This window comes from Martinezella lusitana (genome assembly GCF_010668395.1).
GTDB lineage: Bacteria > Pseudomonadota > Alphaproteobacteria > Rhizobiales > Rhizobiaceae > Rhizobium > Rhizobium lusitanum_A.
On record NZ_WUEY01000007.1, the window covers coordinates 113664 to 225343 of the forward strand.

113 protein-coding genes (2 of these 113 cut by a window edge) are annotated in these 111680 nt (G+C 60.9%); 68 read left to right on the forward strand and 45 right to left on the reverse strand.

What is annotated here, in order from left to right:
- On the forward strand, window position 1 holds a 1-nt sliver of the coding sequence (locus tag GR212_RS17560; protein ID WP_163987863.1) for a glycosyltransferase. Its footprint begins 1079 nt before the window's first position; a 1-nt sliver of its 1080-nt coding sequence is all that appears in the window; its start codon lies off the left edge, out of view; its stop codon straddles the left edge of the window (only 1 of its three bases is visible, at window position 1).
- An 8-nt stretch (window positions 2–9) separates the two neighbouring features.
- Here GR212_RS17560 and GR212_RS17565 read toward each other — a convergent pair whose 3' ends face one another.
- The 3 genes from GR212_RS17565 to GR212_RS17575 form a co-directional block, all read right to left on the reverse strand.
- Window positions 10–924: a glycosyltransferase family 92 protein gene (locus GR212_RS17565; RefSeq protein WP_163987864.1), complete on the reverse strand. Its 915-nt coding sequence runs from the start codon at window positions 922–924 to the stop codon at window positions 10–12.
- Between the two features lie 66 nt (window positions 925–990).
- The gene (locus tag GR212_RS17570; protein ID WP_163987865.1) at window positions 991–1893 is read right to left on the reverse strand and encodes a glycosyl transferase; all 903 of its coding nucleotides are present in this window, start codon (window positions 1891–1893) and stop codon (window positions 991–993) included.
- A gap of 4 nt (window positions 1894–1897) precedes the next feature.
- On the reverse strand, window positions 1898–2365 hold the full coding sequence (locus tag GR212_RS17575) for an Lrp/AsnC family transcriptional regulator (protein WP_015340578.1): 468 nt from the start codon (window positions 2363–2365) through the stop codon (window positions 1898–1900).
- 239 nt (window positions 2366–2604) lie between these two features.
- Here GR212_RS17575 and trxB point away from each other — a divergent pair, with 239 nt between their 5' ends.
- From trxB to GR212_RS17600, 5 genes are all read left to right on the forward strand, one after another.
- On the forward strand, window positions 2605–3579 hold the full coding sequence (trxB, locus tag GR212_RS17580) for a thioredoxin-disulfide reductase (RefSeq protein WP_163987866.1): 975 nt from the start codon (window positions 2605–2607) through the stop codon (window positions 3577–3579).
- A gap of 23 nt (window positions 3580–3602) precedes the next feature.
- Window positions 3603–4499 (forward strand): LysR family transcriptional regulator VtlR, encoded by an 897-nt coding sequence (locus GR212_RS17585; RefSeq protein ID WP_163987867.1) that lies wholly within the window; start codon window positions 3603–3605, stop codon window positions 4497–4499.
- Window positions 4500–5062: 563 nt separating this feature from the next.
- On the forward strand, window positions 5063–5356 hold the full coding sequence (locus GR212_RS17590) for an ArsR/SmtB family transcription factor (protein WP_163988098.1): 294 nt from the start codon (window positions 5063–5065) through the stop codon (window positions 5354–5356).
- Between the two features lie 2 nt (window positions 5357–5358).
- Window positions 5359–6525: an MFS transporter gene (locus tag GR212_RS17595; protein WP_163987868.1), complete on the forward strand. Its 1167-nt coding sequence runs from the start codon at window positions 5359–5361 to the stop codon at window positions 6523–6525.
- A gap of 42 nt (window positions 6526–6567) precedes the next feature.
- The gene (locus tag GR212_RS17600; protein WP_163987869.1) at window positions 6568–7680 is read left to right on the forward strand and encodes an alkene reductase; all 1113 of its coding nucleotides are present in this window, start codon (window positions 6568–6570) and stop codon (window positions 7678–7680) included.
- A gap of 108 nt (window positions 7681–7788) precedes the next feature.
- On the opposite strand, the gene GR212_RS17605 is transcribed toward GR212_RS17600, so the two are convergent.
- Window positions 7789–8766, reverse strand: coding sequence for an SDR family oxidoreductase (locus GR212_RS17605; protein ID WP_204326635.1), 978 nt, complete (start codon window positions 8764–8766; stop codon window positions 7789–7791).
- Between the two features lie 92 nt (window positions 8767–8858).
- Here GR212_RS17605 and GR212_RS17610 point away from each other — a divergent pair, with 92 nt between their 5' ends.
- Together GR212_RS17610 and GR212_RS17615 are read left to right on the forward strand one after the other, a co-directional pair.
- A complete protein-coding gene (locus tag GR212_RS17610; protein WP_163987871.1) occupies window positions 8859–9773 on the forward strand; it encodes a LysR family transcriptional regulator in 915 nt (304 codons plus the stop codon).
- On the forward strand, window positions 9770–10291 hold the full coding sequence (locus GR212_RS17615) for a GrpB family protein (protein WP_163987872.1): 522 nt from the start codon (window positions 9770–9772) through the stop codon (window positions 10289–10291). Before GR212_RS17610 ends, GR212_RS17615 begins: the two co-directional genes overlap by 4 nt.
- Here GR212_RS17615 and GR212_RS17620 read toward each other — a convergent pair.
- Window positions 10288–10569, reverse strand: coding sequence for a DUF2188 domain-containing protein (locus GR212_RS17620; RefSeq protein WP_163987873.1), 282 nt, complete (start codon window positions 10567–10569; stop codon window positions 10288–10290). The genes GR212_RS17615 and GR212_RS17620 overlap by 4 nt on opposite strands.
- A 274-nt stretch (window positions 10570–10843) precedes the next feature.
- On the opposite strand from GR212_RS17620, the gene GR212_RS17625 reads away from it, so the two are divergent.
- Window positions 10844–11899 carry a calcium:proton antiporter gene (locus GR212_RS17625; protein WP_432444377.1) on the forward strand — a complete coding sequence of 352 codons (1056 nt, stop codon included), beginning with the start codon at window positions 10844–10846 and terminating at the stop codon, window positions 11897–11899.
- A 141-nt stretch (window positions 11900–12040) separates the two neighbouring features.
- Here GR212_RS17625 and GR212_RS17630 read toward each other — a convergent pair whose 3' ends face one another.
- A complete protein-coding gene (locus tag GR212_RS17630; RefSeq protein WP_163987875.1) occupies window positions 12041–13243 on the reverse strand; it encodes a pyridoxal phosphate-dependent aminotransferase in 1203 nt (400 codons plus the stop codon).
- 554 nt (window positions 13244–13797) lie between these two features.
- Between GR212_RS17630 and GR212_RS17635 the strand changes: the two genes are divergently transcribed.
- From GR212_RS17635 to GR212_RS17650, 4 genes are all read left to right on the forward strand, one after another.
- The gene (locus tag GR212_RS17635; protein WP_432444378.1) at window positions 13798–14907 is read left to right on the forward strand and encodes a PQQ-dependent sugar dehydrogenase; all 1110 of its coding nucleotides are present in this window, start codon (window positions 13798–13800) and stop codon (window positions 14905–14907) included.
- 101 nt (window positions 14908–15008) lie between these two features.
- A complete protein-coding gene (locus GR212_RS17640) occupies window positions 15009–15899 on the forward strand; it encodes a DMT family transporter (RefSeq protein WP_163987877.1) in 891 nt (296 codons plus the stop codon).
- 499 nt (window positions 15900–16398) lie between these two features.
- The gene (locus GR212_RS17645; RefSeq protein ID WP_004116423.1) at window positions 16399–16614 is read left to right on the forward strand and encodes a cold-shock protein; all 216 of its coding nucleotides are present in this window, start codon (window positions 16399–16401) and stop codon (window positions 16612–16614) included.
- A 148-nt stretch (window positions 16615–16762) separates the two neighbouring features.
- On the forward strand, window positions 16763–17200 hold the full coding sequence (locus tag GR212_RS17650) for a BA14K family protein (protein WP_163987878.1): 438 nt from the start codon (window positions 16763–16765) through the stop codon (window positions 17198–17200).
- A 65-nt stretch (window positions 17201–17265) separates the two neighbouring features.
- On the opposite strand, the gene GR212_RS17655 is transcribed toward GR212_RS17650, so the two are convergent.
- Window positions 17266–17910, reverse strand: a complete 645-nt coding sequence (locus GR212_RS17655; RefSeq protein WP_163987879.1) for an MBL fold metallo-hydrolase — start codon at window positions 17908–17910, stop codon at window positions 17266–17268.
- Window positions 17911–18159: 249 nt separating this feature from the next.
- Here GR212_RS17655 and GR212_RS17660 point away from each other — a divergent pair, with 249 nt between their 5' ends.
- From GR212_RS17660 to GR212_RS17685, 6 genes are all read left to right on the forward strand, one after another.
- Window positions 18160–18798, forward strand: a complete 639-nt coding sequence (locus GR212_RS17660) for a DUF1236 domain-containing protein (protein ID WP_163987880.1) — start codon at window positions 18160–18162, stop codon at window positions 18796–18798.
- A 245-nt stretch (window positions 18799–19043) separates the two neighbouring features.
- Window positions 19044–19307, forward strand: a complete 264-nt coding sequence (locus GR212_RS17665) for a hypothetical protein (RefSeq protein ID WP_163987881.1) — start codon at window positions 19044–19046, stop codon at window positions 19305–19307.
- A 473-nt stretch (window positions 19308–19780) separates the two neighbouring features.
- Window positions 19781–20263 carry a MarR family transcriptional regulator gene (locus GR212_RS17670; RefSeq protein WP_163987882.1) on the forward strand — a complete coding sequence of 161 codons (483 nt, stop codon included), beginning with the start codon at window positions 19781–19783 and terminating at the stop codon, window positions 20261–20263.
- Between the two features lie 75 nt (window positions 20264–20338).
- The gene (locus tag GR212_RS17675; protein ID WP_112803826.1) at window positions 20339–21040 is read left to right on the forward strand and encodes a response regulator; all 702 of its coding nucleotides are present in this window, start codon (window positions 20339–20341) and stop codon (window positions 21038–21040) included.
- A 23-nt stretch (window positions 21041–21063) separates the two neighbouring features.
- The gene (locus tag GR212_RS17680; protein WP_163987883.1) at window positions 21064–22446 is read left to right on the forward strand and encodes an ATP-binding protein; all 1383 of its coding nucleotides are present in this window, start codon (window positions 21064–21066) and stop codon (window positions 22444–22446) included.
- Between the two features lie 11 nt (window positions 22447–22457).
- Window positions 22458–23039 carry a DUF1349 domain-containing protein gene (locus tag GR212_RS17685; protein WP_163987884.1) on the forward strand — a complete coding sequence of 194 codons (582 nt, stop codon included), beginning with the start codon at window positions 22458–22460 and terminating at the stop codon, window positions 23037–23039.
- A gap of 36 nt (window positions 23040–23075) precedes the next feature.
- Here GR212_RS17685 and GR212_RS17690 read toward each other — a convergent pair whose 3' ends face one another.
- The 4 genes from GR212_RS17690 to GR212_RS17705 all read right to left on the reverse strand — a co-directional run bounded on the left by GR212_RS17690 (window position 23076) and on the right by GR212_RS17705 (window position 25430).
- The gene (locus tag GR212_RS17690; RefSeq protein WP_163987885.1) at window positions 23076–23417 is read right to left on the reverse strand and encodes a tRNA-binding protein; all 342 of its coding nucleotides are present in this window, start codon (window positions 23415–23417) and stop codon (window positions 23076–23078) included.
- A gap of 21 nt (window positions 23418–23438) precedes the next feature.
- A complete protein-coding gene (gene proC, locus GR212_RS17695) occupies window positions 23439–24278 on the reverse strand; it encodes a pyrroline-5-carboxylate reductase (protein ID WP_163987886.1) in 840 nt (279 codons plus the stop codon).
- Window positions 24279–24280: 2 nt separating this feature from the next.
- Window positions 24281–24781 carry a YbjN domain-containing protein gene (locus GR212_RS17700; protein WP_163987887.1) on the reverse strand — a complete coding sequence of 167 codons (501 nt, stop codon included), beginning with the start codon at window positions 24779–24781 and terminating at the stop codon, window positions 24281–24283.
- A gap of 388 nt (window positions 24782–25169) precedes the next feature.
- Window positions 25170–25430, reverse strand: a complete 261-nt coding sequence (locus GR212_RS17705) for an accessory factor UbiK family protein (protein WP_163987888.1) — start codon at window positions 25428–25430, stop codon at window positions 25170–25172.
- Window positions 25431–25698: 268 nt separating this feature from the next.
- On the opposite strand from GR212_RS17705, the gene lgt reads away from it, so the two are divergent.
- The 6 genes from lgt to GR212_RS17735 all read left to right on the forward strand — a co-directional run bounded on the left by lgt (window position 25699) and on the right by GR212_RS17735 (window position 31800).
- Window positions 25699–26586 carry a prolipoprotein diacylglyceryl transferase gene (gene lgt, locus GR212_RS17710; protein ID WP_163987889.1) on the forward strand — a complete coding sequence of 296 codons (888 nt, stop codon included), beginning with the start codon at window positions 25699–25701 and terminating at the stop codon, window positions 26584–26586.
- Between the two features lie 77 nt (window positions 26587–26663).
- Window positions 26664–27761 carry a class I SAM-dependent methyltransferase gene (locus GR212_RS17715; RefSeq protein WP_163987890.1) on the forward strand — a complete coding sequence of 366 codons (1098 nt, stop codon included), beginning with the start codon at window positions 26664–26666 and terminating at the stop codon, window positions 27759–27761.
- 134 nt (window positions 27762–27895) lie between these two features.
- Window positions 27896–28678 (forward strand): peptidoglycan editing factor PgeF, encoded by a 783-nt coding sequence (gene pgeF / locus GR212_RS17720; RefSeq protein ID WP_163987891.1) that lies wholly within the window; start codon window positions 27896–27898, stop codon window positions 28676–28678.
- Between the two features lies 1 nt (window position 28679).
- Window positions 28680–29831, forward strand: coding sequence for a M24 family metallopeptidase (locus GR212_RS17725; protein ID WP_163987892.1), 1152 nt, complete (start codon window positions 28680–28682; stop codon window positions 29829–29831).
- Between the two features lie 55 nt (window positions 29832–29886).
- Window positions 29887–30762 (forward strand): hypothetical protein, encoded by an 876-nt coding sequence (locus GR212_RS17730; protein WP_163987893.1) that lies wholly within the window; start codon window positions 29887–29889, stop codon window positions 30760–30762.
- A gap of 105 nt (window positions 30763–30867) precedes the next feature.
- Complete coding sequence (locus GR212_RS17735; protein ID WP_163987894.1) at window positions 30868–31800, forward strand: ribose-phosphate pyrophosphokinase; 933 nt, start codon at window positions 30868–30870, stop codon at window positions 31798–31800.
- A gap of 72 nt (window positions 31801–31872) precedes the next feature.
- On the opposite strand, the gene GR212_RS17740 is transcribed toward GR212_RS17735, so the two are convergent.
- The 3 genes from GR212_RS17740 to GR212_RS17750 form a co-directional block, all read right to left on the reverse strand.
- Window positions 31873–33108, reverse strand: a complete 1236-nt coding sequence (locus GR212_RS17740; RefSeq protein ID WP_163987895.1) for an MFS transporter — start codon at window positions 33106–33108, stop codon at window positions 31873–31875.
- Between the two features lie 25 nt (window positions 33109–33133).
- Window positions 33134–34594, reverse strand: coding sequence for a hypothetical protein (locus GR212_RS17745; RefSeq protein WP_163987896.1), 1461 nt, complete (start codon window positions 34592–34594; stop codon window positions 33134–33136).
- Between the two features lie 110 nt (window positions 34595–34704).
- Window positions 34705–36147, reverse strand: a complete 1443-nt coding sequence (locus GR212_RS17750) for a hypothetical protein (RefSeq protein ID WP_163987897.1) — start codon at window positions 36145–36147, stop codon at window positions 34705–34707.
- Window positions 36148–36448: 301 nt separating this feature from the next.
- Here GR212_RS17750 and GR212_RS17755 point away from each other — a divergent pair, with 301 nt between their 5' ends.
- From GR212_RS17755 to GR212_RS17775, 5 genes are all read left to right on the forward strand, one after another.
- On the forward strand, window positions 36449–37063 hold the full coding sequence (locus GR212_RS17755; RefSeq protein WP_163987898.1) for a 50S ribosomal protein L25/general stress protein Ctc: 615 nt from the start codon (window positions 36449–36451) through the stop codon (window positions 37061–37063).
- A gap of 245 nt (window positions 37064–37308) precedes the next feature.
- On the forward strand, window positions 37309–39675 hold the full coding sequence (locus GR212_RS17760) for an EAL domain-containing protein (RefSeq protein ID WP_163987899.1): 2367 nt from the start codon (window positions 37309–37311) through the stop codon (window positions 39673–39675).
- Window positions 39676–39689: 14 nt separating this feature from the next.
- Window positions 39690–40421: a substrate-binding periplasmic protein gene (locus tag GR212_RS17765; protein ID WP_163987900.1), complete on the forward strand. Its 732-nt coding sequence runs from the start codon at window positions 39690–39692 to the stop codon at window positions 40419–40421.
- 73 nt (window positions 40422–40494) lie between these two features.
- Window positions 40495–41211: an aminoacyl-tRNA hydrolase gene (pth, locus tag GR212_RS17770; protein ID WP_163987901.1), complete on the forward strand. Its 717-nt coding sequence runs from the start codon at window positions 40495–40497 to the stop codon at window positions 41209–41211.
- 1 nt (window position 41212) lies between these two features.
- On the forward strand, window positions 41213–41692 hold the full coding sequence (locus GR212_RS17775; RefSeq protein ID WP_163987902.1) for a GNAT family N-acetyltransferase: 480 nt from the start codon (window positions 41213–41215) through the stop codon (window positions 41690–41692).
- Window positions 41693–41708: 16 nt separating this feature from the next.
- On the opposite strand, the gene clpS is transcribed toward GR212_RS17775, so the two are convergent.
- Complete coding sequence (gene clpS / locus GR212_RS17780; RefSeq protein ID WP_163987903.1) at window positions 41709–42020, reverse strand: ATP-dependent Clp protease adapter ClpS; 312 nt, start codon at window positions 42018–42020, stop codon at window positions 41709–41711.
- 228 nt (window positions 42021–42248) lie between these two features.
- Here clpS and ychF point away from each other — a divergent pair, with 228 nt between their 5' ends.
- Entirely contained in the window at window positions 42249–43352 is a 1104-nt protein-coding gene (gene ychF, locus GR212_RS17785) for a redox-regulated ATPase YchF (protein WP_163987904.1), read from the forward strand.
- Window positions 43353–43373: 21 nt separating this feature from the next.
- On the opposite strand, the gene GR212_RS17790 is transcribed toward ychF, so the two are convergent.
- A complete protein-coding gene (locus tag GR212_RS17790; RefSeq protein ID WP_163987905.1) occupies window positions 43374–44498 on the reverse strand; it encodes a hypothetical protein in 1125 nt (374 codons plus the stop codon).
- Window positions 44499–44681: 183 nt separating this feature from the next.
- Here GR212_RS17790 and GR212_RS17795 point away from each other — a divergent pair, with 183 nt between their 5' ends.
- Window positions 44682–45146 carry a MaoC family dehydratase gene (locus GR212_RS17795; protein ID WP_163987906.1) on the forward strand — a complete coding sequence of 155 codons (465 nt, stop codon included), beginning with the start codon at window positions 44682–44684 and terminating at the stop codon, window positions 45144–45146.
- Window positions 45143–45610 carry a MaoC family dehydratase gene (locus GR212_RS17800; protein WP_163987907.1) on the forward strand — a complete coding sequence of 156 codons (468 nt, stop codon included), beginning with the start codon at window positions 45143–45145 and terminating at the stop codon, window positions 45608–45610. Before GR212_RS17795 ends, GR212_RS17800 begins: the two co-directional genes overlap by 4 nt.
- Window positions 45611–45658: 48 nt before the next feature.
- Here GR212_RS17800 and GR212_RS17805 read toward each other — a convergent pair whose 3' ends face one another.
- The 4 genes from GR212_RS17805 to petA all read right to left on the reverse strand — a co-directional run bounded on the left by GR212_RS17805 (window position 45659) and on the right by petA (window position 49074).
- Window positions 45659–46201, reverse strand: a complete 543-nt coding sequence (locus GR212_RS17805; protein WP_163987908.1) for an adenine phosphoribosyltransferase — start codon at window positions 46199–46201, stop codon at window positions 45659–45661.
- A gap of 116 nt (window positions 46202–46317) precedes the next feature.
- Window positions 46318–47184 (reverse strand): cytochrome c1, encoded by an 867-nt coding sequence (locus GR212_RS17810; protein WP_163987909.1) that lies wholly within the window; start codon window positions 47182–47184, stop codon window positions 46318–46320.
- Window positions 47185–47206: 22 nt separating this feature from the next.
- Window positions 47207–48481 (reverse strand): cytochrome b, encoded by a 1275-nt coding sequence (locus GR212_RS17815; protein ID WP_163987910.1) that lies wholly within the window; start codon window positions 48479–48481, stop codon window positions 47207–47209.
- 14 nt (window positions 48482–48495) lie between these two features.
- Window positions 48496–49074, reverse strand: a complete 579-nt coding sequence (gene petA / locus GR212_RS17820) for a ubiquinol-cytochrome c reductase iron-sulfur subunit (RefSeq protein ID WP_163987911.1) — start codon at window positions 49072–49074, stop codon at window positions 48496–48498.
- Window positions 49075–49543: 469 nt separating this feature from the next.
- On the opposite strand from petA, the gene GR212_RS17825 reads away from it, so the two are divergent.
- Window positions 49544–50491, forward strand: coding sequence for an endonuclease/exonuclease/phosphatase family protein (locus GR212_RS17825; RefSeq protein ID WP_163987912.1), 948 nt, complete (start codon window positions 49544–49546; stop codon window positions 50489–50491).
- Between the two features lie 33 nt (window positions 50492–50524).
- Here GR212_RS17825 and GR212_RS17830 read toward each other — a convergent pair whose 3' ends face one another.
- Together GR212_RS17830 and GR212_RS17835 are read right to left on the reverse strand one after the other, a co-directional pair.
- Window positions 50525–52387 (reverse strand): ABC transporter ATP-binding protein, encoded by a 1863-nt coding sequence (locus tag GR212_RS17830; RefSeq protein WP_163988099.1) that lies wholly within the window; start codon window positions 52385–52387, stop codon window positions 50525–50527.
- Between the two features lie 143 nt (window positions 52388–52530).
- Window positions 52531–54384 (reverse strand): ABC transporter ATP-binding protein, encoded by a 1854-nt coding sequence (locus GR212_RS17835; protein ID WP_163987913.1) that lies wholly within the window; start codon window positions 54382–54384, stop codon window positions 52531–52533.
- Window positions 54385–54778: 394 nt separating this feature from the next.
- Between GR212_RS17835 and GR212_RS17840 the strand changes: the two genes are divergently transcribed.
- Window positions 54779–55276, forward strand: coding sequence for a tRNA (cytidine(34)-2'-O)-methyltransferase (locus tag GR212_RS17840; RefSeq protein ID WP_163987914.1), 498 nt, complete (start codon window positions 54779–54781; stop codon window positions 55274–55276).
- A 77-nt stretch (window positions 55277–55353) separates the two neighbouring features.
- Entirely contained in the window at window positions 55354–56508 is a 1155-nt protein-coding gene (locus tag GR212_RS17845; protein ID WP_163987915.1) for a hypothetical protein, read from the forward strand.
- Window positions 56509–56596: 88 nt separating this feature from the next.
- Here the strand turns inward: GR212_RS17845 and GR212_RS17850 are convergent, their stop codons facing one another.
- A complete protein-coding gene (locus tag GR212_RS17850; protein ID WP_348643484.1) occupies window positions 56597–56857 on the reverse strand; it encodes a hypothetical protein in 261 nt (86 codons plus the stop codon).
- 169 nt (window positions 56858–57026) lie between these two features.
- Between GR212_RS17850 and hemF the strand changes: the two genes are divergently transcribed.
- From hemF to GR212_RS17865, 3 genes are all read left to right on the forward strand, one after another.
- Window positions 57027–57938: an oxygen-dependent coproporphyrinogen oxidase gene (hemF, locus tag GR212_RS17855; RefSeq protein WP_163987916.1), complete on the forward strand. Its 912-nt coding sequence runs from the start codon at window positions 57027–57029 to the stop codon at window positions 57936–57938.
- Between the two features lie 195 nt (window positions 57939–58133).
- Complete coding sequence (locus GR212_RS17860; protein ID WP_163987917.1) at window positions 58134–58412, forward strand: hypothetical protein; 279 nt, start codon at window positions 58134–58136, stop codon at window positions 58410–58412.
- A gap of 131 nt (window positions 58413–58543) precedes the next feature.
- Window positions 58544–58729 carry a DUF1059 domain-containing protein gene (locus tag GR212_RS17865; protein ID WP_163987918.1) on the forward strand — a complete coding sequence of 62 codons (186 nt, stop codon included), beginning with the start codon at window positions 58544–58546 and terminating at the stop codon, window positions 58727–58729.
- Between the two features lie 31 nt (window positions 58730–58760).
- Here GR212_RS17865 and GR212_RS17870 read toward each other — a convergent pair whose 3' ends face one another.
- Genes GR212_RS17870 through GR212_RS17880 form a run of 3 tightly spaced genes read right to left on the reverse strand, consistent with a single transcriptional unit; the run spans window position 58761 to window position 61269 of the window.
- Entirely contained in the window at window positions 58761–60017 is a 1257-nt protein-coding gene (locus tag GR212_RS17870; protein WP_163987919.1) for a CCA tRNA nucleotidyltransferase, read from the reverse strand.
- The gene (locus GR212_RS17875; protein ID WP_163987920.1) at window positions 60014–60649 is read right to left on the reverse strand and encodes a CoA pyrophosphatase; all 636 of its coding nucleotides are present in this window, start codon (window positions 60647–60649) and stop codon (window positions 60014–60016) included. Before GR212_RS17875 ends, GR212_RS17870 begins: the two co-directional genes overlap by 4 nt.
- Complete coding sequence (locus GR212_RS17880) at window positions 60646–61269, reverse strand: DUF1285 domain-containing protein (protein WP_163987921.1); 624 nt, start codon at window positions 61267–61269, stop codon at window positions 60646–60648. Before GR212_RS17880 ends, GR212_RS17875 begins: the two co-directional genes overlap by 4 nt.
- 168 nt (window positions 61270–61437) lie before the next feature.
- Here GR212_RS17880 and GR212_RS17885 point away from each other — a divergent pair, with 168 nt between their 5' ends.
- The 5 genes from GR212_RS17885 to GR212_RS17905 are packed head-to-tail and all read left to right on the forward strand — an operon-like array spanning window position 61438 to window position 68722.
- The gene (locus GR212_RS17885) at window positions 61438–62451 is read left to right on the forward strand and encodes an AAA family ATPase (protein WP_163987922.1); all 1014 of its coding nucleotides are present in this window, start codon (window positions 61438–61440) and stop codon (window positions 62449–62451) included.
- 26 nt (window positions 62452–62477) lie between these two features.
- A complete protein-coding gene (locus GR212_RS17890) occupies window positions 62478–63398 on the forward strand; it encodes a DUF58 domain-containing protein (protein WP_163987923.1) in 921 nt (306 codons plus the stop codon).
- On the forward strand, window positions 63395–66220 hold the full coding sequence (locus tag GR212_RS17895) for a DUF4159 domain-containing protein (protein ID WP_163987924.1): 2826 nt from the start codon (window positions 63395–63397) through the stop codon (window positions 66218–66220). The genes GR212_RS17890 and GR212_RS17895 overlap by 4 nt, the downstream gene beginning before the upstream one ends.
- Window position 66221: 1 nt before the next feature.
- Entirely contained in the window at window positions 66222–68294 is a 2073-nt protein-coding gene (locus GR212_RS17900) for a hypothetical protein (protein WP_163987925.1), read from the forward strand.
- Window positions 68295–68296: 2 nt separating this feature from the next.
- Window positions 68297–68722, forward strand: a complete 426-nt coding sequence (locus tag GR212_RS17905) for a GNAT family N-acetyltransferase (RefSeq protein WP_163987926.1) — start codon at window positions 68297–68299, stop codon at window positions 68720–68722.
- A 37-nt stretch (window positions 68723–68759) separates the two neighbouring features.
- Here GR212_RS17905 and GR212_RS17910 read toward each other — a convergent pair whose 3' ends face one another.
- Complete coding sequence (locus GR212_RS17910) at window positions 68760–69326, reverse strand: GNAT family N-acetyltransferase (RefSeq protein ID WP_163988101.1); 567 nt, start codon at window positions 69324–69326, stop codon at window positions 68760–68762.
- Window positions 69327–69677: 351 nt separating this feature from the next.
- Here GR212_RS17910 and GR212_RS17915 point away from each other — a divergent pair, with 351 nt between their 5' ends.
- Complete coding sequence (locus GR212_RS17915) at window positions 69678–70667, forward strand: glutathione S-transferase family protein (protein ID WP_163987927.1); 990 nt, start codon at window positions 69678–69680, stop codon at window positions 70665–70667.
- Between the two features lie 15 nt (window positions 70668–70682).
- On the opposite strand, the gene GR212_RS17920 is transcribed toward GR212_RS17915, so the two are convergent.
- Window positions 70683–71174 (reverse strand): NUDIX domain-containing protein, encoded by a 492-nt coding sequence (locus GR212_RS17920; RefSeq protein WP_163987928.1) that lies wholly within the window; start codon window positions 71172–71174, stop codon window positions 70683–70685.
- A gap of 50 nt (window positions 71175–71224) precedes the next feature.
- Between GR212_RS17920 and GR212_RS17925 the strand changes: the two genes are divergently transcribed.
- The 5 genes from GR212_RS17925 to GR212_RS17945 all read left to right on the forward strand — a co-directional run bounded on the left by GR212_RS17925 (window position 71225) and on the right by GR212_RS17945 (window position 74829).
- Window positions 71225–72163, forward strand: coding sequence for a metallophosphoesterase family protein (locus tag GR212_RS17925; protein WP_163987929.1), 939 nt, complete (start codon window positions 71225–71227; stop codon window positions 72161–72163).
- A gap of 470 nt (window positions 72164–72633) precedes the next feature.
- On the forward strand, window positions 72634–73146 hold the full coding sequence (locus GR212_RS17930; protein WP_163987930.1) for an RNA polymerase sigma factor: 513 nt from the start codon (window positions 72634–72636) through the stop codon (window positions 73144–73146).
- A gap of 21 nt (window positions 73147–73167) precedes the next feature.
- Window positions 73168–73992, forward strand: coding sequence for an anti-sigma factor (locus tag GR212_RS17935; RefSeq protein ID WP_163988102.1), 825 nt, complete (start codon window positions 73168–73170; stop codon window positions 73990–73992).
- A gap of 100 nt (window positions 73993–74092) precedes the next feature.
- The gene (locus GR212_RS17940) at window positions 74093–74293 is read left to right on the forward strand and encodes a hypothetical protein (protein WP_163987931.1); all 201 of its coding nucleotides are present in this window, start codon (window positions 74093–74095) and stop codon (window positions 74291–74293) included.
- Between the two features lie 74 nt (window positions 74294–74367).
- The gene (locus tag GR212_RS17945) at window positions 74368–74829 is read left to right on the forward strand and encodes a GNAT family N-acetyltransferase (protein WP_163987932.1); all 462 of its coding nucleotides are present in this window, start codon (window positions 74368–74370) and stop codon (window positions 74827–74829) included.
- A 102-nt stretch (window positions 74830–74931) separates the two neighbouring features.
- Here the strand turns inward: GR212_RS17945 and leuA are convergent, their stop codons facing one another.
- Entirely contained in the window at window positions 74932–76638 is a 1707-nt protein-coding gene (gene leuA, locus GR212_RS17950; RefSeq protein ID WP_163987933.1) for a 2-isopropylmalate synthase, read from the reverse strand.
- A 328-nt stretch (window positions 76639–76966) separates the two neighbouring features.
- Complete coding sequence (locus tag GR212_RS17955; protein WP_163988103.1) at window positions 76967–78151, reverse strand: benzoate/H(+) symporter BenE family transporter; 1185 nt, start codon at window positions 78149–78151, stop codon at window positions 76967–76969.
- Window positions 78152–78342: 191 nt separating this feature from the next.
- Here GR212_RS17955 and GR212_RS17960 point away from each other — a divergent pair, with 191 nt between their 5' ends.
- From GR212_RS17960 to GR212_RS17970, 3 genes are read left to right on the forward strand one after another with little or no spacing between them, the layout of a single operon-like run.
- On the forward strand, window positions 78343–79125 hold the full coding sequence (locus GR212_RS17960; RefSeq protein WP_163987934.1) for a DeoR/GlpR family DNA-binding transcription regulator: 783 nt from the start codon (window positions 78343–78345) through the stop codon (window positions 79123–79125).
- A gap of 22 nt (window positions 79126–79147) precedes the next feature.
- Window positions 79148–80332: an MFS transporter gene (locus tag GR212_RS17965; protein ID WP_163987935.1), complete on the forward strand. Its 1185-nt coding sequence runs from the start codon at window positions 79148–79150 to the stop codon at window positions 80330–80332.
- Window positions 80298–80681, forward strand: coding sequence for a VOC family protein (locus tag GR212_RS17970; protein ID WP_163987936.1), 384 nt, complete (start codon window positions 80298–80300; stop codon window positions 80679–80681). The genes GR212_RS17965 and GR212_RS17970 overlap by 35 nt, the downstream gene beginning before the upstream one ends.
- Window positions 80682–80964: 283 nt before the next feature.
- Here GR212_RS17970 and GR212_RS17975 read toward each other — a convergent pair whose 3' ends face one another.
- Entirely contained in the window at window positions 80965–81552 is a 588-nt protein-coding gene (locus GR212_RS17975; RefSeq protein ID WP_163987937.1) for an ATP-dependent Clp protease proteolytic subunit, read from the reverse strand.
- A 231-nt stretch (window positions 81553–81783) separates the two neighbouring features.
- On the opposite strand from GR212_RS17975, the gene GR212_RS17980 reads away from it, so the two are divergent.
- Window positions 81784–82590, forward strand: a complete 807-nt coding sequence (locus tag GR212_RS17980) for a DUF2076 domain-containing protein (RefSeq protein ID WP_163987938.1) — start codon at window positions 81784–81786, stop codon at window positions 82588–82590.
- A 59-nt stretch (window positions 82591–82649) separates the two neighbouring features.
- On the opposite strand, the gene queF is transcribed toward GR212_RS17980, so the two are convergent.
- Complete coding sequence (gene queF, locus GR212_RS17985) at window positions 82650–83114, reverse strand: preQ(1) synthase (RefSeq protein ID WP_113502278.1); 465 nt, start codon at window positions 83112–83114, stop codon at window positions 82650–82652.
- A 1-nt stretch (window position 83115) separates the two neighbouring features.
- Window positions 83116–84030, reverse strand: a complete 915-nt coding sequence (locus tag GR212_RS17990; RefSeq protein WP_163987939.1) for a cation diffusion facilitator family transporter — start codon at window positions 84028–84030, stop codon at window positions 83116–83118.
- A gap of 154 nt (window positions 84031–84184) precedes the next feature.
- Between GR212_RS17990 and GR212_RS17995 the strand changes: the two genes are divergently transcribed.
- Window positions 84185–84439 (forward strand): hypothetical protein, encoded by a 255-nt coding sequence (locus tag GR212_RS17995; protein WP_163987940.1) that lies wholly within the window; start codon window positions 84185–84187, stop codon window positions 84437–84439.
- Window positions 84426–85172, forward strand: coding sequence for a 5,6-dimethylbenzimidazole synthase (gene bluB, locus GR212_RS18000; protein WP_204326637.1), 747 nt, complete (start codon window positions 84426–84428; stop codon window positions 85170–85172). Before GR212_RS17995 ends, bluB begins: the two co-directional genes overlap by 14 nt.
- 40 nt (window positions 85173–85212) lie before the next feature.
- On the opposite strand, the gene GR212_RS18005 is transcribed toward bluB, so the two are convergent.
- The 4 genes from GR212_RS18005 to GR212_RS18020 form a co-directional block, all read right to left on the reverse strand.
- Complete coding sequence (locus tag GR212_RS18005) at window positions 85213–85848, reverse strand: glyoxalase superfamily protein (protein ID WP_163987941.1); 636 nt, start codon at window positions 85846–85848, stop codon at window positions 85213–85215.
- 119 nt (window positions 85849–85967) lie between these two features.
- Entirely contained in the window at window positions 85968–86678 is a 711-nt protein-coding gene (locus GR212_RS18010; protein WP_204326638.1) for a TIGR02117 family protein, read from the reverse strand.
- Window positions 86679–86806: 128 nt separating this feature from the next.
- Window positions 86807–88996, reverse strand: coding sequence for an anthranilate synthase (locus tag GR212_RS18015; protein ID WP_163987942.1), 2190 nt, complete (start codon window positions 88994–88996; stop codon window positions 86807–86809).
- 267 nt (window positions 88997–89263) lie between these two features.
- Window positions 89264–89629: an antibiotic biosynthesis monooxygenase gene (locus tag GR212_RS18020; protein ID WP_163987943.1), complete on the reverse strand. Its 366-nt coding sequence runs from the start codon at window positions 89627–89629 to the stop codon at window positions 89264–89266.
- 125 nt (window positions 89630–89754) lie between these two features.
- On the opposite strand from GR212_RS18020, the gene GR212_RS18025 reads away from it, so the two are divergent.
- Window positions 89755–90654, forward strand: coding sequence for a LysR family transcriptional regulator (locus GR212_RS18025; RefSeq protein ID WP_163987944.1), 900 nt, complete (start codon window positions 89755–89757; stop codon window positions 90652–90654).
- A gap of 51 nt (window positions 90655–90705) precedes the next feature.
- On the opposite strand, the gene GR212_RS18030 is transcribed toward GR212_RS18025, so the two are convergent.
- Together GR212_RS18030 and GR212_RS18035 are read right to left on the reverse strand one after the other, a co-directional pair.
- Complete coding sequence (locus GR212_RS18030; protein WP_163987945.1) at window positions 90706–92229, reverse strand: ABC-F family ATP-binding cassette domain-containing protein; 1524 nt, start codon at window positions 92227–92229, stop codon at window positions 90706–90708.
- Window positions 92230–92652: 423 nt separating this feature from the next.
- Window positions 92653–94878 carry a TonB-dependent hemoglobin/transferrin/lactoferrin family receptor gene (locus GR212_RS18035; protein ID WP_163987946.1) on the reverse strand — a complete coding sequence of 742 codons (2226 nt, stop codon included), beginning with the start codon at window positions 94876–94878 and terminating at the stop codon, window positions 92653–92655.
- Window positions 94879–95155: 277 nt separating this feature from the next.
- Between GR212_RS18035 and GR212_RS18040 the strand changes: the two genes are divergently transcribed.
- Both GR212_RS18040 and GR212_RS37535 read left to right on the forward strand, forming a co-directional pair.
- A complete protein-coding gene (locus GR212_RS18040; protein ID WP_163987947.1) occupies window positions 95156–95974 on the forward strand; it encodes an extensin-like domain-containing protein in 819 nt (272 codons plus the stop codon).
- 25 nt (window positions 95975–95999) lie between these two features.
- Window positions 96000–96122 carry a hypothetical protein gene (locus tag GR212_RS37535; RefSeq protein WP_281411055.1) on the forward strand — a complete coding sequence of 41 codons (123 nt, stop codon included), beginning with the start codon at window positions 96000–96002 and terminating at the stop codon, window positions 96120–96122.
- 14 nt (window positions 96123–96136) lie between these two features.
- On the opposite strand, the gene GR212_RS18045 is transcribed toward GR212_RS37535, so the two are convergent.
- Window positions 96137–97816, reverse strand: a complete 1680-nt coding sequence (locus GR212_RS18045) for a formate--tetrahydrofolate ligase (RefSeq protein WP_163987948.1) — start codon at window positions 97814–97816, stop codon at window positions 96137–96139.
- A gap of 167 nt (window positions 97817–97983) precedes the next feature.
- Here GR212_RS18045 and GR212_RS18050 point away from each other — a divergent pair, with 167 nt between their 5' ends.
- Window positions 97984–98493, forward strand: a complete 510-nt coding sequence (locus GR212_RS18050) for a TIGR00645 family protein (RefSeq protein ID WP_163987949.1) — start codon at window positions 97984–97986, stop codon at window positions 98491–98493.
- Window positions 98494–98509: 16 nt separating this feature from the next.
- Here GR212_RS18050 and GR212_RS18055 read toward each other — a convergent pair whose 3' ends face one another.
- A complete protein-coding gene (locus GR212_RS18055) occupies window positions 98510–99397 on the reverse strand; it encodes a hypothetical protein (protein ID WP_348643481.1) in 888 nt (295 codons plus the stop codon).
- Window positions 99398–100033: 636 nt separating this feature from the next.
- Here GR212_RS18055 and GR212_RS18060 point away from each other — a divergent pair.
- Entirely contained in the window at window positions 100034–100765 is a 732-nt protein-coding gene (locus tag GR212_RS18060) for a helix-turn-helix transcriptional regulator (RefSeq protein WP_163987951.1), read from the forward strand.
- Window positions 100766–100859: 94 nt separating this feature from the next.
- On the opposite strand, the gene GR212_RS18065 is transcribed toward GR212_RS18060, so the two are convergent.
- The 4 genes from GR212_RS18065 to GR212_RS18080 form a co-directional block, all read right to left on the reverse strand.
- Window positions 100860–101996 (reverse strand): DUF2333 family protein, encoded by a 1137-nt coding sequence (locus tag GR212_RS18065; RefSeq protein ID WP_163987952.1) that lies wholly within the window; start codon window positions 101994–101996, stop codon window positions 100860–100862.
- Window positions 101997–102194: 198 nt separating this feature from the next.
- Window positions 102195–103217 (reverse strand): hypothetical protein, encoded by a 1023-nt coding sequence (locus tag GR212_RS18070; RefSeq protein WP_163987953.1) that lies wholly within the window; start codon window positions 103215–103217, stop codon window positions 102195–102197.
- 72 nt (window positions 103218–103289) lie between these two features.
- Window positions 103290–103676 carry a c-type cytochrome gene (locus GR212_RS18075; protein ID WP_163987954.1) on the reverse strand — a complete coding sequence of 129 codons (387 nt, stop codon included), beginning with the start codon at window positions 103674–103676 and terminating at the stop codon, window positions 103290–103292.
- A gap of 89 nt (window positions 103677–103765) precedes the next feature.
- Window positions 103766–104347, reverse strand: a complete 582-nt coding sequence (locus GR212_RS18080) for a thymidine kinase (protein ID WP_163987955.1) — start codon at window positions 104345–104347, stop codon at window positions 103766–103768.
- Between the two features lie 235 nt (window positions 104348–104582).
- Between GR212_RS18080 and GR212_RS18085 the strand changes: the two genes are divergently transcribed.
- The 7 genes from GR212_RS18085 to ade form a co-directional block, all read left to right on the forward strand.
- A complete protein-coding gene (locus GR212_RS18085) occupies window positions 104583–105539 on the forward strand; it encodes a choline ABC transporter substrate-binding protein (protein ID WP_163987956.1) in 957 nt (318 codons plus the stop codon).
- 181 nt (window positions 105540–105720) lie between these two features.
- The gene (choW, locus tag GR212_RS18090; protein ID WP_348643482.1) at window positions 105721–106566 is read left to right on the forward strand and encodes a choline ABC transporter permease subunit; all 846 of its coding nucleotides are present in this window, start codon (window positions 105721–105723) and stop codon (window positions 106564–106566) included.
- On the forward strand, window positions 106563–107612 hold the full coding sequence (gene choV / locus GR212_RS18095; protein WP_163987958.1) for a choline ABC transporter ATP-binding protein: 1050 nt from the start codon (window positions 106563–106565) through the stop codon (window positions 107610–107612). The genes choW and choV overlap by 4 nt, the downstream gene beginning before the upstream one ends.
- A gap of 36 nt (window positions 107613–107648) precedes the next feature.
- Entirely contained in the window at window positions 107649–108140 is a 492-nt protein-coding gene (locus GR212_RS18100) for a pyridoxamine 5'-phosphate oxidase family protein (protein WP_163987959.1), read from the forward strand.
- Between the two features lie 367 nt (window positions 108141–108507).
- The gene (locus GR212_RS18105; protein WP_004116664.1) at window positions 108508–108825 is read left to right on the forward strand and encodes an ArsR/SmtB family transcription factor; all 318 of its coding nucleotides are present in this window, start codon (window positions 108508–108510) and stop codon (window positions 108823–108825) included.
- Window positions 108826–109190: 365 nt separating this feature from the next.
- Window positions 109191–110519, forward strand: coding sequence for an aspartate aminotransferase family protein (locus GR212_RS18110; RefSeq protein ID WP_112803756.1), 1329 nt, complete (start codon window positions 109191–109193; stop codon window positions 110517–110519).
- A gap of 93 nt (window positions 110520–110612) precedes the next feature.
- Window positions 110613–111680 carry the 5' portion of an adenine deaminase gene (ade, locus tag GR212_RS18115; RefSeq protein ID WP_204326639.1) on the forward strand. 630 nt of this gene lie beyond the right edge of the window, so only the first 1068 of its 1698 coding nucleotides appear in the window; it begins with the start codon at window positions 110613–110615; its stop codon lies off the right edge, out of view.

A 111680-nucleotide genomic window follows, 5' to 3' on the forward strand; every position in this document is an offset into this window, starting at 1 on the left:
GGCGGCCGATCAGCGACCGAGGTCGATATGATTGCGTTCGATGAAATCGATCATCGAACGATCGTCGACCATGTCTTCCTCGATGCTCTTGACGACCGACAGGACCTTGTCCCGATATTTCGTCGCATTGCTATCGTAGGCCCATCCCCGCGCCAGCTTCTCCATCAACTCCTGCCGGGATTTCGTATAGTAGTGGTTGAGCTGCAGGAAACGGTTCGAATAGAATTCGGGGGACTTCCGCGCCCGCCGCGTAAACCGCTTACCGGCGTCATTGGCGGTGAGATCGCCGTAAGCACGCGTCTGGAATTGATGCACGCTGACCTCGGTCACTTCGCAAGGATCGACGATGCATTTGAAATTGCTGACACTTTCCTTTGTTGTCATCGGATCGGCGCCACGCATCGTATAGTTCAGGGTCAGGGGCCCATCAGGCGGCGTCTCATGGCCGCTGGTCGCGAACATATGCCAGGGCAGCGACACATTCGGAAAATCTCCGACCGCGTCCAGCGCCTGCTCGACGGTCGCCGCTTCCTTCGGCAGCAGGAATTCGTCGACATCGATGAACGCCATCCACCGATAGTCACCGCCGAAGTTCAGTATGGCATGTGCGAAAGTGATGACCTGGCCGTTCAGCATTGCCGATGTCGCCGCGTCGCGCATGCGCCCGGCCCAGGGAATGATCGTCAGCGCGTCTTCATTCAGCAGGCTGCGAAGAATTATGCGCGTCTCGTCCACGGAGCCGTTGTCATAGATATAGAAGTGACGAATGCCGACTGCCTGGTGGAAGCGGACCCATTCCTCGATGTAGCGAGCCTCGTTCTTCACGCAGGCGGCAATGGCGATGCCGTGGCGCCCTGCCCGTGGCTCGGGCGGATCGATGGCCAGTTTCTTGGCATCGGACGCTTTCGGTTTCAGCCAGCGCATGAGCTTCATTCCTGCAACCTCACTTCAAACCTGCCGGCGCGGATCCCCGCCGTCCTCCGGCAAGCGTCACGCCTTCGCGGCGAACCTGTCGTCATAGCCGAAATCATATTTCAAGAGTGCCGAGACCGGAGAATAGTTGACGAAGGAGATGCCACGCTCGGCGGCAATCTCACGGGCAAGCACAAGATGCTCGATGATGCGGCCCTCGGCCCGCGCGATGCCGGAAAAGGCGGTATCGCCGCCGGTCTCATAGAAGCGAGGCTCGCCGGCATTGGAAATATCGATTCCCAGAAAGCCGATCTCACGCCGCGCGCAATAAAGGGCAAATTGGAGGGCCGACACGGCGACGGATCCACCCAGGAAAACGCCACGATCCGGCGAGAGCGAAAAACCAGCCGACCCTTCGGCATCCAGACGCACATATTGCAGCTTTTTGAGATCGTCGAGCGAACGGCGGCGAGCGCCGTACGGCTTGCGAATGTCGTCGATCAGAATGATCGTCTTGTCCGCCAGCCAGCTCTTGTCGATCTCGCAAAGCGCGCGCAGCACCGAGATGGAGAACAGGCAGAGCGAACCGGGCCCGATCTTCTTGCGCATCATGTCGATATGCCGCCAGACGAAGCGCTCGTCCTCGATGGCGATGGCCAGCGGCTCGTCGATCTGATTGCCGATCGTTCCGATGGCACCGTTGAGAAGAATGGCGCTTCCGGGTTCCAGCCCCCTCAGGTCGCAATCGCGAATCGATGGCCCCGAACCGACGATATAGATCGTGTCGCCGGAGCGCTCCCGCAGCCGGTCCATGCCGGCAAGACTCGCGACTTTGACCCCGCGATAGTGCACCTCGCTGATATTCTGGCTGCGAACGATGCTGAGCCCCGGGAACCAGTCCTGTACATGAGCCAGCGAACCGCCCAGGAAAAGGCGCACGCCGGATTTGATCAGCGACCTGTGCCAGGGGCGATCCGCCATCCGCCTAGAGCTCCACCAGACCGAGCTTCTTGACCTGTCGAATGGTCAGCATGGTGCGCACGGTGTCGACATGCTCGTTCGCGGTCAGAACTTCGATGACGAAATCCTGGAAGCGGGTGAGATTTTCCGCAACGCAGTGCAGCAGGAAATCGCTGTCGCCCGAGACCATCCACGCCTGCCGCACCAACGGCCAGGCAGAAGTGGCACTGGCGAAAGCCTTGAGATTGGCCTCGGACTGATGCTTGAGGCCAACCATGCAGAACGCCACGAGATCGAAGCCCAGCTTCGGGCTGTTCAGCATGGCGTGATAACCTTCGATGACGCCGGCCTCCTCCAGCTTGCGCACCCGGCGCAGGCATGGCGGCGCGGAAATGCCCACCCGGTCCGCAAGCTCGACGTTGGTCATCCGTCCGTCTCGCTGGAGTTCCCGCAGAATCTTGATATCGATGGCATCGAGCTCAGCGCGAAGCACTTTTATTGCCTTTCTTTAATTCCCCCTCGCCAGCTTCTATATAAGGCACGGAAATACGCAAGAAAGTTTCTCCTGCGTAACCGATTCTTACACAAAGCAGATTTGCTCTGTTGGTAATGCAAGGCTGCCCTTGAATAAATGCATAAGGCAATCATAAATGAAGCGGCTGATCGCGAAATCGCCTGCTTTGCGCGTTTGAAGCCGCGGTTTCCCAATCGCCGAAATTGAAAGGACTGACTATGCCTGCCCGCCACACGAAGGTGCTCATCATCGGCTCCGGCCCAGCCGGCTATACCGCCGCGGTTTATGCCGCGCGAGCGATGCTACAGCCCGTTCTGATCGCTGGTCTGGAACAGGGCGGCCAGTTGATGATCACGACGGATGTCGAGAATTATCCGGGCTTTGCCGATCCGATCCAGGGCCCGTGGCTGATGGAGCAGATGCTGCTGCAGGCCCAGCATGTCGGCGCCGAAATCGTCAACGACCTCGTAACCGAGGTCGACACCAGCCAGCGTCCTTTCGTCGCCCGCACCGATAGCGGCCAGGTATGGACCGCCGACACCCTCATTATTGCCACGGGCGCCAAGGCCAAATGGCTGGGCATCGAGAGCGAACAGCACTTCCAGGGCTTCGGCGTATCGGCTTGCGCCACCTGCGATGGCTTCTTCTATCGCAACAAGGATGTGATCGTGGTCGGCGGCGGCAACAGCGCCGTCGAGGAGGCGCTCTATCTCTCCAACATCGCCAAGTCGGTGACGGTCGTTCATCGCCGTGATTCCTTCCGCGCCGAAAAAATCCTGCAGGAGCGCCTTTTCGCCAAGGCAAACGTCAAGATTCTCTGGAATACCGAAGTCGCCGAAATCACCGGCGCGTCGGCCAAGCCGCCGATGCCGCCGTCCGTGACAGGCGCGCGCCTGCGCGATGTGCGCACCGGCGCCGTCACCGAAACGACGATCGACGGCGTATTCGTCGCGATCGGTCATGCTCCGGCGACCGAACTCTTCAAGGGCAAGTTGAAACTCAAGGACAATGGCTATCTCTGGACCGCTCCCGATTCGACCGCGACCACCGTCGAAGGCATCTATGCCGCCGGTGACGTGACCGACGATACGTTCCGACAGGCGATCACGGCGGCGGGGATGGGCTGCATGGCGGCGCTTGAGGCGGAACGCTACTTGACAGGGCACATGCCCGTCGCCGTGGCTGCGGAGTGATGCAGCCGATGAGGGGAAACGGCATGCCATTGGATTGGGACAAGCTGCGTATTTTTCACGCGGCTGCCGAAGCGGGTTCGTTCACGCATGCGGCGGATAAACTGCATCTGTCCCAGTCCGCAATCAGCCGACAGGTCAGCGCGCTTGAGCAGGACGTCGGTATAAAACTCTTCCATCGCCACGCGCGCGGCCTCATCCTGACCGAACAGGGTGAGCTGCTCTACCGCACCGCACACGACGTTTTGCTGAAGCTCGAAACGGTCAAGATGCAACTGACCGAGACGACCGACAAGCCGAGCGGCAAGTTGCGCGTGACGACGACGGTTGGCCTCGGCCAGGGCTGGTTGACCGACAAGATCCAGGAGTTCCTGCAGCTCTATCCCGATATGCAGATCCAGCTCATCCTCGACAACGAGGAGCTGGATGTGAACATGCGCCATGCCGATTGCGCCATCCGTCTGCGCCAGCCGCAACAGTCGGACCTGATCCAGCGCAAGCTTTTCACCGTGCACATGCACGTCTATGCGGCCCCCTCCTACATCAACCGCTACGGCGAGCCGCAGTCGGTGGAGGATCTGGACAATCATCGCATCATCAGCTTTGGCGAACCGGCACCGAACTACCTGCTCGACGTCAACTGGCTGGAAATCGCCGGCCGGTCCTCCGATAACAAGCGCCTACCGCATCTGCAGATCAACAGCCAGACGTCGATCAAGCGCGCCTGCCTGCTCGGCATCGGCATCGCGGTGCTGCCGGACTATATCGTCGGCCGCGACCCGGGCCTCATTCAGCTCGCGATCAATGCCGACGTTCCGTCCTTCGACACCTATTTCTGCTATCCCGACGAAATGAAAAACGCAGCTAAGCTCAAGGTTTTTCGTGATTTTATCGTGACGAAGGCTCGTAACTGGAATTTCTAGCGAACGTAAGTCACTGATAACGAACATTTTTTACGACTAATATATCAGCCGCGCGTATTATGCATAGCTGATATGCACAAAATAGAGTTGAAGCCTGCACATTTAACTACCATATCGCACATAGCTGATGCACACGGTGGCTTTTCCTCCCAGTTCCACCGCATTGGCTGTTCCCCTCTGGAGGTTTTTGACCTTCATACCTATAGGGCCCTGGTTTACTCCGGTGGCCCTTTTTTTTGCCTTTTTGACGCCGGCGTCGCAAACGCATAACTGCCATGCACAAAAAAGCATTGCGCACTGCACAAATTAGCATCATAACGCACACAGCTGATGCACACGGTGGCTTTTCCTCCCAGTTCCACCGCATTGGCTGTTCCCCTCTGGAGGTTTTGACCTTCACACCTATAAGGGCCCTGGTTCATTCCGGTGGCCCTCTTTTTTTGCCCAATTTCTAAGCATTCGTATTGGCTGCCTTGCAAAAATAATCTTTCGCAGCACCCTTGATATATCGAGACGCGTCGATACATAAATCGAAATTATTCGATATTGACGCAGTGAACATCATGGACAAGAACGAGATACTGAAGGCGCTGGCTCATCCAGGCAGGCTCGAGATACTCAGCCACCTCAAAGATCCCCAGGCTCATTTTCCGACACAGGAGCATCCGCTCGAGCTCGGTGTCTGCGCTAGCCAGTTCGAACGCTGCGGCCTGTCGCAATCCACGGTCTCGGCACATCTGGGCACGCTGCACCGGGCCGGCCTGGTGACGACGCGGCGCCTTGGTCAATGGATCTTCTATAAGCGCAACGAGGAAACCATCGCGGAATTCCTCGACGCCCTGCAAAAGGAACTCTGAACATGCCTCTTGCGCTTCTCGTTCTCGCTCTCAGCTCCTTCGCGATCGGCACGACCGAATTCGTCATCATGGGGCTGCTGCCTGAAGTCGCCTCCGATCTCGGCGCCACCATTCCGCAAGCCGGCTGGCTCGTCACCGGCTATGCCCTGGCCGTTGCGGTCGGCGCACCGATCATGGCTGTCTCGACCGCCCATTTGCGCCGCCGCTCGGCGCTCATCATGCTGATGGGCTTCTTCATTCTCGGCAATCTTCTTTGCGCCATTGCCCCGAACTACTGGGTGTTGATGATCGCCCGTATCGTCACCGCACTTTGCCACGGCGCCTTCTTCGGCATCGGCTCGGTCGTCGCGGCGAGCCTAGTGCCGGAAGACCGCAAGGCACGCGCCGTCGCCCTGATGTTTACTGGCCTGACGCTCGCAAACGTGCTCGGCGTTCCCCTCGGTACGGCATTCGGCCAGGCCTTCGGTTGGCGGGCGCCGTTCTGGGTCGTCACGCTTCTCGGCGCCGCCTCGATCGCCGGCCTCGCCGCGGTGCTGCCAAAGAGCGAGGAGGCGCGCCAGAGCAGTCTCGGTCGCGAAATCGCGGCTCTGCGCGGCCTCAGTCTCTGGCTGGCACTGCTAACGACCGTGTTCTTCTCGGCCGCCATGTTCGCGCTCTTCACCTACATCGCTCCCATGCTGCGCGACGTGACGGGTGTCTCGCCTGAAGCCGTGACCTGGACGCTGCTGTCGATCGGCGTCGGCCTGACGATCGGCAACCTGATCGGCGGCAAGCTGGCAGACTGGCGGCTCGGCACCACGCTTGCCGGCGTCTTCCTGGCGATCGCGGTAACATCGGCGATCTTCAGCGTGACCATTCATTCCTTCATCGGCGCGGAAATCACGCTTTTCCTCTGGGCCGTCGCCGCTTTTGCCGCCGTACCCGCGCTGCAGATCAACGTCGTTGCCTTCGGCAAGGACGCACCCAACCTCGTCTCGACCATCAACATCGGCGCCTTCAACACCGGCAATGCGCTCGGTGCCTGGATCGGCGGCGTTGTCATCGACGAAGGCTTCTCCCTGGCGCAGGTGCCGCTCGCCGGCTCGGCCATGGCGATCCTGGGTTTCCTGACCGTTTTGCTGACCTTCTCCACCATGCGCCCAAAGGGCGAGGCTCTCGCCTCGTCCTGATCCTTCCCTCTTCCACCGTCTCCCCCATAGAAAGGACGATCCATGACCAAATTGTTCGAACCGACGAAGCTTGGCGATATCTCCCTTGCCAACCGCATCGTCATGGCGCCGCTGACGCGCAATCGCTCGCCGAATGCCGTGCCGAACGAGCTGAACGTCAAGTACTACGCCCAGCGCGCGACAGCCGGCCTCATCATCACCGAAGCAACCGCCATCACCCACCAGGGCCAGGGCTATGCCGACGTGCCCGGCCTTTACACCAAGGAAGCGCTCGACGGCTGGAGGAAAGTCACGGACGCCGTCCACGCCAATGGCGGCAAGATCGTCGTGCAGATGTGGCATGTCGGCCGCATCTCCCACACAAGCCTGCAGCCGAACGGCGGCAAGCCGGTATCCTCGACGTCCCGTCGCGCTGAAAATTCGAAGACCTATCTGGTCAATAGTGACGGCACCGGCGGTTTTGCCGACGTCTCCGAGCCCCGCGCACTCGAAACCTCGGAAATCCCGGGCATCATCGAAGATTATCGCAAGGCCGCCCGCGCCGCGATCGATGCCGGCTTCGATGGCGTCGAGATCCACGGCGCCAATGGCTATCTGATCGACCAGTTCCTGCGCGGCAATATCAACGATCGCACCGACCAATATGGCGGCTCGATCGAGAATCGCGCCCGCTTCCTGTTCGAAGTGGTCGATGCCGTCACCAAGGAAATCGGCGCCGGCCGCACGGCGATCCGCATTTCGCCGGTCACGCCGTCCGGCGACGCCAGCGACCCGGCTCCGCAGCCGCTCTTCACCCATGTCGTCGAAGGCCTGGCGAAGTACGGTCTCGCCTATGTCCACGTCGTCGAAGGCCAGACCGGCGGCAAGCGCGACTTCCTGCCCTTCGATTATGACGCCCTGCACGCAGCCTATAAGGCCGCAGGCGGCAAGGCCGGCTGGATGGTCAACAATGCCTACACCCGCGAGATGGCGATCGAAGCTGTCGAAAGCGGCAAGGCCGATGTCGTTGCCTTCGGCAAGCCCTTCATCTCCAATCCGGATCTGGTCCGCCGCCTGAAGGAAAACGCGCCGCTTGCTCCGTTCGATCAGGCAACGCTCTATGGCGGCGGCCCCAAGGGCTATGCCGACTATCCGACGCTTGACGAAGCAGCCTGAGCCGGTCTTCCCCATAAGGTCCTGATATCGACAGGCACCCTCGCAACCATGTTGCGAGGGTGTTGCATAGCGGCGTTAGACACGAAGCGGGCGGCACCGGATGCAGCATCAGGCGGCCTGCAGGCAGCCGATCGACGTCAGGCTTGCGCGGATGGCCACATCGATCGGCGTATGCGGCTCTTCGCCGAGCACGGCCAGCAGCTTGTCGTTTCGCATCTGCAGCGGCACGTCCCAGAGATAGCTCATTTCGCGCAGCTCCCGCATGAACGGAACGAAGGGAGCGGCCAGAGGCACGGTCCACCAGGGAAATGCCTTCACTTTTACCTTGTGCCCCAGCACGCGCTGCACGGCATCGACCATCTGCCTGCCGTCGCCATCCCAATGACCGCGCATATGATAGACGGCAAAGGTCGGCAGTTCGTCGCCCTTCTCGATCAGCCTGATCATCGTCTCGGCAACATCGGGCAGATAAGCCCATTGATGACCGAGGCCCCGCTTGCCCGGATAGGTCATCGAGCGGATCAGCTTGCCTGGCGTCACCATGGCCTGGGAAAACCAGCTGTTGGCACGGGCCCCGCCGAAGAAATCGCCGGCACGAACGATGATGACCGGGGTGTCGCCCTGCTCCGCGGCGGCTTTCAAACGCCGCTCCATCTGTACGCGGATGGCCCCCTTGCGGGTCTTCGGCTTTTGCGCGCTATCCTCGGTGACATTGGGGAATACGTCAGGGCCGAAATTATAGACCGTACCCGGCAGCACGATGCGCGCGCCGACCGCCTTGGCCGCAGCGATCGTATTGTCCAGCATCGGCAGCACGACCTGCGCCCAGTTGCGATAGCCGGGCGGGTTGACCGCGTGCACGATGACATCGGCTCCTTCGGCAGCCTTGAGGACATCTTCCGCCCGCATGGCATCGCCCTGAAGCCAGTCGAATTCCGGCTGGCGGCGAGCGGCTTCGGCTGCGTTGCGGTTCAGCGCCCGGATGCGCCAGCCGCGAAGGGCGAGCCCCTCGGCAACCGCGCCGCCAATGCCGCCGGTTGCGCCGAGTATCAGGGCGGTTTTCGTATGGTCTGTCTGGTTGCTCATGGTCATCTCCATCGGTTTCGATGGGCAGACTATGCTCCGCGCCGACAATAAACGAAATTGCGGAAAAATCTGCAGATGATATACATAAATGTATGACGGCACCGGAGCCAAGCTGGGATTTCTATCGTACCTTCCTTGCCGTGCTGGAGCACGGCTCGCTATCGGCCGCCGCCCGCGACCTTGGGCTGACGCAGCCGACGGTCGGCCGTCATGTCGACGCCTTGGAACAGTCGGTCGGTGCCGAGCTGTTTACGCGATCGCAACAGGGCCTGTTGCCGACGGACGCCGCACTCGTCCTGAAACCCTATGCGGAGACACTGGCCAGCACGACCGCCGCCCTGCTGCGCGCGGCGTCCGGCTCGCGAGACAAGGTCAGCGGCACGGTACGCATCAGTGCCAGCGAGGTCATCGGAACGGAAGTATTGCCGCAGATCCTCGCGACGCTGCAGGCGCAATATCCCGAACTCATCGTGGAGCTTTCCCCCTCCGACGCGGTGGAAGACCTGCTGCAGCGCGAGGCCGATATCGCCGTGCGCATGGTCGCGCCCGCCCAGGAAGCCCTGTTGGCCCGGCATATCGGCACCATCTCGCTCGGCCTCTACGCCCATCGCAGCTACATCGAGCGACATGGCAAACCCGAAACGATCGAGGAATTGCGCCGCAGGCACAAGATGATCGGCTTCGATCGCCAGACGGCCTATATACGCACGATGCTGAAGCGCTATCCGATGCTCGACGGCGTCTCCTTCAGCTTTCGCTCCGACCACAGCACGGCGCTGCATAACGCGTTGCGCGCAGGCATCGGTATCGGCTTCTATCAGACGCCGCTCGCAAGACGCGACGTGAGCCTCGTGCGCCTGCTGCCGGAGATCGAATTGTCGATAGAGACCTGGATCGTGATGCACGAAAACCTGAAGACATCGCCGCGCTGCCGCGTGACCTTCGACGCTCTCGTCGCCGGATTGCTGGACTATGTAAAGGAAAACGATGCCGGGGGACGGCCATGATTGCGGGAACGGCCGTCGAGCTCGTGCCGTACGACCCGGCTTGGCCAGAGGATTTCGAACGTATCCGTGACAAGCTCGAACGATTGCTGACGCCTTGCGTCACGACGATCGAGCATATCGGCAGCACATCGGTTCCCGGCCTTGCCGCAAAGCCGCTCATCGATATCGACATCGTCCTGCGCGGTTCCGCCGACATCCCCCCGGCGACGCGCATTCTCCTGGAGCAAGGCTACGAACCGCGCGGCAATCGCTACGATGACGAGGTCTGGGCGTTCATGCGACGCGACAGCAGCCCGCCGGAACGCGTCTATCTCTGCCCGCCGAACAACCGGACACATGAGCGACGAATGATATTTCGCGACCATCTTCGGGCAAACCCTGCAGATGCCGCGGCCTATGCCACGCTGAAACTGGAACTTGCCGAAATCCACCGGCACGACGGCGACCGCTATACCGCCGAGAAGCATCACTTCATCGACACCATCGTCGAAAAGGCGATCAGCCTGCGGAAGATCTAGGCGCCGGGCGCCGTGTCCACGGGCGGGAAATGCGACTGGCCGTCAATGACCTCCGTTTCCGGGCGGTCGCCGCCATCGGCATATTCCTCATGCCACTTGCCGCTCTCGTCCTGCCAGCTGATCTCAGCCGAGTCGCCCCCGACCTGCTGCTCGGCCGCCACGATCCTGGCAGCCTCGACAGCCTCGGAATGCGTCGGAAACGCTTCCGAATAAACGTCATGGAAACGATAAGCCCACCCACCGTCATGCGGTACGATTTCGTATACGACCTTGACCATTCATTTCCTCCTTCTCATCTGCCAAGACCTTCGGATCCGGACGTTACCGACGTGGCCGCGTGCATCTGAGACGGGTTTCGAGTATGCCGCGACATTTGTGGGTTGGGCAGACACTATTCATTCAGTATTCCATTAAACGGCACAGACTGCAAATCGCACCCTCCTGCTGCAAGCTTGATGTGCGAAATCATTGATTTAGAGTGCAACCGTGAATCGGCGCAGAGGTGGGGAAGTGTTTACAGCAAACTGGTTCAGGCAGGAAAAAGCGCTCTTCGTGGCGTTGGCAATCGCCGTCATCGCCTATGTTGGCGAGCATTCGGTGCTCGAAATGGGGCAGACGGCATCGATGCTGGCGGCAGCGGCATTGATCGCAACGATTGTGCTCGCGTCCATGCGCGTCGCACATCATGCCGAGACGCTCGCCGTCAAGGTCGGCGATCCCTACGGCACGATGATCCTGACGCTCTCGGCCGTGGCCGTCGAAGTCATCATCCTCGCCATCATGATGAGCGGGGAAAGTTCACCGACGCTGGTGCGCGACACGATCTATGCCGCCGTCATGCTCGACATCAACGGCATTCTCGGGCTTGCTGCCCTTCTGGGTGGCCTGAAGCACGGCGAGCAGCCCTACAATGACGATTCCAGCAAGACCTACGGCGTGATGATCCTGACGGCCATGGGCATTTCGATGATCGTGCCGGAATTCATTCCCGATGTGAAATGGCACTACTACTCAGCCTTCACCATCGTCGCGATGATCGCGCTCTATGCGCTCTTCCTGCGCATGCAGGTGGGCAAGCACAGCTACTTCTTCAGCTACAGCTATCCGCGCACGGAGAAGAAGCTGGCGGTGCCCGAAGAGCACCACGATGACGAATCCACCACAACCTCGATCGTCACCATCCTGATCGGCGTCGTCCTGATCGGCGCGCTGGCAGAATTCATGTCGGCCTTCATGGATACGGGCCTCAAGGGCACGGGCGCGCCACCCGCCATCGCGGCAATCGTCGTCGCCGCCATCTCGGCGGCACCGGAAATTCTGACGGCCCTGCGTGCGGCGCTACGCAATCGCATGCAGGCGACGGTCAACATCGCCATGGGCGCCTCGCTGTCGACCGTCATCCTGACGGTGCCGGTCATGGAGGGGATCGCGCTCTACACCGGCCAGCCCTTCATCATGGCCATGTCGCCGGTGCAGACCGTCATGGTGATGATTACCCTGATCGCCGCCGCCATCAACCTCAACGACGGCGAAACCAATGCCATCGAAGGCATGACCCACTTCATTCTCTTCGCCACCTTCATCATGCTGACCGCGCTCGGCCTTTGATTCCGATTTCAAGCACTTGCACCGGCAGGCGGAATCAAATTGCGAGGTGCTTGAATCGATTGATGAAGCGGAAATCAGCGGCCTGAATACGAAAAAGCCCGCCATTTCTGGCGGGCTTTTCATTGAAAGATCGTCGGCCGCTTACTTGCAGGCTGCGCAGAAGCGCTGGATGCGGCGGCAAGCTTCTTCGAGAAGCTCTTCCGAGGTCGCGTAGGAGATGCGGAAGTTCGGGCCAAGGCCGAAAGCCGAGCCGTGCACGACGGCAACGCCTTCCGATTCCAGCAACTCGGACACGAAATCCTCATCCGTCTCGATGACCTTCCCGGTCGGAGCCGTCTTGCCGATCAGGCCGGCGCAGGACGGATAGACGTAGAAGGCGCCTTCCGGAACCGGGCAGGAAAGACCCTTCGCCTGGTTCAGCATCGACACGACGAGGTCGCGGCGACCTTCGAAGATCTTCTTGTTCTGCGGAATGAAATCCTGCGGACCGTTCAGCGCTTCGACGGCAGCCCATTGCGCGATCGACGTCGCACCCGAGGTCTGCTGGCCCTGGATCATGTCCATGGCCTTGATGAGCTGCAGCGGGCCGGCGGCATAGCCGATACGCCAGCCTGTCATCGCATAGGCCTTCGAGACGCCGTTCATCGTCAGCGTGCGATCATAGAGGCTCGGCTCGACTTCGACCGGCGTGGCGAATTTGAACTCGCCATAGGTCAGGTGCTCATACATGTCGTCGGTCAGGATCCAGACATGCGGATGCTTGACCAGCACGTCCGTCAGCGCCTTCAGCTCGGCATGCGTATAGGCAGCGCCCGACGGGTTGGACGGCGAGTTGAACATGAACCACTTGGTCTTCGGCGTGATCGCCTTTTCGAGGTCGGCGGGCTGCAGCTTGAAGCTGTTGGCCTGCGTCGTCGCGACGAAAACCGGCGTGCCGCCGCACAGCGCCACCATTTCCGGGTAGGAAACCCAGTAAGGCGTCGGAATGATGACTTCGTCGCCGGGGTTCAGCGTCGCCATGAAGGCGTTGAACAGAATCTGCTTGCCGCCCGTGCCGACGATGGTCTGCTCGGGAGCATAGTCCAGATTGTTTTCGCGCTTGAACTTGGCGGCGATTGCCTTGCGAAGTTCCGGGATGCCGGAAACCGGCGTGTACTTCGTCTCGCCGCGGTTGATCGCGTCGATGGCGGCCTTCTTGATATTGTCTGGCGTATCGAAATCCGGCTCACCGGCGCCGAGGCCGATCACGTCGCGTCCTTTTGCTTTCAGCTCGCGCGCTTTCTGGGAAACGGCGATGGTGGCAGAAGGCTTTACACGGGAAAGAGCGTCGGCAAGAAAGGCCATGGTGATCGGTCCTATTCGGTTGAAATTGGCAGAAAGCCTGCGGACCAGTTTTCTGCGCTAAGCTCTATGTCGAATATGGGCCGACGTTTCAAGCATAAAGGCGTCACAGTGGCTTTATTTCATGGCTTTCCGGGCGCCCCATATGCGTCCCTTTTACCCGGTTGGAGCGCCGCAATACGGGTTGAACAGCCCCTAAGACCGGAAGGGATCGATCACAGCGCGATACGGACGGGCCGGCCCAAACTTGAATCGATACGCGAAGCAGTTGATTCAACTTCTGAAGAGCATCGAAATTTCCGATTTGGAACAAACACTTCCCAACTGCCCGATCTCCTCGCGCGTATCTCCAACCTTTATCGCAGGAGGGCACCTCAATCTCAGTCCGGATCGAGGGCGTCGAACAAGAGCCCAATAGCTCGCGGAGAAGAACACAAAGGCGTTATCTCCCCCACTGCCAGCCTTGAATGCCGGCATGACGGCCCCACCTTGCGGAAAGCGGCGGAATAAATAGGGAGGTCGCAAGGATGCGTGCTCGGGGATTGTCGATCGCCGTGATGGCCTGCGCCCTGCTGTCGGCAACAATTTCGCGCGCCGAACCGGCGCAAACTATCAAGACGCAGAAGGTGGCCGTCAAGGTCGAGACGATAGCCACGGGGCTCGAGCACCCCTGGGCGGCCGAGATGCTGCCGGACGGCGCCTATCTCGTTACCGAGCGCCCTGGCCGCATGCGGCTTGTCCGCGACGGCAAGGTCTCCGCTCCAATCGTCGGAGTGCCGGAGGTCTATGCGCGCGGACAAGGCGGGCTGCTGGACGTGGCGCTGGACCCGAAATTCTCGAGCAACCGCACCCTTTACTTCACCGCCTCGGTGGCAGGCGATGGCGGAAGCGGCACGGCCGTCTTCCGCGCCGGACTGTCCCGGGACGAAAAGCAGCTGACCGACGTGAAGCGCATCTTCCTCATGAACAAGCTGTCGCGCGGCAACATCCAATATGGCTCGCGCATCGCCATCGCCCGAGATGGCAGCCTCTTCGTCAGCCTCGGCGATCGCGGCCAGCAGGACCGCGCCCAGGATTTCCACGACGATGCCGGCTCCATCATCCACATTAAGGCCGATGGAAGCATCCCCGCCGACAATCCGTTCAAGGATGGCAAGCACGCGCTTGCCGAAATCTGGTCGAAGGGCCACCGCAATCCGCAGGGCATCACGTTCGACAGCGAAACGAACAGGCTCTATACCGCCGAGCACGGCGCTAAGGGCGGCGACGAGATCAATACGCCTGAAGCCGGCAAGAACTACGGCTGGCCCGTTATCTCCTACGGCGTCAACTACAACGGCACCAAGATCGGTATCGGCACGGCAAAGCCGGGCATGGAGCAACCTCGCTTCTATTGGGATCCTTCGATCGCCCCCGGCGCCATCGCCGTCTATCGCGGCGAGATGTTTCCCGAATGGAACGGCGACCTCCTGGTTACCGCGCTGAAGTTTCAGCTGCTCTCCCGGCTGAGCCAGGAAGGCAAAGGCAAGATCACCGAACAGGAGCGCATGTTTGACGGCGAATTCGGCCGCATGCGCGATATCACGGTTGCGCCCGACGGCGCGCTGCTGATCACGACCGATGAAGACGACGGCGCCCTTCTTCGGGTTTCAAGGGCCGCGAGCTAGTGGCCGTTGGGGCGCCGCTTGTGGCGCCTTTCGCCCTTGCCCGGCGCAAAAGCAACTGCTAACGGTCGCCTCACTCCTTTCTCCCCTCCCGCAGGATGCAGATGTCTCGCATACAGGCGAATTTGTTGTTGTTGGTTGCCGCCGCGATCTGGGGCGGTGGCTTCGTTGCGCAATCGACTGCAATGAAATCGATCGGCCCCTTCTGGTTCATCGGCCTGCGGTTTGCCGTGGCCACCATGGTCGTGCTGCCCTTCGTGTGGCTGGAAAAGAAAAAGGCCCGAAAGCCGCTGACATCACGCAACTGGCTCGTCTTCCTGCTGATCGGTCTTAGCCTTTTTGGGGGAGCCGCAACGCAGCAGCTGGGTCTTTTGACGACGACGGTAACGAATTCCAGTTTCATAACCGGCCTCTACGTGGTGTTCGTGCCGCTGATTGCCGTCATCTTCCTGCGCCGCTCGCCGCATTGGATCATCTGGCCCGCCGCGCTGATGGCGCTCTGCGGCATCTATCTGCTGTCGGGCGGCTCCTTCTCGCGCCTGACGACCGGCGATTTCCTGACCGTAATCTGCGCGCTGTTCTGGGCGGCGCAAATTACCCTTGCAGGCACCGCCGTCAACGAAACCGGCCGGCCGCTTGGCATTTCCGCCACGCAATTCGCCGTCTGTGCCGTGCTTGCCCTGGGCGTTGCTGCAACCATCGAGCCGATCAGCCTTGCCGATATCCGCGCGGCGCTCGGCGAGATCCTCTATGTCGGCGTCTTTTCGTCCGGGCTGGCTTTCGCGCTGCAGGTCATCGGCCAGCGCTACACGACCGCCCCGCAGGCGGCGATCTTCCTTTCCTCGGAAGCATTGTTTGGAGCGTCGCTTGGCGCCTTGTTGCTGGGCGAGACCATAGGCCCGCTCGGCTATGTCGGTTGCGCCCTGATGTTTGTCGCCATGCTTGCCGTCGAACTGGTGCCGGAATTGACCCGCCGCCGCGGTGCTGCAGCCTAAAAAAGCCCCGAAACGCGCACTTTTGGCGACCTGGCGCACGGTTCGCCGAAATTTTTCCGCGCGATCAAAAATGGACGCTCGCGCCGGCTGATTTGGCAAAATTACGCTCAAACTATATCGCGAACGATGCAAAAACCTTAGAAACCTGTTTCAAAGTGGGAAAATTTGCGAATCGCTTTAACACAGTAGCGTTACGGCATTGTGCTGGAGCCGACGCGTTAAAAAACTTTTGCTTGCCAATTTCCCATAAACACAGCACTCTCAGGGGTGTTCGGGCATTTTTAGAGCATGGGAAGTCCTAATAGAATTGCGCGCCGGGAACGCTAATATTCCGGTCAGCTTGATTGCGAAGCGGGGTGGCAAACATCGCATCGAGATCATGCCGAGGTATAGGGGACCTTTTCCTTCAAATTCCGAGAACTGCCTGTAAGCGCCCGCAAGGGCAACACAAGTAATGCTGCCCGTGTGGATGGTGGGCAGAGAGAAAAGGACCTGAGGCATGGCCGAGACTGGCACTGTAAAGTTTTTCAATACCGATAAGGGCTTTGGTTTCATTAAACCGGACAAGGGTGGAGCTGACATCTTTGTGCACATTTCTGCAGTTCAGGCTTCTGGTCTGGCAGGATTGTCGGAAAACCAGAAGGTAAGCTTCGACACGGAACCGGATCGCCGCGGCAAAGGGCCGAAGGCTGTCAATCTGCAGATTGCCGGCTGAAACGCCTTACGGCTATCAAATTCGAGTTGAAGCCCGGCAGCGATGCCGGGTTTTGTCATTCAGTCTGTATTCACTTTGCCGCCGGTAGTCTGCATCTCATCAAAGAGCGGGAGGAACAGTTGTCCCGCTCCCGTTAGAGGATAGGCTAATGACCATACTCGGCAAAACGCTCGTCATGTCCGCCGTGACCGCGGCATTGACGCTGACCTCCATGAGCGCCGCCTCCGCAGACGAATATTGGCGTCATCGCGACCGCGATGGCTGGGCGATCGGCGCTGCCGGGCTCGCCACCGGCCTGATCGTCGGCTCGGCGATTGCCAGCCAGCCGCGTTACGTCGAGCCGGCGCCGGTCTATGTCGATCCCGACTACGATGCGCCTCCCCCGCCCTACTACTATCGCCCGCCGCCGCGCCGCGTCTATGTCGAGCGGGATGCCAGCTACTATGCACCGCCGCCGGTATCGGGCCTGCGCCCCTGGTCGTCCGCCTGGATGCGCTATTGCTACGACCGCTACAGAAGCTTCGATGGCCGCTCCGGCACCTTTGTCGGTTATGACGGAATGCGCCATTTCTGTACGGCCGACTGATTTACGGGCAGTTGCTCACAGCATGACACGAGGAACCGAAGCGCCGCTTTCGAGCGGCGCTTTCTTTATAATCCGCGCAAGAAGGGGTTGGTTCGACGCTCGTCGCCGATCCGGCTGCCCGGTCCATGCCCGCAGATGAAGCCGACGTCGTCACCGAGCGGGAAGACCTTGTCGCGGATCGAGTTCAGCAGCTGCTGATGATTGCCGCCCGGCAGATCCGTTCTCCCGATCGAGCCGTTGAACAGCACGTCGCCGAGATGAGCGAAACCCTGCTTGCGGTTGAAATAGATGACATGACCCGGCGCATGTCCGGGGCAATGGAAAACCTCGAACTCGTGCTCGCCGAAGGAAACCTTGTCGCCCTCCGTCAGGAACCGGTCCGGCACGACATTGCGCACGCCGCTGATGTTGAACATCTTGCCCTTGGCCTCGATATCCTCGAGCAGGAAGCGATCGTCCTCATGCGGGCCGATCACCTCTATGCCGAGCGCCTCGCGAACCTCATCGGCACCGCCGGCATGATCGATATGGCCATGTGTCAGCCAGATGGCTTTCAGGGTAATGCCGTTTTCGCGCACCGTTTGAAGGATCACATCGACATCGCCGCCCGGATCGACCACGACACCCTCCTTCGTCTCCGGATCGAACAGGATGGTGCAATTCTGTTCGAAAGGGGTCACCGGAATGATGCCGGCCTGGAGCATGCCCATGAAGCGCCTCGTCTGTTTGATCTTCGTGCTGCCGGTATAGCCGCAAACTTCCGGCAAAACAGCCCCTGCCGGCTTCAAACTGGCGCGAGCGCCAGCAGCCGTTTCTTGATGCCCTATAAAATATGTAGTTATTTCATATGATTAGCTTCCATTGAGCAAACCGGCAATGCTGTCCGGCGATGCCAGTCGGAACACTGAAGCACCCGACGCGTTGAGGTTACGTCTTTAAAGGCCAGAAGGAGAAAACCAATGTCCTTGAAGAGAAATCTGCTGCTGGCTGGTGTCATCCTCGCCGGCAGCGCGGGCCTGGCTCAGGCCGACATGTCCGCAACCACCGCCACCGACATCGAGGTTCGCTCGGGCCCCGGCGCGGAATTTCCGACGGTCGGCGTCGCGACGCGTGGCTCGGAGGCAACCCTGGATGGCTGCATCGAAGGCAGCCGCTGGTGCCGTGTCGATGTCAACGGCATGCGCGGCTGGGTCTATGCGCAATATCTCAGCGTCGAGCAGAATGGCGCATCGGTCGTCGTTCAGGATCATCGCGACGATCTCGGCGTTCCCACCGTCACCTATGAACAGACCGACCCGCTCAAGACCGGCAGCGTTCAGGCCCCACAGCCCGGCCCGAACGACCAGTTGCTGGGATCGGTCGATCAGAACGGCAACGATGTCGTCGCAATCACGCCACCGGAAGAAATCCGAACCTATATCGACGACAATCCGGTCGATGCGGTCCAGCTGAACGGCGATGTGGCTGTCGGCGCCGAGGTTCCGCAAAGCGTGGAGGTACACCGCATTCCGGACTATCAGTACAGCTATGTCGAAGTGAACCATCAACCCGTGCTGGTCGATCCGGGAACGCGCCGCATCGTCTACGTCTATCGCTGATTCGCCCGAGAACCGAGAAAAGTGGCAAAATTCGCGTGCGGCCGCCCGGCCGCGTGCCCCCATGCTGGATTTCCCCCGGAATTTTCGCTGAATTCTCCCGTTGGAGTTGCCCTTCTATTTCCAGCGCTCCACGCATGATGTAATCCTAGTACCACTAAGGATTATCGCCGCTCCCAGGCCGCAATCCGGGGCGCGACGAGAGGGGATCCGGAAGCATCTTCCGGAGCAATGGGAGAAGGGTAGTCATGGAAAGTCTAGGGCCTATCATCACACAATTGATAGCCGGCGCGATCGGTGGCAACGCCACCAGCGCCGTTTTGAAGCAGGAGGGGATCAACCTCGTCGCCAGAACGATCGCCGGTGCGATTGGCGGCCTCGGCGGCGGCCTGATCCTCAATCTGATCGGCAGCGAGGCTCTGACCGGCCTCGTCGCGCAAGGCATATCCTCGCTGATCGCGGGTGGCGTGCTTTCGGCAATCGTCGGCGCGGTTCTCGGCCGCAAGTCGTAAATTTTCTAAGCCCTGCAAGCCGGGCGGAGCAACACGCCCTGCTTGCGCGGTTTCGATGCAAAATCTTGTTTGGCAATCGCGATCCTAAGATCTGTTTGCCAGGCCGTGTCATATCGGCCTCTCAACATGAGAGAGGATGACGGGAAAGACAGGCAAACGCAGCTGTGCCGGTTTCGCCGCCTTCAAGCCGACACCATCAGGGCACGATCTCCTTCCGGGCGGGCCTCCCGGGATCGCCTCCACCTCGCAGCACAGGATTGATGATTGTTCCCCCCGCGCTCCATCCATGAGGTGCAGCAGAGGGAAATGCAGGATATGTTGGAGTTTTGCAGGGTTGCGCTTAAATCCTGTAATGCCATTGGAGCGGTCGGCATTGTGCGAACTTGATTGGCAACGTAAAAATGCGTCAATAAAGCTGACATATTTTTGCGTAAGTTTCCCGAATGCTCCAAAATAGGAAAGGAAATGCCAGGGTGCCACGACAGACGAGCCAGAATGCGGCAAAGACGGAGCTGCTGGAAACGCCGCTGCAGAATGCGGGGATCATTGATTTCGAGGTCATCGAGCTGCTTTTCTTCGCCTACCGCGACTTCGTTTCGGATCCGGACCAGATTCTCGTCAAGAGCGGCTTCGGGCGCGCTCATCATCGCGTCGTTCACTTCGTTAACCGCGAACCCGGCATGACGGTTGCGGACCTTCTGGAAACATTGCAGATCACCAAACAGAGTTTGGCGCGGGTCCTCAAACAATTGATCGATTCGGGTTATATTCGGCAGGTCGCAGGCCCGGAAGACCGACGACAACGGAAGCTTTACCCGACGCGGGCCGGCCGCGATCTGGCGCTGGCGCTGGCCGAGCCGCAATCGCGCCGCATTGAACGGGCATTCGAAGGCGCGTCGGAAGCGACCCGCGAAAGTGTGAAACGTTTCCTGAGGGGAATGCAGACCGAGAAGTGATGGCAGTTCAGGCCGGAAACCGGCGTGCTATGCGTCATCTCAATCTATGGGTAGGACAGGATCGAGACGGATCGAATGACGACAAAAACAGCAATCTCGGATGACGCCGCACATCTTCTGGTCGTGGACGACGATACCCGCATTCGCGCCCTTCTCAATCGTTACCTGATGGAAAAGGGATTCCGGGTAACGGCCGCCGCGGACGGCGCCGAGGCCCGCCGCAAGCTGGAAGGGCTCGACTTCGACCTCATCATCATGGACGTGATGATGCCCGGCGAATCCGGCATTTCGCTGACAGCGAGCCTGCGTGCGATCAAGAATATTCCGGTCATCATGCTGACCGCGCTTGCAGAGGCCGATTCCCGCATAGCCGGCCTCGAAGCCGGCGCGGACGATTATCTGCCGAAGCCCTTCGACCCGCGCGAGCTGGTGCTGCGCATCAACAACATCCTCCGGCGCAACGCCCCCGCCGATTCCCCGAAGATCGAACTTGTGATGTTCGGGCCCTACACGTTCTCGCTCACCCGCAAGGAACTCAAGAAGGCGGCGGAGCTCATCCGTCTCACCGATCGCGAACAGGAAATCATGCTGCTGTTCGCGAAGCGTGCCGGCGAGACGATCCCGCGTCACGAACTCATCGGCAACGATGCCGAGGTCGGCGAGCGCACGATCGACGTGCAGATCAATCGTCTGCGTCGCAAGATTGAAGACGATCCGGCCAACCCTATCTGGCTGCAGACGGTGCGTGGCATCGGCTACCGCCTTAGCATAGACTGAGATCGGCTCCGCGGGACCAGGTTATGGTGACATTCGATTCGATCAGGCGCGACCAGGATCACACGCCGTCCAGTGGATTGCGGTGGCTTTCGCGCTGGATGCGTCGCTACATATTGCCGACCGGCCTTTATGCGCGCTCGCTGCTGATCTTCATCCTGCCGATGATCATCCTGCAGGCGGTCGTCACCGTCGTCTTCATGGAGCGCCATTGGCAGATGGTGACGCAGCGGCTGTCGATGGCGACCACGCGCGACATCGCCGCCATCATCACCATCATCGAGACCTATCCGCAGGACGCCGATTATTCCGCGATCACCCAGATCGCGAGACAGAAGCTCGACCTCGCCATTTCGATCGAACCGGGAGGCGAACTGCCGCCGCCGCGCGAAAAGCCGTTCTTTTCGATCCTCGACGGCATCTTGAGCGATGAGATCCGCGATCAGATCAATCTGCCCTTCTGGATCGACACGGTCGGAAACTCCAGCCTGGTCGAAATCCGCGTCAAGCTGCCCGACAAGGTTCTGCGCGTCTTCGCCAAGCGCAGCCAGACCTATGCCTCCAACACCCACATCTTCATTCTATGGATGGTCGGCACCTCGCTGGTGTTGATCGGCATCGCCGTTCTGTTCCTGCGCGGCCAGATCCGCCCGATCCTGGCATTGGCCCGGGCTGCGGAAAGCTTCGGCAAGGGCCAAAGGCTGGAAAACTACTCGCCGCGCGGGGCCGATGAAGTACGCCGCGCCGGCCTGGCCTTCATCCTCATGCGCGAGCGCATCGAACGCCAGATGGAGCAGCGCACGGCAATGCTGTCCGGCGTCAGCCACGACCTGCGCACCGTCCTCACCCGCTTCAAGCTGCAGCTCGCCCTTGTCGGAGACAATCCCGATCTCGTCGGCCTCAGCGAGGATGTCGAGGACATGCAGAGCATGCTCGAGGGATACATGGCCTTCGCGCGCGGCGAAGCCGAGGAAGACGTCGGCCAGTTCAAGCTCAGCGATATCCTCGATAAGATCCAGCAGGACTTCACCCTGCATGGCAAATCCATGAGCTTCTCGATCGATGGCGACAATGAAATCTCCGTGCGCCCGAATGCCTTTACCCGTCTGGTGACCAACCTCGCCACCAATGCTCGCCGCTATGCCAAAACGCTCCGCATCGAGGCCAGGCACAGCGCCAAATGGCTGACGATCGTCTTTGACGACGATGGCCCCGGCATTCCCGTCGAAGCGCGGGAGGATGTCTTCAAACCGTTCTTCCGGCTGGATGAGGCTCGAAACCTCGACAAATCAGGCACCGGTCTCGGTCTCGCCATTGCCCGCGACATCGCGCGCAGCCATGGCGGCAACGTCACGCTCGGCGACAGCCCGCAAGGCGGACTGCGTGCCACCATCCGCATTCCGGCCTGAGGAGACATCGAATGCCGATCGACATCGATGGCATGCATTGGCTGAACGCGCCGCCGATGTGGGAGGTAAACCAGGGTCGGCTGTTCGTCCGATCCGGCAGCAAGACCGATTTCTGGCAAGAAACCTATTATGGCTTCCATCGCGACGACGGGCACTTTCTCGGAATGCCGCGTCGTGGCGATTTCACCGCCGAAGTGAGCTTCATCGGGCACTATCGCGAGCTATATGACCAGGCCGGACTGATGGTCCGGCATGACGCCCGGCACTGGATGAAATGCGGGATCGAATATACCGACGGCGCCAGGCATTTCAGCGTCGTCGTCACCAACGGCAATTCCGACTGGTCGGCCTTCCGGCTGGATCACGAGTTCGACGCCATGTCGGCGCGGGTGACGCGCAACGGCGACGCCCTCTTCGTCCAGTACCGCACCGACAGGATGGACGGGTGGCGCATGGCAAGGCTTGCCTGGTTCGATCCCGCGCTGGAGGAAGTGTCGGTCGGCCCGGCTTTCTGCTCGCCGCAGCGGGAAGGCTTCGAGGCGGAATTCCTCGATTTCAGCCTGACCGACCCGGTATCGAGGGATATTCACTGAGCCACGTCCCTTGCCGTCACGCAAGGGACATCCCGCTCACATCAGCTTCTTGCCGTTCGGCACTGGCTGAGTCACCGCGGCAAGCACGATTGCACCCGTTTCGTCTTCGAAACCAAGGGTCAGCACCTCGGAGCGCACCGGTCCTATCTGCCGCGGCGGAAAATTGACCACCGCGAGGACCTGCCGACCGACAAGAGTTTCCGGCGTGTAGTGCACGGTGATCTGCGCGGAGGAACGCTTGATGCCGATCTCCGGCCCGAAATCGATCCGCAGCTTGTAGGCAGGCTTGCGCGCTTCCGGAAAAGTCTCCGCTTCGATGATCGTTCCGACGCGGATATCAACCCGCTCGAAATCGCCATAGGTGATCTCTTCCGTCATGTCCTGCCCTTTATGGAAAACTCAGCCGGCCAGTTCCTGCGCCCGCTTGCGCGCCGCCTCGATAGCCGCGTCGAACAGAGGCTGCATGCCATCCTCCGCCATCAGGACGCCTAGCGCCGCAGCGGTCGTTCCGCCGGGAGACGTCACGTTCTGACGCAGCCGCGAAGCGTCGTCGGGAGACTGGTGCAGCAACTCACCAGCCCCCGCGACGGTTTCCCGCGCGAGCCGCATGGCGAGGTCCGCCTGCAGGCCAAGCTTCCGGCCCGCCTCCGCCATGCATTCGACGAGATAGAAAACATAGGCAGGCCCGCTGCCCGAAACCGCAGTCACCGAGTCGATGTCGGCTTCGCCCGGCACCCATTCGACCGGGCCGGAGACTTTCAGCAGGTTCTGAACCAGTTGCCGCTGACGTTCGCTCACCCTCGCATTTGCGAAGGCGCCCGTGACGCCGCGCCCGACCATGGCGGGCGTGTTCGGCATGGCGCGCACCATCGCCGACTCTCCCAGATGCTGTTCCAGCGAGGACAGCGTCTTGCCGGCGGCGATGGAGACGGTGACCGTCCCCTCGCCCACGGCGGACTTGAGCGGCGGCAGAACCGCATCGATAAGCTGGGGCTTGACGGCGATGAAAAGCACGCCCGCCGTCAAGCCGGCAGGAACTTCGGTGACATGGCGCGCACCCGCATCCGCAATCATTTTCCGCATCGGCTCAGCGGGATTGGGATCGACGACGATGACCGACGAGCCAGGCACGCCGTTCTTCAGCCATCCTGTCAGCAATGCACCACCCATGTTGCCCGCGCCGATCAGCAGGATCGGCCCGGAGGATGCAAATGCATTGGCGGATTGTTCACCAGTCATGATTACGCTTCACCCACCGTTTCGAAAAGGACGGCTTCCATGGCGCGGTTCGCATCGAGCCCCGACCACACAACGAATTGGAAAGCCTGATAATAAGCCTCGCACGTATCGAGCGCGTTGGAAAGCAGCACCTCCACCTGCCGGTTGGTGGGCTCCGCCCCTCCGGACAGCAGCAGCGACTGCCGGAAGATGACGATATCCTCCTGGCGCCACAGATCGAAATGGCCCATCAGCACCTGCCCGTTGATGCAGGACAGGAGCTTGATCACCTCGTTGACGCGCGGATCCGGAACCTTGACATCGAACGCGCAGGCTATGTGCAGTGCCTCGAACTCTTCCATCCAGGAGAACGAGACATGATAGTCGGTCCATCGCCCTTCGACGGTCATGGCGAGCTCATCCTCGCCGGACCGTTCGAACGACCAGTCGTTGTTGGCAGCAACGAATTCGATCATGTCGACCGGATTCGATTGTCGTTCGGCTTCAATTTCCATAAGGCTCATGCAGCACCTTCTTGACCGGATCGGTTGCAGCTTTCCCGTGACTCAACACTGAAAGAACGCAAACAGCTTTACTCCGGAAACATCCTCGGGATGATGTTGAACGGCTGCCAGACTAACGCTTCCACCATGCCCGGGGCTTACCAAGTCCGTTTCGAATCATCATTTAAAATCAGTGTATAATGGCATGCCCGGCATGCCAGCCCCTGAGCGGCGATTTTGGAAAAGGCGCTGTGGAAAGCTCTTCTGACGCCTATTCAGAAGGGAGTCATAACCGACTCTGGCGATTGGCTTTTTTGCCTATGTCCACAGGTGCGGAAGCAGGCGGAAATTTTCAGAGGAAAAGGTGCGGCGAGCAGGCGCCGCACAGGTCCGCAGGCGGAAAATGCGTTTATTCGCCCTTGGCGGCGAGCTTGGCTTCGAGCGCTTCGATTCTCGCAAGCAACGCGTCGTTTTCGTCACGCGCCTTGATCGCCATTTCGCGAACGGCCTCGAATTCCTCGCGCTTGACGATATCCAGGCTGTTCAGCCAGCGCTCGGCATGGGCATTGAAAGCCGTCTCTATCTCGCGACGCACGCCCTGGGCAGCACCGGCGGCATCGGTCATCAGCTTGGCGAACTCATCCAGGATTCGGTTCGGTCCAGTGCTCATAGCAATCTCCTTGCGGCCGTCGGCCCTGAACGGTCAGGCATCGATATGGGCCAGATAGTGCTGAGGTAGGATTTCCAAGGGGCCGATGCAAGCAAATTGAGATCGAGATAGGCCGGGACAACGCGGCCCCGGACAACGGAGAGAGCAACAAACGACTTGACCGTTTCGATGACGAACGCCATGTTCCGCGCACATTTGGATATAGCATGCCTTTATCCCGAAAACGCGCGTCACGTTCGGGATCCATGCTGCAACGGGCCCGACCATCTTGCTGACATCCGCCAATCTCGCCGCCATTCTGCCGTTTCCGGATATCGATCCGATCGCCGTTTCCGTCGGCCCGCTCTCGATCCATTGGTATGGGCTTGCCTATGTGGCGGGCATTCTGCTCGGCTGGTTCTATGCCAGGCGGCTGGTCGACAATGGCAGGCTCTGGCTGAACGATACCGCTCCGATGACGCGCCAGCATCTGGACGACTTCATCCTGTGGGTCGCCTTCGGCATCGTTCTGGGCGGGCGCATCGGCTATATCCTCTTCTACGATCTCGATCCGGTACTCGCCAATCCGATCCGCGCCATCGAGGTCTGGAACGGCGGCATGTCCTTCCATGGCGGATTGATCGGCACGACCATCGCCATGATCCTGTTCGCAAGACGCAACAAGATCCCGGCATGGAGCCTGTTCGATATCGTTGCCGCCGTTGCGCCGATCGGGCTCTTCTTCGGCCGCATCGCCAATTTCATCAACGGCGAGCTCTGGGGCCGGGTAACGGATGTCCCCTGGGCGATGGTCTTCTGCAGTCCGCATGTGGTCGCCGCCCATAACGGCGTCTGCCCTGCCGGCCCCGATCCGCGCCACCCGAGCCAGCTCTACGAGGCCGGTATCGAAGGCATCGTTCTGTTCTTTGTTCTCTTTGCCCTCACCCGTTGGGCGTTCGCCTTGAAGAAACCGGGCACAGTCAGCGGTATTTTTGTCATCGGCTATGCCTTCTCGCGTATTTTTGTCGAATTCTTCCGTCAGCCTGACGAGCAGCTTGGCTATCTGCTTGGCACGGGCTGGCTGACGATGGGCATGGTGCTGTCGCTTCCGATGGTTGCCATCGGCCTTTGGGCGGTCATCCGTGCCCGGCAGGCGTCCGCCAGACAGACAGCTTGAGGTGGGGTTCAATATCGCGTGGTCTTTCCAAAAGACGCTCCCAGTTCGTCAGGATCACGCATTAGTGAAAGCAAAGAATGACAACGGCGCTCGGGGAAAAAATCAAAGCCATCATCCGTACAAACGGACCATTGAGCATAACGGACTATTTTTCGCTGTGTCTCGCCGATCCGGTGCATGGCTATTACAAGACGCGTGAGCCCTTCGGCCAGTCCGGAGATTTCGTCACCGCACCGGAAATCAGCCAGCTTTTCGGCGAGATGATCGGCGTTTTCTTGGTGCATGCCTGGCAGCGGCATGGAACGCCGGCCGATGTGCGCCTCGTCGAGATCGGCCCCGGCCGCGGCACGATGATGTCGGACATGCTGCGCGTCATCGGCAAGCTGGCGCCGCCGCTCTATGATGCCGTGACGGTGCATCTCGTCGAAACGAGCGAACGGCTGCAGGGCTTCCAGCGTCAGACCCTCGAAGCATATGGCGCAAAGGTCTCCTGGCATACGGATTTTGCCGAAGTGCCTGCCGGCTTTACCCTGCTTGCCGCCAACGAGCTCTTCGATGCCATTCCCATCCGCCAGTTCGTTCGCACCACCAATGGGTTCCGCGAGCGCGCGGTCGGCCTCGACGTCAATGACGAGCTGACCTTCACGACGGGCGTCGCCAGCCTCGACCCGGCGCTTCTCCCCGAGGGCGGGCTACCGCCGATCGGCACGATTTTCGAGATCGCCCCTGCCCGCCAGGCCGTCATGACGACGATCTGCGACAGGCTGGCAGCCCACGGCGGCACGGCGCTTGCCATCGACTACGGTCACATGGCGACAAGCTTCGGCGACACGCTGCAAGCCGTGCGCATGCACGAATACGACCCGCCGCTGGAGCATCCCGGCGAGGCCGACCTCACGAGCCACGTCGATTTCCAGCATCTGGCCCAAACCGCGCTTGCCTCCGGCATGCATATCAACGGCTGCTGTCACCAGGGCGATTTCCTTGTCGGGCTCGGCCTGCTGGAGCGCGCGGCGGCCCTCGGCCGGGATCAGGATGCGGCGGCTCAAGAAAGTATTCGCGTTGCCGTGGAAAGGCTTGCAGGCGCCGGTGAAGGCAAGATGGGAGAGCTCTTCAAGGTGTTGGCAATCTCGAGCCCGGCGATCGACCTCCTGCCCTTTCGCCCTGTCGGCTGAAGACTGACCGCCGATCCTGCGGATTGACAGTGCGCGTCGGGCTGGGCCAACATCCCGGCTCGATCGAACTGCTTCGCCGCTGCTGCGTTATTCATCGCACGACAGGCCAACCAAGATATCAAGGGATACTTTCGTTGCCGACACCACTTGCAAGCACGCTGCTGAGCGCCGCCGAGGCTGCCGGCATTCGCCACGGTTACTTCACCCGCGCCGGCGGCGTTTCGGAAGGTCTCTATCGCGGCTTGAACGTCGGCCTCGGCTCGAATGACGATCGCGAGCATGTGCAGGAAAACCGCCGCCGCGTTGCCGGCTGGTTCGGCTTGCCCGTGGAACAGCTTGCGACCGTGCACCAGATCCATTCGCCCGATGTCGTGACCATCGGCGCGCAGTATGACGGCAGCCGGCCACAGGCCGATGCAATGGTAACCGCGACGCCGGGCCTCGCCCTTGGCGTGCTCGCCGCCGATTGCGGCCCCATCCTCTTCGCCGATCCGGAGAATCGGGTCATCGGTGCCGCCCATGCCGGCTGGAAGGGCGCCCTGACCGGCGTGCTGGAAAACACGATCGATGCGATGGTGGCGCTTGGCGCAAGACGTGAGGCCATCATCGCCTGCCTCGGCCCCTCGATCAGCCAGGCAAGCTATGAGGTCGGCCCCGAATTCGTCGAGCGCTTTCTCGCCCACGATCCCGGCTACGCCGCGTATTTCGCCCCGTCCGAGCGGACCGGCCACGCCATGTTCGATCTGCCGGCCCTGACTGTCGACCGCCTCCGCAAGGCAGGCGTCGCGGCCGAGAGCCTGAACCTCTGCACCTATCCGGACCCGGAGCGTTTCTTCTCCTACCGCCGCACGACGCATGCGAAGGAGCCGGACTACGGACGGCAGATTTCCGCCATCGCCATCGGGGAGGCAGCTTGATATGGCCCTGCATTTCGAACGCAGCGAATTCGATGCGCGGCTGGCCCGGCTGCTGGCGAGAATGCAGGAGGAAAAGCTCGATGCCATGCTGCTCTTCGCGCAGGAGAGCATGTATTGGCTGACCGGCTACGATACGTTCGGCTATTGCTTTTTCCAGACGCTGGTCGTCAAGGCCGACGGGTCTCTGACGCTTCTGACGCGCTCGGCCGACCTTCGCCAGGCGCAGCTAACATCGGTCGTGACGGATATCCGTATCTGGGTCGATCGCGTCAACGCCGACCCGACTCTCGATCTCAAGGACCTTCTGTCCGATCTCGACCTTCTCGGCGCCCGCATCGGCGTCGAATACGACACCCATGGCATGACCGGCCGCATCGCCCGCCTGCTGGACCACCAACTTGCGAGTTTCGGCCAGATCGTCGATGCGTCCTACCTTGTCAGCCGCCTGCGCCTGACCAAGAGCCCCGCCGAAATCTCCCATGTCGAACGCGCCGCCGCCTTGGCCGACGACGCCCTGGACGCCGCGCTGTCCCTGGTCAAACCCGGCGCCGATGAGGCCGATATCCTCGCCGCCATGCAAGGCGCCGTCTTTTCCGGCGGCGGCGACTATCCCGCCAACGAATTCATCATCGGCTCGGGTGCGGAAGCGCTTCTCTGCCGCTACAAGTCCGGCCGCCGCCAGCTCGATGCCGACGATCAATTGACGCTCGAATGGGCAGGCGTCGACGCTCGCTATCATGCCGCCATGATGCGTACGGTCGTCGTCGGAAATCCGAGCCATCGTCATCGCGAGCTCTACAGCGCCTGCCTGGAAACCCTGCAGGCGATCGAAACGATCCTGATGCCGGGGCACACCTTTGGCGACATCTTCGACATGCATGCCAGGATCATGGACGAGCGCGGCCTTGCCCGGCACCGCCTGAACGCCTGCGGCTACTCGCTCGGCGCCCGCTTCTCGCCCTCCTGGATGGAGCACGAGATGTTTCATATGGGCAATCCGCAGGAGATTCAGGAGAACATGTCGCTCTTCGTGCACATGATCATCATGGATTCCGACAGCGGCACCGCCATGACCCTCGGCCAGACCTATCTGACGACATCACAGGCTCCGAAAGCCCTCTCCCGCCACCCTCTCGAATTTCTTAACCGTTAGGGGCGTAAGATGCCGATCCTGGACGGTGAGACCGTCGGGAGAAAGGATCGCGTCAATGGGAGTGGTCAGGATAACGTTGACTGTCGCCGGCTTTTGCCTCGCGCTCTCCGCCTGCAATACCACGGACGCCCTTACGCCACCGGAAGCCATCGGCGACGCCGGCTCCAGCCCCGTCACGCAAGGCGATGTAGAGCGCATGGCAGCCGCGCCCCAACGCCGCCAGGTGTATCAGGACACGCAGGACAGCTACGGCTATCAGCAGCAGACCTCCCAGCAGGCATACCAGCAGCAAGGCTACGGCGGGACCGGCACGCTCGATGAACAGGCATCCGCGCTGAGATCGAACGGCACCAATCCCTACGCCTCCCGCCCGCTCGACAATTCCCGCACCGCGTCCATCGCTCCGGCCAACGATCAGGTTTCCGAGGCCGACGAGCAGAGCGAGGCCGATCGCCGTCTGTCGGACGATCCGCAACCACAGCAGCAGCAACAGCAACAACAGGCGGATGACGACCAGCAGCCCGAACAGCAGCAGGCCTCGCTGCCGCCCGCGGCGTCAGCCGGCGGCAACAGCATCCGCTTCCTGCCGATCATCGGCGCTCCCGTCGAAGCCGTCACGCCGCTGTCGCGCCAGCTCGGCTCGGATGCCCGCTCGCTTGGCCTGACGATCAAAAGCTCGAGCGATTCCAGCGCCGCCTATATCCTCAAGGGCTATCTTTCCGCCTTCCAGGACGGCCCGCAGATTTCCGTGACCTATGTCTGGGACGTGCTTGACGGCAACGGCAACCGCGTCCATCGGATACAAGGCTCCGAAAGCTCGCCGCTGAAACGCGGCGACCCGTGGTCGGCCGTTCCTCCGGCCGTCATGCAGAAAATCGCCACCAAAACCATGTCGGAATTCAATTCCTGGCGCGAATCCAACGGTGGATAGCCACAAGCTTTTCAGAAATATGAAAGCGAACACGCCTCTACCCCTTGCATTCGAGAGCGAGGCGGTTAAAAGCGCGGCTATCAGGTTGGTAACAGGCGGGCCAAAATGAAGATTTTCGCAGGCAATTCGAACCGGCACCTCGCCGAAGCGATCTGCAACTATCTCAATCTTCCTTTGGGTAAGGCGAGTGTCCGACGTTTCGCGGACCAGGAAATCTTTGTTGAGATCCAGGAAAACGTGCGCGGCGAGGACGTATTTGTCGTTCAGCCGACGTCGTTTCCGGCCAATGACCATCTCATGGAACTGTTGATCATGGTCGATGCGATGCGGCGCTCCTCGGCGCGGCGCATCACGGCTGTCCTTCCCTATTTCGGCTATGCCCGTCAGGACCGCAAAGCCGGCCCGCGCACGCCGATCTCGGCGAAGCTCGTGGCAAACCTCATCACCGAGGCCGGAGCGGATCGCGTGCTGACGCTTGATCTGCACGCCGGCCAGATCCAGGGCTTCTTCGATATCCCTACCGACAATCTCTACGCCCTGCCGATCCTGACGCGCGACATCATGGCGAACTACGATATCCGCAACGTCATGGTGGTTTCGCCGGACGTCGGTGGCGTCGTGCGTGCCCGCGCGCTGGCCAAACGTCTCGACTGTCTACTGGCGATCGTGGACAAGCGCCGTGATCGCCCCGGTGAGTCCGAAGTGATGAACATCATCGGCGATGTCACCGGCAAGGACTGCATCCTCATTGACGATATCGTCGATTCCGGCGGCACGCTCTGCAATGCCGCCGAGGCGCTCCTGAAGAATGGCGCGACGAGCGTAACGGCCTATATCACCCACGGCGTTCTGTCCGGTGGTGCGGTGACCCGCATTGCGAATTCGAAGCTGAAGGAACTGGTCATCACCGATTCCATCCAGCCGACGACGGCCGTGCAATCGGCGCCGAATATCCGCGTCATCACGACGGCAAGCCTCATCGGCGAAGCCATCAACCGCACCAGCCAGGAAGAATCGGTTTCCAGCCTGTTCGACTAGAGCAATCCCAGGAAAACTTCGCGGCGGTTTTCTATCCGGAATAGCGTAAGAACAAAGAGATCGAACAGCGTTTCAGAACGCCTTCGCTCCAGAGGGATGCGTCTGCTTCCATGCCAGCAAGCCGATCCCGATCAGCCCGGAGATGAAGACGGCCGCGCCCGATCCCATGATCGAAGGCCCGATGCCGAACCATGCAAACAGGCTCGGCGACATCAGGTAGGCAAGAAGCAGGCCAGTAAAGATCGCGCACATCAGCAGACGATAGACCTGCGCCAGACGATGCGGCTCGCTACGCGTCTGCATCAGATGCAGCATGGCGAGATTCTCGAAAGGACCGTTGATGGCCGCAAAGCACGCCACGGTCATCAGCCATATCCGGTCATGCATCAGCGGCAGCAGGAAAACCCCCGATCCGAAAATGAGTTTTGCCGCGATGATCCAGACCACCGGCCGGCGCGGCTTGACGCTGCTGAGAATGAGATTGGTCGTCAGGTTGCCGACGCCGTAAGCAGTCATCATCAGGCTGTAGTCGGTCAGCGGATCGGCGCTGGTCTCGCGCAGATGCAGGATCATTCCGAGCAGAATTCCCATCGCCCAGGCGATATTTCCCATCAAATTGGTAAACATGCCATAGAGGATCGCCGCATGCCCCCGCGCCGCGCGCCACCCACCGAGGACGCCGTCCACGACAGCCGCCATTCCGGAAAAATCGCGACGTCTCGGCGCAGAGGGGAGCTTTGCCACCGCCAGCCAGACGGCAAGCGCCGACAGCAGAAAAGTCGCTGCCGTGACGGTGAAGAACTGCGATTTCGGCAAGAGCCCGTTCACGAGTGCGATCAGGCTCGGCCCCAGGATGCGCGCCATGCGGCGGGTGGCATCGAACAGGCCGTTGGTCGCGTGCCGGACCTCCGGATCGACGGCGATCGTCGGGAGCGTCGCCTGCAGCGAGGGATCGAACGTCGATGTCAGCAATGCGATGCATCCCGCAAGCACCATCAGCAACGGCAAGCTCATCAGATGCAGAAGCCCGGCAAGCGAGAGTGTCAGCAACAGAGCCGCGCGCAGCAGATCGGCCATGATCATCGTTACGCTGTGGCGCCAGCGATCCGTAACAATGCCGCCGAAGAGGCTACCGAACAGCAGCGCTCCGGATTGCAAGGCGGAGACATACCCCGCATCGTTGCCGATGAAATCGGCCGCGATCCAGACGACTGCGACCATGTAGAATTCGGAGCCCGTCGCGGCCAGCACCTGGCCGGCCCATAGGAGAGAGATCGAGCGCTGGCCCAGCGGCTTCAGGACAAACATGGTCGCATTCTGGTTTCGGAGTGACTTACTTCATGACCTGGCCGTTGACCGACACATGACCGTCGTCGGAAAGATCGATATCCCAGCGCGAGCGCCCATCGGCATCCGTCTTGGCGAATCCCTTGGCCATCATCAGGCCGAAAGAGAGTTGGGAGAGATCGGTCTTCGTCTTGGCAGCCTCCTGGATGGCCGCGATCGTCTTGTCGAGATCGCGGGCAAAAACCGTCATCTTCATGGAGACGCGATCCTTCTCGTTCAGCCAGCCGCGCATGCTGCCGGAAGCTTCGATATCGTAGAGATCCGAGGTGGCGCTGATTTTCGGGAAGTTGATGGTCACCGTACCGTCGGGGAACATGGCCTGCTGCAGCTTGGTGTCGATGGCGGTGTTGCTGTCCGGATTCTTGAAGTCGGTCTCCTTCAGGACATCCATCATGGCGGAGAAGTTCAGGTTCGGCACCTGCACCTGGACATCGGCCGCGTCGGGAATGAAGGCGATATAGTCGTCAGGCACCAGGCCAGTGGCCAGAGTGAGCTTTTCGGCATTCAAACCGAAATCGGCATTCATGGCATTGGCCGGACCCGCGACCTTGAAGAAGTAGCCCATCTTCTGCAGCCCGCCATTGCCGAACGGCGTCGTCACCGCCACGTCCTTTATGGCGACGGACTCGTCGAAAGAGCCGACGATCGGCATGGCATCCATCAGCAGCGCCTTGAGCGCCTGGCTGTCCGCATCCGAAAGGGTCTTCTCATCCTTGTGCTCGGAGACGAACTGCAGGAAGGAATTCACTGCCTTCAAGGGCAGCTTCGTCGCGCCCATATTGAAATCGATCGCACCGACCTTGATTTCGCCGAGCGTCGCGTCGTCGGACGAGATCTTGTCGTAAAGCGACTGCAGGCTGCCGTTCATCTTGATGTCGAGCCTGCCCGGCTCGCCGCTGTCGGCGGACGACAGCGTATAGGCGACGCTGTCGGCGGTAGCGTCGTTCTTCTGGACGCTGTTGTTTTCGTCGGTCGTCTTGGTGGCAAAGGTGATCCCCTGCCCCTTCATATCCATGGAACGCAGGTAGTGAAGCGCGGGATCGAAAACGCCCTTGACGGTCGAGGAGGCCAATGCATAGCGGAATTCGGTGGCGGGACCGTTGCCCGGCTTGGAATGCGCCGACACATCGAAGGCATTGTTGCCCTCGATATCCCAGAGGCCGCCATCCAGCGGCGTTGCCAGCATCGTCAATGGCTTGAGGCCGCTGATGTCGAAGCCGCTCGCGTTCAGCGTCTCGAGCAGCTTCTGCAGATCATAGGTCACCTCGTAGTGCCCGCTGACCGGCTTGACCGAGATTACGCCGCTCTTAGCGATATCGTCGGGCAGGAAATAGGTCAGATTGCCGTACAGATCCTTCGCACCCTGCTCGCTGACGTCAGCCGCCTGCGCACTGCCGATAACGCCGGCAGCGACGAAAGCCGCTGCAGCAACCGCTTTGAAACGCATAGTTCACCCCCAGATATGATGGAAAAGAAACGTGAAAATCCGAAAGAGCCAGATCGGCCTTTCGAGTGGAACCCTATGGTCGCCCTGATACATGGGCTTGCTCCCGAAACTCAAGGCTTCTTCATCACCTGTCCGTTGACCGTCACTGTCCGGTCTTCATCCATGGTGACGTCCCAGCGCAAGCGCCCGTCGGGATCGGTCTTGGCAAAACCCTTGGCAGCCAGCAGGCCAAAGGAAACATTGTTCAGGCCCGGGTTCGCCTTTGCCGCCTCCTGAATGGCAGCGACCGTCTTGTCGAAATCGCGCGCCAGAATGGTCGCCTGCAGCGAATAACCGGAATGCGGCTTGGTCGAGCCCTTCAGCTCGCCGGAAATTTCCACGTCGTAGGCTCCGGATGTCGCGCTGATCTTCGGAAACTCCAGCGTTCCGTAGCCGCTCGGAAACATCGTCCGCTTCAACGCTTCACCCGAAACCGGCGTTGCCCGCGCGGCGATAGCATCGAGCGCGGTATCGACAAGGCCCTCGAAATTGACGTTCGGCACACCGAGCTGCACATCGAGCGTCGTCGGCAGGAACGCCGTGTAGGCGGCCGGAATAAGGTCCGCATCGGGCGTGAACTGCTCGGCCCTCAGTTCCAGATTGACGTTGGATGCCTTGGTCAGCCCATCCATCTTGAAACTGTAATCGATGCGCTTGATGCCGACCTTGCCCTTGTCCGTCGCCAACGAGGCGTTGTTCAGGGTCACGGTCTTGCCGAGCGATCCGAAAATCGGCAAGGCGCGATGCACAAGCTGCTCGAACTTCTCGCTGCCGCTTTGCGAAAGCTGCTTGGCCTTGACGTGCTGAACAAAGAAGCGAATGAGCTCACGCAGATCCTTCACCGGCAGGCTGGTCGCGGTCACGTTCGTATCGACGCTGTCGGCGCGGAAGGTGATGGGCGAAGCATCGGGCCGCAGGGTGAACTGTTCGTTCAAACCCTGGAGGGTGCCCTGCAATTGCAGATCGACCTTGCCCGCCTCGCTGCTGTCGGTGATCGTATGCGCAAAGGAGGCGCTGTCGATCGTTGCGTCGACCTTCCGTCCGCTCTTCGGGCCGCTGCCGGCGCTGGAGAATTTCACGCCGCTGCTCTTGATGCCCATCGACCGCATCATTTCGATCGCAGGATCGAAAATGCCGTCGAATGAGCTGGAGGCGATCGAGTAGCCGATGTCCGAGGTCGGCGAATGCAGGGCGATATCGAGGCTGTTGTCGCCCGTCAGATGCCACTTTTCCTGCTCGACCGGCTGCGCGAAGAGAGTAAGCGGCTTGAAGCCGGTAACGGAAAACCCGCTGGAATTGATCTTGTCGAAGAATTTCGCGAGATCGTAGACGATCTCATACTGGTCGCCCGCCGGTTTGACGGTCACGAAATCGCTGCGGGCGAGATCCTGCGAAAGCGAGTGGGTCAGGATACCGCGAAGTTCCTTGGCGCCTTGCTCGTTGACGTCGGCTGCCTGCGAAGCGCCGGCGAGACCCATGGAAAAAACCGCGGCGGCGATTGCCCTGGAACGCATGCCCGACCCTTCCTTCTCATCCCGATCGATTGGATTCGACTGTTGATGGCGCCGGGGGTATATGTCAAGTCGTTGATACAAATGGCATCGCAGGCTTGTTCGCGGCAGTTGCAATGTCACCACAAAGCTTCTCGTTCCCTGAGTGCTTGCACCTTGGGCCGCTTTGTATTATACGCCACGCGTCCGCGTAGACACCCTTGGAGGCAACGCGGATGAGGCAGGGCGTGCCCTCCTCCAGTTCAGCCGAGGCGGCATATGGTCGACCGGATGAACTCTCCAAATAACCTCGAAAGGAATAGCCATGAGCCACGAAAGCTACGAGCTCAAGGCCGAGGCGCGCGAACGGGTTGGTAAGGGGTCCGCCCGTGAACTTCGCCGCAACGGTTTGATCCCCGCTGTCATCTATGGTGACAAGCAGGCCCCCATTTCCATCGCTATCAACACCAATGAGGTGACGAAGCGCATCCACGCCGGCGGCTTCCTCACGACGATCGCAACGATCGACGTCGGCGGCAAGAAGATCAAGGTTCTGCCGAAGGACTACCAGCTCGATCCGGTCCGTGACTTCACGGTTCACGTCGATTTCCTGCGCGTTTCCGGCAACACCGCGGTTACCGTCGAAATTCCGGTTCACTTCGAGAACCATGAAAAGTCCCCGGGCCTCAAGGCTGGCGGCGTGCTGAACATCGTTCGTCACGAAGTCGAAGTCCATTGCCCGGCCGATGCCATCCCGGAATTCTTCACCATCGACCTGACGGGCCTGAAGAGCGGCGACAGCATCCACATCTCGAGCGTGAAGCTGCCGAAGAACGTCACTCCGGTTATCGCCGACCGTGACTTCACGATCGCAACGATCGTTGCCCCGGCAGCCGGCCTTACGGAAGAAGCAGAAGGCGGCGAAGAAGCCAGCGCCTGATCGGCATCTTCAACCTGAAGCATTCGAACCCGCCTTCCCCAAGGGGATGGCGGGTTTTTTCATGCCCGCTCGACAATATTAGAAAAAGTAAAAGTAAAAATGACTTGGGCTCTATACTTCGATTGATATCCATTAACCCCAGAATTTCAGCAACATTTAACGGATTCATGAAAATCTACGCGAAAGAGTTGTAGGAAGCGGCACCCCCAGATTCGCGAGCCTATGACTGGGGAGCTGACGAGATAATGAGCCATTCGGTCGAAAACAGGTTTTTCGCGATCGTTTGCGGTGCGCTGCTGGTCTTCGTAGCGCCGCTCTTCGTCCTTTTCCTTTTTCTGTCCTCCGAACGCGCCGAAAAGGAAATCAAGGACCATATAACCGTCCTGCTCGTCGCCAATGCCCAGGCGCTCGCCAAACCCTTGTGGGATCTGGACGAGGATAGCGTCACCCAGATCAGCGCGACGACGGTCGCGGAAGGCGCGATCGTCCGTGTGAACGTCCGTGATCTCTCCGGCCAGCTCGATGTCACCCAATCGACCATTCCGAAATCCTACAAGGGCAACCTGGAGTCCATTTCCCGGCCGATCGTCTACAACGGCGTGGACGGAGCAAAGAAGCTTGGCGTCATCACGGTCTACTATCCGCAGCTTGGCCTCTTCGACGGCCTGAAGAACGAAGAAATCGTCTTCATTTCCATTTTCATTTTCGCCGTGCTGACCGTTTTCGGCGCGGCGCTGATCGGCAACCGCATTTTTGTCATTCAGCCCTTGATGCGGCTGACCCATGCCATCGAGGCAACGCGCCGGCTGGGTTCGCGCCACCATGTCGACTGGCAATCGAACGATGAGATGGGACGGCTCGCCAATAGCTTCAACGACATGCAGAGCAAACTGCAGCGCGAGGAAAACGAGCTCAAGCTTGCCCATCGGCGGGCCACCGACACCTACAATCTGACGCCTGCCATGCTCTTCTCCCTCGACAAGGACGATTGCATCGCCGCCGTCAGCGACTACTGGCTCGCAGCAACCGGCTACGACCGCGCCGAGGTGATCGGCCGCGAATTTGCAAGTCTGGTCCTGCCGGAATCGCGCGCGCAATATGTCGAGCGTAAGACCGGCAATCGAAGCAGCGCCGCGCGCCTTGCCGTGACGGTCAAATTCCTTTGCCGGAACGGCCGCGTCATGGACATTCTGATCCTGGAGACAACCGCGATCCAGGACGGCCAGTCGCTTTCCGTCATGACCGACGTCACCGAACTCAAGCAGTCCGAAGACCGGAATTTGCGTCAGGCGATCACCGACCACCTGACCGGCCTCCTCAATCGCCAGGGCTTCGAGACCGCACTGGACGCCAAGATCAATGAGGCCGATCTGCGCAAGCGCGAGCTCGCATGTCTGTTCATCGACCTCGACCGCTTCAAATGGATCAACGACAATATGGGCCATGCAGCCGGCGACGCCGCCCTGCGCGAGCTCGTATCCCGGCTGCAGAAATGCCTGAAATCGGGCGACATCGCGGCCCGCCTGGGCGGCGACGAATTCGCGATCCTGCTATTGGCGGAGGATGCCGAGGCGAGAGCCATCGACATGGCCGGCCAGATTGCCGAAATCTTCGAAACGCCCTTCGTCGGCGACGCCCGTCTCAGCGCCAGCATCGGCATCGCCATCTATCCGCGCCACGCCGCCAACGCGGCGGAACTGCTGTTGAAATCCGATATCGCGATGTATGCCAAGAAGCGCGACGGCAAGAACGGCGCGCAGATCTTCGACAACGGCATGCTGGACGACTCGCGACGCCGCGCCGAGCTGGAGAACCATATCGAAACGGGCCTCGGCGAGGACTGGTTCGAAGCCTATCTGCAGCCGGTCGTCAATATGGACGACCGCTCCATCGCCGGCTTCGAGGCGCTGATGCGCCTTCACCATCCGCAGAAAGGCATCCTGCCGCCGGCCCGCATCATCGAAGTCGCGGAAGAGACCGGCTCGATCATCCGCATCGGCAACCGCATCATGGAAAAGGCGATCGCCCATTTCGCGCGCCTTTCGCGCCTTGACGGCATGCAGGACACCTATCTCGCCATCAACTTCTCTCCGCTGCAGTTCGAGCCCGAGTTGCCAATGCTGATGGCCGCGGTGCTTTCGCGCCATGATATTTCTCCGCGGCGCATCGTCGTCGAAATCACCGAAGCGGTGCTCATGGACGACAATCCGGAGACGCGCATGGTCATCAACGAGATCTGCCGCTACGGCTGCCGCATCGCGCTCGACGATTTCGGCACGGGCTATTCATCGTTGAGCTATATCAATCGTTTCCCCGTCGACATCATTAAGATCGACCAGTCCTTCATCCGTGCAATCAACGACACCGTCTCCGATGTCAGCGCCAAAAGCCGCATGCTGGTCGAAAGCATCACCACGCTCTCGCACAAGATGAACTGCACGGTCATAGCCGAGGGCGTGGAGACGGAGGAGGAATGCGCGACCCTGCGCACCATGGGCATCGACTATGGCCAGGGCTACCTGTTCTATCGACCTCAGCATCCGGACAATCTGTCAAAGACATTGGCTGCCCTGCAGCAAGACCACCCTTCCCCTGTTGCACAAGCATCATAGCGATGAGGAACCGCATGCGAAAGCCGCTGCTCGTGATTGCAACCAGCCTGTTTTCGCTCACTCTTTTCTCTCCAGCCCGCGCCGACACCGTTCATTTCACCACCGAGGAATATCCGCCCTTCAACTATCGCGACGGCAAGACGGTCGTCGGAGCGACCACCGAGCAGGTGCAGAAGGTGATGGCCGATATCGGGGTCGATTATACGATCACCGTCATGCCCTGGGCCCGGGCCTACAATCAGGCGCTTGCGGACCCCATGACCTGCGTCTTCGCCACAGCGCACAATGAAGAACGCAACGCACTATTCAAATGGGTGCAACCGCTCCTCATCGACCGCAGCATCCTGATCAAGCACGGCGGCTCGGCGGTTACCGCCTCGACCATCGACGAAGCCCGGAAATATCTCGTCGGCACATGGCGGGAGGACTATACGGAAACGATTTTGCGCCGGAACAATTTCCCGCGCATCGACATCGGCAGCGACTTCAAGGCGAGCCTGAAGAAACTGATGAGCGACCGCATCGACCTGATGCCGATCTCGGAATTCTATTTCGACAAGCTGAAGGCGGATGGCAACGCCGTGGAAAAGGTGACTGTCCTTTCCCAGCAGCCCATGGGAATCGCCTGTCAGAAAGATTTCCCCACCGACCTTCTGAACAAAATGCAGACGGCGCTGAATGCGCTGATCGCCAATGGAACGCAGAAGCAGATTTTCCTGAAGTACGGCCTGCACCTCGGCGACTGACCGCATACCGCCTTGACTTTGCCGCCAAATCCCTGTCGTGAAGGGCATCGGTATTTTCCAAGGGGTGAAGCGCATGCTTCTCATCGCGGGCCTCGGCAATCCGGGCGCCAAATATCAGGGCAATCGCCACAATATCGGCTTCATGGCCGTGGATGCGATCTACCGCCGCCACAGCTTTTCGCCCTGGTCGAAGAAATTCAAAGCGGAAATTGCGGAGGGCGAGCTCGGCGGGCAAAAGGTGCTGCTCATCAAGCCGCAAACCTTCATGAACCTCTCGGGCGAGGCCGTCGGCGAAGCCATGCGCTTCTACAAGCTTCAGCCATCCGACCTCGTGGTCATCTACGACGAACTCGACCTGCCGGCCGGCAAGGCGCGGTTGAAGACAGGCGGCGGCCATGGCGGCCACAACGGCATCAAGTCGATCGACGCCCATTGCGGCAAGGAATATCGCCGCCTGCGCCTCGGCATCGGTCATCCGGGCGCCAAGGAACTCGTGCACAATCATGTTCTCGGCGACTTCGCCAAGGCCGACCACAGCTGGCTCGAACCGTTGTTCGACGCGCTTGCTGACAATGCCGACATGCTGGTGCGCGGCGAAGATTCGCAGCTGATGAACAAGATCGCCCTCGCGCTGGGCGGCAAGGCGGAGGAATACGCGCCGAAGCCGGAAAAGAAGGCGACAGCCAAATCCCACATCCACCAGGCGCGCAATCACAACCAGCCGAAGATCCCGGAAACCGGGCCGATGGCGGAGATGCTGAAGAGGATGTTCGGCAAGAAGGATAGTTGACATGCCGGAAGCGTCGAACGGAAGCGCCGCAGATATTGTCCTCCGCCCGGTCGCAAATGCGGATCTGGCGACACTGCTTGCGCTTTATCGGCACCTGAACACCGAAGACCCATCGCTGGATATGCGATTGGCGGAAAGCCGCTTTGCGGAAATCCTCATTCATCCGGGCATGACGATCTTTGCGGCCTTTGCCGGCGCGCAGGCCGTTTCTTCCGTCACCCTGATCGTCATTCCCAATCTCACGCGTGGCGGCGCGCCCTATGCGCTGATCGAGAACGTGGTGACACATGCCGATTACCGCCAGCGGGGACTTGCCGGCAAGGTCATCCGCAAGGCAATTGCGAGCGCCTGGGAAAAGGGCTGCTACAAGGTCATGCTGCTGACCGGCTCGAAAGACCCTGCAACGCTGCGCTTCTACGCCAATTGCGGCTTCATGCAGGATAAGACCGGGTTCCAGATCCGCCGCCCCGCGGCAGCTTAGCCGATGGCGACCGTTCCTATTCTTCCGGCTCGGTCGTGAACATCAGCGGGAAGCCGGCGCTCTTGGCAAGATCGACGGCCTCCTGGGCCTTCGTCTCGGCGACATCCCGCGCGCAAACCATCACCACGCAGGTTCCAAGCTTGTGCGCCGTCATCATGACGCGGTAGCCGGCCTCCTCGCTCATGCGGAAGACGGCCTTCAGCACCATGATGACGAATTCCCGCGGCGTGTAATCGTCGTTGACGAGAATGATCTTGTAGAGCTTCGGCCTATCGAGCTTCGGCTTGGTTTTAGTCTTTGGTTTCAGGACAACATCATTGTCACTCATCGGCATCACCGTTGACGACAGGAAAAGGGCTTTTGGCTGATACTCCCATTATAGTGCAGTGCACTACATCGTTCAAGGAGGCTCATGTCAGGGAGACAATATGGCAGATATCCGATCTCAGCCCTTCCTTTCTGCAGAAAAGCGGCTCTTTGCTTGCCCAAGACTTGACCCGCAACGGCCCATCCCCCATAGGCACAGCAAAGATTTTCAAGATATGGACAAGGTGCCATGGGTTTCAAATGCGGTATCGTCGGACTGCCGAATGTCGGCAAGTCCACTCTGTTCAACGCGCTGACCAAGACGGCAGCGGCGCAGGCGGCGAATTATCCCTTCTGCACGATCGAACCGAACACGGGTGAAGTCGCGGTTCCTGATCCGCGCATGCGCAAGCTGGCCGATATCGCCAAGTCGAAGGAACTCATCCCGACGCGTATCTCCTTCGTCGACATCGCCGGCCTCGTGCGCGGCGCGTCGAAGGGCGAAGGCCTCGGCAACCAGTTCCTCGCCAATATCCGCGAAGTCGATGCCATCGTGCATGTGCTGCGCTGCTTCGAAGACAGCGACATCACCCATGTCGAGGGCCGCATCAACCCGGTTGCCGATGCCGAAACGATCGAGACCGAGCTGATGCTCGCCGATCTCGAGAGCCTCGAGCGCCGCACCGAGCAGACACGCAAGCGCGCCACCGGCAAGGACAAGGAGTCCATGGCGATGCTGCCGATCATGGACGCCTCTCTGGCATTGCTGCAGGAAGGCAAGCCGGTTCGCACGCTCCTTTCCAAGCTGGACGCGGAAGAGATCCGCATCCTCAAGAGCCTGAACCTTCTGACGTCGCACCCCGTACTCTATGTCTGCAACGTCGCCGAAGGCGATGCCTCGACCGGCAACGAGCATACGGCAGCCGTCGCCGCCATGGCCAAGGAGCAGAATTCGGAAGTCGTCGTCATCTCCGCCGCGATCGAGGCTGAAGTTGCGCAGCTGCCCGATGAAGAGGCTACGGAATTCCTCTCCGCGCTCGGCCTCGACGAAGCCGGTCTCGACCGCCTGATCCGCGCCGGCTACAAGCTGCTGCACCTCATCACCTACTTCACGGTAGGGCCAAAGGAAACGCGCGCCTGGACGATCGAACAGGGCACCAAGGCGCCGCAGGCCGCCGGCGTCATCCATTCGGATTTCGAGCGCGGCTTCATCCGCGCCAACACAATCGCCTATGACGACTACATCGCCTACAACGGCGAAACCGGCGCCAAGGAAGCCGGCAAGGCGCGCGACGAAGGCAAGGAATACGTCGTTCAGGACGGCGACGTGATCCACTTCCGCTTCAACACCTGATCCGCTTTTTCCTGCCGGCGCCTATCTGAGCGCCGGCAATCTCCGCTGCATGCCGGCGGGCAAGCGCCGCACGACGATGCGACGCAGGTCGGCCCATCCAATGCCGATGACCAGCACGACCAGACCGACGATCATCAGCACCAGGAAACCGACCTTGTCGAGACCGGCATTGTTGTGCCGAAGAATGGCCGCGGTCGCCAGGCCGAGCGAGACGAGGCCGGCGGTCACGAAAGCACGGCGATCGATGACAAGGCCGATCAGCATCATCACCAGGACCGCAATCAGGACCGTCACCGCCTGCGTATACCCCCCGAAGAGAGCGTCGGTAAGGTTGGTGAAGACGGCGCCACCGCTGGCAAGCTCCAGGCGCAACGCCAGCAGGACGGTCGAATAAAGCAGCGCCGGAGCGGTTACCAGATGCAGCCAGAACGCCACGTCGGAGCGGCGCGTGACCCTGCCCGGATCGCTGAGATCGAAACGCATCGCCAGGGCAAAGCTGCCAAGTGCCGCGATCAGAAATATCGAGAGCGTCGTGATCGGATAGTCGATCGCCACATTTGAAGACCCCGTCACCGAGCCGACGACGTAGAACACCGCAGCCAGCAACAAGCCGAACAATGAGAACAGGAATAGCGCCAGCGCCAACGGCACCCGGTAGCGCCAGTAAAACAACGCCAGCAACGGAGGGAATGGCGCGGCTATGACGATCGCGCCGATGGTGGCGTTATCGACCAAACCCTGCGTCGAGCCGACATAGCTCACAACCGTATGGAACAGCCAGACGATGAGCGCGATGGTCAAGACGACGGCCGGAAGCGCGAGCCGCTGGCGGCGCACCAGAATCTCCGCCAGAATGACGATCGCCAGCAAGGATACGTACCGGTTCGCCAGGCCCCATAGTCCGACAAGCAGGACGATGATGCCGATGGTGATGAGCACATCGTGGAAGCCGCGAACGAAACGCGGCGCTTCCGTATCCTCCAGCGGGTTGGAATCATCAAGCGAACGCGGCGTCGAAAGAGCGTGCCCGGTCGGAAGCGCTCCGATGCTCTTCGCGTTCAGATAGGGCAGCAATCGCTCCGCCTGGCTGGAGGAAATAATCCCCTCGCCGGCTGCTTCTTCCAGTGCGATTTTGAGTTCGCTCATTTTTCTCTCGTTTCGTCTCGCCGTCACCAAGCCTCAACATATCGCCGCACTACAATCAAGAGCTGTCGTGCGCCAATAGGCAATCACCTTCGAACCCATCTCCCTATAGTCATGAAAATGCTTGCGCCGGCACTGCGGGCCATGCGATTGCCCAAGGGCAAGATGTGGAGGACGACAGAGGATATGACGAAACTCGTCTATGAAGACTTCCAGCCGGGTCGGGAATTTCCGCTCGGCCCCAAACATGTGACGGCGGCTGAGATCGTCGAATTTGCCAGCGAATTCGATCCGCAGCCGATGCATCTCGATGAGGACGCCGGCCGCGCAAGCATTCTCGGCGGCCTTGCCGCTTCCGGCTGGCACACCTCGGCCATGTTCATGCGCATGATGTGCGACTCCTACCTCCTCGCGACCGATGCGCAGGGCGCCCCCGGCATCGATTTCATGGAGTGGAAGAAGCCCGTCCTGGCTGGCGATACCCTGTCCGGCCGATCCATCGTCATCGAGGCGCGTCCCATGCGCTCCCGGCCCGGCATCGGCATCGTCAAGTTCCGCCACGAGATCGAGAACCAGCGCGGCGAGCTCATCTGCCTTGGAGAAAACGCCACGATGATCCGGTTGCGCGCCGGTGCGGAGGTATCGGCATGAAGATGAGCGAACTCTATGCCATCGGCGAACGCGTCGAGATCGGCAGCCACACCTTCACTCCGGAAAGCATCATCCACTTCGCGTCGCGCTTCGATCCGCAGATCTTCCACATGGATGCGGAAGCGGCCAAGCAATCGCTGTTCGGCGGCCTCTGCGCCTCCGGCTGGCATAGTTGTTCGATGTGGATGCGCAGCTTCGTGGACTACTGGAAGGCGGAAACGGCGCGGCTGATCGCCGAAGGCAAGACGCCTCCCAATCTCGGCCCCTCGCCGGGCTTCAAGAACCTGCAATGGCTGCGGCCGGTCTTTGCCGGCGACACGATCACCTATGGCGTCGCGATCCTTGGCAGCCGTCCGCTGGCCTCGCGCCCCGGCTGGGCGCTCTATACGCTCGCCTGCGACGGAATAAACCAGCACGGCACACCGGCCCTGCGCTTCGAAAGCACCGTGCTGGCCTTTGAATAGTGACCTGCGGGGCCGTCCCTGACGGACCCGCCAGCCTTCCGAAACCAATCAGTGTCCGGCGAATTCCACCAGCGTGTGAACCGGCACGTCAAGCTCTTCGAGCTTCTTGCGGCCGCCGAGATCCGGCAGGTCGATCACGAAGCACGCGGCGATGACCTCGGCGCCGATCTGGCGCAACAGTTTCGTCGCACCGACCGCTGTGCCGCCCGTTGCGATCAGATCGTCGATAAGGATGACCTTTTCGCCCGGATTGACTGCGTCGCGATGCATTTCCATCTCATCGACGCCATATTCCAGGCTGTAGGCGATGCGGACGATATCGTGCGGCAGCTTGCCCTTCTTGCGGATCGGCACGAAACCGGCCGACAACTGATGTGCCACCGCTCCCCCAAGAATGAAGCCCCGCGCTTCCATCCCGGCGATCTTGTCGATCTTGGAGCCGGCATAGGGCTGCACCAGCGCATCGATGGCGCGACGGAACGCCCTGGCGTCGCCGAGCATCGTCGTGATGTCACGGAAGATGATGCCGGGCTTGGGATAGTCCGGAATGGAACGGATGCTGGCGGCGAGCTCCGAAGCAACAGTGTTCATGAAATATGTACTCTCAGGCTATGAATAGGGCCGGCCGCACCCTACCAAGACCAGGGCTCCATACCAACAAAAAAGCGGCCCCGAAGGGCCGCTCTTTTGCTTGATTGTTGCAAGGCTCAGTGCGCGCCTGCCTTCGCATAGACCGACCGCTTGGTGAGGTAGATCAATACCGAGAAGATCAGCAGGAAGATCATGACCATGAAGCCGGTGTGCTTGCGGTCTTCGAGATGCGGCTCGGACGTCCACATCAGGAAAGCAGCCACGTCGCGCGCATATTGGTCCACCGTCTGCGGCGAACCGTCATCATAGGTCACCTGGCCATCCGAAAGCGGCTTCGGCATCGCAAAGGTCGCCGCCGCATCGAAATACGGGTTGTAGTGCGAATTCTGCGGCACGGTGAAGCCCGCCGGCGCATCTTCATACCCGGTCAGCAGCGAGTAGATATAATCCGGACCGCCTTCCTGATACTGCGTGAAGATGTCGAAGATGAACTGCGGGAAGCCGCGCTCGACTTCGCGTGCCTTGGCAAGCAGCGACATGTCAGGCGGCACGGCCCCGTTATTGGAGGCAGCGGCGGCCTCGTCGTTCGGGAACGGCGAGTTGAAATGATCAGACGGAAGCGCCTTGCGGGTGAACATCTCACCTTGAGGGTTCGGTCCGTCCTGCACTTCGTAGTTGGCGGCAAATGCCTTCACCTGTGCTTCCGAATAACCGAGGTCTTCCAGCGTGCGGTAAGCCACCAGCTTCATCGAATGGCAGGCGGAACAGACTTCCGTGTAGACCTTCAGGCCACGCTGGAGCTGCGCCTTGTCGTAATAGCCGAACGGGCCGGCGAAGGTCCAATGCTGCTCGCGCGGCTCCTTCAGCGGATAGTGCGGCGTCTCGCTTTCTGCGGCAGGCTTCGTTTCCGCTGCGATGACGGCAGCAGTCGTGAGGCCGCCGAAAAGCGTAAGCGACAGAAGCCCGACAATAATCTTTTTCATCGTTTTCTTCCTCTATCGCCGATTACGCTTGAACCGGAGCGGGAACTTTACCGCCCTGTTTTTCAAGAACCGCTTCCGTAATGGAATTTGGAATGCGCTTCGGTGTCTCGACTATGCCAAGCACCGGCATGACGACGAGGAAGAACAGGAAGTAGAACAGCGTCGCGAACTGCGCAGCCGTGGTGTAGATCCCTTCCGCAGGCTGAGAACCAAGCCAGCCGAGCAGGACGGCATCGGCGACGAACAGCCAGAAGAACAGCTTGAACCAGGGACGATAGACGGCAGAACGAACCTTCGACGTATCGAGCCACGGCAGGAAGAACAGCACGATGATGGCGCCGAACATCGTCAAGACGCCGCCAAGCTTGGAGTCGATAGGCCCGATGTTGAAGGTGATCGAACGCAGCATCGCGTAGAACGGCAGGAAGTACCATTCCGGAACGATGTGTGCCGGCGTCTTCAGCGGGTTTGCCGGAATGTAGTTGTCGGCATGGCCGAGGAAGTTCGGCAGGTAGAACACGAAATAGGCGAACACCAGCAGGAAGATGGAAACGCCGAGCGCATCCTTCAGCGTCGCATAGGGCGTGAAGGGCACTGTATCCGTCTTCAGCTTGACTTCGACGCCGGTCGGGTTCGTCTGGCCCGTCACATGCAACGCCCAGATGTGCAGGATGACGACGCCCGCGATCATGAACGGCAGCAGATAGTGCAACGAGAAGAAGCGATTGAGCGTCGGATCGTCAACGGCAAAACCGCCGAGCAGGAAGGTCTGGATCCAGTCGCCGACCCATGGGAAGGCCGAGAAGAAGCCGGTGATGACGGTCGCGCCCCAGAAGGACATCTGACCCCAGGGCAGAACATAGCCCATGAACGCGGTCGCCATCATCAGCAGGTAGATGATCACGCCGAGAATCCAGAGGATTTCGCGCGGCGCCTTGTAGGAGCCGTAGTATAGACCGCGAGCAATGTGCAGGTAGACGGCCACGAAGAAGAAGGACGCGCCGTTGGCATGCATGTAGCGCAGCAGCCAGCCGTGATTGACGTCGCGGACGATCTTTTCGACCGAATTGAAGGCGATTGCCGTATTGGCCGCGTAATGCATGGCCAGGACGACGCCGGTCAGGATCTGCAGGACCAGCATCACGGCCAGCATGGCGCCGAACGTATAGGCGTAGTTCAGGTTGCGCGGGACCGGATAGGCAATGAAACTATCGTAGACCATACGCGGCAGCGGAAGCCGCGCGTCTACCCATTTTTCGAGCCCTGTGGATGGCTCGTAAGACGAATGACCACTCATGATTCAGCTCCCCCTCAACCGACCTTGATCTTCTTTTCCGACGTGAACGCATATTGCGGTATGAAGAGGTTCTGCGGCGCAGGCCCATGGCGGATGCGACCGGCAGTATCGTAGACCGAACCATGGCAGGGACAGAACCACCCGCCATATTCACCCGCCTGACCGAGCGGGATGCAACCGAGATGGGTGCAGACGCCGATCATGACCAGCCAGTTCTCCTTCCCATCGCCAGCCGAACGGGCAAGATCGGTTGCCTGTGCGTCGGCCGGGAGATTGGCATTGCGAGCAACCGGATCCTTCAGGTCCGAGAGCTGCGCGGCCTTGCCATCGTCGATTTCCTTTTGCGTGCGGTTGCGGATGAAGACGGGTTTGCCACGCCATTTCACCGTCAGAGACATGCCGGGCTCAAGGCTCGACACATCGACTTCAATGGATGCAAGAGCGAGTGTCGATGCGTCAGGCCGCATCTGGTCGATAAACGGCCATGCGACGGAAACTGCGCCCACCGCACCGGCCATACCTGTCGTCAAATAAAGGAAATCGCGACGAGTCGGCTCGCCGGTGGACTCAACTGTCGTACTATGCTCGCTCAAGGCTGCACATCCTCTTCCGCAAAACCACGGCAGAAGCCGCGGTACCCCCTCACTAACGGCGAATCATCGCGACCATAATTCCGCCATAGATTCCTCCGTAACCCGCTGCGTTCTAAGCTTGATCGCAAATTATGTCCAGTCTTGGCAAGGGGAGAGGGCACAATGTCGCGGCAAAACTGCGCTATTGCGTCGCAAGTCGGGAGCTTGAAGGCTCCTATCGCCAGGGCGAACGGTTAAACGCATGAAAAAGCAGGGGATTCGCATGGAGCCTTGTTGCGCTGCAAGGCAAAATGAAAAGCAGTTTCAATGCTGCATTGCAGAAAATAAGGCAATATCAGCACTTTTCTCATGTCGCAGGGACTAACCTTTACCTCTTAAAACCGAATGGATTTCCTATGCGATTTGTGGACGATTATGGTCCTTGCCTTGCGCATTCGAAGCATAAAGAAATGAAGCACGAGAACTTGTCATGAGACACACGGTTTATTGCGTACTATGCGTTCTCGCTACATTGGCGCTGGGTATCCTTGCGGCGCGCTATGTTGCCGATTCCTGGTTGCTGGCTTTTTTCGAAAGCCTGCAGACCCACATCAGCCTGTTTGCGATCATACTCGCGTTGACCGCATTCTTCTTCAAGCGCCACTGGTATGCGATGGTCCTGGTGGCGGCCGGAACGGTGCTGCTGGTTCACTCGGTCATCATGCTGCAGGAATACGCCGCCTCCTCGATCATCGCTTCGGCGGAAGCAAGCGGCGGGCACTTCAGGCTGCTCTCCTTCAACATCGAGGACAGCAATTTCGAAAACGGCACCCGCATCGCCGATCTCATCGTCGCTTCGAAAGCCGATGTCGTCGAGATTTTCGAGGCCGGACCCATCTTTTCCGATATGGACCGCATCTTGAAAGTCTATCCTTACCGCATCGGCTGCGGCGTGATGACCACCGATTGCGACTCGCTGCTCCTGTCGAAGAGGCCGTTCCAGACGCAGCTCATGCGCAGCCTCGGCAGCCTCTGGGACAATCGTTTCATTCTGGCCACCATCGATATGGACGGCCAGCCGGTGAATTTTGCCTCGGTTCATCTGAGCAAGCCCTATTTCGACGCATTCCACCAGATTGAGCTCGGCCTTCTCGCGCCAGCGCTCAATGACGTGAAAGGGCCATTGATTCTCGCCGGAGATTTCAACGCGTCGGTCATCGCTCCGGATATGCGTGACTTTCTCGCCGCAACCGGCCTGCGCCATGCCTTTCCCGAGCCAGCGACCTGGCCGATCGCGGCAGGCGCCTATGGCATCACCATCGATCACGTTTTCGCGCGCGCGCCGCTGCGGCTGGTATCCGTAAAGCAGATCCGCGATGCGATGGGCTCGAACCATTTCGGCTTGATGACGGAGTTCAGCGTGCCCCGGCACCCCTGATCGCGTGGCTTCGAGGTCGATCGGAAGGCGCGATCAATCCGCGTCCGCCGCGATGAAGCCGCCGGACTGGCGTGCCCAGAGTTCGGAATAGAGGCCGCCACGCGCGATCAGCTCGTCGTGCGTGCCCTCTTCGATAATCTTGCCCCTGTCGACGACAATCAGCCGATCAAGCTTGGCGATCGTCGACAGCCGATGCGCGATCGCGAGAACGGTCTTGCCCTTCATGAGCGTGTCGAGGTTGGACTGCAGTGCCGCCTCTGCCTCCGAATCCAGCGCCGAGGTGGCCTCGTCCAGCACGAGGATCGGGGCATCCTTCAGCATGACGCGCGCAATCGCGATGCGCTGGCGCTGGCCGCCGGAAAGCTTGACGCCGCGCTCGCCGACATGAGCGGCATAGGCGCTGCGCCCCTTCTGGTCCTCCAGGGTGGTGATGAAACCATCCGCCTCCGCCTGCCTTGCGGCTTCCACCATCTGCTCGTCGGTGGCATCCGGGCGGCCGAAGAGGATGTTGTCGCGAACGGAGCGATTGAGCAGCGCGGTATCCTGCGTCACCATGCCGATGGCGCCGCGCAGCGACTCCTGCCGCACGGTGGCGATGTCCTGCCCATCGATCAGGATCCGGCCGCCTTCAAGGTCGTAGAAGCGCAGCAATAGATTGACGAGGGTGGTCTTGCCTGCGCCAGAGCGTCCGACGATGCCCACCTTCTCGCCGGCAGCCACCCTGAGGGAGAAATTGTCGATGACGCCGCCGCCGCGCCCGTAGTGGAACGTGGCATTGTCGAAGCGGATCTCCGGTCCGGTGATCGTCAGGTCCTTCGCATCGGGCCGGTCCACCAGCCCGATAGGCTCGGAGATCATCTCGGCAGAATTCTGGATCGTGCCGAGATTGCGCATGATGGCGTTGAATTGCGCCATCATGCGGCCGAAGAGCATGTTCAGCCGCAATACCATGCTGAGCGTGAAGGCAACGCCGCCGGTCGAAATCTCTCCCGATAGCCAGAGATGCACGGCCAGCGCCCCGATGCTGGTGATCATCACACCCGACAGCAGCGCCAGCGACGAACGTACGCCGGTCAGCAATCGCGTAAACGGCATGACAGCCGCCTGGAAGCGATCGAAGCCGCTGCGGATATAGTGGTCGTTCTGCTCTTCGCGACCGAAGAGCTTCAGCGTCTGGATATTGGCGTAGGCATCGACCATACGCCCGTTCAGCATCGAGGATGCCTCCGCCGCGTTACGGGCATGACGCCGGATGCGTGGCACGAAATGGCGGGCGAGCAGGGAAAAGACGCCGATCCAGACCGCGATCACCAGCGCCAGCCGCCAGTCGAGCCCGCCGACCAGCGCAATGGTCGAGGCGGCATAGATGATGATGAACCAGACCACCTGCAGCAGCGACACGACGAGGTCGCCCGTCGCCTGCCCTGCCGACCAGACCTTGGTGACGACGCGCCCGGAAAAATCGTTCTGGAAGAACTCGACCGATTGTCTCGCCACATGCCGGTATGCCTGCCAGCGCACGAGATTGAGAAAGCCCGGAACGACCACCTGCTCCTCGACCAGCGCACCGAGGCTGACGACCACGAAACGCACGACGAGCACGACGAAAACCATGCCAAGCAGCGACGCGCCATGGCCGGCGAGCAGCCCGCTCCAGCCCTCGCCCGGCTTCACCTTGTCGAGGATGTCGACCAGATGGCCGACGAACCAGAACAGCGCCGCCTCGAGCATGGCGACCGCGCCGCCGAGCGCCGCCATCGCCAGGAAAGGTCCCTTGGCCTGGCCGACATAGTACCAGATGAAAGCGCGGAGCGACCGCGGCGGCCGAAGATCGCCGCTGCGATAGTAAGGATCAATCCACGTCTCGAACAGACGGAACACGGAACGGATGAACATGTGAGCGATATAGGCAATTTCGCCGGGCACGCAAAGGAAACGGCCCCGTTGCAAAGGTTATATTTTCGTTAGGTTTCAGGCGAACGCCTGCCTCGCAGGCCCCGCAAAGAGCAAGGGCGGCTTTCGCCGCCCTTGCCTGATCCTCATTCCGCTGCCGCCTCGGCTTCTTCATGGTCGGCGAGGAAGCCACCCGACTGGCGGCTCCAGAGCTCGGAATAGATACCGCCGTTCTGGACCAGTTCCTGATGAGTGCCCACCTCGATGATCCGGCCCTTGTCGAGCACGACGAGGCGGTCCATCTCGGTCAGCGTCGACAGGCGGTGCGCGATGGCGATCACCGTCTTGCCATGCATCAGCGCGAAGAGGTTTTCCTGGATCGCCGCTTCCACTTCGGAATCGAGCGCCGAGGTCGCCTCGTCGAGCACCAGGATCGGCGCGTCCTTCAGGAAGACGCGGGCGATCGCGATACGCTGCCGCTGGCCGCCGGAGAGCTTGACGCCCCGCTCGCCAACCTGCGCATCGAGCCCGGTGCGGCCCTGCATGTCGACAAGGCCCTCGATGAACTCCCAGGCATTGGCGCGCTTGGCCGCCTGGATCACCTCCTCGTCGGTCGCATCCGGCCGGCTGTAGGCGATGTTGTCGCGGATCGAGCGGTGCAGCAGCGACGTGTCCTGCGTCACCACGCCGATCATCGAACGAAGGCTGTCCTGCGTCACCCCGGCGATATCGTGGCCGTCGATGGTGATGCGGCCGCTCTCCAGATCGTAGAAGCGCAGCAGCAGGTTCATCAGCGTCGTCTTGCCGGCACCCGAGCGACCGACAAGGCCGACCTTTTCACCGGCGCGGATATCCAGTGTCAGATCCTCGATCACGCCCTTCGCCTTGCCATAGTGGAAGCGAATGTGATCGAAGCGGATAGCGCCCTGCCTGGCCGCGATCGGCGAAGCCGCCGGCCGGTCGATGATGTCATGCGGCTTCGTCATCATCTCCATGCCGTCATAGACGGTGCCGATGTTTTCGAAGAGCGCCGAGACTTCCCACATCACCCACTGCGACATGCCGTTGATGCGCATGGCAAGGCCGATGGCGATGGCAATCGAACCGACTGCGATCGAACCGTTGAGCCAGAACCAGATCGACAATGCCGAGACGATGAACAGCGCCGCACAGTTGTTGGTGTAAACAGCGGCGTTGAACAGCGTTATCTTGCGCATCTGCTTGTGCACCGTGTCGAGGAACTCCTCCATGCCGGCCCGGGCATAGCTCTCCTCGCGGCCCGCATGCGAAAACAGCTTCACCGTCGCGATGTTGGTGTAGCTGTCGACGACGCGTCCCGTCATCGTCGAACGTGCGTCGGCCTGCTGCGCGGCGATCTTGCGCAACTTCGGCACGAAGTAGGAGACGATACCGATGTAAATACCGAGCCAAATCACGATCGGAATCACCAGTCGCCAATCCGCCATCGCGATGACGAAGATCATCGACAGAAAGTACGTCACGACATAGACGAAAACGTCGAGGAGCTTCATGACGGTTTCGCGCACGGCAAGCGATGTCTGCATCACCTTGGTGGCGACGCGGCCCGCGAACTCGTTGGCAAAAAAGGTCATGCTGTGACGCAGCAGGAAGCGGTGCATCTGCCAGCGCGCGATCATCGGGTAGTTGCCGATCAGCACCTGGTGCATGATGAAGCTGTCGAGCACCGCCGCCAGCGGCAGGCCGACCAGCACCATCGCCCCCATCCAGAACAGCTTGGGCCATTCCGTTTGCAGGAAGGTCGCCCTATCGGCCTTCGTCAGCCAATCGACGATATCGCCGAGGAACTGGAACAGCGCCACCTCGCCGATCGCGATCGACATGGTGAGGATGCTCATGGCGATCAGCCAGGGCGCGGCCGGCTTGGTGTAATGCCAGCAGAAGGCAACAAGACCGCGCGGCGGAGCGTCCGGTATCTCGCTCGGAAATGGATTTAGTCGGCGTTCAAACCAGCCAAACATTGAAATGCTCCAAAGACTCGACCTTTTGACCAACCACTGCGCCTAAAGGTCGCGGACTGATATGGTGGCCGGGCGATGAAAGAACGAGGCCACACTGGCCGCGAAATGAATCGAAAGGGGGATTACCGCGAAAGCGCGCCGTAAAGCGCCTTGATCAGAGCCGTGGGTTTACGGCACGGAGGCGCATCATCATCACAAACAAGATATCCATCTGAGCCTCCTATTTCGCTGGTTGTAGAGCGCCCGTCTTTTAGCGCGCATTTTGCGCTTTGAAAAGCGAAATATGCCTGAAAAATGGGCTGATTCCTTCAATTCTGCTGATGGAAGGCATCACAAGATCGGAACAACGACGAAAATCGAAGACAAATCCGGGCGATTTCGCTAGTTGCAGCCCATGACCACGCTTCGCATCGCACTCTACCAACCTGACATTCCCGGCAACACCGGCACCATCCTGCGGCTGGCCGCCTGCCTCGGCCTTGGCGTCGACATCATCGAGCCGGCAGGTTTCGACATATCGGATCGCAACCTGAAGCGCGCCGGCATGGATTACCTGGCGGCCGTCGCCCTGACGAGACATGTCAACTGGGAGCGTTTCGAGGCATGGCGCCTCGCGAGCGGCCGGCGGCTGGTGCTCGCCTCCACCAAGGCAGCCCGGCCCTATACCGACTTCCCCTACCGCGACGGCGATATTCTTCTCTTCGGCCGCGAGAGCGCCGGCGTGCCCGAACATGTGCATGAAAGGGCGGATGGTCGCGTTCTGATCCCGATGGTCGAGGGCCAGCGCTCCATCAATGTCGCCATGTCGGCCGCCATGATCGCGGGCGAAGCCTTGCGGCAAACGCAATGGCTGCCGCTCACCGCGTCCGGCCCAAATGTCGCACCCGAATAGGCGTTGGCACGCCGGATAAAGTGTGAGAAGCTTCGCCTTGGAATGCTCTAACTCAGGCAACCTTGGCGAGGTGACCCATGTTCCAGACGGCATTCACGCTTTCCCTCACGCAGTTTGCGCGCACTTTGAGCCTACCGGAACGGCTGCAGCGCTCCCCTGCCCGCAATCTCGTCCTCGAAGGCCTTCGCCAGCGGAACCTCGCCCTTGACGCGCTGTTCTACGACGTCAACGTGATCACGCCGGAGGAAGCCTTCTACATCAGCGACTCTCTGGCCGCCGAAGGCGCAATCATGATCGTTCCGCCCAGCGGCTGTGGGGCACTCACTCTCTGCGAGACGATCGATGAATTCATCCTGCGGGGCGGCGCGGATGCCCGGGCGCTCGCCGTCGCAGGCATCGGCGGCTCGGCGCTCGGCGCAGCCGCCTTCGCCCGCAACGTGGCCGACGCTGTCGATGCCCCCGTGGCTGTCGTCGTTTCCGGCTATGGTATCGCCGATGTCATCACCGAGGCTTTCGGCGGCTTGTTTTTCTTCGGCCACCTGAAGGGTCTGCGGCCGATGCTGGAACGCCTGGATGATCTTGCCGGCCGCCCCAAGGTCGGGGCATACCGCGATGGAACCGCTGCCCGCACCAGTCTCGACACCAGAACCGTGCAGGCTCTTCTTGCTGATCCCCGCCTCTCCTTCCGTCTGCTGGCGGGCCATTCCAAGGGCAATCTCGTGCTCTCGGCCGCATTGCATAATCTTTGGAAGCAGGATGAGGCCCGGGTTTCGGAACTGGCGAAAAATACGAAGATTGTGACGATCGGCACCCGCATCGCCATGCCCTCCGTATTCACCGATGTCGTCGATGTCATGGGCGAATGGGACTGGTTCGGCGAGATCAACTCCCGACCGTTCATCCACGCCGATCAACGCATTCCGCAGGCCTGGCATCACACGAACACCGATCTGGGCGGCCATCTGCCGGTGACGACCACGCTCAGGGAAATCCTTGCGATTTCGCCGATCATCGAGAACCCGAAACTCGCGGAAGAGCAGACCGCAGCGCTCGGCGCGGTATCGGAGCCGACAAAGCCGGAAGCGGAGGTTCCCTTGCCTTCGCCTCTCGGCGGAAAGCCCACGGCGACGATCGACAAGGTCAGGAAAGCGTTTTCTGCCGGCATCCTGCCTGCCGTTCAGCCTGTGGAATCCAGCGTGGCGGATGATCTGCAACCACCCACGTCGCATTGAACTGGTCACAAACTGAAAGCCCGCCGCAAGTCACGGGAATGTGCTTGCGCTCCATCGCCCGTCGCTGCGGGCGGCCTTTTCGTTCGGCTCAATCCGCCGATGGCAAACGCCGCATGGTGAATTCGATGCGATCGCCATCGACCTGACGCCAGCTTTCGACTTCGGTCCAGTAGGCGGCTTTCGGGAATTCATCGAACCACTCGCGCGCTTTTGCGCGTGCATCGGGGCGGCTGAGACAAAAGGTCTCGCGAACGAATTCGCTTTTTCCGCCCGCCGGGTGTTCCTGCCGGTAACGAAATATTCTGCTTCTCAACCCATCCAGGGGCGGCGGTCCAGGTATCTTCATAATCAAACCTCGCCTTCGGGAGGGAACATAATACCGCACCCGGAAATTTGCGAGTCGATTCTCCCGCAGCGTGGCTGCACTGGCTGCGCCGCAATGTTGCTGATATTCAAAATCACGATACATAGGGTGCGAATCGCGGGCCGCCGGCTGCTCGCACTCTCGGAGAGCATGCATGGAACGACCCAATCTTCCCAAGGGATTACCCGAGGATATTGAAGCGAAAAAAGAGGCTGCGCGCACCTGGTTCGAGGGCCTGCGCGACACGATCTGCACCGAGTTCGAGCATTTGGAGAACGAGCTGGCCGGTCCGCTTTCCGACCAGGAGCCCGGTCGTTTCGTCGCCAAGGACTGGCAGAGGGACAAGGGTCAGGGCGGCGGCGGCCGCATGTCCATGATGGAAGGCCGCGTCTTCGAAAAGGTCGGCGTCCATACGTCGACGGTCCATGGCGAGTTCTCTCCCGACTTCCGCAGCCAGATTCCGGGCGCCGAGGAGGATCCCCGTTTCTGGGCTTCCGGGCTCTCGCTGATTGCCCACCCCGTCAATCCGAATGTGCCGACCGTACACATGAATACCCGCATGGTCGTCACCACGAGCCATTGGTTCGGCGGCGGCGCCGACTTGACGCCGATGCTCGACCGTCGCCGCACCCAGGAAGATCCCGACAGCCTCCTCTTCCATCGCGCCATGCAGATCGTTTGCGACCGCCATGCCGTCGCCGACCACCAGCACTACAAGAACTGGTGTGACGAATACTTCTTCCTGAAGCATCGCAACGAGCCGCGCGGTATCGGCGGCATCTTCTTCGACTGGCTGCATTCGCCCGAGGAAGCCGGCGGCTGGAGCGCGGATTTCGCCTTTACCCGCGACGTCGGCCGGGCCTTTGCGATGGTCTACCCGCGGATCGTTCGCTCCAATTTCAACGAGACATGGACGGAAGAGGACCGCGACGAGCAATTAATTCGTCGCGGACGCTATGTGGAGTTCAATTTGCTGTACGATAGGGGTACAATATTCGGGCTGAAGACAGGCGGCAATGTCGAGTCGATCCTATCGTCTCTGCCGCCGGTGGTGCGTTGGCCCTGATGCAGGCCGCGCAAGGCTGTGCGGCGGCCTTGCGGCAACGGCATGCGAAAACCAGTGACCCCGAAGCGCAGCAAGCGAATCCGCGGGATCGCGAGCGTTTCGGGCGTTCAACATAAAATGATCGGACAACGCCCTGAAATCAGCGGGAGGGATGCCTAAGTGACCTAATGCTCGTTCCAATCGGAGGAGGTTGTAATGGCAGCAGAGAAACAAGTCACGGAAGCTTCGAAAGAGCAGAAACTTTCGCGCACAGTCGATAGTCCGGAGTTCATCGTCCGACTGGCCGAGGATATGCGGACCCGCAGCGGGTCCGACCTGCCGTTGTCCTGCTTTGTCGAGCAGGTAAGAATGCAATTGGCAGGCAAGTCACCGAGCGATGTCGCCAGTTTTGCGGCGGATCGTTCGGCCAAGCAGATGCCCATTCCGACATATCAGTCATCCGACTGCTTCAAGTCTTGGGCCATGCCGGACTGATGTCCGGAAGACCGCCGCCGGCAAGCGAGAGACTTGCCGGACGGCAGAAACCTTTTTCCGTCCGCTGCGTTTAGCTTTCATGCCCGTGGGCATGAAAGGATGCGGAACCGTGGAGAGATGAGGAGGAAGATATGCGACTGTTCGAATGTGGTACGCTCGTGCCCGGCTGCGCTTGGCATACCCGCGCTCAGGATGATGCCGAAGTGGTTCGTCGCGCCGTCGAGCACATGCGTGAAGCGCATGGCGAAACAATCATCCGGGAAAACATGGTCGACAACATCAAGGCACGAATCCGCGACGAGGCTCACGCGGCCTGATCAGATCGGCCCTGAAGGTCAGGGCCGCATATCAGGCACTGGCCAAATCTTTAAGTCGGGCGAGAAGTTTCGCCCGGTTCGATGAAAAATTGCCATCGAGCCATTCCTGCTCCAGCTTGGCGAGAAGCTCGCCGACACGAGGACCGGCGCCGACGCCTGCCGCAAGCGCATCCGCGCCGCTAAGTGGGAAAGCGGGTTTCTTCCACTTTGCCACGCGCTCCAGCAGCCGGCCGAGCCGCGCAACACGGGCCATTTCTTCGAAATCGCCTTCCGCCTTGCCCCGTGCGACCGACAGCGCCAGCTTCAGGCGCACGGCGACGCCGGAGGGGTCATGGCGATAAAGCAGGCGGTCGAAGGCCGCGTCCGAGATATCGTCCTTGACGACAGGCGCATTCGCCCAGGCCTGAAGATAGGCGCCTTCGGCTTTCGAAAGGCGCAGCCGCTCCGCAAGCTTGGCAAGCCTTGCCGTATCCGGCGCCACGATGGCGGCAAGCCGCAGCAAGGGCTCCGCCGGCCAGCCGAGAGCCTGTTCGGCGGCGATGAGGCCTGGAATGGCGTCGATACCCCACTTCTCGGTTTCCGGCAGCACTTCGGTCAGTATGCCGATCTGGCGCATCCAAAGCAGCGCCCTGCCCGGATCGTCCGCCGCCAGCAGCTTCTTCATTTCGGACCAGACGCGCTCGGCCGAGAGGGTCGCGATCTTCGACTTCGCAGCGGCACAGGCGCGCAACCCGTCCGCATCCGGACGACCGCTGCCGTAATACGCGAAGAAGCGGAAGAAACGCAGGATCCGCAAGTGATCCTCGGCAATCCGTGTCGCCGCATCGCCGATGAAGCGAATGTTGCGGCGCTCAAGATCGGCAAGGCCGCCGACGAGATCCACCACCTCGCCACTGGCGGAGGCATAAAGCGCATTGATCGTCAGGTCGCGCCGCTCCGCATCCGCCTGCCAGTCCTGGCTGAAAGCGACGCGGGCGCGGCGGCCATCCGTTTCGACATCGCGCCGCAAAGTGGTGATCTCGAACGGCGTTCCATCGATGACCAGTGTGACGGTGCCGTGCGCGATGCCTGTCGGCACGGCCTTGATGCCCGCTGCCTCGGCTCTTTCGACGACAGTCTCGGGCAAGAGCGTGGTTGCTATGTCGATATCGGCGACCGGCAGCCCCATCAGGCTGTTGCGCACCGCTCCGCCGACCACGCGTCCCTCGCCGCCGTCGGCGTCGAGCAACGACAGCACCCGCTGCAGGGCCTTATCGCGAAACCAGGCCTCACCGGCAACGGACGTCATGTATAGAGCCTTTCATAAAGCGTGCGGACTATGCCCGCGGTAATGCCCCAGATCATGCGCTGCCCATAGGGCATGCGGTAGAAATGGCGCTCGGTTCCCTGCCAGAGCATCGTGTCGGTAGCATGGTGGCTGGGATCCATCAGAAACGAGAGCGGCACCTCGAAGGCGTCCTCGACCTCGGTCGGATTGAGGTCCAGATGAAAACCCGGCTTTACCACGGCGAGAATGGGCGTGATGCGAAAGCCGGTCGCCGCCAGATAATGCGGCAACCGTGCCACGGGTTCGATGAATATGTCGGCAAGCCCGATTTCCTCGCCCGCCTCGCGTACGGCCGCCATCTCCGGCGATGCGTCTTCCGGATCGATGGCCCCGCCCGGAAAGGCGATCTGGCCGGAATGCTTGCGCAGGGTGGAGGTCCTGAGCGTGAAGATGACCTTGGCGTCGTCTCCGTTTTCGACGACAGGCACGAGGACGGCGGCATCCTTCAGCTTCAGGTCCGCGACCTGCGAGATGGTCTCGGGGTTGAGACGATGATCGCCGTGATCGCGCCAGGCGAGATCGATAGGCCCGCCGCTCTGATGCAGGGCGCGGCGCCGGAACTCATCCGCTGAATAAAGGGGGAATTCGCTCATCGCGTCAGTGCATCCAGTTCGGCCAGCGGCATGATCGGAAAGATCGAGCCGCCGGAGCGCACGCAGAACATATCGCGCCCGGCAATTTCGACGGGTTCGCCAAGTTCGACGAGATCGTACATGACCGCGCGCGTCACCAGCGCCTCCAGGCGCCCGCGGACATGCAGGTAAGGCTTCAGCTCGTCGTTCTCGCCGCGGATGACGAAGCGGATCGGGTGCTCCCTGCCCGCCTCGACCACGTCGCCGACATTCGTGCGGAAGGTCAGCACGCGCCTGCCGTCGCGTTCCGTCACGCTCATCTCGACGGCCACGAACGGCGCATCGACGACCCGGATGCCGACTTTTTCCACAGGCGTGACGAGATAGGTCTTTTCGTCCTCGTCCTTGCGCAGAACCGTGGAAAAAAGCTGTACCAGCGGCGCGCGGCCGATCGGCGTGCCGAGATAAAACCAGGTGCCGTCGGCACGGATCTCCATGTCGATATCGCCGCAGAACGGCGGATTCCAGCGATCGACGGGCGGCGCGCCCTTCTTTCGGCCGCCGCTATCGCCGGCCGCGCGTGAAATCAGCGCCGCCAGGCTTGCCGCATCGCCAGTTGCCTTGATTTCCTCGGTTGCCATTCTTCTGTCCCGGTTGGCCGTTAGTGACAAATACGACAGTTTCTCACGAGATAGTCATTTGAAACGCGCTTGTCAGCCATCTTGGTGGCGATAAGTTGTATTGATTATGAGGCAAATGTGTAACGTCTGCGAATCGCGCGTATCGTTTTTCTGCCATTGGAGACGCAAATGGGCATGATCAAATCGACCGAAACCACCCTCGACGAGCAGGCCATGGTCGCGTCAGCTGAAAAGGCGCTGGGCGATATCGCCACCATTCGCCAGGAAGTGTCGAAGGTCATTTTCGGCCAGGAAAGCGTCGTGGAAAACACGCTGCTTGCCGTGCTCGCCGGCGGTCATGCGCTTCTGGTCGGCGTGCCGGGTCTTGCCAAGACCAAGCTCGTGACCACGCTCGGCTCCGTCCTCGGCCTTGCCTCCAGCCGCGTGCAGTTCACTCCCGACCTGATGCCTTCGGATATTCTCGGCTCGGAAGTCATGGATCAGGACGAAAGCGGCCGCCGCTCCTTCCGTTTCGTCAAGGGTCCGGTCTTCGCGCAATTGCTGATGGCCGACGAAATCAACCGCGCCTCGCCGCGCACGCAATCGGCGCTGCTGCAGTCCATGCAGGAATATCACGTCACCATCGCCGGCCAGCGTTACGATCTGCCCGCTCCCTTCCACGTTCTCGCGACGCAGAACCCGCTGGAACAGGAAGGCACCTATCCGCTGCCGGAAGCCCAGCTCGACCGCTTCCTGCTGCAGGTCGATGTCGATTATCCCGAGCTTGCCGACGAGCGCCGCATCCTGCTCGAAACGACGGGCTTGAGCGAAGCGACGCCGCAGGCGGTGATCGATGCCGAGCGTCTGCTCGAAATCCAGCAACTCATCCGCCAGATGCCCGTCGGCGACGGCGTGGTCGATGCCATCCTGGCTCTGGTGCGCTCCGCCCGCCCGGGCCAGGGCAATGCCTCCACGGACAAGCATGTCGCCTGGGGTCCCGGCCCGCGCGCCGGCCAGGCCATGATGCTGTGCGCCCGAGCCCGCGCGCTCTATGAAGGCAGGCTTGCGCCGTCCATCGACGACGTGCATGCCCTTGCCGAGCCCGTGCTCGAACACCGCATGGCGCTGACCTTTGCGGCCCGCGCCGACGGCATGTCCGTGCGCGATGTCATTGCAGGACTGGTGAAACAATCGAGATCGTGACCCGGATGTCGAGGAGAGTATAGCGCGTGGCATCCATCGGACAGACCGTCAGACCGACATCAGGCAATGATGCCCTCTCCCGAGCCCGCAGTCGTGCCGCTCTCGTGCCGGATTGCCTTGTCGAAGCCAAGCGCATCGCCAACACGGTCATCGCGGGATGGCACGGCCGGCGCAAACGCGGCATCGGCGAGAATTTCTGGCAGTTCCGTCCCTATACCGAAGGCGAAAGCCTTTCGCGTATCGACTGGCGGCGCTCCGCCCGTGACGATCACACCTATATCCGCGATCATGAATGGGAAGCCGCGCACACGATCTGGCTCTGGGCGGATCTGTCGCCGTCCATGATGTACAAGTCAACCTATGGCCATGTGTCCAAGGAAGGCCGCGCGCTCGTCCTCATGCTGGCGCTGGCGGAAATCCTCTCCCGCTCCGGCGAGCGCATCGGCTGCCCCGGCATCATGGAGCCGATATCGAGCCGCAACGCCGCCGAGCGCCTGGCCGCGGCCCTGATGCACACGCCGCTCGAAGGCGGTCTTCCGCAGACGGCGATGATCCGCGGCTGGAGCGACATCGTGCTGATCGGCGATTTTCTCGACGATGCCGACAGCGTCATGGGCAGGATCGGGCCGCTGGCGCGCCGGGGCTTGCGCGGTCATGTGATCGAGGTCGCCGACCCCGCCGAAGAGCTTTTTCCCTATAGCGGGCGCACGGAATTCAGCGATCCCGAAACGGGTTCGAAGCTGATTGCCGGCCGCGCGGAAAACCTGCGCGACGACTATCAGCGCGCCTACCTCGCCCGCCGGGAAAACCTCGGCCAGTCCCTACGCCATCTCGGCTGGACCTTCGTCAGCCATCGCACCGACCGGCTTGCCTCCGAAGCTCTGGTCGCCGTGCACATGTATCTTTCCGGCATGCCCGCCAGGGTAGCTTCCGGAGGGCAGCCATGAGCGGCCTCTCCTTCGCATTCGCTTCGCCCGCCATCCTCGGAGCCCTGATCCTGCTCCCTGCGATCTGGTGGCTGCTGCGCCTGACGCCGCCACAGCCGCGCGCGGAGGTCTTTCCGCCGCTGCGCATTCTGGCGACCATCCTCAAGCGTGAGGAAACGCCGGCGCGCAGCCCGTGGTGGCTGACGCTGCTGCGGATGCTGCTCGCCGCTCTGGTCATTCTCGCCATCGCCAACCCCATGTTCAATCCGCGCAGCAATACGCTGTCGAGCCGCGGCCCGCTGGTGCTGATGATCGACAACAGCTGGGCGATCGTATCCGACTGGGAACGCCGCGTCCGGACGGCCGACGCGCTGATAGACGATGCCGACGCCAAGGGCATTCCCGTTTCGATCGTCTTTACCGCCGAGCAGGGCAACGATGCGACGCCGGGTGCTGCGGCATCGGCGCGCGACAAGCTGCATGCGATGAATCCGCGGCCGCTGGTGCCGGATCGTGGGCGCGCCGCCGATGCCGTGAAAGCGGCACTCAATGGCCGCAAGCCCGGCACCATCGCCTTCCTCTCCGATGGCATCGAAAGCAAGGCGAAGGACGATATCGTCAGCCGGCTCGCCGCCCTGCAGCCGAGCGAGCTGCGGCTGATCGAAGGCGACGGCCAGAATATCGTTGCGATCACCGGCGCGTCCAATACCGCCAATAACATGACCGTCACCGCGACGCGGCTGAACGGCACCGGCCCGATGCGCCTCGGACTGACGGCGCAGGACAATCAGGGTCGGCCCATCGCAGCCGGTTCGCTTGACTTCGCGGGCGGGCAGACGGTCGCCACCGGCTCCATCGCGGCGCCTTTCGAAATGCGTAATGATTTCGCCCGCATCGGCATCGATCGACAGGCAAGCGCCGGCAGCATTTACCTGCTCGACGACGGTTTCCGCCGCCGCCGCGTGGCGCTTCTCTCCGGTCAGGCCGCCGACGAATTCCAGCCGATCCTGTCACCGCTTTATTACATTCAGCGCGCGCTCCAGCCCTATGCCGACCTGACACAGCCCAACAGCGCCGATCTGGCCAAATCGATCCCCGAATTGCTCGCGGGCAACCCTTCGGTCATCATCATGGCCGATGTCGGCCGCCTGCCGCAGGAAAGCTATGCGCCGCTGCAGCAATGGATCCAGAACGGCGGCACCCTCGTCCGCTTCGCCGGCCCGCGCCTTGCCGCGGCCCCCGCCGACGATCCCCTCGTTCCCGTCACGTTGCGGCAGGGCGAGCGCACATTCGGCGGCGCGCTGTCCTGGGCCGAACCGCAGCCGCTTGCAGATTTCCCGTCCTTCGGCCCCTTCGCCGGCATGCCGAAGCCGAGCAATGTGCTAATCAAGCGGCAGGTTCTGGCCGAGCCGACGCCGGATCTGGCCGAGCGCACCTGGGCAAGCCTTGCCGACGGCACGCCGCTCGTCACCGAAAGGCAGATGCAGGCCGGCCGCATCGTGCTCTTCCATGTCAGTGCCGAGCCGCAATGGTCCGATCTGCCGATTTCAGGCGATTTCGTCGAAATGCTGCGTCGCATCGTCCAGCTATCGCGCGCCGGCGGCGTCGCCTCGGCTGAAAGCGCGGCGGCCAGGACCGGAGAGGCGATGCCGCCCTACCGGCTCCTGACTGCGAAAGGCGTGCTGACCAGCGAGATCGGCAGCGCCCGCCCGCTGGAGCCAAGCAGCAAGGGAGCGGCGGTCGCAAGTTTCGACAACCCGCCCGGCCTCTACGGTTCCGAAGAAGGCTTTAGCGCACTCAATACCCTGCCCCAGGGAACGGAACTCAAGCCTCTGGATGCCTCGGCGTCCGGCCTGGTCACACAAGAAGGCCTCATAGGCGGGGAAGCCTGGTCGGCAAAACCGATCCTCTTCACGCTCGCATTCCTCATTCTGCTGGCCGACAGCCTGATCGTGCTCTTCATGAACGGCGCCTTCCCGCGTCTGGGCAGATCGGCAAAAACGATGGCGGGTGGCGCGGCCGTGCTGTTGCTGGCCTTATCGGTTGGTATCTTCCTGCATCCGGCAAACGCGTTTGCGGATGACTCCAAACCCGGCGACGACACCATATTTTCGCGGCTGGACAAGACGCATCTGGCCTATGTCGTGACAGGCGAGTCCGAAGTCGATCACATTTCCGAACGCGGGCTCGCCGGCCTTTCCGATTACCTCACCTATCGCACGACGCTGGAGCCCGGTGCGCCGGTGGGCCTTGATCTTGCCAAGGACGAACTGGCCTTTTACCCGCTGATCTACTGGCCGATCTCCTCGACGGCGCCGATGCCGTCCAACGACGCCATCAACCGCATCGATGCCTACATGCGCAATGGCGGCACCGTGCTGTTCGATACCCGCGATGCCATCGACACGATGGGCGACACTTCGACGCCGAGCCCGAACGGCCAGCGGCTGCAGCAGATCCTCGCCAATCTCGACATTCCTCCCCTGGAGCCGGTACCGGCCGGTCATGTGTTGACCAAATCCTTCTATCTGCTCTCGAGCTTCCCGGGCCGCTATGCCGACAGCCCGCTCTGGGTGGAGGCACGGCAGGATGCGCGCCGCGACGCAAATGCGGTCGCTACCTCCGACGGGGTGACGCCGATCATGATTACGGGCAACGATTTTGCCGGCGCCTGGGCCGTCGACGATAACGGCTCACCGCTGCTGCCGACCGTGCCCCCGGACGAGACCCAGCGGGAATATGCCTACCGAACGGGCGTCAACATCATGATGTACATGCTGACCGGAAACTATAAATCCGATCAGGTTCACGTTCCGGATATCCTGCAGCGCTTGGGGCAATAATATGAATATCGGTTTTGCCCCTTTCCTCCCCTGGCCTGTCCTCGCCGCTCTAGCGGTGCTGACGCTCGCCATCGCGGCGCTTGCGATCTACAGACGTCTGCGCGGCGGCTGGATTCGCGCTTTGGCGGGTGTCGCCCTGCTGGCGGCGCTCGCCAATCCGGTACTGCTGCAGGAAGATCGCGACCAGCTGACGACAATCGTTCCCGTCATCGTCGACCGCAGCCTCAGCCAGCAGACGCCCGAGCGCACGAAGATGACGGATGATGCCCTGGCGATGCTCAAGGATCGTCTGGCGCAATTCCCGCGCATTGAGCCCCGCATCGTCGAGGTGCGCGATCCGGCGGAATCGGCGTCGCCGTCGACACGGCTTTTCTCCGCCCTCTCCTCCGCGGTCGCGGACGTGCCGCCCGCACGTATTGGCGGCGCGATCCTCCTGACGGACGGCCAGATTCACGATATTCCCGGCATCAACCAGCAACTTGGCTTCGATGCGCCCATTCACGGGCTGATCACCGGCAAGCCGGACGAGTTCGACCGCCGCATCGAAATCGTGCGCGCGCCTCGCTTCGGCATCGTCAACGACGAACAGCAGCTGGTGTTTCGTGTCGTCGACGATGGCAAGAGCCCGGGCGGCACCGCCGCCGTGACGATCAAGATGAACGGCGACGAGATCGCCACGCTGCAGGCAACGCCGGGCCAGGACACACCCTTCAGCTTCAAGGTGCCGCGCGCCGGCAACAACGTGCTCGAATTCGCCGTGGCCACGGTGCCCGGCGAAGTCACCGACATCAACAACCGTACGGTCCAGCTGATCGAAGGCATCCGCCAGAACATGCGTGTCCTGCTCGTCTCCGGCGAGCCGCATGCCGGCGAGCGCGCATGGCGCAATCTCCTGAAGTCGGACGCGTCAGTCGATCTCGTGCATTTCACCATTCTGCGCCCGCCGGATAAGCAGGACGGCACGCCGATCAACGAACTGTCGCTGATCGCCTTCCCGACGCGCGAGCTTTTCGTCGACAAGATCAGTTCTTTCGACCTGATCATTTTCGACCGCTACCAGGACCGTCAGAACGTCCTGCCGACGATCTATTATGATTACATGGCCCAATATGTCGAAAACGGCGGCGCTCTGCTGGTCGCGGCCGGTCCGGAGCATGCCGGCGGCAGTTCGATCGCCCTGACGCCGCTAGCCTCGGTGCTGCCGGCCGAGCCGACCGGCCAGATGATCGAGAAAGCCTTCTATCCGCGCCTGTCGGATCAGGGCCGGAAGCATCCCGTGACGCGCGGCCTGGATGGTTCGGACACCGAGCCGCCGCATTGGGGCCGCTGGTTCCGCAGCGTCGATGTCGAGAAGCCGCAGGGCCAGACCGTGATGGTCGGCGCCGACAACAGCCCGCTGCTCGTGCTCAATCGCGTCGGCCAGGGGCGTGTCGCCATGCTTCTCTCCGATGAAGGCTGGCTCTGGGCACGCGGCTTCGAAGGCGGCGGCCCGCATGTGTCGCTTTATCGCCGCATCGCCCACTGGCTGCTGAAGGAGCCGGCGCTGGAAGAAGAAGCCCTGACGGCCAATGCCGCCGGCCGCACGCTGCAGGTGACGCGCCAGACCATCGGCGACGATCCCGGCCCGGCCACGATCAAATTGCCGTCCGGCAAGACGGAGACGTTGCCCCTGAAGCAGACGCAGCCGGGTCTCTATCAGGCCGAGAAGCACATGGACGAAATCGGGCTCTACCAGATCGCCAACGGCAATCTGTCGACGCTTGTCCATATCGGCGCCATCGACGCCCCGGAGTTCAAGGCAATGATCTCGACCACCGAGACGCTGAAGCCGCTGGCGCAGAAGACCAAGGGTCTGGTTACCCGCATTGCCGGCGCCAACGGCAGCGTGACCGTGCCGCAAGTCCTGCCGGTGCGCGGCGCCGTGCGCGTCGCCGACGGCCAGCGCCTGACCATTCGCATGACCGATGAAACCGTCTTGAAGGGGATCAACACCCTGCCCCTGTTTGCGGGCTTTGCCGGTCTTGCCGCCCTCCTCTTTGCCTTCTCTGCCACATGGTGGCGTGAAGGACGGTGAATATGATGAAGATTGACGTAACCGATACCCCGTCCGAAAGCGAACTCGCGGCCATCAGCGAGGGATTGACGGCGTTCAACGTCGTCGACGTCGGCCCCTCCGGCCGCCAGCCACTTGCGGTCCTGATCCGCGACGATGCCGGCAAGACCATTGGCGGCATCTCCGGCTACACCGCCTGGGGATGGCTGTTCACGCAATGGCTTTTCGTGCCGGAAACCCTGCGCGGCCAGGGCATGGCCGGGAAGCTGCTGGATGCGGCGGAGCAAGAGGCCAGTGCGCGCGGCTGCTTCGGAGCGTGGATCGATACCTTCAATCCGCAGGCGCTGAAAGCCTATCAACGGCAAGGCTATGCTATCTTCGGCGAACTGCCCGACTTCCCCGCCGGCCGCAGCCGCTTCTTCCTGCAGAAGAAACTATCGCCCCGCTGATATCAGGCAGGGCGATCCTTTCGCGGGGATAAACGTCTCAGACCGCGATCCTCGCGAGCGGCGCGACATCGTCCAGGTCATCGGTTTCGACGGCTGAAACGGAATCGTCCCGCCAGGCAATCGGGCCATGCAGCCGCGCATGCGTGTCAGCGGCAATCGGCACGACCAGCACCCGGTTGGGATCGACGGGGCCTGGGAAAGTCAGTGCGTTATAGGCAACTTTCTCGAAACCGAGCGGCCCATAATAGGGCGGATCACCGACGAGAATGACCGCGTCCGATCCCTTGCGCTTGGCCGCCTCGACGGCAATCCGCACGAGCTCGCGGCCGATGCCCTTGTTCTTGTGCGAGGGGCGCACGGCAAGCGGGCCAAGCAGATGCCCCTTGACCGATCCGGCCAGCACCGGCGTCATGCGCACGGAGGCGATCGTCTCGCCGTCGTCGGCGCAGATGAAGGATAACAACCGATCATGCGGCCCCTGCTCGCGGATGCGCGCGGCGGCACGCGTAAACCGGCCCGGGCCGAACGCTTCTTCGTTGATGAGTTCGATGACAGCGTCGTGCGACGCATCCTCAGTGAGGTAGACCAGATCGTGCTTGTACATTAGACCAAGGAAACCAGATAGACGGACGATATTGTTCTCGAATGCGCTCATGGAGCGTTCAAGGTCATCGGCGTCGTCGCAGGCTTCTGGTGACTTTCATGACAAGGGGTCCTTAAAGTGTGAAAAGCCGGATAGCAGGAAATATTCTGCACGTCCAATGCAAAATGCACGCTGACATCTCTTGATGCAAGATCGTACCGGCATCGCGGTTTTTTCAATGTCTATCGCCGATGCGAAAAACCTGCCGGCAATACCCGCAACGCAGTGTTCATCATTTGCCGTATCGAAATCCGGCGCACATACCGTATCTTCAATGCAGGTTTTCGGCAGTTTCCCCGAAAGGATTGAGCTATGGGCATGTTGGTGGACGGCGTCTGGCAAGACGTCTGGTACGATACCAAAGAGACGAAGGGCCATTTCAAGCGCGCCGCGTCGCAGTTTCGCAACTGGGTGACCGCGGATGGCAGCCCCGGCCCCACAGGCACGGGCGGCTTCAAGGCAGAGCCCGGACGCTATCATCTCTATGTCTCGCTCGCCTGCCCCTGGGCGCACAGAACCCTGATCTTCCGCAAGCTGAAGAAGCTCGAGGAATTGATCCCGGTCTCGGTCGTCGATCCGCTGATGCTGGAAAACGGTTGGGAATTCAAGGGGAAGGACGGTGGAACCGTCGACCATCTGTTCGGTGCCGGCAAGCTTTGGGAAGTATACGTCAAGGCCGATCCGCACTATTCCGGCCGGGTCACCGTGCCCGTTCTCTGGGACAAGCAGACCGGCACGATCGTCAACAACGAATCGGCCGAAATCATCCGCATGTTCAACAGCGCCTTCGATGGGGTGACCGGCTCGAGGACGGATTTCTATCCCGCCGATCTGCGTGCCGATATCGATGCCCTGAACGAGCGCATCTACGACACGGTCAATAACGGCGTCTACAAGGCCGGCTTCGCGACAACGCAGGAGGCCTATCAGGAAAATGCGCTCCGCCTTTTCGAAACCCTCGACATGCTCGACCAGCGGCTGGCGACGCAACGCTATTTGTTCGGAGATCGGCTGACGGAGGCCGACTGGCGGCTGTTCACGACGCTCGTCCGCTTCGACCCCGTCTATGTCGGCCATTTCAAATGCAACATCCGCCGCATTGCCGATTATGCGAACCTTTCGGCCTATCTGCGCGATCTCTATCAGGTGGCAGGCGTCGCCGAGACGGTGAACATCGCGCACATCAAGAACCACTATTATCGCAGCCACAAGACGATCAATCCGACCGGCATCGTGCCGATCGGCCCCGAACTGGATTTCGACCGCCCGCATGGCCGCGAGCAGCTGGCAAAAGCCGCCTGACCTGAACGCCGCCGGCTACCAGTAGTTGGAGGGAGCCTCCGCTCCTTCCAGCTCCTTCAGCCTGCGATAGGTTGCCTTGGTCGTCTGCGGCGGCAGCGCATCGACCGGAAAGAAGCCGCTTTCGACGATTTCGCGATCCGGCTTGCGCGGCGCGCTCTGCGTGACGTCGACCCGGTAGAAAACGACATGGTCGCGCTTGCTGGTGTGGTTGTTGAAATAGACGTGGAAGAGCTGCGGCCTTCCAGAGATCACCAGATTGCCCTCCTCCCGCAATTCCTTGGCCAGCGCCTGCTCCACCGTCTCGTGACGCTCGACGCCGCCGCCGGGCATGTGCCAGCCGGCGATATAGGAGTGCCGCACGAGGAAGATCCGCCCTTCCTGATCGAAACAGGCAGCGCGCACGCCGAGCGTCATGCTGCGGGTCAGCGCGAAATAGACATGCAGCGCGCGACCGAACAACCGCACCGCCAAACCCTGCTTTTCGTCCCGCCGGTTCTCGTCGTTCATGCCCGAACCCCGGCATCCCGATCTGCAATCGAACCAGGGATGTATTTGTTTTGACAATAGAGTGGGCTATGTCTCATCCCATGTTCAAGCTCGCGCATATTTCCGATGTTCACCTTGGTCCGCTTCCACGTCTTTCGATCAGAGAACTCGCCTCCAAACGCATTACCGGATTTGTGAACTGGCACCGAAACCGGCGCAAGCATCTTTTTGGCGATACGCTCGACCTCCTTCTTGACGACATCAAGGCGAAGCAGACCGATCATCTGGCGGTGACCGGAGATCTCGTCAATCTCGCGAGCGGCATCGAGATCCAGACCGCCGCCGCATGGCTGAAGACCGTCGGCAATCCTTTCGATACCTCCGTCGTTCCCGGCAATCACGACGCCTATGTGCCCGGCGCCTATGAAAGGGCCATGCGCGCCTGGTATCCCTATGTCAGAGGCGACCGCGCTTCCGAGGAATGGCAGGAGGATCGGCACATTTTCCCTTACCTGCGCATCCGCGGGCAGGTCGCGCTGATCGGCTGTTCGACCGCCGTCGCCACGCCGCCCTTTGCCGCAAGCGGCTTCTATTCCGCTCGCCAGGCGCGCGAGACGGTGAACATTCTGCGGGCGACCGGGGATGCCGGGCTCTTTCGCGTCGTCATGATCCATCACCCACCCATCCGGGGCGCGACCAGTTTCTATAAGCGCATGATCGGCATTCGCCGCTTTGGCGCCGTCCTCTCGACCGGGGGCGCCGAGCTTGTCCTGCATGGCCATACGCACCTCAACACCCTGCACTGGCTGCGCGGCCAGATGGGTCCGGTGCCGATCGTCGGGATTGCCTCCGCGTCACAAGGGGTCGGCGGCCTGAAGCCGCGCGCCGCCTACAACCTCTTCACGATCGCCGGCCGCCCCGGCGCCTGGGAGCTCAATGCCGAACGCTATAGCCTCAATGACGACGGTAACGGCATCGACCCGAAAGGCATCGATATTCTGGCAACGTAATCGGCATTTTTAAACCATCGCATGCATCGTTTCGGTAGCGCGTTCTAAGATACCGAGCTACAATCGAAGCATCGGAATCCCGGAGGCTGCGATGGGTTTTGATGCCGCGACAAAGAGCACTGCAGGGCCGGTCTTCATTGCCGGTTTTCCGCTCGTCGCCTGCTCGCGGCTCCCCATCGGCACCTGCGGCCGCGGCGGCAGAAACGACGTGGCCCATCGATCGCCGATGCAATCGCCAACGGCCGGGAACGCCGATTGAAACAGTGTGGGCCGGTGCCCTGTCGGATCGCCGCCCGAAGAAAGACAGTTCAGCGCGCGAGTGTTTTTGAAGACTTGCGAAACGGCACAGAAATGGTTCATACCAATACAGGACGATCATATTGCGCATATGACCCTTTCAAAAGGAAAGGTCATTCCGTGCGGAAGCGCATCGCCCGTGCGACAATCTCCAACGCTTTGCTGGAACGACCATGCCAACGCCGGTAGCAGCCATCGATATCAGACGGGATCTGGTCGGTCTTCTTCCGAAGCTCCGCCGCTTCGCGGTGACGCTGACCGGCGATCTGGCCGAAGCGGATGAGCTTGTCCAGAGCATCTGCCAGCGCGGCATCGCCAAGTCCCATCTCTGGAACAGCGGCAGCAAGCTGGAGAGCTGGCTCTACACCATGGCCCGGCATCAATGGGTCGATGAGGCGCGGCGTCACAAGCTGCGTCCGGCGGCCAAGGGCAATGCGCTGGAACAGGGCGAACCGGCATCGGGGATCCATTTAAATCCTGTGGAAGCCAGTGAAGCGCACCGTCTCGTCACATCTTTGCCCGAAGGGCTTGCGAGTGTCTTCCTGCTGGTCGATGTCGAAGGGCATAGCTACAAGCAGGCAGCCGATATCCTCGGCATACCGCTATCGGCAGTGATGTCGCGGCTCTCCAGCGCACGCCTTTACCTTGCCTCTCAGGGTCACAGCCGCTCGCCTCGAAGGTTTTAAAAATTGCAAGACATGAAGAAGATGCCGCTCGAAGTCCGCCTGTCCGCCTTCATGGATGGCGAGATGAGTCGCGAAGAAAAGGAAGAGCTGGAAAAGCTCCTTGCTTCGGACCCGGACGCTCGCCGCATCTTCGATGAGTTGAAACATGGCTCCGACGTCGGCCGCAAGGCGTTCGACGAGGTTCTGAAAGAGCCGGTGCCGCTGGCACTCGTTCGCTCCATTAAGAGCACGCAGCCTCCGAAAACCCGCGACACTTCCCCCCGCCTCGCCCGGCCGTCCCTGAAACTGGCGCCGACAGGCAGGCAGTCGCTGGCAGCAGCCCTCATCCTGTTCGCGCTTGGCGGCGGCATAGGCTATTTCTTCGGCATGCAGCCATCCGATGTCCCGGCGGCTGCACCGGCCAACCCCGCTCAGGCTGCCGCGCGCAGCTGGCTGGATGACATCGCGGCCTATCATCGCGTCTATTCGCGCCAGCCGCGCCACATGGTCGAGATGCAGGCAAGCGAGCTCGACGAGATCTCCAAGTGGCTGGTGAGCACGGTCGGCGTCAAATTCAACTTTCCGGATCTCGCCGCCGAAGGCCTCGTCTTTCAGGGTGGGCGGATGTTCATCGCCGGCGGCAAGCCCGTCGGACAGCTGATCTACAAGAACCTCGATGGCGATGTCGTCGCCATCTGTTTCACCAAGGCCGACGGCACTGCCGACGACGACGATTTCAACGAAACCATCAAGGACGATATCAGCATCGTCTCGTGGCATCGCAACGACGCTGTTTATGCCGTCGTGGGCCCCTCCTCGGATCCAATGCTCGACCAGATCGCCAACAGGGTATCCTCAGAGATCTGATGGAGCTTCCGCTCGTTTTGCAGCTTGCGGCTGCGAGCTGGCCGATGGATAATGATTTGCGGCAATCGCAAGAGTCCAATAGTTTTGCTGGAGTTTCGACATGTCCGACGTTCTGCTGACCCTTCCGGAAATCGACAAGCGTATCGCAGCGATAAGAGAAAACCTTCGTGAATTGATCGAACAGGCAGCCGCCTTTTCCGGCGCAGCCGACGAAGAACGGACATCGGAGCGGATCGCTGATCAGGAAGAGGAACTCGAACGCCTGACAAAGCAGCGCGACGCACTCTCGCAAAAATCGTGAATGCAGAGACGGCGGGTCGTCGATATGGCCAGCTCCATTGCTAGTTGCTGTTCTTCCTTGAGCGGGTCATGAAAATGGCTGACGACATTCGTATTCGATTTGTGGCCCGGGAAGACTATGAGCAGTGGCTGATCCTGTGGGAAGGCTACAACAGGTTTTACGGGCGCTCCGGCGCAACGGCCCTTCCCGACGCCATCACGCAAATGACATGGCAGCGCTTTTTCGATGCCTATGAACCAGTGCATGCCCTCGTCGCCGAAAGGGATGGCCGTCTGCTCGGGCTGGCGCATTATCTCTTTCACCGCAGCACGACAACCATCGAGCCAAGCTGCTATCTGCAGGATCTGTTTACCGACGAGGCCGCGCGCGGAACGGGCGTCGGATCCGCATTGATCGAAAGTGTTTATGCGCAGGCCCGGCAGGCGGGCTCGCATCGCGTCTACTGGCAGACACACGAAACCAACGCAAAGGCGATGCGCGTTTACGACAAGATAGCCGAGCGCTCCGGCTTCGTCGTCTACCGCAAATTACTTTGAGATGACGGCGCTGCCCGCCCCGATACTCGCCACCAGCTGAACAAAAAATCCCCCCGGCGTAACCGAGGGGATTTCCACGAAAAGCTGCGGATTGTTTCGGCCTCAGGCCGCCTTGATATCGAGCACGCGGTTGGCGGCCGACACGATTGCCTCGAGAGACGCGGCGACGATGTTGGTGTTGATGCCGGCGCCGAAGAGCTTGCCGCCCGGATAGGAAATCTCGACATAGGAGATTGCCGCGGCGTTGGAGCCGTGCTGCAGCGAGTGCTCGGAATAGTCCTCGACGGACATCGAAATGCCGAGATAGATCGAGAGCGCGTTGATGAAGCCGTCGATCGGGCCGTTGCCACGGCCCTCGATGCGCTTCACCTCTCCGTTGTCGGTGATCTCTGCGGCGACGATTCGCTGCCCCTTATGCTCGGGATCGGCAAAGGTGTGATGGTCGACGAAGCGAAGCCGCGCGTCCGGCTGCGTCACGTAACGCTCGATGAAATGCTCGTAGATGCGCTTGGACGGCAATTCCTTGCCTTCCTCGTCCGTAATGCGCTGGATCTCCTCGCGGTACTCCACCTGGAGGTTGCGCGGCAGGTTCAAGCCGTAGTCCTGCTGCATGATGTAGGCGATGCCGCCCTTGCCCGACTGCGAGTTGATGCGGATGATCGCCTCATAGGTGCGGCCGACATCCTGCGGGTCGATCGGCAGATAGGGCACTTCCCAGACCGGATCGTTGGCGACCTTGGCCGCCTTCATGCCCTTGTTGATCGCATCCTGATGCGAGCCGGAGAAGGCCGTGTAGACCAGTTCGCCGACATAAGGATGACGTTCGCCGATCGCCATCTGGTTGGAATATTCGAAGACTTCCTTCATGCGCTCGATGTTCGAGCAATCCAGCTCGGGGTCGACCCCTTGCGTGAACATGTTCAGCGCCATGGTGACGACATCGACATTGCCGGTGCGCTCGCCATTGCCGAACAGCGTGCCCTCGACGCGGTCCGCGCCCGCCATCAGGGCCAGTTCGGCAGCGGCGATGCCGGTGCCGCGGTCATTGTGCGGGTGCAGCGAGATGATCAGATTTTCGCGATTGTCGAGGTTGCGGCACATCCATTCGATCTGGTCGGCATAGATGTTCGGCGTTGCCATTTCCACGGTGGACGGCAGGTTGATGATCAGCTTGTTGTCCGGCGTCGGTTTTACGACGTCGATGACCGCGTTGCAGATCTCCAGCGCCACGTCCAGCTCGGTGCCGGTGAAGCTTTCCGGGGAATATTCGAAGCGATAGCCGCCGCCGGCCTTTGCCGCCATGTCGGTAATCATCTTCGCCGCATCGACGGCGATCTGCTTGATACCCTGCACATCCTTGGCAAACACCACGCGGCGCTGCAATTCGCTGGTGGAATTGTAGAAATGCACGATCGGCTTGTTGGCGCCTTCCAGCGCCTCGAAGGTGCGGGTAATCAATTCCGGACGGCACTGGACCAGAACCTGCAGCGACACGTCGGCGGGCACGTTACCCTGTTCGATGCACCAGCGGGCAAAATCGAAGTCGGTCTGCGAAGCGGAGGGGAAGCCGATCTCGATTTCCTTGAAGCCCATATCCAGCAGCAACTGGAACATGCGCGCCTTGCGGTCATGTCCCATAGGATCGACGAGCGCCTGGTTGCCGTCGCGCAGATCGACCGAACACCAGATCGGCGCCTTGGTGATGATCTTGGACGGCCAGGTCCGGTCGGAAATGTTGATTTGGGGATAGGCGCGGTATTTCACCGCTGCGTCGGGCATGCCTTTGGGGGAATGGCTGTTCGCGTCCATGGTCTCGTCTCTTCCTTTCCCGTCATTTTATCCCGCGTCTTAGCCGATCGGATGCGGCTTGGCGATGATAAATGCGGACCCTTTGCGGGTAAGCTGTCGATTTTAGGGTAAGTCGCGAGGAGCGATGGCCAGCGGGCTTTTCGGCCGCCGGGCGCTCCTCAAAGGACCCGGCAACCGCGCGTAAGGCCGAGGAGGAGAAGCGAGGTAAGGGCGCGCGTATTGTCACGCAAGGCAACACGCCCGCGTGCAATCTGTTCGGAAATCTTTGCGCCAGTCAACTTCATGGCCGCGCTTATAGCCGCCCGATCGGAAAGAAGCAACCCCCTGCTCACTTCTTCAGCATCTGCACGCCACGCGACAGCGCCAGCATCAATCCGCCGGCGATCAAGCCCCAGAAGGCGCCTGAAATCCCGCCGAAGGAAACACCCGATGCCGTGACGAGAAAAGTGATGGCCGCAGCCTCGCGCGATTCCGGCTGCTGGAAAGCGTTCAGCGCGGAGTTCGACAGCGCACCGACCAGCGCCAGGCCGGCGACCGCCTCGATGAGAATCGGCGGCGCGAGCGCCACGAAAGCCGTCACGGCACTCGCCAGCAATCCGAGGATGACATAGCCGATGCCGGCAATGATCGCCGCCCAATAGCGCCGCTTGGGATCGGCATGCGCATCCTGCCCGGCGCACATGGCGGCCGTGATGGCGGCGAGATTGACGGCATGACCGCCGAACGGAACGGCAAGCAGCGAAAACACGCCGGTCACGGCAAACAGCGGACCCGGCTTGGGATCGTAGTGATGCACCTTCAGCACGGCGATACCGGGGATGTTCTGCGACGCCATCGTCACGATGAACAGCGGCAGTGCAATGGAAACGATGCCGGCGAGCGTGAAGACCGGCTTGACGAATTCGACCGTCGGCAGCAGCGAGTGCTCGAGCGAGGCAAGCGCGCCGTCCGGTATCTTCACGCCGAACGCCAGAACCAGGGCGAAGGCGGCAAGCGCGGCCGGCACTGCCCAAAGCCGCTTGAACGAGCCGACGACGATCCAGGCGAGGATGATCGGAAGACCGAAGGCCGGATTGAAAGCGATCGCCTTCACGGGGGCGAAGCAAAGGCCGAGCAGGACACCCGCCAGCATGGCATTGGCGAGCGGCGCCGGAATGGCCGCAACGGCACGGCCGAAGGGCCGGAACAGCCCGGCAATGACGATCAATATGCCACAGATGAAGAACGCACCGACCGCCGCCGAAAAGCCGCCGTCTATCGCCCCCGCGCTTGCGAGCAACGCCGCACCCGGCGTCGACCAGGCGATGCTGATGGGAAGCCTCGTCACCACACTGAGAACGATGGCGCATAGGCCCATGGCGACCGAAAGCGCCATCAGGCCGGAGGCCGCCTGCGCATCCGTGGCGCCCACCGCCTGCAGTCCATGGAAGACGACGGCGAAGGAACTGGCAAAGCCGACGAAAGCCGTGAGACATCCCATGAACAGGCTTTGAACGGAGAAATCTTTGAGCATGGCGATGAAGACCCGGACGAAGAACGATTGAGCCCGCATGGAGCATTACAAGCGTCAGGCGTGCAAGTGCAGTTTCCGGGCAAAATGACGGTAAGAATCGAGGTCGCAATCGCTCAATATTTCGGGACTGCGTCAAATCGTGTACAAACGTGCGAATTGACTCTCTTGTTTATGCACGTTAATGAAAATTCATGAACACTTCACTTCCACTCTCCCGTCGGGATGTCATAGAGGCGCGACTCGCAGAAGGACGGCAGATCATCGCTGCCTCGCTTGCGGCGGAGTTCGATGTTTCAGAGGATGCCGTACGCAGGGATCTGCGGGCCCTTGCTGCCGAAGGCAAATGCCGGCGCGTCTACGGCGGCGCGCTGCCGTTGCTGACGCCGTCGCAGCCCATATCCGCGCGGATCGGACAGGAAACCGGTCGCAAGAGAGTATTGGCGCGGGCGGCGGTTGCGATGATCGAGCCTGGAGAATTCCTCTTTCTCGACAGCGGCAGCACCAATCTCGAGATGGTGGACTTGCTGCAGAAGAACCTGGAAGTAACGATCGCGACGAATTCCATCGACATAGCGAGCGCGGTCATGAAGCGCGGCGACATTCCGCTCATCCTGATCGGCGGAGCCGTCAATCCAATCGTCGGCGGCAGTGTCGATGCTTCCGCCGTCGCGGCCATCGAAGCCATGAACATCGACCGCTGCTTCCTGGGTGTCTGCGCCATCTCGGCCGGAGGCGGCATCAGCGTGTACGAACATGCGGATGCGATCTTCAAACGGATGCTCCTCAAAAGAAGCGCGTCGCGCATCGCGTTGATTACGTCGGAGAAATTTCACGAACGCGCGCCGCACCGTATCGGCGCCGCTGCCGACATCGACTGGCTGATCGTCGAAAACGACCTGCCCGAGACTGATGAGACAGCCGCGGTCGAAGCCGGCTTCTCGCTCGTAAAGGCGGGCGACGTCGCCTCCCCCTGATCTCGAAAGACAAGGAATGACCATGCAATCCACCGATCGGCCGGAAACCCGGCTGGCAACACGACTTGCCTTTCTGGTTGCGGGTTTTGCCCTCGCCTGCTGGGCACCGCTGGTTCCTTTCGCCAAAGCTCGTCTCGGGGTCGATGACGGCGTGCTGGGCATCCTGCTGCTTTGCCTGGGCCTGGGCTCGGTGGCGGCGATGCTTGCGACCGGCATGCTGAGCGCGCGCTATGGCAGCAAGCCGATCATCATTGCGGGCGGCCTCGGGCTCGCACTTGTCTTGCCGACGCTGGCTTTGGCCGGCACGCCGTTTACCCTCGGCATTGCGCTGGCGGCTTTCGGCGCCTGCCTCGGATCGCTGGACGTTGCCATGAACATTCATGCCGTCGAAGTCGAGAAAGGTGCGGACAGGCCGCTGATGTCCGGCTTCCACGCCCTGTTCAGCATCGGCGGCTTCGCCGGCTCCCTGCTCGTCACCCTGCTTCTGTCGGTCAAGGCCGGCCCCCTCGTCGCCACGCTGCTATGTTCGGCCGTGATGGTCGTCGCGATGATCGCAGCATGGCCGCGCCTGCTCCGCACCGTCCAATCGGACGACGCGCCGCTCTTCGTCGTCCCTCGCGGCTTCGTTCTGCTGCTTGCAGCCCTTGCGGCCATCACCTTCCTCGTCGAAGGCGCCATCCTCGACTGGAGTGCCCTGCTTCTCACCACCCAGGGCCGGGTCGATGCGAGCCATGGCGGTCTTGGCTACATGCTGTTCGCAATCGCGATGACGGCGGGCCGGCTGGGCGGCGATGCCGTCACCGCAAGGTTCGGAGACAGGGCCATCATGCTGTGGGGTGGTGTCATCGCATTGGCGGGCTTCGCCATCGTGCTGCTCAGCCCCTTCGCGATCCTTGCCATGAGCGGCTTCCTGCTGATCGGGCTCGGCGCCTCAAACATTGTCCCGGTGCTGTTCCGCAAGGGCGGCGCACAGAAAGTCATGCCGGCAGGCCTGGCCGTCGCGGCGATCACCATGACGGGATATGCGGGCGTCCTGGTCGGCCCCGCCGGCGTCGGTTTCGCGGCAGACTATCTCGGCCTGCCCGGCGCCTTCTGGCTGCTCGCCCTGTTGCTTTGCGTCGCACCCCTTTGCGCCGGCATCGTCACCCGCAACCAGGAACAGGGAGAGGCCAATGCGGATCGCTCATACCGCTCTGTGGACGTCTGATATCGATGCCGCGGCGAAATTCTGGGAGAGCTATTTCAGCGCGACCGTCGGTGAGCCGTACGAAAGCAAGCGCCGCCCCGGCTTCGTCTCCCGCTTCGTCCATTTGCCCGAGGGCGGCGACCAGATCGAGCTGATGACCGGCCCATGGCTTTCTCCCGAAGCGCCCGATGAGCGCATCGGCTGGGATCATATAGCGGTATCGCTCGGCAGCAAGGCAGCCGTGGATGCCCTGGCCGAACGATGCGGAGCGGATGGCTGCCTGAAATCCGCTCCCCGCACCACCGGGGATGGCTTCTACGAGGCCGTCATCACCATGCCGGACGGAACGCCGGTCGAGATTACCACGTAGGAAGTCGCGCAAACCGGGCCTGCCCGTCATCGCAAATCTTCCGAGTTCGCTGCTCCCGGAAACGTTGCAAACTCCCGAGTGGCGAAAGCTGGCGACGGATCCTTCCGTCGCCAGCACATTTCCTCCGGCGCGGACCGATCCACATTCCCCAAACGGCAAAGCGCCCCGACTGCCTTCCGGCAAGCGAGGCGCTCAAATCAACCAGGCAAATCCGGTAGAGCGGTTCAGCGATTTCATGGAATCGCGCAGCCGCTCCATCTCTTTGCTTTTACGCAATTCCAGGTCAGATATCCGCCTGCGAGGTCACGATGCGCGAGACCAGCCCGTAAGCCTTGGCTTCCTCGGCGGAGAGCCAGTAGTCGCGATCCGTATCCTTGGCGATCTTTTCGATCGACTGGCCGGTGGCTTCCGCGAAGATCCTGTTCAGGCGCTCGTTCATCTTGATGATCTCGCGTGCCTGGATCTCGATGTCGGAAGCCATGCCGCGCGTGCCGCCGGACGGTTGATGCAGCAGGAAGCGCGTGTTCGGCAGGCAAATGCGGCGCTCCTTCGGAGCGGCGACATAGATCAGCGCACCGGCGGAAGCGACCCAACCCGTGCCGATCACCCAAACCTTCGGCTTGATGAACTTGATCATGTCGTGAATGGAATCGCCGGATTCGACATGGCCGCCGGGCGAGTTCACATAGATGCGGATGTCGTCATCGCTGGCGGCAGCGAGCGCCACGAGCTGCGAGCAGACCTTCTGCGCCAGTTCCTGCGTGATGCCGCCATAAATGAAGATCGAACGCGACTTGAAAAGATTCGCCTCCGCGTCCTTGCCCAAGGGCTGCTCGGTCTTCTTGTCTTCCTGTTCGTCTTCGTCGTTCATTCAACTCTCCAGCATGATGCGTCGTTCACCGCACATAGTGCGACTCAATGCGTAAAACAATGCCGGAAAAAGACAAGGCGGGAATAGCGCTCGGGAACATGGTGTTATGGTTGCGGATTACCGAAATGTAACTTGAATGGCTTTGAAAAACCGAGATTGGATCCTACGTCAGGTCAGCGCGGCAAGGATCGCGCCCCGAATTTACAGCAACAGATAGCCAAGGAGGCCATCATGTCGCCTGAAGAACGTCAATTGCTCTCCTCTCTCTTCGATCGCGTGCGCGGCGCATCCAATACCCAGCGCGACGCCGACGCAGAGAACTTCATCAACCAGTCGATCCGCGACCAGCCTTATGCGCCTTATTTCCTGGCGCAGGCCGTCATCATGCAGGAACAGGGCATGAAGGCCGCGGCCGATCGCATCCAGCAACTCGAGGCGCGCGTGCACGAGCTCGAGCAGCAGGGCGCCGACAGCCATCAGCAGGGTCAGAGCGGCGGTTTCCTAGGCGGAATCGGCTCGCTTTTCGGCGGCGGCCAGCAGCAGCGCGCAGCCGCGCCGCAGGGTGGCTATCCCCAGCAGCAGGGCCGCCTCTATGACGATTATGCCCGCAACGCACCGCAGTCGTCTGGTCCTTGGTCCGGCCAGCCGCAGCCATCCGGCCCATGGAGCCAGCAGGCAGCCGGCCCATCGGCCGGCGGCGGCTTCCTGCGCGGCGCGCTCGGAACGGCAGCCGGCGTCGCCGGCGGCGTGATGCTGGCGGAATCGCTCTCCAGCCTGTTCAGCCCCCATCTGGGCGGCACGGGCGGTGGTCTCTTCGGCGGAAATTCCGGCAGCGGCCTCTTCGGGGGCACGGCGGCCAATGCAGCCGAACAGCCGGTGCAGGAAACGATCATCAACAACAACTATTTCGGCAATGACGACAATAGCGATCAGAATGATCAGAGCGCGGCCGATTACGCCCAGGACGCTGCCCAGGACGCGCAGGATGACGACTATGACGATTCAGCCGACAACGGCGACGATAGCTCGTTTGCCTGAGCCGGCGCGTTGCCAACCTAACAGAAAGCCGCCATCTCGGGATGGCGGCTTTTTTTCATTCAGCCTCGGCCGCGATAGGGTTGCACACCCTGATCCGGCAGCCACACGCCCTCCGGCGGCTTGCCGGTCTGCCAGAAGACATCGATCGGAATGCCGCCGCGCGGATACCAATAGGCGCCGATGCGCAGCCATTTCGGCTGCAGCAGATCCACCAGCCGCTTGGCGATATAGATCGAGCAATCCTCATGGAATGCGCCGTGGTTGCGGAAGGAATGCAGGAAGAGCTTCAGCGACTTCGATTCCACCAGCCATTCGTTCGGAATGTAGTCGATGACGATGTGGGCAAAATCCGGCTGTCCCGTCATCGGGCAAAGCGAGGTGAATTCCGGCGCGGTGAAGCGCACGACATAATCGGTGCCGGCGTGGCCCGACGGCACTTTCTCCAGAACGGCCGCTTCGGGATTTGCGGCCGTTTCCGTGTGGCTGCCGAGCATCGACAGGCCGGACACATCGGTTTGAGGCATCTCAGGTCTCCTTGATCACTTTGACGCGAATGCCATGGGCCTTTTCGCCCTCCGGCTCCACATGAATGGTTATTTCCGAACCCGCATGGATCGCCCGTATGGCGTCTTCAAGGCGGTCGCAGATGCGATGCGCGTCACGCACCGGCATGGCGGCCGGCACCACCATATGGAAATCGACGAAGGTCACGGCCCCGGCCCTGCGCGTCTTCAGGTCGTGAACGCCAAGCGACCCCTCGGCATTCTTGGCGATCGCATCCTTGATGACGGCCTCTTCCTCCGGCAGCACGGCCTTGTCCATCAGCCCGTCGATGGAGGCGGAGATGACCTTCCAGCCCTGATAGAGAATGTTGATGGCGACGAGAATGGCAAGCAGGGGATCGAAGATCGGGTAGCCTGTGGCGAGCGCCAGCAAAAGGCCGATGAGCACGCCGATCGACGTATAGACGTCGGACATGATGTGCTGCCCGTCCGCCGTCAGCGCCGGCGAGCGGTGCGCTTTACCGGCCCGGATTAGCGTCAGCGCCCATAGGCCGTTGATGACGCCCGCGACGAAGTTGATCGCCAGACCGAGTACCGGCGCCTGCATCGGCTGGGGATTGCCGAGATGCCCGACCGCTTCCTGCACGATCATCAGCGCCGCCACGACGATCATCACGCCTTCGGTGACGGCGGACAGATATTCCGCCTTGTGGTGGCCGAAGGGGTGATCGTGATCGGCCGGCTTTTGCGCATATCGGATGACGAAAAAGGCTATGAAGGCGGCGACGACATTGACGATGGATTCAAGCCCATCGGACAAAAGCGCCACCGAGCCTGTCAGCCACCAGGCCAGCATCTTCAGCCCCATGACGCCGAGCGACAGCGGAATGCCCCAGAGGGCAAGCCGCCTGATCGTATCGTTTCCCTGAGCACTCATGCTCTTCTCCACTGTCCCTGCGCCTGCTTATGCGAATGAATTGCAAAAAAGGCGCCGTTGAAATGCAAAACCGCCCGCGCGAAATTCGCGCAGGCGGCTCATTGGCGTCCATATGGGCTAGGACGATATGTTTGTCAAAGGAAGGAGGCGACCAATGCACCACAATTCATCCCTGCAGCGGAAATCACATGGGGCCGATGCCGATCATGGCAGCCTGAACGTGACGGGAACATTTCACTGGCCGGCGCTCCGCGACCATTGGAAGCCGGCCATGAGCTCGCCTGTGGAAAATCTCGCTGGTAATTTTCCCGGCGATCCCGCACTAAGCTGCGCATCAGCCCGATGTGCGATAGTGGGCGACATCGATCCGCCGTTTTATAAAGCCATTGTTGATTATGTCCGTTCTTGACGATCCCACCGGTGCCGGTGTTGCACCTTCCATCGCCGACGCTCCTAGCGGCCTATCGGAGCACCTTGTCGCCGCAGGCGCATTCTCGGAAGGAGAGCGCAACGCCGTCTATCGCGCCATCGAGACGCGGCGGGACGTGCGCGACCAGTTCCGGCCCGATCCCCTGCCCGACGCTCTCGTCAGGCGCTTGCTCGAAGCGGCGCACGCCGCGCCATCGGTCGGGTTCATGCAGCCTTGGAACTTCATCCTCATTCGCCAGGCCGAAACGCGCGAGCGTGTGTGGCGGGCATTTCATCAAGCCAATGAGGAAGCCTGCCGGATGTTCGAGGGCGATCGCCGCGCCCAATATCAGCGGCTGAAGCTCGAGGGCATCCGCAAGGCGCCGCTCAGCATCTGCATCACCTGCGATACCACGCGCGGCGGCCCGGTCGTGCTCGGACGCACGCACAATCCGGCGACGGACGTCTATTCGACCGTCTGCGCCGTCCAGAATCTCTGGCTTGCCGCGCGGGCCGAAGGCGTCGGCGTCGGCTGGGTCAGCATCTTCCACGAGGATGCCATCAAGGCGATTCTCGGCATACCCGAGCACGTCAAGATTGTCGCGTGGCTCTGCGTCGGCTATGTCGACGAGCTTTACGACATGCCGGAACTCGCCGTGAAGGGATGGCGCGAGCGCCTGCCGCTCGACAAGCTTGTTTTCGAAGAGGGCTGGCAGGACTGCGAGGAGATGTAAGGGCCGCCGCCATTCCCGCGAACCTCGACGGCTCCAGGCATCAAGATCTGAACGCGACAAACGAAATCACGTTGCCATCCGGATCGCGCACATGGAAATCGGTGCCGCCCCATGCCTGCTTCATCAGCGGCTGGGCGAACTCGACGCCCTTGGCCTTGAACTCCTCGAACAATGCCTGGACATTCGAAACCTCGATCGAAGCCAGGATGAGCGATTTCTCCTTCGCCGCAGCGGCCGCGAAATAGGGTTCTTGGACGAGCCGCAAGTGGATCCAGATGCCGTCGCGCGACACCGCTCCATAGAACGGCGGCGCCCCATGCAAGAACTCCGCCGCAAAACCCAGCTTCTCCCGGAAGAACGCCGCGCAGGCAATCACATCCCGCACGAAAAGGATCGGTATGACACTCTTGAAAACCGGAGGTTCGGATGATGCCGCCGGCATCTTCGGCGCATCCACTGCCACGGCCTTCAACGCAGCCCAGTTCCCGTGGCCCGCCTCGACCGCAACGATCTCCTGCGCCAGCGTCAAAGGAAACTTCATCGCCAGGATCTCGCGATCCGTCAGCGCCTTGAAACGGTCGAGCACGCGAACTCTCCCGCCGATGGAATAATCGCGATCACGGTGCCAGCGCATCAAGAGCTTGGCTTGCTTGCGATAGGTATCGAGGGTTGGCATGGGCAGACTCCTGCTGAGAACAATCAGCGGGCAGGCCTAGCCCTTTCGGCCCCAATGCCGATGTGCCCCACAGGAACGGGTGAAAGACTAGGTTACAACCCGCGGCAAGTCAAACCGCCTCACGGCAGCGCCTGACCTGCCGCAAAACGCGCCTCCCCGTTATGCAGGCGCAGCGACAAGCGCAGCATCCACGGCAAGGCCGTCCAAAGTCCGGACGTCACGCCTGCCTGTCTCAGAGCAGCTGCCGTCCAGGTATTGCATCCCATCAGCGCGTTGAAATATCCGCGCGCCTCGAAGAATGCATCGTTCTCACCGTAATTGCTGCCGATCAGCGGGCTCGGCTGGTTATTCCTTTGCTCGAAACTGCCGAGAATGAACTGCTTGAGCCGCTCCAGCCCCTCGGCATCGATGCTGATCGCCGTGACGGCGGGGGCATCCAGCGGAATATTCCCGGCCAGTTCCGCATGGATGACGGAACGATCCAGCGTGAAGCTCTTCAGGACAGGAACAGCCTTCAAATCGGCCCATGTCCGCGTCTCCGTATAGAAGCTCCGGCCGCCCCAGCCGAAAACGAGATAGCGCAGGTTCGGATTGTCGAGATCAAGGCCGCCCGCCCTCAGGAATGCGAAACGGGCGATCAGATCGTCATCGGCGGGGATGGCGATATCCGTGTGGATGGAATTGCTGAGCATAAGGACCTGTCGCGAAGGCTCGACCGAGGCTGATTCGTCATGCCACAGCGGGCGCGGCACGGCGATGCCGAGACCGGCGATTGCGACGAGCGCCAGCACGGCGATCAGAACACCCTTGACTATCTTTGCTATCGACAACCGAAGCCCCCCGCCCGACAAAAGATGTCTTCAGGTGTTTGCCGGCTCTTTCAAGGCAAAAAATATCCCCATGCACTTTTCCCGAGCGCATGGGGATGGTCAGTTCAAATCCGCAAGTGCATTCGGCGTCAGGCGGCTTTCGTCTTCGCCCGCCGCGCCAGATGCGCCACCACATTCTCGATCATCCGCATACCGGCATCGCCGCCGAGCGTCATGATCGATTCCGGGTGGAACTGCACGGCCGCGATCGGCTCCTTCACATGCTCAATGCCCATGATGGTACCGTCTTCGCTTTCGGCGGTAATCATGAATTCACGCGGCAGGCTCGACGGATCGGCAAAGATCGAATGATAGCGGCCGACCGTCACTTCGCGGCCAAGACCCGAGAAAACCAGACCGGGTTCCAGCACGCGGATGCGCGAGGGCTTGCCGTGCATCGGGATCGCCAGATGGCGCAGCTCGCCGCCATAGGCCTCGGCAAGCGCCTGAAGACCCAGGCAGACACCGAAAATCGGCAGGTTGCGCGCCCTCGCCTTCTTGATCGTCGCCTTGCAATCGAAGTCCTTCGGATTGCCGGGACCGGGCGAAAGCACGACGAGATCCGGATCGAGCCGGTCGAAGACCTCTTCCGGCACCGGCGTACGCACGGTCGAAACGGTCGCGCCCGTCTGGCGGAAATAATTGGCAAGCGTATGGACGAAGCTGTCCTCGTGGTCGACGAGCAGGATCTTCACGCCCTTGCCGACGGAGGCGACGTCACGTTGCTGTTTGCCGGAATTGCCGGTCTTGGCATCACGGATGGCGGAAAGCATGGCGGAGGCCTTCAGTTCGGTTTCGGCTTCTTCTTCTTCGGGAATGGAATCGTTGAGCAGCGTCGCGCCGGCACGCACCTCGGCAATGCCGTCCTTGATGCGAACCGTGCGCAGCGTCAGGCCGGTGTTCATGTCGCCGTTGAAGCCGACCATGCCGATCGCGCCGCCGTACCATGCGCGCGGGCTTTTCTCATGGCTCTCGATGAAGCGCATGGCCCAGAGTTTTGGCGCACCGGTGACGGTGACGGCCCAGGCGTGGCTGAGGAAGCCGTCAAAGGCGTCCATGTCGTCGCGCAGGCGGCCTTCGATATGGTCGACCGTGTGGATGAGGCGCGAATACATCTCGATCTGCCGGCGGCCGATGACCTTGACCGAACCGGGTTCGCAGACGCGGCTCTTGTCGTTGCGGTCGACGTCAGAGCACATGGTCAGCTCGGATTCGTCCTTCTTGGAATTCAGGAGCTTCAGGATCTGCTCGCTGTCGGCAATCGGATCGTCGCCACGCTTGATGGTGCCCGAGATCGGGCAGGTCTCGATGCGGCGGCCGGAAACGCGCACGAACATTTCCGGCGATGCTCCTACAAGATATTCCTGATTGCCGAGATTGATGAAGAAGGAATAAGGCGACGGATTGATCGCCTTCAGGCGCTTGGAAATATCCGAAGGCTTGCTTTCGCAGCGCTCCATGAATTTCTGGCCGGGCACGACTTCGAAGAGATCGCCCTTGCGGAAGCTCTCCTTTGCCTTGACCACCAGCTCGGCATATTCGCCGGGACGATGATCGCTCTTCGGCGGAATGGCGTCGGTGTGGCGGAACGGCTCGGGCGCGATTTCGCCGGACTTGCCTTCCGTCGATACGCCATCCCTGGAAAAGTCGTAACGATCGATCCAGGCCTTGGCGGAGTAGTTATCCACCACCAGGATTTCATCCGGCAGGTAGAGCACCATGTCGCGCTGGTCGTCCGGACGCTTGAGCTTCAGGTTGATGGCGTCGAACTGGAAGGCCAGATCGTAGCCGAAAGCGCCGTAGAAACCGATGCTGGCATCGGCCTGCGAATAGAACAGCTCGGTCACCGCACGCAGCACGGTGAAGACCGTCGGCATTTTCGAGCGCTCTTCCTCGGTAAAGACCCGGTCCGGCGCCTTGACCGTCAGATCCAGCCGGCGCGGCGTCGAGGCGCCGAGAACGACTTCCGAGACCGTCTTCAGCTTCTCCGCGATGAAACCGAGGATGACTTCGCCGCGCTCGTTATAGGCTTCGATCCAGACATCGCGTCCGTTGCAGGAAAGACCGAGCGGCGGATCGACGATGGCGGTGTCCCAGCGTGTATAGCGGCCGGGATACTCATAGTTGGAGGAGAAGACCGCGCCGCGCCGCTCGTCGAGCTTGTCGATATAGGACGAGACCGCATCCGCATAGGGCGTCGGCCGGCGCTGGCGGGTGACGGTGATGCCGCCCTTCGTCTCGTAGATTTCCGCACCATCGTCCCGAAGGATCGTTACCATTGTTCCTCACTCCGTTGTCGGGCCCGGATGACAGGCGGCCAATATAACAAAAAAGCCGCCTCGAAATCTCGGGCGGCTCACTCGTCGTCTTTGAACACGATTGGTCGAGGCCGCCTCAGCGTGCCCACCACCAAACTGCAATGTTGTTCAAGGACGTGTTCATGGCGTGAATTGTTAGCTTGAGATGCTGCGATGCGCAAGCGGAAGATGGGAGGAAAGTTCATCGCTCCGGGAAGGCTGCATCCGCCTGCGCTCGGCTATGGCTGGCTAGACGCGAGCGTTTTCGGAACGCCCCGGCTTCGGCAGAACCAGATCGCCGACGGTATAGGTATGGAATTCACTCGTCGAGACAGCGTCGAGCTTGCGGAACTTTTCGACAAAGATGGGATCGGAGAAGAATTCATCGACATTGCCGGCGCCTCTGATGGCTTCGATGTTCACCACGGTCAGGCCATCGGTGCTCTTGGCGAGATTGCTCCAGAGGAACCCTTCCTTTCGTTCGGCAACATAGTGGACGACGTCCTGGATCAACCCGAACGCCTCCTCCTGCTTGCCCGGATGAGCATGAATGACATTGACGATAAAGGTGGTCGGCTGCGGCGTAGCGACGAAATGGGCAGAGGACATATCCATTGCGGTTCCTTTCTGGAAAAGCGGCATCATGCGCCGCACCGGCCCTGGATATCGGGATCGGGATAGTGGATAAATAATCCGGTATTCACGTAAGACCGGAACAAAATTCCGTAATAGGATTCGCGATGGACAAACTTGGAACGCTCGGCATCTTCGTGCAGACGGCGGAAGGCGGCAGCTTCGTTGCGGGCGCGAGACGGCTGGGCCTCTCCAGCTCCGCCGTCGGCAAGGCAATCGCCCGTCTGGAGCAGGACATGGGAGTTCGCCTCTTTCATCGCTCCACCCGCAGCATGACGTTGACCGAGGAAGGCAGCTTTTTTCTCGATACCTGCCGGCGGATCATCTCCGAGCTTGATACCGCGCAGGCGGAGCTTTCCAAATCGCACGCGGCCCCTCGCGGCCATCTTCGCGTCAGCCTTCCCCTGGCAGGGATGCTGTTGATGCCGGCCATATCGGCCTTCATGCACGCGTACCCCGATATCACGCTGGATCTCGATTTTACCGACCGGCTGGTGGATGTGATCGAGGAGGGATTCGATGCGGTCATCCGCACGGGCGACGTCCGGGATAGCAGGCTGATGAGCCGCAAGCTCGGCACATTCCGCTTTCAGATCGTCGCCGCGCCCGATTATCTGAAGGCGCAAGGCATGCCGCTCACACCGGAAGACCTGCTCAGGCACAGATGTTTGCATCACCGCTACCCGAGCACGGGCAAGCTGGAGCCGTGGCCGCTGGTGCGGGATGGAGAGGAGTTGCGGCTCGCCCTGCCGACGACCACGATCGCCAGCACCATCGAGCCGCTTATCCATCTCGCCGAAAACGGCTTCGGCATCGCATGCCTGCCGCCTTTCGCCGTGAGCACGCAGATCGCCGATGGCCGGCTTCTGCCGTTGCTCGAAGACCATGTCGCGAAGACCGGCATCTTCCGCATATTGTGGCCCACGAGCCGCTACCTGTCTCCGAAGATACGCGTCTTCGTGGACTTCATGGCGGCCAATCTGTTTGCCGATCAGTTGGCCGCCTGAAGGATCGCGGCAGATAGGGAGCCTGCAGCCTGACAGGGCTGGCCAGCCTCCCTATTCCTGCCCTCTTGCCGCTTCGAAGAACTCTTCCGGACCATCCACTTCGACCAGCCGTTTCCGGTCGATCAACCAGAAGCGGTTGCCGACCGATCGCACGAAGCTGCGATCGTGCGAAACGAGAAGGCAGCTTGCCTCGTTTGCCGCCAGCTCACCCTCCAGCGCCTCCTGGCCATCGATATCCAGATGGTTGGTCGGCTCGTCGAGCAGGTAGAAATTGGGATTGGTCAGGCGCAGCGCCAGCATGGCAAGCCGCGCCTTCTGTCCGCCCGACAACCGGCCGATTTCCTTCCCCTGCATGTCGATGCCGACACCGATGCCGGCGAGCAATGTACGCGCGCGCTGTTCGCCGAGCTCGAACAGACGCGCAATCATCCCGAGCGGCGTGTCCTGCAGGCCGAGATTGGAGAGCGCCTGATCGCTGTAGCCGAGCACGAGCGATGGCGTCGGCTTGATCGCACCGCCGACCGAAAGATCGGCGATGGCCTTGCGGATCATCTCCACGAACCGCGTCTTGCCGGCGCCGTTCCGACCCAGCAACACGATGCGATCTCCCTGGCAGATCCACTGCTGGCCTGTCCTGAACAGCGGCGTGCCGTCCGGCGTCGTCACGACGGCATCTTCCAGCGTCAGAAGCACCTTGGCCTGGATGCCGCGATTGGCAAGCCGGATCGAACCGGACGAGCGTTCACGGTAGCCCGGCCGCGCGCTGTCTTCCAGCTTCTCCGCCCGCGCCTTCAGCTGCTTCGTCTTGACGGTCAAAAGGTCGCTGCCGGAATTGACACCGAGATTATAGAGCTTGGCCGCCTGCTTGCGCAGTTGCTGCGCCGTCTTCATCTCCTTCTGGTAACGGCGCTCGTCGGAGGCATCGGCCTCGTCCAGCGCCGCACGCGCCCGGCCATATGGCAACGCATAGGTCAGCGACTGCTCCTGACGCAGGAACAGGGTTCGATTGGAAACCGCATCGAGGAAAGCACGATCGTGGCTGGCGATCAGGACAGCCACGTCACGCGGCAACGCGTTCAGCCAATCCTCCAGGAGCGCGATCTTGACGAGATCGAGATGGTTGGTCGGCTCGTCGAGCAGCAGCACGTCGGGCTCGGTGACCCAGACGCGGGCAAGCATGGCAAGCCGCTGCCAGCCGCCGCTGAGCTGTGCAAGCGCCCTCTCCCGCATGGCCGCCGGCACATCGAACGAATCGAGGGTGACATCAACGCGCCAGCTTTCGCTGGCGACCTGTTCCCTGGGCAGGGCACGAAGAACGGCGTCGTAGAAAGAGATATCGAGCAGGTTCGACGGCACATTCTGCTCGACATAGCCGACCCGAAGACCGCGGGCGCGGGTGATATCGCCCGTCGTCGGCTCCTGCCTGCCCGCTATGCAGTTGAGCAGCGTGGTTTTTCCGCGTCCGTTCGCGGCCACGATGCCGACGCGATCACCGGCATCCACGGTGACGTTGAGATTGGAAAACAGCGGCGCACTCATGGTGACGCCCAGATTGCGGAGGTTGATCAGAGTCATGGTCTTTTCCGGTCTCGACCGAGCATCTCAAGACATCGCCGGCAGCTCCTTTTGCTGCGCTACGCCGATATCGTTGGCCATAAACAGGCCAATGCTCGAAAACATGTCATGACGCGGCCGCGAAAAAGCGCGAGCCTACGTCTCCCAAAAGGGCAGACCAGAAGAAATGATTGAGTAAGACAGCCTCTGATCAGCCCTGCAAACGCATCTGCAGGGCACGAGTCGGACCGAACTGGCGAACATGCCAGACTATCTTGGTCATACGGTCCTCCTCTCTTTTCTCTCGACGGTTAAAGACTGCGCGTCCCGAATAGCACCGAACGCCACGATTTACAATTGCACGAGCGGCTCGATGCCACGCAAGAGGGCAAAAAAAGGGCGATGCCGAAGCATCGCCCAAGTTTGCCGCATGGATGTAACAGCTCAGAACCTTTGTGTCAGCGTCAGCTTGAAGGTCCGGCCGGGCTCGGAATAGTAGGCCGAAGGTTGGCTAAGACCCGTCGACGCGACGTTGAGCGAGTCGTAGTAGGTCTTGTTGAAGATGTTGTAGACACCGGCCCGCAGCGTCAGGCCTTTCACCTGTTCCGGCTCCCACCAGCCGGTCAGATCGAAGATGCCGTAGCCAGGCGTGCGGAAATTGTCGCCGGTCTTCTTCGGCTCGCTCGTCGCGGTGATGAAGGTCAGGTCCGTTCCCCACACTTCGGTTGCATAGCCGAGGGTGAAGGCGGCCTTGGCCGGAGCAACGGAATCGATCCATTCGCCGGTATCGGAGTCCTTGCCGTTGACGTAGGCGAGCGCGCCCTTGACGTGGATGCCGTTGTCGAACTTCTTGTGCGCGTTCACTTCGACGCCGAACATACGGACGTTGGCGCGGTTGAAGTATTCGGTGATCCCGAGCGGATAGGTTCCGGTCGGATCAGCCGAGTTTTCCGAGTCGATGAAGTTCTTGTACTTGTTGTAGAAGGCACCGATATGGCCGCCGAAATCGTCATCGCCGAGATTGGTGCCGATTTCGATGCCGTTGCTCGTTTCCGGCTTCAGGTCCGGATTGCCATAGCTGACATAGCCGCCGGGCACGCCGTAGTTCACGTAGAGCTCGCTGACGTTGGGCGCACGGAAGGCCATGGCCCATTGCGCGTAGAGCTCGACATTGTCCTGCGGCTGGTAGGACGCGCGCAGCTTCGGCGAGAAGCGGCTGTCGGACTGGCCGGACGGCAGGCCTTCGTAGTTCGCGCTGTCGCGATAGGCCGACGTATTCTTCGGCGAGTAGTCATACCAGTCGAAGCGCAGGCCCGGCGTCAGAGAGAAATTGCTGGAGCCGAACTCGATCTTGTCGTCGACGAAGGCGCCGACGCGCTTGCCGTCGACATCGGGCATATCGGACTGGTTGGTGTGCAGGAACGAGCAGGAGAAGGCCCAGCGCGGATCACCGCAACTATCCTTGCCGGCCGAGTATTGGTGAACCTTGTTGAACGCGACATCGAGACCGAAGGTAACCTTGTGGTGCAGGTCGCCGGTATCGAAGGCCTTCGACCCGTTGCCGTTGAAGCCGATGCTGCGGTCTTCCATCTCGTTGCGGCGCCAGTAGTCGCCGATGACGGACGTATAGCGATAGCCCTCGGCACCTTCTTCGCGCAGGAGGTTCTGCCAGTAGAAGACGGCATTGGCCGTATCGAGCAGGGAGTCGGCGCTTTCGGCATCGTACTTATAGTCGAGCGACACGCGGTTGCGCTCGGTGTTGTCCGTCGTATCGTAGTTGCCGGGCCGGAAGTTTCCGGTCGGGCTTTGCGAGTGCATCGCGTCGATGTCTTTATCTTTGTTGAAATGCTCCGCCGTGATGCCGAACGTACCGATGTCGGTATACTGGCGGATCTTGAAGAGGCCGTTTCTCTGGTTGTAGTCGGCCGGATCGGCCTTCGAGCGCTTGGTCGAATAGCCGCCGACATCGCCGTTGTTCTCGAGCTCATGACCATGCGTATAGGCGCCTTCGAACAGAACGGCAGTGTTGTCGATGCGCTTGGCAACGGCAGCCGAACCGCCAAGGCTGCGGTCATCGCCATTATAGCCGAACTTGAAGACGCCGCCCCAGGTCGAGCCCGGCGCGATCACATCTTCCGGTTCCAGCGTTCGCAGCACGAAGGCACCGCCGAGCGCGCCGGAGCCGGCACGGCTGGAATCGGCGCCGCGAACGACATCGACGCTCGAAAGCGCGTTGAAGTCGAAGCTGTTCGCTCCGCCATCCGCTCCGCGCGCGACGTCGAGCATGAAGGGAATCTCGATGCCGTCGACCGTGGTCAACACGCGGTCGTCGCCAAGGCCGCGAATGTTGACGCCGCCGGTGGTGCGGTTGAAGCCGACACCGACTTCCGTGCTGCGGCCGAGATCCTCGATGCGCGTGATCTGGTTGTCGTCGATTTCCTTCGCCGTCGTTTCGCTGGCGGTCGGGGAGTCGGCAAGAACGTCCTTGGATGCCTTGGCTTTGCTTTTTACGACGATCGGCTTGAGGTTGGTGACGCGATCACCCTTGGCAGCCTCGCCAGCCGCATCTTCGTTCTGAGTTGCCGTTTGGGCAAAAGATGTCGTCGCCAGCCCGAGAGCCAGAAACGCAGTGCATGCCAATAGGGCCGAGCGTGAGCGCCGGACAACCATAACCATTCCTTTCGAACTGCTTTCACCGGGCTGGCTGGTTGCTGCGTCGAAAGCAGGCAAGGGGCTGGCTAGGTTAGTTTTGTTGACGAGACGGAAATTTTCCGCCTTCTTTCTGCCGCATAAAAAACATGACTATTATTGTCAATATATCGGCCGCCGATAATCATGAATAAAATTATCATCTTTTAAGACGAGGCGTGAACGTTGCTGAATTGCAACGAAATGACGGCTTCAAGCGTTCTATCCACATCATCATTAGAAGTGGCTGATTTACTTGATGCTGTTCAAAATCGTTTCACTAGCCTCCACCGCCATCCTGCTCATGGCCGCCTCGCTTCCACAGACCGGGCCGATACCGGAGCAAAAGCCGGACAAGGAACAGGCTCAGCCAAGCGTCGAACCACCGATCCCGGCGGAAAAACCCGCTACCTCCTCCGAAAAACCTGCCGTTCCCGCGGAAAAGCCGGCCAGACAGGCGGAGGAACAAACGACTGGCCAGACGCAGGGTCCCCCTCGCCCACCCCTGAGCGTGGCTTCCGAATCAGACGAAGAACATCAGGCCTGCCTGAAGGAGCTGGCCGCGATGGGAGCAACCTTCAAGGAGGCCGCCCGCATCGACGATGGCAATGGCTGCGGTATCGACAAGCCGATTGCGCTTGCCTCGCCGCTGCCGGGGATGGAACTCAAGCCTGAAGGCAAAATGCGCTGCGAAGCCGCGCTTGCTCTGGCCCAATGGATGAAAGAAAGCGTGATCCCGTCCGCCGCCGCATTGGACAACGGCAAGATCGTCACGATCAACCAGGCATCGACCTATGTCTGCCGCCTGCGCAACAACGCCACCATCGGCAAGATCTCCGAGCACGCCCGCGGCAACGCCATCGATATCGCCAGCTTCACTTTCGAAAACGGCAAGAGGATCGGCATCGAACCCCGGCGCGAGGACCCAACGCTTACCGGAGCGTTCCAGCGCGCGGCAAGCGCCTCGGCATGCCTCTATTTCACGACCGTCCTGGACCCGGAAAGCGACGCCGCGCACGAGACCCATTTCCATCTCGACGTGATCGAAAGGAATGGCGGCTTTCGCTATTGCCACTAGTCGCCGGCAAGCATCGACAGGATCGATGATACGGCTCTATCGAAATCGTGGCGGAGCCTATCATACGCCGCTGCCGGCACCCGCGCTCGCTTGTGTTTCCAATGTCGCCGGCGTCGAGGGCTGGCGCAAGCTCGATCGGCCGCGCTGAATCAGATTCTGAACTTAAAACAATCCTTCGATGTAGCCATGATCGTTGAGGAAAATCCTCTCGGCCGCCGGCGATTTCGGCAGGCCGGGCATGGTCATGATCTCGCCGGTGATGGCGACGACGAAGCCTGCGCCCGCGGAAAGCCGTACCTCGCGAACAGTCACGACATGCCCCTCCGGCGCACCGCGAACGTTCGGATCGGTCGAAAAGGAATACTGGGTCTTCGCCATGCAGACAGGCAGGTGCCCGTACCCCTGATCCTCCCAGGACCGCAGCTGATCGCGTACGGTCTTGTCGGCCGTGACCTCGCCGGCATGGTAGATTTTCGATGCGACGATCTCGATCTTTTCCAGCAGCGGAAGATTGTCGGGATAGAGCGGCTGGAATTTCGCCTGGCCGGACTCGGCAAGCTCCACCACCTTATGCGCGAGATCGACGATACCAGCCGAGCCTTCCGCCCAGTGCCGGCAGAGGATGGCCTCGGCGCCGAGGCGCGCGACGTAATCCTTCAGCGCCTCGATTTCCGCCTCGGTATCCGAGACGAAATGATTGATGGCGACCACGACGGGCACACCGAACTTGCGGACATTGGCCACATGCCGGCCGAGATTGGAGCAGCCCTTGACGAGAGCCTCGACATTCTCCCTGCCGAGATCGTCCTTCTTCACGCCGCCGTTCATCTTCAATGCCCGCACGGTCGCGACGATGACGGCCGCGTCCGGCGACAGCCCCGCCTTGCGGCATTTGATGTCGAAGAATTTCTCTGCCCCGAGGTCGGCGCCGAAACCGGCTTCCGTCACCACGTAGTCGGCAAGTTTCAGGGCCGTGCGCGTGGCGATCACCGAATTGCAGCCGTGGGCGATGTTGGCAAAGGGGCCGCCATGCACCAGTGCCGGATTGTTCTCCAGCGTCTGCACGAGATTAGGCTGCATCGCGTCCTTGAGCAGAACCGCCATCGCGCCATCCGCCTTCAGATCGCGGGCATAGACGGGCGTGCGATCGCGGCGATAGCCGATGATGATGTTGCCGAGCCGCTTTTCCAGATCCTTGAGATCCGACGCCAGACAAAGGATCGCCATGACCTCCGAGGCGACGGTGATATCGAAGCCGCCTTCACGCGGAAAGCCGTTCGCAACGCCGCCGAGCGAGGACACGATATCGCGCAGTGCACGATCGTTCATATCCATCGCGCGGCGCCAGGTGATGCGCCGGATGTCGATATTCTGCTCGTTGCCCCAATAGATGTGATTGTCGATCAGCGCGGCGAGCAGATTGTGGGCGGAGGTGATCGCATGAAAATCGCCGGTAAAATGCAGGTTGATGTCTTCCATCGGAATGACCTGGGCGTAACCGCCACCGGCCGCCCCTCCCTTGACGCCGAAGCAGGGACCGAGCGACGCCTCGCGCACGCAGACCACCGCCTTCTTGCCGATGCGGTTCAGGCCATCGCCGAGGCCGACTGTGGTGGTGGTCTTGCCCTCGCCCGCCGGCGTCGGATTGATCGCCGTGACGAGGATAAGCTTGCCGTCCTTCTTGCCGGCCTGCGCCGCGATGAACTCGGCACCGATCTTCGCCTTGTCGTAGCCGTAGGGCGCAAGGTCTCCCGCCGGGATGCCGAGCTTGGCGCCAATCTCGATGATCGGCAGTTTCCTTGCCGCACGAGCGATTTCGATATCGGATGCCACCGTCGCCATAAGACTTGCCCCCAACTCACGGTCATTTGCCTGTCGGGATAAACCAATATGTTTGCAGTGTGAATAGCGCCGGCACCCTGTCTTCCGCGAAACGCCCAGTCTTGTCGCGGAACGCCGGTGCGCCTATTTTCGGGATCCAGATGCAAAGCCGGAACGAAGGAAAACACATGAAGTCCCTGGAATTGCTGGTCGAGCGCATCATCCTCTCCAGTCGCTGGCTTCTGGTGATCTTCTATCTCGGCCTTGCGGCCTCGCTCGCCGTCTACGCCGTTTCGTTCGCCTACAAGTTCTACAAGGTGACCATCAACGTCTTCCAGTATGACGAAGCCGACATGATCCTCGCCATCCTCGGCCTCATCGACGCTGCCCTGGTGGCAAGCCTGATCGTCATGGTGATGATTTCCGGCTACGAGAATTTCGTCAGTCGCTTCGATGAGGCCGAAGGCGAGGTTTCCTTCCTTGGAAAGCTCGATTCAGGCAGCCTCAAGATCAAGGTCGCCTCATCGATCGTCGCCATTTCCTCGATCCACCTGCTGCAGATCTTCCTGAACGCCACTCAATACGACAACGCCAAGCTGATGTGGTTCACCATCATTCATCTTGCCTTCGTCGTCTCGGCGCTGCTGCTGGGCTTTCTGGAAAAGATCATGGCGAAAACCAAGGCCAAGGATAGCTGACGCTGCCGCCGCGCGCCTATTTGCCGGCCATCGCCGATGCAGCGTTGATCGGCGGTGGCGCTTCGCAATCGGAGATCGATTGCTTGTCCTTGCAGCTGCCGGCTGAAACCAGCGCATCGGCATCGGAGAGTTCCGTCGTCAGCTTCAGGTTCAGCGCCTCCACCTGAGAGATCAGGTGGATTCCGCTCGGCTCGGTTCCGAGCATCGCGGCGACCAGACCTTCGTCTACTCCCATCTTGTCGAGGAAGCCGACCAGCCGTGCTCTCTGCGCCTTATCGAGCTTGGTCGTATCGTACTTGCCGACGAACTTGCGCCCGATTTCCTTCTTCGACAGGACCTTGCGCTTGCCGTTCACCATCTCGTATTCGGTGCGGTATTGGACACGCACCTCGCTATAGGTCGTGGTGATCTGGTGAACGCCCAGCAGTGCGAACGGGCTGGAAACGCGCTGGACGCCGCCGGCAAAAAACAAAGGGCAGGCCGAGAAGCAGATGGCGCCCCAGGAAAAGGCCTGTCCCTTGATCGAGCCATCCTTGGCCACGGCGGGCGGGCAGATCGGCTCCGCATAGGGGCATACCCGCGAGCGCGTCCGCCCAACCGCGATGGAAAGCTTCTGCTTGCGGATGGTGCGCGCCATCTCCATCGCCGCCTTGACATCGCCGCCCGGCGAGCTGACGACGATCGGTAATTGCCGATTGCCCAGCCGCTTCAGAAATTTCTGCAGCTTTCTCGGCGTGTCGGCCATGATCTGCCCTTCAGCGGAGATCCAGTCCGGGCACGTATTGTCGGCGCGGCATTCGCCCATCTCGCCGTGGACGAGCAGGAAACGCATCGGCGTACCGCCGGCCACACCAGCCGCATCGGCAAAGGCAGGCGCGGCAAGCAGAAGTGAAACGGCTGTCACGAACCGCAGCACCGTTTGACACCACCGCATCGCAAGCTGCGGGAGAAAGCGAAAATTCATGAGGTACACGCCTGGAAGCGATTGCTTTGGCAAGACCGATATCAACCGCTTTGGACCTTCGCAAGGCATGCCTTTGCGATGGCGCATCATTTGCCGAAACTGGCGATCGCTGACGCCGAAGGCCGCCACAAGAGAGCGCCTCCGGGTAAACCCGCGATCATATATCATGCTCGACAGGTAACTGGCTGCTCATCATACCACATAAACAGCTGAACTCCGCAGGTTAGGCGCGAGACGGGCTTACATCAAGCCCCCTTCTCATTCAGCACCTATGGCGACACCGCGGCAGGCCCTCCCATCGAGGCTCGTATCGACATCGCACACATGTCTCAGCACAGCGCGCTTTTCATAAGACCAATGGTGCCAACCGGGTGTTTTTATCGCGACAAGGGCGTTGAAGAGACATTTTTCACGTCTAATGCCCATTTTGGGCGAAGATTTATGAGATCCGCACGTAGAAATATTAAAATATATGAAAATGAATTTATTTCTGGTCCTGTGGTATTTTTGCGTCTAGCATTCACTCATAAATCGGGTATTTGATAACGATAACACGCTGTGGGCGCTTCAACTCATATGTCCTATATCATTACTGCCGAGAGACAATTGTTGCTGTCTGCCGAGTTGGCTGCCGCTCGGACGCAAACAGCATTTGTACTGGCGCTGGAGCGGACCGGAGCAGCATTCGGCTTCAGCCATATGGCTTTCATGAACGCCCCGGTTCCGGATGATACGCTGATGACGCCGCTGCTTATCGAAGGCACGGTGCCGGCGCAGTTCGTGCGTGAATTCGATCGTCATCAACTTGCGCGCCGTTGTCCGATGCTGCTGTGCACGCGCGACTCGGTGATGCCGCGCAGCTGGCATTTGCTGGAGAAGGATGTCGAGCAGGACACCGATCTTCCGCACGAGCTCCATACGCTGCTGATCAACTACAATTGCCCGATGAGCGTCATCATCCCGGCCAATGCCCCGGATGGCCAGCGCCTGCTCTTCTGGTTCATGGGCAACCGCAACAGCCTCGGTCAGAGCGAGATCAACGAGCTTACCCTGATCATGCTGCAGGCGCTCGATTCCTACAATTGCCTCAAGCGCAACGACGGCGCAGCACCGCATTCGCTTTCCGCACGCGAACTTGAAGTCGTCCGCTGGACGGCCCAGGGCAAGACCTCGGTCGAAATCGGCCAGATCCTGTCTCTCTCCGACCATACGGTCAACGCCTACATGATGAATGCGATCAAGAAGCTCGATTGCGTCAACCGCACGCAGCTTGTCGCAAAAGCCATCCGCCTCAAGCTCATCAGCTGATCTTTTCGGGCGCCAGACCCGGTATGCCGCCGGGCCTTCGAGCAAACAAGCACACCCTGCTCCGCGAGAACTCAACAAACGTCAGGCGCCGTGTTCAACGGCCACCCAGAACCGTGCGGATTTCGACGAGATTCGAACGCACGCGCAGGAGATGAAACCCCATCGTCGCGAGGTGGCTTGGCATGAAGGAGCTGTCTTCCGGCCCATTGGAGATGATCATCGGCTGAATGCGCAGCGCCGCCTGCAACATTCCGAGAGTGTCGTTCCAGAGCCTGCCGACATTGCGTTCGGCGATGACCTGCTGGAAGTCCGCGCCAGCCGCAGTCAGGATGCCGTAATTGGCGTAAAGCTGACCATAGGCAAACCAGAAACGATCGTCCGCGCGCATGTCGAACCATCCGTAGCTGTATTTCTGGGACCGGTCCGCCAATATGTTGGCTGTGTTGCCGAGGTCGCTGGACACATGGTCGATGAACTGCAGCAGATTATCCGCACGCCCGTCGAAAATAGCCTTGCAGTTGCCGAGGTCGGTGTTGAAGTTGCGCAGATTGGTGATCGCAGCGCGATAGTAGCTCGGCGTCGGGGTCTTCGGCCCGAAGGGATGCATTCCGAAATACCAGCTGGATTCGTCGAACTGCAGGTTGCCTCGCGCCTTCTGCAGGTCGCCGTTGATGCCGGACGTTCCCCGCACGCGACCGATCGTATCGACCAATTCCGCCGAGGTACGGCGAACCACCAGGTTTACCCCGCGCTGGAAGGAAGCCTTGTTGTCGAGAAAAGGCGTATCGTCCCATGAGATGCCGAAGAGACCGAGCTTGTAGAGCAGCATCGAGGAAATCCAGGCATTTTGGTTGACATTGAAGTCCGTCAGATCGGCAGCAACGTCGACGATTCCCGAGGTCTGGCAGCTATTCGGCGTCGCGGCCGCCTGCTGCCCATCCGCCGCCGGCAATTCCTGTCCGGCGGAGAACTTGCGTTCGGAAAACTTGTAGACATCCGGATATGACGGATTGAACCCGGTCCAGATCTGCGTCTGCCAGACGAAGTAGATGTAAAGCAGCGCCAGCAGCGTAACGAGCGCAACGACCGGCAGCTTGAGCAGCCAGTTGCCCTGGCGATACCAGCCGCGCGCCGCGAGAAACGGCCAGCTGAGCCCGACGAAAACCAACCCCAGCCATCGTCCGATGGCGGCCAAGATCCGCTTGAAGAATGCCGTGATCGAGTCAAGCATGGACACGTCTCCTAAACCGCACCGTGCATCCTGCCGACACGCGACGGACGCACCACACCGAACCTGCGCAACGGCCCTTGCGAACACTCCGGAGAGTTCTCGCGGCATAAGGCCTTATCGCAGCTCGCGTTCCAGCAAATATGTTTTCTTGGGAAAAACAACAACCATCTGCGTCGAATTTTCGGCACCGGAGAATAATCAACCCTCTGGTTGTGCTTCGTCGGCAGCCTTGTCCAGGCCGGCGGGAACGGGCAGCAGATGCGGCTCCAGCCGTCTTGTGAACACCGCATCGACATGCGCCTTTCGCGCCGCCAGGTCTTGCCCGGCCAGCACATTCGTCTCGAAAGCCCGGATCAGGCTCTCGACCGCCGCCGTTCGCACGACCGTCGCCGAAGCGGGATCGGCTTCCGTCTCCAATGCCTTGAGTAGGGCGATCCGCTGCTCGATATCGACGGCCAGCTTGGCGGCCATGGCGCTGACGGCGGCAATCTGACCGTTCAGGGCGGCCGCCAGCCGCTCATAGATATCGATGAGGCGCTGCCGCACCATTCGCGCCGACTGCAGCTCCTTTTCCTGCCGCCGGATGGTGTCCTGCTCGGCCAGCAGCTCGCGGTAATCCGCCTCCACCTCGGACTGCAGGTCGGCATGGCGCGAGGATGGACGGTTGCGCCGCTGGTACATCAGCTTTTCCGTCTGGGCATCGGCCCGGCGCTGCACCTGCTCGATCTCGAAATCGAGTTTGCGCCGGCGCTCGATCACGCCTTCGAGATGGAGCTCGCAATCGCGAAAGCACCGGGAGAACACAGGGCGGGCCTGCTTGAAAAGGAGATCGAGTTCGGCCGAGGCGTCCAGAACCGCCTCGAGTTCAGCGATGATCGCCTCGGGCTTCATCGGACTGCGCGCCAGCCGCCGGCCCAGAAGGCCGGCATTTTCCAGACCGACTTTCTCGTCGAACAACCGTCGATGCTGCAGATCCGCCTCCCCGGTCGCACGGTCCTGTTCCTTGACCAGCGACAGCGCCAGCGATTTCCAGCGATCCAGCAATTCGACCGCCTCGCGAACCAGCGTTTCCTCGACCGGGAAATTGATAGTTGAGATACGCGCTTCGCTCTTGTCATGAACAGCCAGCGTCGCCACGGCCGAACTCGCGCCGTTGATGGCATCATCCAGCGTCGTACGCGCCTTGTCGAGCATGCCATCGAAGGAATGAGGCTTGACCATGAAAGCATTCTCTCCCCTACCTCTGGGGCGAGACTAGCCGCTTCCGCCGGTGAAGGAAATGCTCCAAAACGACTATTGGGCAGCCGCCGGGTTCTTCAGATAGGCGATCACATTGTCGAGGTCTTTGTCGCTCTTCAGACCGGGAAACGTCATCCTGGTGCCTTTGACCAGAAACTGCGGCGCCGGCAGATATTTCCGCAGCAGCGCTTCATCCCAAACCTTGCCGTCGGCCCCGAAGGCCCGCATCGCCGGCGAATAGGAATAGTCCGGCACGCTTGCGACGGGCCGCCCCACCACTCCCATTAACGAGGGACCGACGCGGTTCGCGGGCGCCGTCGCCGTGTGGCAAGCGCCGCACCTCTTGAAAACAGCGGCTCCGGCAATCGCATCCCCATCCGCGAGCGCTGAAGACGCCGACGCAAGCGCGATGACGACCGGTATCAGAGAAAGCAGTTTCATCGTCCCTCCCGACCGGAACTCGCCCGTTTCCGGCGGCCACATGACCCAACCGGCCACGATGGCGTTTCAAATGGCGGAATTGCGACGGTTCACTCGCAGCTGATCGCCTCTTCCCAATGGTGGCGGCATAGCGAGACGTACTTGTCGCTGCCGCCGATCTCGATCTGCGCTCCCTCGCGCACGACTGCGCCGGCCGCATCCAGCCGCACGACCATCGTCGCCTTGCGTCCGCAATGGCAGATCGTGCGCACTTCGCGCAATTCGTCGGCAATGGTCAACAGCTCCTGCGATCCCGGGAAAAGGCGTCCATGGAAATCGGTGCGCAGCCCGTAGGTCATGACAGGCAGACCGAGGCGGTCGACGATATGGGCAAGCTGCCACACCTGCTCGCGCGTGAGGAACTGCGCTTCATCGACAAAAATGCATGCCAGCGGCTCGCCCGCATGCATGTCATCGACCATGGCGTAGAGATCGTCGCTGATCTCGAAGGGAATGGCATCCATCGACAATCCGATGCGGGAGGAGATCACACCGCGCCCGGCGCGATCGTCGAGAGCCGCGATGAAAGCTGCGGTGCGCATGCCGCGCTCCTGATAATTGTAGGCAGCCTGCAGCAGCATCGTCGACTTACCGGCGTTCATCGTCGAATAATGGAAGTAAAGCTTGGCCATGACATTCTCCTTGAATGCTTCATGGGTGCTGCGGAAGGAGAAGAAAAGATATCCCCGGCGAAAACCACAGGATTCAGATGAGCGCCAGGTTTGGGAGCCAAACACCTGGCGCCGTTCGGATGGAAAAAGACCGGCGTCGCAATCAGCCCCCTCAAACCGCCGCAAATACACTGTGGTCGCTTGAAAATGTCAGTTATTGATGGTTGCTTGGGAACGTTAGATTGGGAGTCACGCAATGATAAAAAAGACCCTTACTGCATTCGCTTTCGCTTCAGCTCTCTCCACACTGACCTTGGGCGCTACCGCCGCATCGGCCGCCGAAGCGGCGAGCTGTAGCACCGTACATTTCGCCGATGTGGGCTGGACCGACATCACCTCCACGACGGCAACCGCGTCCATTCTTCTGAAGGCCCTCGGCTACGACACCGACGTCAAGGTGCTCGCCGTTCCGGTGACCTATCAATCCCTCAAGAACAAGGACATCGACGTCTTCCTCGGCAACTGGATGCCGTCCATGGCCGAGAACATCAAGCCGTTCGCCGAGGACAAGTCGGTCGAAACCGTCCGCCCCAACCTCGAAGGCGCCAAGTACACGCTGGCGACCAACGAAAAGGGTGCGGAACTCGGCATCAAGGACTTCAAGGATATTGCCGCCCACAAGGACGATCTCGACGGCAAGATCTACGGCATCGAGCCGGGCAATGACGGCAACCGCCTGATCATCGACATGGTCGACAAGAACACCTTCAACCTGAAGGGCTTCGAAGTGGTCGAATCCTCCGAGCAGGGCATGCTCGCGCAGGTTTCCCGTGCCGACAAGGAAGGCAAGCCGATCATCTTCCTCGGCTGGGCGCCGCACCCGATGAACAGCACCTACAAGATGACCTATCTGTCCGGCGGTGACGACATCTTCGGACCGAACTACGGCGGCGCGACCGTCTATACCAACGTCCGGGCCGGCTACCTCCAGGAATGCCCGAACGTCGGCGCCTTCATCAAGAATCTCGTCTTCACCCTGCCGATGGAAAACGAAATCATGGGCAAGATCCTGAACGACGGCAAGGATCCGGAAGTGGCTGCAACGGAATGGCTGAAGGCCAACCCGGCAGCGGTTACGCCGTGGCTCGCAGGCGTCACCACCAAGGATGGCGGCGACGGCCTGGCAGCGGTCAAGGCCAAGCTCGGCTTGTAACATGGCGGATGGAGGGGCGGCTAAACCGCCCCTTTCTCTTCCTTGGATGGACTGCTTCCTTTCGCGTCCCGTCACCGCCCGGACATCGGCTTGCGGGACGTGACAGACCGTTATTCTTCGGCGGCGCCTCCGGAATCATACAAGACAATCGGAACAGCCGCCCCCAATCGTGGGCAAAGACGTGAACTGGTTAACCGATTACCGCATCCCCATCGGGCCATGGGCCAAAGCCATCGTCGACTGGCTGACGACCAACGTCACATGGTTTTTCGACGGGCTCTCCTTCGTGGTCGCGCATGTGATCAACGCGCTGCTGTTCCTTCTGCAGGCACCGCATCCGCTGATCGTCGTCGTCGTGTTCACCGCCGTTGCCTACTGGATGCGCCGGAGCGTCGGCGTGACAGCCCTCACCTTCATCGGCCTGCTCATCACCATCAACCAGGGCTACTGGAAGGAAACGACCGAGACCCTGGCGCTGGTGCTGGCTTCCACCTTCGTCAGCATGCTTGTCGGCGTGCCCCTCGGCATCGCTGCGGCCCGCCGCCCATGGCTCTTCGCCTTCATGCGGCCGATCCTCGACCTGATGCAGACCATCCCGACCTTCGTCTATCTGGTGCCGGCCATGATCCTGCTCGGCCTCGGCATGGTGCCGGGCCTGGTCGCTACCGTGGTCTTCGCCATACCCGCGCCCATCCGCATGACGCGCCTTGGCATCATTTCCACACCACCCTCGCTCGTCGAGGCTGCTGAATCCTTCGGCGCAACGCCACGCCAGGTGCTGCGCAAGGTCGAACTGCCCTTCGCCATGCCACAGATCATGGCCGGCCTGACGCAAACGATCATGCTGTCGCTCTCCATGGTGTCCATCGCCGCTCTCGTCGGCGCTCCCGGCCTCGGCGTACCGGTTCTGCGCGCGCTGAACAGCGTCAATGTCGCCAAGAGCTTCGATTCCGGTGCCTGCATCGTCATCCTGGCGATCATTCTCGACCGTATGTTCCGTGCCCCCGGCGAAGGAGACCGCTCATGACCGTCGCTGTCGGCTTCAAAAATGTCAGCATCATCTTCGGCGATCGCCCCGACAACGCGCTGAAACTCGTCGATGCGGGAAAGTCTCGCGATCAGATCGGCAAGGAAACGGGCATGGTGCTCGGCGTCGCCAATGCCTCGCTGGAAATCGAGGAAGGCGAGATCCTCGTGCTGATGGGGCTCTCCGGATCGGGCAAATCGACGCTGCTGCGCGCCGTCAACGGTCTCGCGCCGGTCGTGCGCGGCGATGTGGTCGTCAACAGCAAGAGCGGCCCCGTCAATCCCTATTCCTGCAGCCCGAAGGCTCTGCGCGACCTGCGCATGCACACAGTCTCCATGGTGTTCCAACAGTTCGCATTGCTGCCCTGGCGAACCGTCGCCGACAATGTCGGCTTCGGGCTCGAGCTTGCCGGCGTTCCGGAGGCCGAACGCAAGAAGCGCGTCGACGAACAGCTCCAGCTCGTCAATCTCACGCAATGGGCCAACCGCAAGGTCAACGAGCTGTCGGGCGGCATGCAGCAGCGTGTCGGCCTGGCGCGCGCCTTCGCGACCGGTGCGCCGATCCTGCTGATGGACGAGCCGTTCTCCGCGCTCGATCCGTTGATCCGCACCCGCCTGCAGGACGAACTCCTCGAATTCCAGCGCCGGCTGAAGCGGACGATCCTGTTCGTCAGCCACGATCTGGACGAGGCATTCCGCATCGGCAACCGCATCGCCATCATGGAGAGCGGGCACATCATCCAGTGCGGAACGCCGCAGGAGATCGTCAAGAACCCGGCCGATCAATACGTGGCCGATTTCGTGCAGCACATGAATCCGATCAGCATGCTGACGGCGCGGGATGTCATGCAGCACGGCGTCGGGCACTCGTCCAATGCCGGCTCCGTCACCGCCACGGCAACGGCGGCAACGCCGCTTGTCGATATCCTCGACGCCCTCACCCGCCAGCCGGGCAACATCGGCGTGGTTGACAACGGCACCATTATCGGAACGATCTCGGCGCAAGACGTGGTGGCCGGCCTGACCAGCCATCGGCGAAGGGAGTAGCCGTTCCTGGCTGCTCCTCAATTCATGGAGCAGTTAATGAACGATAAACCATCGGTAATCAGGGAAACGGACGAGGATGCGCGCCAGCAGGCGCGCGGCCTCATGCATGAGGCCGCTCATGCGGCCCTTGCCGTCATCGACCCCGAAACCGGTTTTCCCTCCGTCAGCCGCGTGCTGATTGCCATCGATGCCGATGGCGCTCCCGTCATTCTTGTCTCCGGCCTCTCCTCGCACACCAAGGCCCTGACGAAGGATCCCCGCGCTTCGGTGCTTTTCGGCGAACCCGGCAAGGGCGATCCCCTCGCCCATCCCCGCCTGACCGTGCGTTGCAGCGCGGAGCGGATCGATCGGCAGGATGAAGCGCACGAACGCATTCGCGGGCTTTTCCTCGAACGCCACCCGAAGTCCAAGCTCTATATCGACTTTCCGGATTTCTGCTTTTTCCGCCTCGTTCCGCTCGATGCCAGCCTGAACGGCGGCTTCGGAAAGGCCTACATTCTGTCCGCCGGGGACCTGATGATGCTTTAAGCCGAAAATAAAATTCGGCGGCGCTGGGAGCGCGCGATAGTGCGAGATTTAGTAGCCGGGCAGCTTAATGCGGCAACGACCATTATTGGTAGGTTGCAATCAGGTTGTGACCGAATTTGGCATATTTGTGACCCGGAAACGATAATATCGACCTATTTTGGGCTAATTGAGCCCCTGAACGGGACGCAGGGCATCGTTCCTATTATTGCGAGGTCATCATACATACATACCTAAAATAGCATACTCGATACCTTAAATTTAGGTATATACAATCTTCGACGCCTCTTGGTATTGTTAGAAATCGGTTGGTACCGGTTTAGAAATAGCACAGTTTCTGATGTACGCTCCGCATTGGGAAGTTTAACAGATGAAGACAAGAAATTTGGCCGAACACTCTAATGTTGCGGCAGCATTACTATCAGCAATGGCAAACCCGAAGCGTCTTTTGATCCTTTGCAGTCTTGTTAAGGGTGAGGTTCCGGTTGGCGTTCTTGCCAATCAGGTCGGCTTGAGTCAGTCGGCGCTTTCGCAGCATCTTTCGAAGCTGCGCGCTCAGAAACTGGTCAAGACGCGTCGCGATGCTCAAACGATTTACTACTCCAGCACATCGGAATCCGTCATTCGGGTTCTCGAAACGCTGGAAGACATTTATTGTGAGCCGGAAAAAAGTAGATCGGCTGCTTAAGAGCCTTCAATCGCTCTGGGTCTGCTGACGAACGATCCGTGGGGGGACACTTAAAACCCTGAAGATCGACTTACTTCATTACCAGGTGTTTTATCATTTTTAACTGGCAAGTCCGTTGGATTTGCCAGTTTTTTCATGTCTGCCCGGGCAAGGATCGGCATCCGTGCAGGCGCCCCCGCTTTGAACCGCGCACCCGACGACGCTCGTCGATTCCGCCCCGATCCGCAGCCGCGCTCCACCCTTTCAGCCCATCTTTGCCTTGACGCAAAAGGGCCTGCTGATAATTTGACCAGGCAGTAAAATATAATCGCGCCGCATAGCGCCGCGATCGGGAAATGGCCCCCGAATGGCCATTGGAGAACAGCATGTCGGACCGTTTGAATGCCACCCCCAACGATTTGCGCGCCTTCTGGATGCCGTTTACGGCCAACCGCCAGTTCAAGAAGGAGCCGCGCCTCTTCGTCGGCGCCAAGGATATGTACTACACCACCCACGACGGTCGGCAGGTACTGGACGGGACTGCAGGACTGTGGTGCGTAAACGCCGGACACTGCCGGCCCAAGATCACCGAGGCCATTGCCCAGCAGGCCGGCGAGCTTGACTATGCGCCCGCCTTCCAGCTCGGCCACCCGAAGGCGTTCGAATTGGCGAACCGCCTGGTGGACATCGCCCCGGATGGCCTGGATCATGTCCTCTATACCAACTCCGGTTCGGAATCGGTCGAGACGGCCCTGAAGATCGCGCTTGCCTATCACCGCGTGAAGGGCAACGGTTCGCGCTTCCGCCTCATCGGCCGCGAACGCGGCTATCACGGCGTCAATTTCGGCGGCATCTCCGTCGGTGGCATCGTCACCAACCGCAAGATGTTCGGCACGCTGCTGACCGGTGTCGATCACATGCCGCACACGCATGTTCCCGGCAAGAACGCCTTCACGCGCGGCGAGCCCGAGCATGGCGGCGATATCGCCAGCGAGCTGGAGCGCATCGTCACGCTGCATGACGCCTCGACCATCGCAGCCGTCATCGTCGAGCCGGTTGCCGGCTCCACCGGCGTGCTCATCCCGCCGAAAGGCTACCTGCAGAAGCTGCGCGAAATCTGCACCAAGCACGGCATCCTGCTGATTTTCGACGAGGTCATCACCGGCTTCGGTCGCCTCGGCACCCCGTTCGCGGCTCAGTATTACGACGTGAAGCCGGACATGATCACCACCGCCAAGGGCCTGACCAACGGCGTCATCCCGATGGGCGCGGTCTTCGTCACCTCGGAGATCCATGACGCCTTCATGCAGGGACCCGAGCATATGATCGAGTTCTTCCACGGCTATACCTATTCCGGCAACCCGATCGCCTCCGCCGCGGCACTTGCGACGCTCGACACCTACAAGGAAGAAGGCCTGCTGACCCGCGCAGCCGAGCTTTCCGACTACTGGGCCGATGCCTTGCATTCGCTGAAGGACTGCCCGAACGTCATCGACATCAGGAACACCGGCCTGATCGGCGCCATCGAGCTCGACCCCATCGCCGGCGAGCCCACCAAGCGCGCCTTCACAGCCTTCCTGAAGGCATATGAAAAGGGCCTGCTGATCCGCACCACCGGCGACATCATCGCCCTCTCGCCGCCGCTCATCATCGAGAAGCATCACATAGACGAGCTGTTCGGCAAGCTTCGCGAGATCTTGCAGAATAATATCTGAGGCATAAGCTCGAACACATCTCCGCCCCTCACGCCTCCTCTTGTAACAGCAAGAGAGCCGGCGTGAGGGGCGATCCATATGCGAGGGACACACATGACCACCAAACTCGAACGCTATATCGACCAGGGCGTCGGCCGGGAGCCTGCGGACATCGTGCTGAAAAACGGCCGGTTCTTCGATCTGGTGACGGGAGAGCTGGTCGCTTCCGATATCGCCATTTGCGGCGACCGCATCGTCGGCACCTGCGGCGACTATCAAGGGCGTCAGGAGATCGATATTTCCGGCCGCATCGTCGTGCCGGGTTTCATCGACACCCACCTCCACATCGAATCCTCGCTGGTGACGCCGCTCGAATTCGACCGCTGCGTCCTGCCCTATGGCGTCACGACGGTCATCTGCGATCCGCATGAGATCGCCAACGTGCTCGGCACCGAAGGCATCCGCTATTTCCTGGATTGCTCGCTGGAAACGATCATGGATATTCGCGTCCAGCTTTCCTCCTGCGTGCCGGCCACGCATCTGGAAACCTCGGGTGCCGATCTGCCGATCGAAACGCTGCTGCCCTTCCGCAACCATCCGCAGGTGATCGGCCTTGCCGAATTCATGAATTTCCCCGGCGTGGTCCACAAGGATCCCGTCTGCATGGCCAAGCTCGAAGCCTTCCAGGGCGGCCATATCGACGGCCACGCCCCTCTGCTGCGTGGCAACGATCTCAACGGATATCTCGCCGCCGGCATCCGCACGGAACATGAATCGACGACGGCCGAAGAAGCGCTGGAAAAGATCCGCAAGGGCATGCATGTGCTGGTGCGTGAAGGCTCCGTCTCCAAGGACCTGCATGCGCTGATGCCGATCATCACCGAGCGCCTGTCGCCCTATCTCGCGCTCTGTACCGACGACCGCAACCCGCTCGACATCGCCGAACAGGGCCATCTCGATTATATGATCCGCACGGCAATCGCCCATGGCATCGAGCCGCTGGCAATCTATCGCGCGGCCTCCATTTCGGCCGCCCGCGCCTTCGGCCTGCGGGATCGAGGCCTGGTGGCGCCCGGCTGGCGTGCGGATCTCGTCGTCGTCGACAGCCTTGAGAACTGCAAGGCCGAGATCGTCTTCTCGGCAGGCCGCCGCGTCACGGCCGAGCTCTTCGCTACCCGCAAG

What these genes read in the sequence shown, in the direction of transcription:
- pth (WP_163987901.1), top strand. Translation starts at nt 40,495, where the DNA reads ATGCTTCTCATCGCGGGCCTCGGCAATCCGGGCGCCAAATATCAGGGC.
- GR212_RS17615 (WP_163987872.1), top strand. Translation starts at nt 9,770, where the DNA reads ATGATTGCGGGAACGGCCGTCGAGCTCGTGCCGTACGACCCGGCTTGG.
- GR212_RS18065 (WP_163987952.1), bottom strand. Translation starts at nt 101,996, where the DNA reads ATGCTTGACTCGATCACGGCATTCTTCAAGCGGATCTTGGCCGCCATC.
- ychF (WP_163987904.1), top strand. Translation starts at nt 42,249, where the DNA reads ATGGGTTTCAAATGCGGTATCGTCGGACTGCCGAATGTCGGCAAGTCC.
- GR212_RS17570 (WP_163987865.1), bottom strand. Translation starts at nt 1,893, where the DNA reads ATGGCGGATCGCCCCTGGCACAGGTCGCTGATCAAATCCGGCGTGCGC.
- GR212_RS17815 (WP_163987910.1), bottom strand. Translation starts at nt 48,481, where the DNA reads ATGAGTGGTCATTCGTCTTACGAGCCATCCACAGGGCTCGAAAAATGG.
- GR212_RS17790 (WP_163987905.1), bottom strand. Translation starts at nt 44,498, where the DNA reads ATGAGCGAACTCAAAATCGCACTGGAAGAAGCAGCCGGCGAGGGGATT.
- GR212_RS17585 (WP_163987867.1), top strand. Translation starts at nt 3,603, where the DNA reads ATGCCATTGGATTGGGACAAGCTGCGTATTTTTCACGCGGCTGCCGAA.
- GR212_RS17880 (WP_163987921.1), bottom strand. Translation starts at nt 61,269, where the DNA reads ATGGCAACCGAGGAAATCAAGGCAACTGGCGATGCGGCAAGCCTGGCG.
- GR212_RS17650 (WP_163987878.1), top strand. Translation starts at nt 16,763, where the DNA reads ATGACCATACTCGGCAAAACGCTCGTCATGTCCGCCGTGACCGCGGCA.
- GR212_RS17685 (WP_163987884.1), top strand. Translation starts at nt 22,458, where the DNA reads ATGCCGATCGACATCGATGGCATGCATTGGCTGAACGCGCCGCCGATG.
- GR212_RS17945 (WP_163987932.1), top strand. Translation starts at nt 74,368, where the DNA reads ATGGCTGACGACATTCGTATTCGATTTGTGGCCCGGGAAGACTATGAG.
- GR212_RS18080 (WP_163987955.1), bottom strand. Translation starts at nt 104,347, where the DNA reads ATGGCCAAGCTTTACTTCCATTATTCGACGATGAACGCCGGTAAGTCG.
- GR212_RS17870 (WP_163987919.1), bottom strand. Translation starts at nt 60,017, where the DNA reads ATGACGTCCGTTGCCGGTGAGGCCTGGTTTCGCGATAAGGCCCTGCAG.
- GR212_RS17675 (WP_112803826.1), top strand. Translation starts at nt 20,339, where the DNA reads ATGACGACAAAAACAGCAATCTCGGATGACGCCGCACATCTTCTGGTC.
- GR212_RS18100 (WP_163987959.1), top strand. Translation starts at nt 107,649, where the DNA reads ATGAACGATAAACCATCGGTAATCAGGGAAACGGACGAGGATGCGCGC.
- GR212_RS17965 (WP_163987935.1), top strand. Translation starts at nt 79,148, where the DNA reads ATGCAATCCACCGATCGGCCGGAAACCCGGCTGGCAACACGACTTGCC.
- GR212_RS17865 (WP_163987918.1), top strand. Translation starts at nt 58,544, where the DNA reads ATGCGACTGTTCGAATGTGGTACGCTCGTGCCCGGCTGCGCTTGGCAT.
- GR212_RS17970 (WP_163987936.1), top strand. Translation starts at nt 80,298, where the DNA reads ATGCGGATCGCTCATACCGCTCTGTGGACGTCTGATATCGATGCCGCG.
- GR212_RS18030 (WP_163987945.1), bottom strand. Translation starts at nt 92,229, where the DNA reads ATGACTCTGATCAACCTCCGCAATCTGGGCGTCACCATGAGTGCGCCG.
- GR212_RS17910 (WP_163988101.1), bottom strand. Translation starts at nt 69,326, where the DNA reads ATGTACAAGCACGATCTGGTCTACCTCACTGAGGATGCGTCGCACGAC.
- GR212_RS17595 (WP_163987868.1), top strand. Translation starts at nt 5,359, where the DNA reads ATGCCTCTTGCGCTTCTCGTTCTCGCTCTCAGCTCCTTCGCGATCGGC.
- GR212_RS17835 (WP_163987913.1), bottom strand. Translation starts at nt 54,384, where the DNA reads ATGTTTGGCTGGTTTGAACGCCGACTAAATCCATTTCCGAGCGAGATA.
- GR212_RS17765 (WP_163987900.1), top strand. Translation starts at nt 39,690, where the DNA reads ATGCGAAAGCCGCTGCTCGTGATTGCAACCAGCCTGTTTTCGCTCACT.
- GR212_RS17740 (WP_163987895.1), bottom strand. Translation starts at nt 33,108, where the DNA reads ATGTTTGTCCTGAAGCCGCTGGGCCAGCGCTCGATCTCTCTCCTATGG.
- GR212_RS17940 (WP_163987931.1), top strand. Translation starts at nt 74,093, where the DNA reads ATGTCCGACGTTCTGCTGACCCTTCCGGAAATCGACAAGCGTATCGCA.
- GR212_RS17655 (WP_163987879.1), bottom strand. Translation starts at nt 17,910, where the DNA reads ATGGGCATGCTCCAGGCCGGCATCATTCCGGTGACCCCTTTCGAACAG.
- GR212_RS17635 (WP_432444378.1), top strand. Translation starts at nt 13,798, where the DNA reads ATGGCCTGCGCCCTGCTGTCGGCAACAATTTCGCGCGCCGAACCGGCG.
- GR212_RS17715 (WP_163987890.1), top strand. Translation starts at nt 26,664, where the DNA reads ATGACAACGGCGCTCGGGGAAAAAATCAAAGCCATCATCCGTACAAAC.
- GR212_RS17995 (WP_163987940.1), top strand. Translation starts at nt 84,185, where the DNA reads ATGCACCACAATTCATCCCTGCAGCGGAAATCACATGGGGCCGATGCC.
- queF (WP_113502278.1), bottom strand. Translation starts at nt 83,114, where the DNA reads ATGCCTCAAACCGATGTGTCCGGCCTGTCGATGCTCGGCAGCCACACG.
- GR212_RS17755 (WP_163987898.1), top strand. Translation starts at nt 36,449, where the DNA reads ATGAGCCACGAAAGCTACGAGCTCAAGGCCGAGGCGCGCGAACGGGTT.
- leuA (WP_163987933.1), bottom strand. Translation starts at nt 76,638, where the DNA reads ATGGACGCGAACAGCCATTCCCCCAAAGGCATGCCCGACGCAGCGGTG.
- GR212_RS17700 (WP_163987887.1), bottom strand. Translation starts at nt 24,781, where the DNA reads ATGAGCCTTATGGAAATTGAAGCCGAACGACAATCGAATCCGGTCGAC.
- GR212_RS17805 (WP_163987908.1), bottom strand. Translation starts at nt 46,201, where the DNA reads ATGAACACTGTTGCTTCGGAGCTCGCCGCCAGCATCCGTTCCATTCCG.
- GR212_RS17590 (WP_163988098.1), top strand. Translation starts at nt 5,063, where the DNA reads ATGGACAAGAACGAGATACTGAAGGCGCTGGCTCATCCAGGCAGGCTC.
- GR212_RS17960 (WP_163987934.1), top strand. Translation starts at nt 78,343, where the DNA reads ATGAACACTTCACTTCCACTCTCCCGTCGGGATGTCATAGAGGCGCGA.
- GR212_RS17875 (WP_163987920.1), bottom strand. Translation starts at nt 60,649, where the DNA reads ATGAGCGAATTCCCCCTTTATTCAGCGGATGAGTTCCGGCGCCGCGCC.
- GR212_RS17620 (WP_163987873.1), bottom strand. Translation starts at nt 10,569, where the DNA reads ATGGTCAAGGTCGTATACGAAATCGTACCGCATGACGGTGGGTGGGCT.
- GR212_RS17680 (WP_163987883.1), top strand. Translation starts at nt 21,064, where the DNA reads ATGGTGACATTCGATTCGATCAGGCGCGACCAGGATCACACGCCGTCC.
- choV (WP_163987958.1), top strand. Translation starts at nt 106,563, where the DNA reads ATGACCGTCGCTGTCGGCTTCAAAAATGTCAGCATCATCTTCGGCGAT.
- GR212_RS17735 (WP_163987894.1), top strand. Translation starts at nt 30,868, where the DNA reads ATGAAGATTTTCGCAGGCAATTCGAACCGGCACCTCGCCGAAGCGATC.
- GR212_RS17920 (WP_163987928.1), bottom strand. Translation starts at nt 71,174, where the DNA reads ATGAACGACGAGAACCGGCGGGACGAAAAGCAGGGTTTGGCGGTGCGG.
- GR212_RS17800 (WP_163987907.1), top strand. Translation starts at nt 45,143, where the DNA reads ATGAAGATGAGCGAACTCTATGCCATCGGCGAACGCGTCGAGATCGGC.
- GR212_RS18015 (WP_163987942.1), bottom strand. Translation starts at nt 88,996, where the DNA reads ATGGTAACGATCCTTCGGGACGATGGTGCGGAAATCTACGAGACGAAG.
- GR212_RS17610 (WP_163987871.1), top strand. Translation starts at nt 8,859, where the DNA reads ATGACGGCACCGGAGCCAAGCTGGGATTTCTATCGTACCTTCCTTGCC.
- GR212_RS18040 (WP_163987947.1), top strand. Translation starts at nt 95,156, where the DNA reads ATGCTGTTCAAAATCGTTTCACTAGCCTCCACCGCCATCCTGCTCATG.
- GR212_RS17660 (WP_163987880.1), top strand. Translation starts at nt 18,160, where the DNA reads ATGTCCTTGAAGAGAAATCTGCTGCTGGCTGGTGTCATCCTCGCCGGC.
- proC (WP_163987886.1), bottom strand. Translation starts at nt 24,278, where the DNA reads ATGACTGGTGAACAATCCGCCAATGCATTTGCATCCTCCGGGCCGATC.
- GR212_RS17730 (WP_163987893.1), top strand. Translation starts at nt 29,887, where the DNA reads ATGGGAGTGGTCAGGATAACGTTGACTGTCGCCGGCTTTTGCCTCGCG.
- GR212_RS17810 (WP_163987909.1), bottom strand. Translation starts at nt 47,184, where the DNA reads ATGAAAAAGATTATTGTCGGGCTTCTGTCGCTTACGCTTTTCGGCGGC.
- GR212_RS17760 (WP_163987899.1), top strand. Translation starts at nt 37,309, where the DNA reads ATGAGCCATTCGGTCGAAAACAGGTTTTTCGCGATCGTTTGCGGTGCG.
- GR212_RS18020 (WP_163987943.1), bottom strand. Translation starts at nt 89,629, where the DNA reads ATGGATATGTCCTCTGCCCATTTCGTCGCTACGCCGCAGCCGACCACC.
- GR212_RS17725 (WP_163987892.1), top strand. Translation starts at nt 28,680, where the DNA reads ATGGCCCTGCATTTCGAACGCAGCGAATTCGATGCGCGGCTGGCCCGG.
- GR212_RS18110 (WP_112803756.1), top strand. Translation starts at nt 109,191, where the DNA reads ATGTCGGACCGTTTGAATGCCACCCCCAACGATTTGCGCGCCTTCTGG.
- trxB (WP_163987866.1), top strand. Translation starts at nt 2,605, where the DNA reads ATGCCTGCCCGCCACACGAAGGTGCTCATCATCGGCTCCGGCCCAGCC.
- GR212_RS17690 (WP_163987885.1), bottom strand. Translation starts at nt 23,417, where the DNA reads ATGACGGAAGAGATCACCTATGGCGATTTCGAGCGGGTTGATATCCGC.
- GR212_RS17840 (WP_163987914.1), top strand. Translation starts at nt 54,779, where the DNA reads ATGACCACGCTTCGCATCGCACTCTACCAACCTGACATTCCCGGCAAC.
- GR212_RS17975 (WP_163987937.1), bottom strand. Translation starts at nt 81,552, where the DNA reads ATGAACGACGAAGACGAACAGGAAGACAAGAAGACCGAGCAGCCCTTG.
- GR212_RS17795 (WP_163987906.1), top strand. Translation starts at nt 44,682, where the DNA reads ATGACGAAACTCGTCTATGAAGACTTCCAGCCGGGTCGGGAATTTCCG.
- GR212_RS17640 (WP_163987877.1), top strand. Translation starts at nt 15,009, where the DNA reads ATGTCTCGCATACAGGCGAATTTGTTGTTGTTGGTTGCCGCCGCGATC.
- GR212_RS17915 (WP_163987927.1), top strand. Translation starts at nt 69,678, where the DNA reads ATGGGCATGTTGGTGGACGGCGTCTGGCAAGACGTCTGGTACGATACC.
- GR212_RS17900 (WP_163987925.1), top strand. Translation starts at nt 66,222, where the DNA reads ATGAATATCGGTTTTGCCCCTTTCCTCCCCTGGCCTGTCCTCGCCGCT.
- bluB (WP_204326637.1), top strand. Translation starts at nt 84,426, where the DNA reads ATGTCCGTTCTTGACGATCCCACCGGTGCCGGTGTTGCACCTTCCATC.
- GR212_RS18045 (WP_163987948.1), bottom strand. Translation starts at nt 97,816, where the DNA reads ATGGCGACGGTGGCATCCGATATCGAAATCGCTCGTGCGGCAAGGAAA.
- GR212_RS17930 (WP_163987930.1), top strand. Translation starts at nt 72,634, where the DNA reads ATGCCAACGCCGGTAGCAGCCATCGATATCAGACGGGATCTGGTCGGT.
- GR212_RS17750 (WP_163987897.1), bottom strand. Translation starts at nt 36,147, where the DNA reads ATGCGTTCCAGGGCAATCGCCGCCGCGGTTTTTTCCATGGGTCTCGCC.
- GR212_RS17990 (WP_163987939.1), bottom strand. Translation starts at nt 84,030, where the DNA reads ATGAGTGCTCAGGGAAACGATACGATCAGGCGGCTTGCCCTCTGGGGC.
- GR212_RS17935 (WP_163988102.1), top strand. Translation starts at nt 73,168, where the DNA reads ATGCCGCTCGAAGTCCGCCTGTCCGCCTTCATGGATGGCGAGATGAGT.
- GR212_RS18085 (WP_163987956.1), top strand. Translation starts at nt 104,583, where the DNA reads ATGATAAAAAAGACCCTTACTGCATTCGCTTTCGCTTCAGCTCTCTCC.
- GR212_RS17885 (WP_163987922.1), top strand. Translation starts at nt 61,438, where the DNA reads ATGGGCATGATCAAATCGACCGAAACCACCCTCGACGAGCAGGCCATG.
- GR212_RS17775 (WP_163987902.1), top strand. Translation starts at nt 41,213, where the DNA reads ATGCCGGAAGCGTCGAACGGAAGCGCCGCAGATATTGTCCTCCGCCCG.
- GR212_RS17705 (WP_163987888.1), bottom strand. Translation starts at nt 25,430, where the DNA reads ATGAGCACTGGACCGAACCGAATCCTGGATGAGTTCGCCAAGCTGATG.
- GR212_RS18005 (WP_163987941.1), bottom strand. Translation starts at nt 85,848, where the DNA reads ATGCCAACCCTCGATACCTATCGCAAGCAAGCCAAGCTCTTGATGCGC.
- GR212_RS17825 (WP_163987912.1), top strand. Translation starts at nt 49,544, where the DNA reads ATGAGACACACGGTTTATTGCGTACTATGCGTTCTCGCTACATTGGCG.
- GR212_RS18060 (WP_163987951.1), top strand. Translation starts at nt 100,034, where the DNA reads ATGTCCTATATCATTACTGCCGAGAGACAATTGTTGCTGTCTGCCGAG.
- GR212_RS17905 (WP_163987926.1), top strand. Translation starts at nt 68,297, where the DNA reads ATGATGAAGATTGACGTAACCGATACCCCGTCCGAAAGCGAACTCGCG.
- GR212_RS17665 (WP_163987881.1), top strand. Translation starts at nt 19,044, where the DNA reads ATGGAAAGTCTAGGGCCTATCATCACACAATTGATAGCCGGCGCGATC.
- GR212_RS17860 (WP_163987917.1), top strand. Translation starts at nt 58,134, where the DNA reads ATGGCAGCAGAGAAACAAGTCACGGAAGCTTCGAAAGAGCAGAAACTT.
- GR212_RS18050 (WP_163987949.1), top strand. Translation starts at nt 97,984, where the DNA reads ATGAAGTCCCTGGAATTGCTGGTCGAGCGCATCATCCTCTCCAGTCGC.
- hemF (WP_163987916.1), top strand. Translation starts at nt 57,027, where the DNA reads ATGGAACGACCCAATCTTCCCAAGGGATTACCCGAGGATATTGAAGCG.
- GR212_RS17565 (WP_163987864.1), bottom strand. Translation starts at nt 924, where the DNA reads ATGCGCTGGCTGAAACCGAAAGCGTCCGATGCCAAGAAACTGGCCATC.
- GR212_RS18035 (WP_163987946.1), bottom strand. Translation starts at nt 94,878, where the DNA reads ATGGTTGTCCGGCGCTCACGCTCGGCCCTATTGGCATGCACTGCGTTT.
- GR212_RS17845 (WP_163987915.1), top strand. Translation starts at nt 55,354, where the DNA reads ATGTTCCAGACGGCATTCACGCTTTCCCTCACGCAGTTTGCGCGCACT.
- GR212_RS18070 (WP_163987953.1), bottom strand. Translation starts at nt 103,217, where the DNA reads ATGGTCAAGCCTCATTCCTTCGATGGCATGCTCGACAAGGCGCGTACG.
- GR212_RS17600 (WP_163987869.1), top strand. Translation starts at nt 6,568, where the DNA reads ATGACCAAATTGTTCGAACCGACGAAGCTTGGCGATATCTCCCTTGCC.
- GR212_RS17605 (WP_204326635.1), bottom strand. Translation starts at nt 8,766, where the DNA reads ATGAGCAACCAGACAGACCATACGAAAACCGCCCTGATACTCGGCGCA.
- GR212_RS18075 (WP_163987954.1), bottom strand. Translation starts at nt 103,676, where the DNA reads ATGAAACTGCTTTCTCTGATACCGGTCGTCATCGCGCTTGCGTCGGCG.
- GR212_RS37535 (WP_281411055.1), top strand. Translation starts at nt 96,000, where the DNA reads ATGATACGGCTCTATCGAAATCGTGGCGGAGCCTATCATACGCCGCTG.
- GR212_RS17955 (WP_163988103.1), bottom strand. Translation starts at nt 78,151, where the DNA reads ATGCTCAAAGATTTCTCCGTTCAAAGCCTGTTCATGGGATGTCTCACG.
- GR212_RS17630 (WP_163987875.1), bottom strand. Translation starts at nt 13,243, where the DNA reads ATGGCCTTTCTTGCCGACGCTCTTTCCCGTGTAAAGCCTTCTGCCACC.
- GR212_RS17745 (WP_163987896.1), bottom strand. Translation starts at nt 34,594, where the DNA reads ATGCGTTTCAAAGCGGTTGCTGCAGCGGCTTTCGTCGCTGCCGGCGTT.
- GR212_RS17980 (WP_163987938.1), top strand. Translation starts at nt 81,784, where the DNA reads ATGTCGCCTGAAGAACGTCAATTGCTCTCCTCTCTCTTCGATCGCGTG.
- GR212_RS18105 (WP_004116664.1), top strand. Translation starts at nt 108,508, where the DNA reads ATGAAGACAAGAAATTTGGCCGAACACTCTAATGTTGCGGCAGCATTA.
- GR212_RS17895 (WP_163987924.1), top strand. Translation starts at nt 63,395, where the DNA reads ATGAGCGGCCTCTCCTTCGCATTCGCTTCGCCCGCCATCCTCGGAGCC.
- GR212_RS17645 (WP_004116423.1), top strand. Translation starts at nt 16,399, where the DNA reads ATGGCCGAGACTGGCACTGTAAAGTTTTTCAATACCGATAAGGGCTTT.
- clpS (WP_163987903.1), bottom strand. Translation starts at nt 42,020, where the DNA reads ATGAGTGACAATGATGTTGTCCTGAAACCAAAGACTAAAACCAAGCCG.
- GR212_RS18025 (WP_163987944.1), top strand. Translation starts at nt 89,755, where the DNA reads ATGGACAAACTTGGAACGCTCGGCATCTTCGTGCAGACGGCGGAAGGC.
- GR212_RS17830 (WP_163988099.1), bottom strand. Translation starts at nt 52,387, where the DNA reads ATGTTCATCCGTTCCGTGTTCCGTCTGTTCGAGACGTGGATTGATCCT.